The sequence below is a fragment of the Lysinibacillus sp. FW301-JW8 genome, from assembly GCF_058788755.1.
In genome coordinates this window covers 1-84468 of the sequence record NZ_JBYTBB010000015.1, presented here as the reverse complement: position 1 = coordinate 84468, position 84468 = coordinate 1, and the positions used below count along the sequence as shown (strand labels likewise).

The following is an 84468-nucleotide window of genomic DNA, read 5'->3' as shown; positions in this document are numbered from 1 at the left end:
TCGTTTTGAAAAAGGGCTATACTTTTTAATTTGTCACCTTGATGTCATTGACATAATAGTATTTCAACAACATGCAAAGACTGAATCCAATATTGGATTCAGTCTTTATTTTTCTTAATTAAAATGTGCAACCTATTATAAAGGTATTGTTACATTAATAATCATAAATAAAATATTGACTAATAAATTATAACCTCATCGCTTATTTCATTAATAGCCCATATGACCATGATGATACGGCATATGACCGTGGTGATGTGACATATGGGAGTGATGATGCGGCATGTGACAAGGATTAGGTGGCATACCGCAAAGTGTATGGTTTTCGCAACATTCATTCACGACAGATTCAGTACATGGGAAATAGTATTGATGATCGATCATATGTTTATTTACATTTGTAATATGTGTTGGTTGTACATGTGGTACGACAGTATGGATATAATTTGTACGAACATATTGCTCTGCTGGCATAAATTGTGGTGGATCAAATTGTGTTGGCATTGCATGTGGTGGACAGCAATGTGGACCTTTCCCATGGTGACGCATACGATTAAACATGTTTATTACCTCCTGTTTTAATAAGTTGTGGTTCATAATTAAGATATGAGGGAGATGTCGATATGGTCTATTTATTTGCCTACTAAATATTAGATAAATCTCACATATCACTGAAAATCGAAACTTATGTAACATATGCCTAATATATACGTATAGCTTATTTAGATGAGTATATATACCTTTGTTTCAAGTGAATTTCTTTATCAAAGAAGATTAATTTGTATATTTGTATAATAAGCTGCCAATTAAAAATAAAATATTATTAAAATTATTAAAAAGGTACGTTTTTTATAAAAAAAGATATTGTAAATACATTTTTTGTACAGTATACTCTTTTAGTGATAATGATTATCATTATTGATTATTATTTGGGAGGACGTACATGTCGAAACTTACATTTAACAAAAGAAACTTTTATTTGCTTTTCACACTATTACTATCATTCGCATTTTTACTAGCTGCTTGCGGGGATAAAACATCAAAAAGTAGTGAACAGGAAAATAAAGCATCAGAAGAAGGAAAAACAGAGGAAGCAAGTCGTGAAATTACACATGCGATGGGTACAACAACAGTAAAAGGGACGCCTACAAAAATAGTAACGCTTTATCAAGGTGCTACCGATGTGGCAGTTGCAATGGGTATTAAGCCAGTAGGTGCAGTAGAGTCGTGGGCAGAAGCGCCTATCTATAACTATCTTAAAAATGATTTAGATGGTGTAACAATCGTTGGGCAGGAAACACAGCCAAATTTAGAAGAAATTGCGAAGCTTAAGCCTGATTTAATTATTGCTTCGAAAGTGCGTCATGAGGAAATTTATGATCAGTTATCTCAAATTGCACCAACAGTTGCCCATGAAACTGTTTTTGATTTCAAAGGAACAGCAGAAATGATGGGTCAAGCAATGAATCAAGAAGATAAGGTCAAAGAGCTATTAGGAAATTGGGATAACCGAGTGGCAGATTTCCAAACAAAAATTAAAGAAGAGCTTGGCAATCAATGGCCACTACATGTTTCAGTTGTTAATTTTAGAGCAGATCATGCACGAATTTATGTTACAGGCTTTGCAGGATCGATCTTATCAGAACTTGGCTTCAAGGGTCCTAAAAATCTAACAGATGATTCATTAGAGATTGTAAAACTAACTGACAAAGAAAGTATTACACAGATGAATGCAGATGTAATTTATATGTTTATGGAAAATGATGAGGCTGTTAAAAAAGTTTATGAAGAATGGACAAATCATCCATTATGGAAAGAGCTTGATGCAGTCAAAGCAAATCAAGTATATCAGGTTGATGAAATTAATTGGAATCTAGCTGGTGGTATTCTAAGTGCTAATTTAATGCTTGATGATATTTATGACAAATTTGAATTAGAAAAATAATGGCAAGTAAGGGCTGTATCTTTAGCGACAGCCCTCTTTTTGTAGATAGAAAGCTTTATATTTAAACTGCAGGCTAGTTTTCGAGATAAATTGTGGATGAAGAAAGTTGGCATAAAATGAGAATTATTCTTTCCAGTACCTCAATGAAAAAAATTTGCTTACTAATAAGCTGTGTATTGCTTTTTTGCACATTTATATTAAGTATTGCACTTGGTCAAACCTCAATATCATTAGAGTCTATCTATCAGGCATTTTTTCATTTTAATGATGCAAATACAGAGCATGTCATTATAAGAACTTCTCGTTTGACACGTGCTATTATCGCTTCGGTAGTTGGTGCCAGCCTTGCCATTGCTGGGGCTTTAATGCGTGCATTAACAAGAAATCCATTAGCGGCACCTGATATTTTAGGTATTAATGCAGGAGCTATATTTTTTATTGTCAGCGCGATTACTTTGTTTTCAATAGATTCCTTAATGAGTTATATGTGGATTGCCTTTTTAGGGGCAGGTATTGCAGGAGCAATGGTTTTTTTCTTAGGATCATTAGGAAGAGATGGTTTAACATCCATCAAAATAGTATTAGCAGGTGCAGCGATTACAGCCTTATTCGTATCGTTTACACAGGGATTACTTGTGATTGATGAACAGGGCCTACAAAGCGTTCTTTTTTGGTTAGCAGGGTCAGTGTCAGGACGTAGCATTGATATGCTCTTACCTGTTCTTCCATTTATTTTAGTCGCAACCATTGTTTCAATAGTTATGGGAAGATCCATTAATGTCTTGCAATCTGGTGATGATATTGCAAAAGGGTTAGGGCAGCGAACAATTATCACTAAAATTATGCTAGGTATAATTATTATTGTGCTTGCAGGTAGCTCTGTAGCAGTAGCGGGCTCAATCGGCTTTATTGGACTGATTGTACCGCATATAGCAATAGGGCTTGTAGGTTCAGATTTTCGCTGGATTATTCCTTATAGTGCAGTGATTGGGGCTACGTTACTGTTGTTGGCTGACATAGCAGCTAGATTTATAATCATGCCATTGGAAATGCCAATTGGTGTTATGACTGCTTTAATTGGTGCTCCTTTCTTCATTTATATTGCACGAAAGGGGTTAGCGAAAAATGCCTAAGTACATGACAATACGCTCAAAATCTGATCGTATTTCGTTTCAAATTGCTATAAAAACATGCTTGATCACTCTATTTCTGAGTCTTTTATTAGTCCTATTAACGATTCTTGGCTTATCAGCTGGCAGTGACTTTATTCATCCATGGATTGTTATTCAGGAATTGTTTGGCTACGGAAGTGGGGACTATAATTTTGTTTTACATACATTAAGACTACCTAGAGTATTGATGGCTTTATTAGTCGGTGCAGCACTGGGTGTTGCGGGCTTAATCTTACAAGGAATTATTCGTAATCCACTTGCAGCTCCAGATATTATTGGAGTAACTAGTGGAGCATCAGTTGGGGCGATTGTTTTTATCGTGTATTTTATGGGAACAGTCAGTATTCAATTTTTACCCTTAGCAGCAATAATAGGTGCTTCGATCGTGTCGTTTATCATCTATCTTCTTTCCTGGAAAAAGGGTGTAACTCCTATACGTATGGTGTTGATTGGTATTGGGATTTCGGCACTAGCAAAAGCGATGGTTACCATGCTGCTCGTTATTAGCAATGTGGCAGCTACCACGAAAGCATATTTATGGTTAACAGGAAGTTTATATGGGGCTAATATGCAAGATGTTTTTCTATTGCTACCATGGGTTTTAGTATTATTACCATTGACATTCATAATGGCTAGAATTGTAAATGTTAAGGAATTGGGAGATGATATTGCTATTGGACTAGGCGTAAAAGTTCAAGTCTATCGTTTATTCTTTTTACTAATCAGTGTCATGCTTGCAGGTTCTGCTGTAGCCTTTGCTGGTGGAATTGCTTTTGTCGGATTAGTGGCACCACATATGAGTAGAATGCTTGTTGGACGCTCCTTTGCTGCTTTAATTCCAGTAACGGCTATTATCGGTGGCATTATTGTTATAGCAGCCGATATTGTGGCTCGAACAGCCTTCTTACCTAAAGATCTACCAACAGGTGTATTTACGGCAGCTATTGGTGCTCCATTTTTTATATATTTATTGTTTAAAACACGCAATCAATAAATGCTTTTTAACAACGGCTACAATAGCTAAAGAGTATAAAAGAGGGTGACAGGATTTTGAAAAATGTTTTAAAGGCTCATGATTTAAGCGTATATTATGGGGAAAATAAAATTTTAGAGAATTTAAATTTGCAAATACCTAAAGGAAAAATTACCGTATTGGTAGGTGCCAATGGTTGTGGAAAATCCACACTTTTACGAACCTTTGCACGCTTAATAAAACCGAAAGCTGGTCAAATATTCTTAGAGGATGACGAAATCCAAAAAATCCCCACAAAGGTTGTTGCAAAGCGTTTAGCGATTCTACCACAGGGACCTGTTGCACCTGAAGGATTAACAGTCTTACAATTAATTAAACAGGGGCGCTATCCTCATCAAAGCTGGTTAAAACAGTGGTCTAATGAGGATGAAAAAATTGTAAATAAAGCGTTAGAAGTAACACAGATGACTGATTTTGTAGATCGATCAGTAGACGCTTTGTCTGGTGGTCAGAGACAGCGTGCTTGGATTGCGATGACCTTAGCACAAAAAACTGATTTAATTTTATTAGATGAACCAACTACCTATTTAGATATGGCTCACCAAATAGAAATATTAGACTTACTATTTGATTTGAATGTCGAAGAAAATCGTACAGTTGTTATGGTACTACATGATTTAAATTTAGCATGTCGTTATGCCCATCATATTGTTGCAGTACGAGATAAGCAAATATACGCTCAAGGTAAACCTGAGGAAGTTGTGACAATGGAGATGGTGCAAAATGTATTTCGAATGAACTGTACGATCATTAAAGATCCAATTTTCGGGACGCCATTATGTGTTCCTCATGGTAAGGGACGCACAGTAGTAGAAGAGGAAAGTGGGGAGGAAGCATCGGGTGAGTTTAGATCTTACAGCTGATGAAATAGCAGTATTAACTCAAGGGTATAGACTTACAACCGAACAAAATTCAGATTTGATTTATTCAATTCCTGCCAAGAATTTACTAGACACAGATTTTTGCCTATCTTATTTACAAAAAATTGCTTCCTTTTTTAATTCTTCTTCTATACTTGTTACGGCATCGTTATTTGCTAAGCGCTATAGTGTATTGACAATGGCCTCTGCACTTTATGCAATGTCAAGGTTTGAAAAGGGGCTGAATGTTGACATTGAAAATGCTTGGATCGAATCGAATTATAAAGACAAGCCGTGGCTTCCCAGCATAAGATTAATAGATTGGTCAATTTCACTCCCCGAACAAAATCGGCTAGCCTGGCGTGATCAAATTATGCAACATATATTTGCCAATAATCTTGAGAGAGTTTGGCGGATATTAGCGACAACCGCTAAAATTCCTAAAGCGACTCTATGGGAAAACACAGCCATCTATGTGAATTGGCTCTATGAAACAAAAATAAGAGAAGAAGCCAATCCACTAGAAATAGCTCGTTTAGAGGATGATTATTATTATATAGCGTTTCAGGCATCAGGCGATCTATTTGGTGAGAGAAAAAATCCATTAACAAAATATTGTGATCCTAAGGTATTTGTTAAAGATACTGATATGCCTATACGATTAAGAAAAACCTGTTGCTTTTATTATTTAAGCTCCAACGAAGCGAATGATTACTGTATAACCTGCCCAAAAATAAAACGAATATAATTGCCTCTTTACTCAAAGTGAATAAGCACCTGAATTTTAACTGTGTGTTTATTCACTTATTTTTTTATCCCACTTACTGTATTAAGTATAAATGTTATGAACGAAAAAGGACTAAACTTGCATCTTAATATATTTTTCGTTATGGTAAATATTGTATTGAAATGAGTGGTCATAGAAAGGGGGTTAAGCCTTGCTTAAAAAAATATTATTCTTGTTAATGGTTTTAATCATTTTAACTGGATGTTCCTTAACAGGTGGATACGACTCATCTAAAGCGATTAAAAGAGGGGACATTACATTATCACTAAACGGAGTACATAATTTTGAACGATTTGAACAATTTCTTGAGCATCTAGCAAATAATCAAGAGGATACTGTTCGAGTGACTTCATATACAATAGAGGGTGATCCCATCTTCGAAGATTTACATTTTGATGGGAGTAACATTCAATATACACATGATAATTCACATGATGCATTTGGAGGACAGGACAAAGGGCAAGAAACAGATGTTTGTAAAAATATAATGTCTGGCATTAATGATCAAAATGAAGTGGAGTATGTTTTAGTTGACTGCGAAAACAATGGGGAAATTTCTCTTTTTCAAGTAAATGAAAAAGAGGCTAAAAAATAATATCAAATCTCAAAAAAGATGCCAAGTCTTATCGTCAAATGACCTGGCATCAGAAGAATATGCTAATGGATGACTATTTTTTTCTTTACACGCTTCCATAATAGTAGCATATAGACAAAAAGTACAAGTATAATCAGGTATGCAGTCAACAAAGAGCTTTCTTCGTTGCCCATAAAGTTAAAGGAATTATTCAAGCCGTGGAATAATATGGTTATAATGATGGATTGACCATCTAAAATTAGTAAAGTAAGTACAAGGCCAACAAGTAGTGCATAGATTATTTGGATAACTGTATCTTCAAGAGATTGATCACCAAGTAACTGTAGGGCATGTGTGACACTAAATAGGAAACTAGATACCCAAATTGCTGTAAAGGGCCCTTTTGCTAATAGCATTCGGAGCATGATGCCTCTAAAAACCGTTTCTTCGATAAAAGCGACGACGAACAATTGCATGATCAACATCACAATTAAATTACTAAAGGATTCTGTATTCAAGCCTTTTGTACCGATAAGAATGATACATAAAACGAAAATTAATGGGCTAACGAATTTATTTTTATTACTAGTTAAAAAGAAGTACTGGTCCCATTTCCTTTTCACTGCAATGTACACAAAGAGCCCAAATGCTAAAGGTACTAGCAAAGCAAATTGGAGAAAGGGGCTTGAAGGTTGTTGAATGGAAACGTAGGCACCATTCAAAACATAGAAAAATATAAGAAGAAGTTCTAAACCAATTATTTTAATTAACATTTTTTTTGCCATCTAGCCGATCCCTTCTCTTTGAATTAAGCAGGATGCACTGAAGCTCTCCGTAAAGCCAGTGTGATGATAAAGTACAGGAGAACACTAAATACTAATAGACTACTTACTATTGTAATAGCTGATAGTTTTGAAAATAGCTCAAACAATGTAGTGTACCACTCGAAAATGATCATAGTAATCGGAATTAAACAAAGTAGCCCGATAAAGCTATAACCACCAATCGTTCCTAAACGATAAAAGACAATGTTTAACAATAGGCCGGAAGTTAAAGAGAATAGTAGCAATACCGTGTCCAGTGCAACTGTATCTATAAATGCAGTGGAGTTTCCGAAAAAGTATATTGGATGTATAATAAGTATTTCTTTGATTTTTAGTAATGCTGAAAAATAGGTAATGACTTTATGAGCACAAGTAATAATTACAGCGCCAGCTAGGCTCCAGCAGATAAAAAAGAGACCAACATTGACCATATACTGCGTACGACTTATTCCGAGCTTTAAAAAATAAGGCAAGGTTTTATTTAACATCTTTGATGCCGTTGTACTGTAAAAGATATAGACTGGAATAGAAATCGTAATGGCGAAAGAAAACAAGTATTGCCCAAAAAAAGTATCTATGAAAAAGGTTAATAGAACGATAGAAAATAAAATGCACCAAAAAATAATGTTTTGCTTTTTATAGCTTTGAAATAGAATATAAAAACTACCCTTCACTGTATTCATTTACTAGCCCTCGCTTTCTGCTGCTTACTTAAATACACCAACATATCCTGTAATGAAACACGCTCAAGTTTAATATTCTGTCCTTCGATATGGCGGCCATTGCTATAGATTACAGCTGTTAATTCCCGCATAAACATATGCTGATAGATAACCTCTAGCCCATGTATTGCCTGCTCAACATCAGGAGTATTCCCTTTTACTGCAACAATATGCTGATGCCATTCCTCTGCTGCTTTTTGAAGTAACAACTGCCCTTCATTTAAAATTAGAATCTCCTCGAACAGCTCACTTGCCTCATCAATTAAATGCGTGGATAAGATAAAAAGTCTTGGGTTATCGGTTTGTTGCTCAATCAATAAATCATAGAACGTATTTCGAGCAGCCACATCAAGTCCTATATAAGGCTCATCAAAGATTGTTATTCCCGCATTGCTTGCAAATCCTGTAATAATGCCTAAAGCCGAAACCATTCCTTTTGATAAGCTACGAACCTTATCCTTGGGGTTTAACGCAAATACCTCTAGTAGCTCCTGCGCAAGCGTTTCATCCCATTGCGGATAAAAGAAACTATTGGCTTTTAATGTTTGCGCAATGGTCATTTCCTCCTGAAAATTACCACTTTCTGCGATAAAGCAAATATCGCGTAAAGTTGCGGGGGAATTAAAAACATTTTCTCCGTTAACAGAGATGCTTCCACTAGTTGGGGCAATAAGTCCAGCTAATAAATTTAAAAAAGTCGTTTTACCAGCACCGTTATGACCTAAAAAACCAATAATTTTAGGTCCCTCTATCGTAAATGTGACATTTTTTAAAGCCTTTTTATGTTTAAATGTTTTGACAACATTTTTTATTTCGATTTTCATACACTAACTCCTTTGTAACATATTTTGTAATTCTTCATTGGAAATACCGAGTCTTGTTGCTTCCTTCTTTAATGGCTCTATATGCTGCTGAAAGAAGCTTTCCTTACGCTCCACCAGTAAAATTTCACGCGCATCTGTACTAACAAACATACCAACACCTCGTTTTTTATAAATAACACCTTTATCCACTAATTCGTTCACGCCTTTCCCAGCTGTTGCAGGATTAATTTGATATTCCTTCGCAAATTCATTGGTGGAGGGAATGCGATCTTCGGGCTGTAGCTGTCCATCTAGAATGGCATCCTCTATTCGTTCACGAATTTGCTGGAAGATAGGCTTTTCATTGTTTAAAGAATGAATCACAATCCACCTCCTTTGTTAATCGGTTGATTACTCTTGTAACTAACCATATAACGTGAGGTTTTTTTTGTCAATGCTTTTGATGGAAAAATTTTAATGTTACAGAAGTTCAGATGAAAGTTTACTAAGCATTATTTAGGAGATTTAAGTAATTGCAGACTATTTGAAAAGCTAAGAGGATTTTCTACTAAGTAAAACCAGAGCTCATTGTAATAGACATGATTTTTTATCCACATTGTTTTTTATGGTGATTATTGCCCTATAAAATAGTATTTATAGAGTAGAATTGTTTTTTCGTTAAAGTAAATTATTTTTTTAAATCCCTTATTTCTATAGCTCGAGTTCCATTTTTGCATATGTGTCAAGTTTTCACTGTGCATATATTGTAGAGAGAAGGGGGGAGGTGAGCTTCTATGAAAATTAATTGGAGGATTCGTCTTCAGCATAAGCCATTTTTATTGGCACTATTTTCATTGATTTTATTACTCGCACAGCAAGTTGCAGCTATTTTTGGCTATGATTTAACGGGTGCAATGAGTGAGCAACTAACATCCATCTTAAATATTGTCTTATCAATTCTCGTATTAATGGGGGTTGTTGTAGATCCAACTACAAGGGGTACGAAGGATAGTGAGCGTGCTTTAATGTATCGTAGGCCTAGATAGTGATAGTATAAATACGATCTAAAAGTATAATTTTACACTTTTGAGAAAAGTGTTATAATGTAAAAAAATGATAAAGTAGGGAGGATGATGGGATGTCACTTGAAATGGAGCAAAGGATTGCCAAGCTTGAGAAGGAAATGATGGATTTGAGGCAGGAGCTGGATATCTTAAAACAGCAACATTCTGTTGGTCAATCAACGACAATAAATGCTAGAAAAACAATGATTGAACAATCTTCACCATTGACACAACAAAAACCAACTATTACTTCCAAGCCAAAAGCAAAGCCATTACCTGATAAAAAGAAGCAACCACAGCAATCGCTGGAGGAACGTATCATGTGGGCTTTACCAAAAATATTTATGGTAATTTTAGTGATGGGGGTGCTTTGGGGTCTTAAGCTCGTCAGTGATTATGGTTATTTATCGAATGAGGTTAAAATCATCCTCGCCTATGCATTATCGATTTTCTTAGCAGTACTAGCATATGTGCTGGAGCATAGAAAAAAGGGATCTCCAGCTATCACCATTTCCTTATATGGTGGGGCATTTATCGTAGGAATTCTAACAACAGCGGCCAGCGCAATATTGTATGAAATCATTGGCTTATCGCTGGCACTCGTCATTGCCATCATCTATATCGGCTATGGGATTGCCATTAGTTACTTGAAGAAAAATGAGATATTAACAGTGTTTGTAGCCTTCACTTCACTCTTATTACCATATTTACTTGAATATATGGACTTTAATGCTGTTATTATCTTAATTTATGTTATTGCGTTATTTGCAATGCTACAATTTGTCATTTATCAGCATAAGCAAAAACTAGCTCTCTATATAGCAACCTTTTTTTCTATGCTAGCTGTTAGCATTATCGCGTTTATGAACATCGATAATCGAGCTATAATGGCATTTGGCTTGGTTGCTATATTAGTTATTTACTATACGAGTTGGTGCCGTTTATTTAATATTGAATCTAAATGGAAGCATATTCATGTTGGTCTTCAATTTAGTCTAGGTGTTTTTGGCTTATTGCTTATGAACCTGATGATTAGACCAATCGAATATAGCGAAGCGCTTTTACTCGTATTGGTCATCTTGTTTGCGACTTTAGCGGGTTATGGCTATAGGCAAAAATGGCAGGAGGCATTTGATAGTGCCATCACACTCGCATTTATCGCCCTATGTAATATGCTACTTATTATGAATGTTCCAGAGAAAGTAGAAAATTTGCTATTACCGTTTATCGCATTTACAGGTGTTATGATGAGCTTACGTTTACGAGCGAGCCTGATGAAGGTCGTCAGCTCCATGATATTTGCGATTACCATTATCATAAGCTTTATCATTCATGAGCCGACACCATTTTTCAGCATTTCCCATGCTAGCTTACTAATGCCAGTCATCTATTTGTTGCTTATTTATCTATATGCAATGCGACCAAAGGAGTCACTTACTGTATTTGAAAAACTGATGAAGGATTTATATATAGTAGACTTTTTAGCGGTCATAACGACAGGTTACTTCTTAGCCTATATTAGTAAGCTTGATGCAACTTATTTTGTGGGTGTTAGCAACGCCCCACATATGATGAGTATCATGCTGGCTGTCTTATTTGCGGCATCCCTTCTAGTGCCAGCAAAATATAAAGGACGCGCATTAACACCAGTAATCGGAACATTTTTCCTGTTTTTCACGCTGTCAATTGGTATACTTCCAGTCGAAATGCAGGGAATTGTATGGCTTCATATACTAACAAGAATCATTTATATTGTTGTGCTTGTGGCAATTTTACTAGATGTGCTGATGAAAGGTCGTATTTATCAAATTTATCAACAACAGATGGAGAAATACGTAGATCCAACAGTGAGTGCCGGCATTGTGTTGATAATGCTATCCATTTGGGGATTCGTGCATCAGCTAGCCTACAACTATCTACTGGACTGGAAGCTCAGCATCGCACTTTCTACCATTACACTTTTTGTGACAGCCAGTATCGCCCTATGGCTTAGCACGGTGCGCAACTTCCGTACATTACGCTTAACGGGCTTTACAATCTTAGTTATTGCGTTTATTAAGCTTATCTTCTTCGATTTATCTGCACTAGATTTATTAATACGAGCTGTTTTGTTTATTGTGATTGGAGGGGTAGGATTGTTGTTGTCGGGTAGGTTGTTGAGGAATGATAATTAGGGGAATTTGATAGGTTTAGAAAAACACATGGACAATTAAAATATAATTTATTGTCCATGTGTTAATTTTTTACTTTTCTAGTATGATTTCTTCGATAATATTTTTTTTAGGTGGAGAAGGAGGTACGTTTGGATTATTACTGCCTCCTGGATTATTTGAACCGCCGTTATTTCCTGGTGAAACAATGCTTTCACCAAAAGTTACTGAGGCACCTCCATCAACAATAATAGTATCGGCTACAATGGCACCTTTAATATGAGCTCCAGCCTCCACTTTAACGTTAGCATTAGGAGCTATTATATGTTGACCCGTTGAAGTAAATCCTCCATTAAATGTGACATTATCCCCGCCTGTATAAATATTTCCTTTTACGCTAGCCCCAGCAGCGAATGTTAAATCAGCCTCTTGAGCATAAAAGGAGCCTGAAATTTTAGTATCAGCAGAAAAATTAACTGGAGCTGTGCCACTATACGAAAAATTCACCTGATTTACATCGCCATTTTGGTTAAATGAACCAGTAATATTTACAGAATTTTGAACATAAATATTTAATTTCCCTGTTCCTACTATTTCAATATGTCCTCTTAAAATATCAAGGTTTTCAATATACAGGTCCTTATCTGTATCTCCAACATTAATAATTATTTTATTGTTTTGATCGACTTTAAATTGTTTAAAATGTGTATCCCCTGTTAAATTAAGTGTGTAATTATTTGTCATCCAGTTATCTGCTTGGAAATTGCCATTATTAATAATATTAGTTTTATTCCACTGACTAGCTGCGACTTCTTCATTTGGTGGATAATTTAACTGAGATAGATCATTCATTTTATCGCTAGGAAATGGTGCAAGTACATTGCCCGCAGGAAAATCCTTTGCTGCGGTTACTTGATTTTTTAAGTATTCTAAGCCTGGATTATCAACATTAAAATTTTCAGAAGAAGTGCCTATACTCCCGGTGATAGATGATCCACCGGTTAATGAAATGTTACCTCCAGCACTTGCCACATTCCCATCAATTTTTCCTCCAGCATTTACAATTATATTGCCTTTTGTTTGCACAGTAAAATCACTTGGAACATAATGATTTTCATTTGAATTACCATTTGAGCCCCCATTATTAGAACCCCCGTTGTTAGTTTCTTCGTTATCATTTGAATTTGTATATTCTAATGCGATTTTTATGCTTTGTTGCAAGGTTCTTTCTATGGATGTTCCTTCAAATTGCCCTGTTGATTCAATCACATATTGAAGTTCATTTTGGTTTATTTTCTCTAATGTAAGATTAACTATTGCTTTAGGTGTTTTTCCAAATTGATTTTCGAAATCAAGATTATTAATTATATCTTTTTTATCGTTCTCGGTTGTAGGATAGCCCAGTGAATTTAATTCAACGATTAAAAAGTTACTGAATTCTGGTTTAGGTTTATTTGGGTCTTTTTCAAAAGCGAGTTTTGCCTCATCGTATTTTTCAACTGCCGCATTATAGGCAGTTTCTATATTTTGATTAAAATTTTCACGTCCATAATTCAATCCAGCTTCCGCAATATAGTAGATAGATTGGTCATCTCTTTCATGAGCAGAAGTAGTTAATGTATTGTTAGAGAATCTTAAAATACTTAATCCGAGCACAGTTACTAAAATAATAGTTAAAAAGACGAGTAGAAAAGCATAGCCTTTCTCGTTTCTCAATAAAGATGTATGTCTTTTCATAAAACTCCCCCTATTTTCTAATTTTTTGCGATTATGGTTTTTTTCTTGATGTTAATTCTGTTCGTATTTCTTGATCGTGTTTGCTTTTTAAACGTATAGTAAGGGTAGAGCTACTCTCTTGGTTACTAAGTTCGAATACTTCTATATCAGTGGCGATAGTTTCACCATTACGTGTAATTTCATTGTCAGAAAGTACGTATGTTTGCTCAATCTTTACCCCATCGACTATAGTTGTAAAAGTGTAGGTAGCTTCGTCAAATTTTACTGATTTCCGAAAATCCTTCGTAATCAACTTAAGAACAATAGATGTATTCTGTAACTCTTTATTTTTAGTTAGTTGTTTTTGATAAGTAGATGTGCTAAATCCTAATATATTCATTAAAAGAACGGAAATGATACTAAATATGACTAATACTGCTAGCACTTCAACTAGGGTTAAACCCTGTTGCTGTTTAATTCGCATATGTTTATCAGCCTCCTAACTTGTATCTGTTTTCTATCTTGCTTTTTAACGTTTCAGTCCCATTAACTTCCTCATAGACTTCTACAACAATCGTTGTTAACTGTAATTCTGGATGAACATTGTCCTTCTCCATTTTTAATTTTATTCTTATATTATCTTTTTGCTTTTCCCAAGAGTTTAGATTTCCCACATATTCAGGTTCTGATGGGGTAGAGGATCGACTTTGCTCATTTAACTTACTTACAATTTCTTCAGGTGTGTTATAAATTCTATGTTTATAGATGTTTTCCATTTCCTTTTGCGCAATATAGGTAGCATTTACAATATCTCCAGAGGTTGCTGTTGTTTTATTAGATTGCATAAATAACCCCATGAAACTCAAAAGTATGATAGAGATTAAAACAATTGAAGCGATAACTTCTACTAAAGTAAGACCTTGTTCTTGATTAACATAACTAGTCTTTCTCATTTTTCTCCTCCCAAAATAAATAATTTTTTCTATAGATGATTCTTTTCAATTGAAATATCAAATTACATTAAATGTTAAATCTAAAAAGTGATTTAATTTAATAATTCTATTCATATATTTTTAATTACTTCTTCCTACTTCATTTGGAACCATTAAAGCTCCTTTGATTGAAACTAGATAAAAATGACTATTAAGGATATTATAACGAAATTCTAGAACTATATCTAATGGAATTTATCTTAATTTATAATTCAATAGAACTACTTTTTGAATATTTTTTGAATGATTACAGAAGTTTTAAAAAAAAATCGGAAAAAAGTTGTATTTTTATTAGTGTCAAAATACTATAGATGTAGTATCATTTTGTATATAAATAGAAATTCCATTAGTGAATGGAAGGGTGAGATGGATGAAAACATACATAAAAATAATTAGTATCATATTGGCAATGGTTCTAATTGTAGGAATTTTTGTTCCATCACTTGTGCTAAATGGCACAGTCTTTGCGAAAGAAAGTCCTGAAGATTCAACAATTGGTGGTATTTCGGTTGAAGGGCTAAATAAAGAAGAGATCCTCCAGACTATTCGTGATGCTGTGGAGAAATGGCAGGAAACGCCCCTTATTATTAGTGGTGGTGGTACTGAGCAGGAACTGGATGCACATGATTTACAGTTTGATATAGAGCAGGTGGTTACTCAATATGAGGAGCTGTCAAAAAAGCCATGGTTTGCCTTTTGGGAAAGTAAAAGAACCGTTCAGCTTCCAATCCCAGTAATAGCTGGTGTCAATACAAAGAAAGCTGTGAAAAGTAAATCGCAATGGAAAACAGAGGAAACAATTGCGATGGTTCTTAATCAGGCTGGAAATTTAGGCAGCCATCAGATTAATACGGAATTAGTAGATATAAGTTCATTAGAGAATGAACGAATTGCGTTTCAAATAAGTGATATTCCGAAGAATGTTGACAATTTAGAGGGATTGCTTGATACGCTTAATAATCAGTTAATTGCTCCGAATCAAAAAATGTCTCTGCTTCAGTTGCTTGGAGAGCAGGCGAATTCGGTTCATATAGAAACCCTTAATTTTATTGCTTCAATGGTCTATAGCACGATCCTACAAACAGATTATGCGATTGTAGAACGTCATGCTCAAGCCGTTCCACCCTCTTACCTACAGCAAGGGTTGGAGGCAGAGCTGAATGTTGTACTTGCCAAGGATTTGCAATTTTTAAATACCTCAGCTCAGCTTAGTAAATTAAAAGCTACGATGGAAGGAAATCAGCTGAAAATTGAAATATGGTCTGCGGAAAAAGACAAGGAAGTGACCGTTCGTGTGACCAAGGATAAGATCGTCAGACCGAGAATTATAGCTCGCTATTCAGATGAGCTAGCTGCTGGTCAGGAAAAGATTGAGCAGGAGGGGCAGGAGGGCGTTCGTATTGAGATTTATCGCTCTATCCGTGTCAATGGCGGCTCTTCGGAGGAACAGCTTGTTAGTCGAGACTATTATTCTCCTGTCAACCGTATTGTTGTACGATCATCTCGTAAGCTTGAAGCCTCTGAAAGTGTCGTGACAGATCAGCAAAAGACAGCAACAGATTCTGATTTACAGATGGATTTAGATGGTAATGGCTTACCTGATGCAAATACATCTACAACAGAACAGAAGCAAGATGGACCAGAAATTGTCTATGGCTACTATGATAAGGGCGGAAATTTTGTACAAACAAGCCCTTAAAAGAGAGGAGTACTTTTCATGTCAGCAAAAGCTGGAAGGAAACGACTAGGTGATTTACTCGTAGAATCAGGTGTAATTACACCACAGCAATTAGAGTACGCGCTAACTGAAAAGTCAAAAGAAGAAAAGCTTGGTGACTTTTTAATTAAAAAGAATTACTTAACAGAGCAGCAGCTTATTGAAGTACTTGAGTTTCAGCTTGGGATACCTCATATTAATTTAAATCAATATACGATTAGCCCTGATTTACTGCAGTTGATACCTGCTGAGTTAGCAAAACGCGCGAACATTATGCCAGTGCGCAAGGAAAGAAATAAGCTCTTTATTGCCATGGCAGACCCGATGGATTACTTTGCTATCGAGGAAGTGCGTATGGCTACAGGCTGTCAAATTGAAACAAGTATTGCGGCGAAGGACGATTTGTATCGAACAATTACCAAATACTATGACCTACAGGAATCAATGGATGCAGCTCTGTCCGATATGGCAACATCCAGCATTGATATGCAAACGGATATCGAACGTGAGGATTCACCAATTGTTCGCCTTGTTAATCAAATTATTGCAAATGGTGTGGCACAACGAGCTAGTGATATTCACTTTGACCCTCAAGAAACTGAGCTACGTGTACGTTATCGAGTTGATGGTGTTCTCAGAACAGAGCGTTCCTTACCAAGAAATATGCAAAGTGTTGTATTAGCCCGAATAAAAATTATGGGGAATCTCAATATTACAGAAAATCGAATTCCACAGGATGGGCGTATTAAATCAACCATTAATTTCCGACCGATTGATATTCGACTTTCCACTCTACCAACCGTTTATGGAGAAAAGGTCGTAATGCGTATTTTAGATTTAGCAAACGCTGTAAATGGTATTGAGCAGCTTGATTTTTCTGATCAAAATGAAGCATTATTTCGCTCCATGATTGAGCATCCCAATGGTATTGTCCTGATAACAGGTCCAACTGGATCAGGGAAATCCTCCACACTTTATGCGGCTTTAAATGAATTAAACGACGATGGTGTCAATATTATTACCGTCGAAGATCCTGTTGAGTATCAATTATCTGGTGTGAATCAGATTCAGGTAAAGGAAGAGGTTGGGCTCACATTCGCAACAGGACTACGTTCTATCCTGCGTCAAGACCCAGATATTGTAATGATTGGGGAAATTAGAGATTTAGAAACAGCGCAAATTGCTACACGTGCATCGTTAACAGGGCATTTAGTGTTAAGTACCCTACATACAAATAGTGCCATCGATTCTATATCACGATTGCAGGATATGGGTATTGAATCATTTTTATTATCGTCTTCATTAGTCGGAATTATGGCACAGCGGCTTGTTAGACGAAATTGTAGGGATTGCTCTGAAATCTATACATTTACTGAATATGAGTTAGCTATTTTAAAAGATAACGGTATACAAGATATAACACATGGACGTAAGGGACGTGGCTGTGCGGCATGTAATTTTACTGGTTATCGCGGTAGGATGGCTATTCATGAAATCCTACCAGTTGATCGTCATGTGAAGGAATTAATTATCCATGAGGTTGGCGATCAGAAAATCAGAGAATATATGAAGCAGCAACACTTTAAAACATTGCTAATGGATGGTTTACAAAAGGTTGCGGTAGGACAGACAACAATATCTGAAATCTTACGTGTTGCAAGTAAAGAGTAGGAGGTGAGTGAAATGACAGCATATTCAATTATTGAGTTATTACATCGTTCCTTTGAAGTGAAGGCATCTGATTTACATTTAACAAAAGGGGTGCCACCTGTTTATCGAATTCATGGACAGCTTGAGCACTATGGCACTGAGCCATTAGATAGTGCCGATTTATTAGAAATGGTGAAAACGATTTTACCTGTTCATAAGCAGCAGGAATTCGAGGAGAAGGGGGAGACGGATTTTAACTATTCTCTACCTGGAAAATGTCGTTTTCGTGTTAATGCTTATCATCAGCGCAATGAGGTATCGGTAGCGGCTCGTTTAATTGAAGCAAAAATACCTTCCATTGAAACGTTAAATATGCCGCAGGTGCTGTATCAGCTTGCGGAAAAGCCACAGGGATTAATTTTAGTAACAGGTCCAACTGGCTCTGGTAAATCCACGACGCTGGCTGCCATGATTGACTACATTAATGAAACGAGAGCAAAGCATATTATTACACTTGAGGACCCGATCGAATACTTACACTCACATAAAAAATCCATTATCAATCAGCGTGAGGTTGGTGTCGATACGAAAAGCTTTGCTAATGGCTTAAGAGCTTCATTACGTCAGGACCCTGACATTATTTTAGTAGGGGAAATGCGTGACTATGAAACAATCTCTACAGCAATAACTGCCGCAGAGACAGGTCACTTAGTGATGGCGACACTACATACTAGTAGTGCACCAACGACAATTGACCGTATTATCGATGTTTTTCCGCCCCATCAGCAGGCACAAATTCGCGTTCAGCTAGCCAATGTCTTGCAGGGCATTATTTCGCAAAGATTATTTGTTCGCAAGGACGTAAAGGGACGTATAGCAGCAACAGAAATTCTCGTGCAGGCACCGTCCATTTCGAATTTAATTCGCAATGAAAAGGTACACCAAATTCCAAGTGTGATGCAAACAAGTAAGGCACTAGGCATGCATACGCTTCAATCGTCAATCCAGCAATTAATTACAACAGGGAAAATCTCACTTGAGGATGCGAGACCGTATATGAATGCGGGGGAATATAGTTGACCGTATTTCGCTATAATGGGCGCACAAAAGCAGGCGTACAGAAAAAGGGTGTTATTGAAGCATCAAATAAACAGGCTGCGATTGAAAAGCTACGCAAGCAAGGAATTAATGCGCGTGAGGTACAGGAATCCACGAGTATTTTACATAAGGAGCTTGCGATTGCTCGAAAGGTAAAGCATCAGGACTTTGTTGTCTATTGCCGTCAGTATGCCACATTAATCCGTGCTGGTATTTCTGTTGTAGAGGCTACCCAAATTTTAGCCGCACAAACTAAAAATAAAACGTTAAAAAAGGCACTGCTTGAGGTGGAAGAGGATATACGGAGCGGTACAGCCTTTTCAGATGCTGCAGCCAAGCATCCAAAGGTATTTCCAATTCTATTTGTTAATATGATGCGGGCTGGAGAGGCTACAGGAAGTATTGATGATACATTAGACCGACTAGCCAATACTTTAGAGAAGCAGTATAGCATCAAGAAAAAAATAACATCGGCACTTACCTACCCTGCGGTTTTATCCATTTTAACCATTGCCGTTGGTTTGTTTTTAATGGTCTTTATTGTACCAACCTTTATGGCTACCTTTAAGGATATGGATATGGAAATGCCACTACTAACAGTAATTGTCGTTGGAATAAGTGATTGGCTTATTGCTAACTGGTATTTTGTGATTCTAGCCCTGGTGATCATCGTTGTGGGCTTTAATCTTTTATATAAAAAGAATAAAGAATTTCATTATTCAATCAATATTATGATTTTGCGTATGCCTATTTTTGGTTCATTAATGCAAAAAAGCGTTATTGCTCGAATGACACGAACATTAGCTACGCTATTTAGTAGCTCTGTGCCAATCTTAAACGCTTTAACCATCGTTGAAAAGGTAGCAGGCAATCCTGTTATAGCCAAGGTGGTTTTAGAGGCTCGGGATAATTTAGAAAAGGGTGGCACCTTATCCGAGCCCCTCGAAAAAAGCTGGCTCTTCCCACCACTTGTCTCACAAATGGCTGCTATCGGTGAACGAACAGGCTCACTCGATTATATGCTAGAAAAGGTAGCGGACTTTTATGAGGAGGAAGTAGATCGTGCAGTCGATACCCTAAAATCACTTGTTGAGCCATTAATGATTTTAGTGCTGGCAATGGTAGTGGGTATTATTGTTGCTGCGATTTTCTTACCGATGTTCCAGCTATATGAAAATATGTAATAGTAGAATTTTTGGTTATTTTTCTAGAATGATATGCTCTCACTATTATAATTTAGTGCAGTATTGAATTGTCTACCTTTAAAAAGGAAGTACGTGTCGACACACTTCATATAGAAAAAATAGTTTAAGGAGGAATTGAGTATGTTCAAAAAATTATTGAACAAAAAGCTTTTGAAAAATCAGAAAGGTTTAACGTTAATTGAGTTATTAGCAGTTATCGTAATTTTAGCGATTGTTGCTGCGATTGCTGTTCCTGCGATCGGTAATATTATACAAAATTCTAAATACAATGCAATTAAAGCAGATGCAATCAATGTCTTAAATTCAGCGAATCTGTATTATACAGATACTACTTCTAGCAGCGCTAAGGATCCTGTAACTACTCAAGATTTGATAAATGAAGGCTTTTTAAAGTCTGTTGGTAAATTACCACTTGACGCAAAAGTTTCAAAGACTAAACTTGAATTAAATACTACAGTTACAGGAGTTTTGAATTATACTATTAATTTTGAGAATGCAACACTTGAAACAATTAATAAAGATACTAAAAAAGGTAGCGAGATCACAACTTCTTATGTAGTAGGATCTAATAAATAATGTAACGATAGTCCTCCCAACTTCCCCAGAGATGCCTATGTATTTCTGGGTGGGAAATGGATGACTAATAAATTCACCTATGAAGTAGCTTAAAAAAGGGGGTCTTTTCACATGTTGAAGAGAAAGAAAAAATCGTATGTGTCCCTCGAATTGAAGGATTATGTTCTTCGTGCCATTGTGGCGGAAGGACCTGATCCTTCACGTTGGCGGCATTATGAGCTGCCATTAGCACATGGCATTCTTGAAAATGGCATTATCCATGATGAGGTCGCTTTATTTGAAGCAATGAATCAAGAAGTGGTGAAATGGGTTGGCAAAAAACAATTGGCTCGAATGTTTGTGCCAGATATGTCTGTTCTTTTGAAAAGCTTTGATATGCCCCATGACTTAAAACAGGAGGAGCTTCGAGGCTATGCCGAAATGGAGATTGGGCACTCAATTCATCTACCATTTCAGGAACCACTTATTGATGTTTATGATGCTGATCCGCTTGATGGTAGGGCACAATTATATGCTGCGCCCTCCGAGGAAGTGAATAAAATTGTGGCGATGCTCCTTGATATTGCGCTGGAGCCAGAGGCAGCGGATATCCGGGCTCTTTGTAATATCCGTTTATTGCATTATTTACAGCTACTGGAGATGGATAAAACCTATTTAATTGCAGAATGGTCTATTAATGAGCTATCTATTAGCATATTTTCACAGGGCAATGTGGAATTTTTACGCTATCAATCAATTGATACAAATATGGAGCAATGGGAAAGCAAGGCACAGGGCGAATATAGCTATGACTTTCAATATAATGGCGAGCTAGAGGATTATCGGATGATTGTTATGGATCAGGTGCTGGAAATTGATCGTATGATGAACTTCTTCCGTTTTTCTTTACATAAGGGTGAAAAAACGGTTGATGAAATCATTATTTTAGGGGACAATCCTTTATTACCTACCATTAGTGAGTTTTTACGTGCCAATTTAGGTGTGCCATTAACGGAGTTAAATGATCAGATGCTTCAAAAGAAATTTCCGCAGTTTACAAGAGCTTTTTCCTCCTTGCTTGGACTAGCATTGAAGGAGGTTAACGGATGATTCCAGAAATTAACCTCTTACCGAAATTAGAGAAGCGGAAAACCTCGCCATTGTTGATTTATATGATTCTAGCTATAATCCTTATTATTTTAGCGTTTATGACCTATCTATTTTTTGATGCTAGGGCAGCGTTAAAGGATTTATCAGTAGAAGAGCGACGCTTAGTGGAAAGGCAGGAGCAGCTACAAAATGATATCGCGACAAAGCAAAGTCAAAATACTGGCTCATTAAAGCAATCTGTTCACTATGTACAAAGTGTTGCTTATCCCGTAACGCCATTAATTGATGAAACAAATGCACTGTTACCAAGCCCAAGTTATTTACGTAGCTATTCATTTGGTACGAACCAAGTAACAATTGAGGCGGATTTTGAAACTATGACAGCTATTTCAAAATACGTTGAGCGTTTATTAGCAAGCCCTTATTTTACAGATACACAAATCGGCTCCATTACTAATTTTGACATTGAGCTAGGGGAGCAGGACAAGGACTTACCTGCAGAGGAAAAGTTTAAGCAGATGCCACGTTACTCAGTTTCCATTACAGCTACTATTGACTTTATGTATCTGGTAGGGGGACGAAGCTAATGACGAAATACCTAAATAGTAAAAAATCAGGCATACTATTGCTTGTCCTGTTGATAGCCTCCTTATTGTTTGCTCTCTATTATTATGTTATTTTGCCAAAAAAGGATGATGTACGAGCGAAGGAAGCTAGTATTCAAAGTCTGCAAACGGAGATTAAAAGCTTAGAGCAATCCCTTACCTCCTTTGATGAGCAGCTAGAGGTTCCTATGCAGGATACTTTAGAGATGCAAAAAAAGGTGCCTAGTGCAAGAGCGGTCGAGCAGGTATTAAGAGATATGGTGGAAATTGAAGAGGTGACAGGTACGCGCATGGAGTCACTAACCTTTAATAATTATGATGAGCCTGTAGCGAATGCCAATGTGGATCAATCGAATACAGTTGCTGAGGCGGAGGCAAAGGTCAATGAGGAAAATCAAGAGAATACGGAAACTCCACCTGTTTCTACGATTGCCCAAGAAAATATTCCACCAGAGCTGAAGCTAGTAACCTTTACCTTTGATATTGGTGCCTTAACATTTGACTCAATGGTTACCTTTTTAAAGGAAGTGGAAAAGCTTGAACGTGTTATGAAAATTGATACGATTAATATGACCATCCCTGGTGAGCAAGAAAAGCTAGATAAAGAGGCGGATAATACTATTAAGGCTACTGTACAGATTACGACGTTCTATTACGAGGGACAAGAATAAAGCTAGGCGCGCATACTTTATATGTATGGGCGCCTCTTAGTTTAGGAGGACATAAAAATGGAAATGGCTTATACCGTGACAGTATTTATTTTTGGGCTTGTTTTTGGCTCTTTTTTTAATGTGGTCGGCTTACGTGTACCAGTAAAGGAGTCCATTGTGCGACCACCATCACATTGCACAAATTGTCAGAGACAGTTAACAGCCCTTGATTTAGTACCTGTGTTGTCCTATGTATGGCTAGGAGGCAAATGCCGTAGCTGCGGACAAAAAATTTCTTGGATTTATCCTTTCATGGAGCTTATGACTGGGGTTTTATTTGCATTTGCCTATTGGAAGCTAGGCTTTACTGTAGAATTTTTTGTAGCCATTTTATTAATTTCATTACTTGTTATTATTGTTGTCTCGGATTTTGCCTATATGCTTATTCCTGATAAAGTACTACTCGTTTTTCTACCGCTGCTCTTTTTAGGACGTGTACTTTCACCGTTATCACCTTGGTGGGATAGTGCACTGGGTGCAGTCGTTGGCTTTGGCATATTATATAGTATTGCTGTGCTGTCAAAGGGAGGTATGGGTGGAGGAGATATTAAATTATTCTTTTTACTTGGGCTTGTATTGGGCACACTACATGCACTCTTAACATTATTTATAGCCGCTGTAATCGGGATGATTGTAGGCATTATAGTGCTAAGGATACGGCAGCAGGGCAGAAAGACGCCGATACCATTTGGTCCATCCATTGCAGCTGCGGCTATAGTTGTCTATTTTTATGGAGATGCCTTAATGAATTGGTATCTTGGGTTGTGGTAAGGAATAACTTACAATCTTGGAGGGGATAAAGTGAAGCCAGTAATTGGCATAACGGTCTTTGTGGAGGATGATTTGTCAGCAAGATTAAATGCTGCCTATAGCAATAGTATTATCGAAGCTGGGGGCATTCCGCTAATTATTCCTCTTGGCATAGAGGAGGATGTTGCACAAATTTTGTCGTTGACAGATGGATTATTGCTATCAGGAGGCTGTGATGTCCATCCATTTCTCTTTGATGCAGAGCCAGCACCTAAATTAGGGAAGGTACACCCTGAAAGAGATTCTGTAGAGCTTGCTTTAATCGAGGCAGCTTTTATTCGAAAGATGCCGATTTTTGGTATTTGTCGTGGTATTCAAATATTAAATGTTGCTCTTGGAGGCAATGTCTATCAGGATATGGAGAGCGAATATCATAGTAAAAAATTATTGAAGCATATGCAGCAGGCGGCTCGGGGCGTTGCTACTCACTATGTTACAGTTACACCTGATACATTATTAAACAGAATCACCAAAAAAGAGAAAATAGCGGTAAATTCCTTTCATCATCAAGCAGTTAATGTATTAGCTGAGAAATTAAAGGTTGCTGCCAAATCCAGTGATGGAATTGTAGAAGCAATTGTACACGAGGACCACCCATTTTGTTTAGCGGTACAGTGGCATCCAGAGGAGCAGGCGATGGCAGGAGATGAAGCATCAAAAAAAATATTTACTGCTTTTATAAAGGCAAGCCTGAAATTCAAAGTAGAGGCATAGTGCTTACAAGGAATCCATATTAAAGTGGATTCTTTTTTTTGTAAACCTCCTAAACAAAAGGAAGATGGCGAAAAATCTCCTTCGACATCTTCTTGCTTTAAAACAATGGGGGTATTTAATGTCCCCAATTACGCACAAACGCAGGAAGTAGGGGATGAGTAGGATTACAACGCTTTGCTGACGATAGCTCCAGCATTTCCTCTTCATTATCATCAGTCACCGAAATAAAAACAAAGATGCTTTCGTCAATAATGCCCTCCTGCTTCAATTCATACATCGTATCACTCATTGCTTGATGAAGCATTTCTTTATGTTCAACAAATTTTTCGTCTTTGATATGCAATATAATATCTAATAATTCACGACTTACCTTTTCGAGCATATTCGTTTCATCGTAATGTAAATATTCATCCTTTAAAAAGCGATAATCTTCGGGATCGTCCTCATAGTTCTGACCAATTTCAATAAGTGATTTTTCAGTTCCCATTGTTAAATAAAGGCTGCCGCAATCACCACCTGTCACTAGAACAGCCGCATAAATTTGTTCATCGTTTAAGGAGCTATACATTGTCGTATAAGCCTCTTGCACAGCCTGCTTGATTTTTTGTTTCAAATAGACGCACTCCCTATGTAAATTGTATTTTGTTCTATGTCTAAAATTAAGAAAAAGAGGTATATGCTCATCGGGGAACATATCATCCTCTTAAAATCATCCATTAATTTTATATTTTTTATTGTACACGACGATAAAGGCCTACAACTTGCCCTAAAATAGAAACTTGATCGACAATAATTGGCTCCATTGTGGAGTTTTCAGGCTGTAAACGGAAATGATTTTTTTCCTTAAAGAAACGCTTAACCGTTGCTTCATCCTCTTCTGTCATAGCCACGACAATATCCCCGTTATCTGCTGTTGATTTTTGCTTTACAATAACTAAATCCCCATCTAAAATACCAGCTTCAATCATGGATTCACCCATAATTTCTAGCATAAATAATTGATCCTCGCTTGTCCCATATGTATCTGGCAGCGGGAAATACTCTTCGATATTTTCAATAGCTGTAATTGGAGAACCTGCTGTAACCTTCCCTACAAGTGGAACGTGAATAACATTTTGCTTTTGGATAGAGTCTTCTGGCTCTAAAATTTCAATCGCACGTGGCTTCGTTGGGTCACGGCGGATAAAGCCCTTTTGCTCTAAACGAGCTAAATGTCCATGAACCGTTGAGCTTGAAGCAAGTCCAACTGCTTCACCAATTTCACGTACTGATGGCGGATACCCCTTTGCGCGTACTTCTTCTTTGATAAAGGCTAAAATGTCTTCTTGTCTTTTCGAAACTTTTTTCATGATTGCTCACCTCTTTTTTCTTTTATTTCTACTTATTAGATAGTATATCAGAATGCGAACACTTATGCAAACATAGGTTCGAAAAGTGTTTGACAAAAACATTCGTTCGCACTATTATAAGAACATACATTCCGAACAAACATTCTTGAAATGAGGTCATAACGATGAATTGGTTAAAGAAAAATCCGCATATCTCCATTTTATTAGGGGCTTGCCTACTATTTGCAGGATACCTTTACATAACAGATCCTGGTGAGGTGACTTACAAGGAAATACAAGTGGAACATGGTGATAACCTATGGTCGTTAGCAGAGCAATACCGTGGTAAAATGAGTAAGGAAGACTGGATTAACCTTGTAAAGGCAGAAAATGAATTACCAAATGTTCAAATTGTTGCTGGTAAATCATTAGTCATTCCAGTGGTGGGAAACCAAGCCAATCCCATAAACTCTATTGAAATAGCGAGAAATGAACCATGATAAATAAACAACAATCAGCCGTCATCTATTGCCGCGTGAGTACAGAAAAAGAGACACAAAGTTCCTCGCTGGAGCGCCAGCAGGAAGAATTAACGCATTATGCCAAGGTGCAGGGCTACAATATAAAGGGCATTTATTTAGATCAGCATAGTGGTTATGATGTGGAGCGAGATGGCTTACTTGAAATGCTTGATTTTATTAAAGAAGAGGAAATTAATGCGCTATTTGTCCAGGATGAAACACGCTTAGGACGTGGTAATGCCAGAATGGCGGTGCTGCATTTATTACAAAAAACAGAAACAGATGTTTTCTCCATGCGAGATGCAGGACCTGTACAATTAAATGAAATGGATACGATGCTGCTAGAAATATTAGCGATAGTAGAGGAATACCAGCGTAGAATCCATAATGCTAAAATACGGCGTGGTATGCGTCGAGCTGTTGAAAAGGGCTATAGACCTGAAAATAATCTATCGAATCGTGGAAATCCAAATGGACAGGAGCGTAAGGAAGTGCCGATTGAGGAAATCATTAAGCTTCGAAACAAGGGTTTTACGTTTGAGGAGATTGCCATGACACTTCGAGGCTTAGGCTTTGATGTTAGTAAGGCAACAGTACATCGAAGATATCGGGAGCATCAGAAGAAGTTGATAGGTGAATAAAGTAAGATCAGTGGGATTTTTGTCATCCCACTGATGAAATAGGAGAGTAAGATTAATACAAGCTTTCAATCACTATATTTTCGAGCAGTTTAAATTGATGTTATTGACTTATTCTGTCGTAAAACATAATGGGTTAAAATGTCTCTAACTCTACTATATTTATTTGCAAATTGTTAGAAGTGTACTTTCCCTTTGCTTGATTGAAACCAGCATATTGCTATACCCACTCCTCACCTAAAACAGCATAATAGTATTCATCCCACCATTCCTCACCATTTGGGATACATTTTTTAAAATATCCTTCACGTCTCATGCCGATTTTCTCCATAACCCGATAGGAGGCAATATTTTCTGGCTGACACGTTGCAATGATCCGATGCAGGTTCATTTCCTTGAATCCATAGTGCAGTACAGCTTTTGCTGCCTCAGAAGCATAGCCTTTGTTGTAGTAATTCGGATGAAAAACCCAACCAATTTCAAATGTATGGTCGCCAAAATATTGATGAAAAGCAATATGACCAATTATCAAATTTCCTTCTATTAAAACAACTGGAAAGTATTTTGCCTGTTCGCAACTATTGTCTGATACAAAATTCTTAGCCATATCCTCGTTAAAAACACCCTCTGGTATATACTTCATGACCTGACTATTTGACGTATATTCATAGACTGCCTGCCAATCGTCCTCCTTAAATTTTCGTATGCATAATCTATTTGTTTCTATCTTCAACGTCTTTTCCTCCATGTATGTAATTTTAAAGGCTCTACTATAGTTATACACATCTAACTCCTGAAAGTCATGTTATTAGTGGTATTTTTTACTAAAGTAAAAGGGTTGGTATAACTGCATTTTAAGGGAATACATGCTATACTTTGCATACCAAATACATTAAGATATGTACTGGAAAGGTGTGTAATTATGTTATCAAAGGAAAAAATTAAGCGAATCAATGAACTTTCTGCCAAAGCAAAGAATGGGACATTAACGGAGGCGGAAGCGAAGGAGCAGACAGCACTTCGTAAAGAGTATTTAGATACATTTAGAGCAACTATGCGAGATACCATTGAACATGTAAAAGTGGTAGATGTTGAAGGCAATGATGTAACACCAGAGAAGGTTAAACAAGCGAAAAAAAATAAATTTCTAAATTAATGTGACACATTTAGAATAATTACGCCTCAGTGTAATTTCGTCCAGATTTTGAATTGTGTTAGCACAATTCACTCCTTTCAAAATTCGTGACATTCGCTAGAGGCATTATCTTTATTCAGTTGACCTTATATGGTTTATGGCTGTGAAAATATTATAGTTTTTACTTTATAATGAGGCGGAATTTCTACTGAATAATGATAAAGTATGTTACAAAAGGTAAATAGTATAACAAAAGCATTGTTTTCTGTGACAATGTTGACTAAACTGTAAAAGAACAATATATAGGACGAGAAAGGATGTCACAACAAAATGACTCAACATGCGGATCAACTAGCGATTAATGCTATCCGAACATTGTCAATCGATGCAATTGAAAAAGCAAATTCAGGTCACCCAGGTTTACCGATGGGGGCAGCGCCAATGGCTTATACGCTTTGGACAAAACAACTTCACCATAATCCAGCTAATCCAAAATGGTTTAACCGTGATCGTTTTGTACTTTCTGCGGGTCATGGCTCGATGCTTCTGTACAGTCTACTTCATCTAGGTGGCTACGGCTTACCAATGGAGGAAATTCAAAACTTCCGTCAATGGGATTCATTAACTCCAGGACATCCTGAATATGGTCATACAGTTGGAGTAGAGGCAACAACAGGTCCTCTAGGTCAAGGTATTGCTATGACAGTAGGTATGGCAATGGCTGAGCGCCATTTAGCAGCTACTTACAATAAATCAGGTCATGACATTGTTGATCACTATACATTTGCACTTTGTGGCGATGGTGACTTAATGGAAGGTGTAGCGGCAGAAGCTATTTCTTTAGCGGGTCACTTAAAACTTGAAAAATTAATCGTACTTTACGATTCAAATGATATTTCTCTTGATGGTGATTTGGAAAAATCATTCTCAGAAAATGTTCAAAAGCGTTTCGAATCATATGGCTGGAACTATTTAAAAGTAGCAGATGGCACAGATGTTGAAGCCATTAACACAGCTATCGAGGAAGCTAAAAAATCAACTGGCAAACCAACATTGATTGAAGTAAAAACGGTGATTGGTTTCGGTTCCCCAAATAAATCTGGTAAAGCAGATTCACACGGTGCACCACTTGGTACAGATGAAGTCGTATTAACGAAAGCAGCCTATGAATGGGCACATGAGCAATTCCAAATCCCTGCTGAAGTATACGATACATTTAATGCTGCTGCTGAAGTTCAAGGAGCACAGTCTGAAGAAGCTTGGAATGCTAAATTTGCAGCCTATAAACAAGAATTCCCAGAGCTAGCTGCTCAATTTGAAAAAGCTATGAATGGGGAGTTACCGGAGGACTTTGCTTCTGAATTGCCAGTATATGAAGCAGGTAAATCTGTTGCAACACGCTCTTCTTCGGGTGATGCGATTAATGCCATTGCGAAGAAAACACCTTCATTCTTTGGTGGTTCTGCTGACCTTGCAGGCTCTAATAAAACAACGATGAAGGGTGCAGGCGATTTCTCTGCAGAAAATTATGCTGGTCGTAACATCTGGTTTGGTGTTCGTGAATTTGCAATGGGTGCTGCTATGAACGGTATGGCTCTTCATGGTGGATTAAATGTATTTGGTGGTACGTTCTTCGTATTCTCTGATTATGTTCGTCCAGCCGTTCGTCTTTCTGCATTAATGGGTCTACCTGTAACGTATGTATTTACTCATGACTCTATTGCAGTAGGGGAAGATGGTCCAACACATGAGCCAATCGAACATCTTGCATCATTACGTGCAATGCCAAACCTATCTGTTATTCGTCCAGCAGATGCAAATGAATCAGCAGTTGCTTGGGAGCTTGCGGTAGCATCAGAAAAAACACCAACTGTTTTAGTACTATCTCGTCAAAACTTGCCTGTACTTAATGCATCTATTGATACGGTACGTGAAGGTGTTGCGAAGGGTGCTTATACAGTATCGCCAGCTTCAAAAGAAGTGGCAGATGCGATTTTAATTGCAACTGGCTCTGAGGTTTCACTTGCTGTGGAGGCACAAAAAGCATTAAAAGCAGAAGGTATAGATGCAGCAGTTGTATCAATGCCATCTATGGATCGCTTTGAAAAACAAGACGCAGCTTACAAAGAATCGGTTCTTCCAAAAGCTGTGACAAAACGTCTTGCAATTGAAATGGGTGCGTCATTCGGCTGGCATAAATATACTGGCTTTGAAGGTGACGTTCTTGCTATCGACAAGTTCGGCGCATCAGCACCAGGTGAATTAGTAATGGAGAAATATGGATTTACAGTAGAAAATGTTGTTGAGAAGGTAAAAGCTCTCTAATATATTGAGGTACCGCAATACTCAGAAGGTTAAAAGACCTCTGAGTGTTGTGGTATTTTTTCATGTTTGGAAGATTTTATGAGGGAAATCCAAATAGCTGCGCCATGAATACATAGAGTTGCAATAAATATGAAGAAGCTCTTTGCACTTCCTCCAATATTGAGCTCATCGGCTATAATACCACTAAACCAAAGCAGTTGACCTGAAATAAGGATGGAGAGTCCTGCAAACAGTAGACAAAACCAAGTAGGTACATTTTTAAAAAAGACAATCATCAACAATATCGCAGCGAAAAGCAATATGACCTCAAAAATAGGATCGAGTAAAGAAAACGAATGATTCGTAACAAATTGTTTATAAGTAAAATGTGTTTCCATAGAATTCCTCCTTATACTAAATAGTAACGATAATAGAAATAGAAGGTTCAATTTTTCTTAAAATATATACTGCTGTTTTCTTATTTATGTATAATTAGAGAAGATTTTGAAGAAGTGGGGTAGAGAAATGAGAGACTATAGTGTAGTATTATTTGATTTAGACGGTACCTTGTCTGATCCTAAAATCGGTATTACGAAATCTGTCCAATATTCCTTAGAAAAGATGGAGATTATTGAGGAGGATTTGGATAAGCTAGAGATATTTATTGGTCCACCATTGCAAGTATCTCTTGCTGAACAATATGGTATGGATGAGGCACAAATCCAACAAGCGATTGCTTATTATCGGGAGCGATTTTCGAAAAAGGGCATGTACGAAAATAAGCTCTATCCAGATGTTGTGTCCTTATTAGCAAATTTGAAGGAGCAAGGCTATCAATTAGCAGTGGCTACATCTAAGCCAACCATTTTTGCGGAACAAATTTTAAGCTATTTTAACATTGAGCTTTTCTTTGACCTTGTGGTCGGAAGTCATTTAGATGGCACACGATCCGCAAAAGGTGAAATTATCGAGTTTGTTCTAGAGAATTTTAATGAGGTTCCTCGTCATCAATTTATTATGATCGGGGATCGAAAATATGATATTGTTGGCGCACAAGAAAATCAAATTGATTCTATCGGTGTAACATACGGCTTCGGGTCATTGAAAGAACTACAGGATGCACAGGCAACGTATATAGTAAGCAGTGTCCCTGAGTTACAGGGATTTTTTGGTAAATAAAAAAACTGCATTGCTAAAAATGCAGTTTCGTGTTGTTAAAATACTATTATGTCAATGAAGTCAAAGTGACAATTAAAAAGTACAGTCCTTTTTCAAAACGAGAGGTTGATATCCACTACTTTCATGGCTGTATCCATCGTTTTTCTGGTTCTATCCACCACTTTTATAATTCTATCCACCATTCCAGCTCTGTTATCCATCAACTTGCTTTTTAAGAACTTTAAACGATATTTTGCTGCATCGTTACAGATAATTGCGTCTCTCGATTAATTACTTCTTCTTTGCCCAATTTAATGGAGCGAACAATTCCTCCGTTACGAGAGTCCTTATAATTAGCAACTTGCACAATAATTTCAATTTCACTAAGACCATTTACTTCAAAAGAAGTGGAATAAGGTATGTTTTTGGCAATGGTTGTATCCGCATTTTCTCCAATTTTGCCCGATTTCGATAGTTGTCTACCATTCACATATAATTCAGAAGAGCTCCGAACACTTGGTACTCTAATACTGTAGGTACTATTATCAGATGGATTAACAAGAATTTTTAAGCGATAAGAACCGTAACCATATGGTGTTACTTTCCCCTCCTGTAAAGAAGAATCCCACCCCTTTGGAACATGTATGTATGATAAATTATTTCGTGCCGCATCAATTGGCTGTTTTTCGTTAATTAACCACGTATAGGGAAAGAACTCCCATTCCCCATCTAATGTAATGGAATGATTATCGTTAAAATTCCATTCTCGCAAGTCGATTTGTCCTTTTACTGCATAGGGTTGGTTTGTGTTATTTAATAAATCCAACCATAAAATACGTGAGCCTGTTAAAAATAGTACAAATAAACTAACAATAAGAATAATTTTCTTTTTATTCATTTACATAAATGTCAAAAAGTCCTTGCACTTTCTATTTATAGCACAATTTCCTTAGGCCAATTGCACCTCCTTTGCACTATTATCCTATCATGCTCAGAGATACTTTTAAATCGAAATAGTTATAGCTATATAAAAAAGGATTTTCTTGACCATTTTGATTCTCAACACTATGAAACTGCATTGCTAAAAATGCAGTTTCATTTCTTTGAAGTTGAAATAGTGGAATGAACAATATTATTTTGCCAGCCCATTTTGGAAGGCGTAGACAACTGCCTGTGTGCGATCTTGGACATCAAGCTTTGCTAAAATATTGCTGACATGTGTTTTCACGGTTTTTAAGGCAATGTATAAGTCATCCGCAATTTCCTGATTGGCCTTACCTTTAGCCATTAACAGCAGCACTTCCATCTCACGGTCTGTTAATTGCTCATAGAGTGGGGTGTTATTGCCATGGCGCATACGATGCATCATTTTTGATGTCACCTCTGGCTCTAACACCGTTTCGCCACCCATTGTTTTGCGAATAGCATCTGCAATCTGCTTAGCATTTGATGTTTTTAAAATATAGCTGACTGCGCCTGCCTCTAGTGCAGGATAGACTTTGTCGTCATCTAAAAAGCTTGTGACCATCATTATTTTTGCCTCTGGCCATGCGGTTAAAATTTCAGCTGTTGCTTCAGCCCCTGTCATAATTGGCATAACATTGTCCATTAAAATAATATCGGGACGAAGGGCAAGGGCACGTTCGATCGCCACTTTGCCATTTTCAGCTTCACCTACAACCGTAATATCTGGCTGTGCTGACAAGTAGGCAGAAACACCGATGCGTACCATTTCGTGGTCATCCACTATTAACACTTGAATCATTTACTTCGACCTCCTTTTGCAGTGGAATTTTTACCTCTACAATTGTACCTTCTCCAGGCACTGACACAATTTTGTACGTACAGCCAATCTCAACTGCTCGTTCGGCAATATTTTGCAAGCCATAGGAAGTAGATTTATCCACTTCAACATCAAAGCCAAGACCATTATCCTGTATGCGTAAGATGGCTAAACCATCTCGGGCGACAAGCAGTAATTCGACCTCGCTGGCCTTTGCATGGCGTAACGTATTGGATAGTGCCTCCTGAGCAATACGGAATAAATGATCCTCCTCTGCTTTAGATAAAGACATTTCCTCCAGCTCATATTCAATATGAAAAAATACTTTTTGCTGAAGCTCGATAATGAGCTCCTCTAGACCTTGTGCAAGTGTTTTATTATGCAATGCAACAGGGCGTAGATGCAGTAATAATGCTCGCATTTCTAGCTGTGCCTGCTGAACAATTTTTTCGACCTGCTTTAAACTTGTGGCATTTTCATCGTTCTCCGTTAAAGCGGACAATAGCATAGAGGCTGCAAATAATTGCTGTGAAACAGAATCGTGTAGTTCTCTGGCAAGGCGTTGACGTTCAGCAATAATGCGTTCCTGTATAATTTTATCATGTGCTTCTGCACGTTCATTCGATAATCGCTGCAAACTTTTTCGTTGGGTATCGATTAATTCGCTCGTTTGCACGATTGCTTTTTTCAGTGGTTTCGGCAAAGGCTGCTTTTTGGGTAAGATAAAATCTGGTTCAATTAATTGTTTGACGATGTGTGTTGCCTGAGCCTCTCTAGCGCGAGCTGTCATACTAATCCAGCTTGCTATTAGTAGACTAATACCAAAAATGCTGAGGATAATTATTCCGCCTAATGGCATATTGCCATATTGTTGCTGCCAAAGAGGTTCCCAGGTCTTTTCCTTTGGTTCACCCCAAACAGCTACGAGGAGACCGAAAGCAGCACTTGTTAAAATGAAAAATAGCGTAAAGATTCTTGAGATAAAGGCAATCATTTACGTAGCACCTCCAAGTCTCCAAGCCATGTTGCAACATGTATGATAAGCGTACGCTTTGCATCTTCAGGGTTGCCATCTGAAAAGCTTACACTTTCGTTCAGTAAGCGTTGTGGCCCAATATTTAAGCAAGTTATATCGCCAAATAGGGTTGTATAATGTAAACGGAATGGAATTTCATAAGGTATATAAATTTGCACCTTACCAATGCCTTGACGAATCGTAATTAGACTTGTGCCAGCAGGTAAAATGGTTTGTGTTGTATCTATCGTAATATCACCAGCGAGCCTTTGAATTTGTACATCTTGCCATTTATAGGCATCTATAGGTGCAGGCAGCGTACCGAATATTTCATTTTTCGTAGCAGGAATCTTTTCAAATAGCTCAGAGCCGACCACCTTTGCTTCATTTTCTCTTTGTAAATATTGATAAAGCATATAGAGCAGAATAATAACTATAAACAGGCGCAGGCTCCACATCGTAAAGAGGGCTATGGCAATAAGGAAAATTCCTGTCCATTTAAAGAAACGAATTTTTTTCGAGAAACTCAAATAAAGAAGTCCTGCTCCAATCAATAGACTAAAGGCGCCGCCATTATTAAAAATTGTCAGCTCTACAAAGACGAGTAAAAAGAAGCTTAGTACCCAAAATGTAAGCTTGTTTGTTGTGAAATTTTGCAAGAGGGTCACCCTTCTTTCTAGATATTGATGAGAGAAGCCGAACTTCTCTAAAAGATCAAAGTTTTATTTTTCAAGCATGTTTTTTATTGTGTCATTTATGATTGGTGAATCGAGTTGATTTGGGTAATGGGCAGAGTGCTCCAATGTGATAAATTCCTTACCATTTGGTGCATCTAAAAGCTCGTAGTATTGTTTCGCCAATTCATAATTTGCCTGTTTATCATATTTTCCATGAATAATGTAAACTGGAACATCTATACTTTTTACAGTATCAAAAAAATTCGTAAGGATAATTTCTTTTTTTAATTCTTGGCTTTTTATAAGACTAAATTGTGGTCCAGAAATAAAAGCTGTATATAAATCCCGTAAAGAGTAATCTGGTGAAGTAAAAGCGCCTTTTATTAAATCAAAAAGATTAACCTTTTCTATCGTTTCATCAAAATAATTCATCCCTTTATATTGATTAATCAGGTCACTAAATCGATCCTCGTCCTCCTCTAGATAAGGTCCCTTTCCTAAATCCTCCAAAATGCTCAGTGTTTTCTCATCATCATTATCTTGCGCCTTATTTTTTAACCAGCTATAACCGAGTTCCTGCCCTTTAATAATATCAGTTATTTGAGCAATACCTAAATAGGCGTGGAATTTCTCAGGATATTTAGACACTAATTGAGTACCAATAATCGTACCAAAGGATTGACCAATGACAAAGACTTTTTCCTGCTGATAATGCTCTCGAATATAATCCACTATTATAGTAGCATCTTCAATAAATTGAGAAAGGTTCATAGTATCAATCGATAGTTCCTTGTTAAAGCTTTTACCTGAACCTCTTTGGTCATAATAGACTGCTACGCAATTCTCGGTAATTTCAGGATATAATGTTCGAGCACTTACACCATAAGGGAATGGAGAACCCGGCCCTCCATGAAGGAATAAACAAAAGGGCTTCTCCTTATCTTGCCCTTCCACTAAGATAAACTGTTTATCTCCATTGACTGCTATTTCTTTTAGCTCACTTATACCGCCATTTTCAATAATTTCAGCACTTTTTTGAATAATGTGCTGTTGGACCACCAAACGATAACCGAATAATATAAGTGCAAATAATAGAAGTATAATAAAAGTAAAAAGACATATTTTAATCATATGACTAAACCACTTTCTGTTTTTCATCTTGAAAATTCCTTTATTCCGTTTCAGAGGTAACGATGCTGAGATTTTTCTATGAATCCAACACCTCTGACTTCAGTATTTTTGGTTTTCCTTCATAGTTTTTTCTTCAAAGAAATGGGATGCTTCCTAATAGAGGCATCCCTTATATCTTTATATTATAACATGTTATTTATTTTCAATTAGCAGTGTTGTGTTTTCTTGAGCCGCATTTTTTTCTAGCTGTGCAAGACGAGCCTCAAAAGTAGTTACTTCATGGTCTTTGTCGATTTGGTAAGCAAGCTTATCGATATAGGCTTCTAAATCCTCAAAGTTCGCTTTATTGTTTTTTGCAAGCATACCATCCATTTGATGGTGTGCACGTGTTACGTTTTCTTTGCCCATCAGCTGTAATTGACGCACTTTCATATCTTTAATTTTGTGCTTCATCGTTTCAAATTTACGCTCAAGCTCGAAGTATTCACGTGTGCTTGCTTCAATACTAGCTTGTAATGTGTTGTTTCGTGCTGTGTATGCAGCAACCTCATCAGTAGCAAAATCGATTAAATCCTGCTCACCGCTAGTACTAGCCAATTTTAGTTGAGCTTCACGTTTAGCGAGTAGCTCAGTGTTTTGTTTCAGCTCCTGCTCCAGTTTTTCTTTTAACTGACCTTGACGCTCTAATAATGTTCCTGTTTGCTCAGTTTGCTTTTCTGCCTCGCGAATATATTGATTTAGCATGGCAATTGGGTTTTTTTGTTCCTTTTTATCAAATACCTGATGTAAGTCAGCCTCTATTGTGTATTTAAAGCGTTGAAATAAGTTCATATAATTTCTCTCCTTTTATTTTGTTAAGTTTGACCATTCTTTTTCAAAGTTTGTAAACGGATCTTCTTCTTTTGCTTCAATTGTTGGAATTTTAACATCTTCGTTATTCCACTTTTTATAGATCACGTAGATGATAGCGATTGCCGCTAATCCAATCATTGCTGGGATATTAGATACGGCTGAAAGAACACCGATTAGACCCACTGTGAACCAAATGATTTTGCCGAATGTTGATTTACTTGCAATGTAGAAGTGCATGCCAAGTGCTACAAATAACCCCGAAAATAGTAACCCTGCTAGTGGTCCGATTAAGGCTAGTGCTACACATGCTGCAATGATGCCTCCTGTTAATAAAAGAAATTTTTTCATATGTTTTAGCTCCTTTCGTTTGTACCTTTATAGTACCTTTCGTAAAGCTCTTCTAAAACGGACTGGAAATTGATTTTACTCTAGGTCTTGAGGCTGAGAACAATCTAAGCTATTGCTATAAAGGCTTTTATAATCAATGATTGCGGAACAAATAAGCTGATTTTACAAGCACATAGCCACATATTCATGCTTAAAATTGCTTCACTCTTTGTTCTGTCATAATGTCATTGATAGGTCCGAAACTAGAAGGTTTTCGACAAAAATAGAAGATGAATACCTCCTTCGTTTGACAAATTAAGGAGGTAGCTTGAGCTATACTTATGAAAAAAGAAACTGAACGAAGGAGGATTTCTGGTGAGAACCTATTCCATATATAAAATAAAAGAAGAGCATTTAACGTTTATTTTCGGTAGAGAGCGAAAGTTATTAGAGATGATGCAGGGCTGTGAAGATGCTAACGAGAAATCCTTAAAAGAGCTTGCCTATATATGTGAATCTGTTCGATTCGATGAGATTGCTGCCATGCTTGAGGCGCAGCTAGATTCCAAATATGCACATTTAGAAAGAGCTCGTAATGCCTTATTTTTAGAACATCCAATTAAGGGGAAAATGGCAATCTATTTGGTGGAACGTAAAATTTGTGTCTATTGTGAAGGATCCAGAATGCTTGATTTAGATCTATTCCAGATGCTTGCGAAGATGAGTGAGCGCTTTATTGCCTTCAATAAACAAGATAATGAGTGTGGATGGCTAAAACCCATGAAGTATACGATGCACTAGCAAAATTCGCTACAATATATAGTAACGCGCTACTATTTGTTGTATAATGGTGCGTGGAGAGTTTTTTCTCGGTATATTGTAGTGGAGGAGGTTGGTTATGTTGCCTACATGGGGCTGGATTATTATCGTAATTATTGCGTTAGCAGCGGGCGCGGCACTTGGTTTCTATTTCGCTCGTCAAGCTATGATGAAATATTTAAAAGAAAACCCACCAATTAATGAACAAATGATTCGTATGATGATGGCACAAATGGGTCGTACGCCGTCTGAAAAGCAAGTACGTCAAATGATGGCACAAATGAATAAGTTCCAAAAATAATTGGAATTTTTTAAGAGCAACTAGTCCAAGCCTGGCTAGTTGTTTTTTCATTATAGTGCCTTTTTTCTAAAGTGAGTGAGGCTCTTATTGCTTTATATTTTATATAATTCTTAAAAATCATACAATTCTATCGGAAAACTCGTTATAATGGATTTAATCTATATTAAAGGAGTTGTGTGTATTGCAGAAAGAAAAAACAAATGTTGAGAGCTTTGATTTAGATCATACGAAGGTGAAAGCACCGTATGTTCGTTTAGCTGGTGTAAAATCAGGAAAAAATGGCGACGAAGTATATAAATACGATATTCGCTTTAAGCAGCCTAATAAAGAGCATATGGAAATGCCTGCATTACATTCCTTAGAGCATTTATCGGCTGACATTATCCGCAATTATTCAGATCAAATTGTTGATTTTAGTCCAATGGGCTGTCAAACGGGCTTCTATGTATCATTGATTAATCATAATGATTACGAGGATTTATTAGATATTTTAGAAAAGACATTTACGGATGTAACAAAGGCAACAGCCGTTCCTGCATGTAATGAGGTGCAATGTGGCTGGGCAGCGAGCCATAGCTTAGAAGGAGCACAAGCATTAGCCAAAGAATTTTTAACAAAACGTGATGAATGGCATATCATTTTTGCTGAATAAAAAATAAACCTTGCGTGAAATTTATGCGCAAGGTTTTCATGTTTTAGAAATGAAATGGGATAACATTTGAGGAGGAGGATTCACGATTCATTTTTTGATAGATGAAATTTTCTAAAAAGTCATGAATTAAATCTTCATATTCAGCCATATTTTCATTAAAGGATTGAGCATGTGCTCCTGTATCAAATAACTTTAATTTCCTAGGACCGGTCTTTTTATTGTATAAGTCCAGTGACATAGATGCAGGAATAAATGTATCAGGAATACTATGGATAAAAAGTATTGGCTTTTCAATATTTGTGACTGCTTCAGCTGGTGTCACACTTTTAAAGGAATAGCCGTCACGCAATCGAATAAAAAAATCTGCAAAACGAATGGGAATAATAGAGCCGTATTTAAATTCTGTTTTGGCAATTTGTCGAAGAAGCATGGAAAAATCAGAAAAAGCACAATCCGAAATATAGAAATCGGCACCATCCTCAACTGTTCCTGCATAAAGGAGCATTGTTGCAGCACCCATTGATTCACCATGAATACCAAGGAGTGCATTTTCTCCAATCATCGCCTTAACCGTTTTCACTACGGCATCCAAATCGTTTTTCTCATAATAGCCGTAGCTAGTCGTTTTGCCACCAGATTCCCCATGGCGACGATGATCAAAAATGACAGAATTGTATCCTAATCGTTCAAAAAGTCGAGCATATTTGACAGAGTTGATTTTGTTTTCTGTTACGCCATGGCAAATAATGATAGTATTATTGGTTTCTAATGGCTGAAACATAATACCCCGAATTGTATAGCCATTAGGAGAATCAATATTTAATTCACATTTTAGATTTTTATTGTACCAAGCCTCGTCAAAGCGTTTAGCTGTAGTTTCCCGTTCACGAACAAACTCTGGGTCCTTTTGTTGAATGTACATCAATTTATTTGAAAGCGCAAAGCCGAACAGTCCTGTTGCAGCAGCGGCAAGCGTTGTTGTAATACCTGACAATAAAAGCATTTTCTTCTTCATGATTAGCACCCCCACGTCCTGTTTACTTGTAATGTTCCCAACTAAGATTGTTTAAAACACGTCAACATTTTACAATAACTTCGGCAAAACTGCGATTATTTCTATTATCGAAAATCCTCAAAACATTTGTTAAAATATACATATCTGCTAGTAGCATATGCATGCAGTGTTGATTTTTGAACGGGGAAAAGGGGAGAATGGATATGACAAACGAGGTAGTGATCGTAAGTGCTGTACGTACAGCGATTGGTTCTTTTCAAGGAGCATTAAAGGATGTACCAGCGACAACTTTAGGCAGTATTGTCATTAAAGAAGCATTGGCACGTGCTGGCGTAGCAGGCGAACAAGTTGACGAGGTCATAATGGGGAATGTTTTATCAGCAGGACTTGGGCAAAATCCAGCCCGTCAAGCAGCCATTGCAGCAGGCTTACCACATGAAGTATCAGCCTTAACGATTAATAAGGTTTGTGGCTCAGGCTTAAAAGCAGTGCATTTAGCAACACAGGCTATTTTAGCAGGGGATGCTGATATTATCGTGGCAGGTGGCTTTGAAAATATGAGCCAAGCACCATATGTCTTAAAAAATGCACGCGAAGGCTTCCGTATGGGGGATCAGAAGGTTGTGGATACAATGATTCATGATGGTCTATGGTGTGCATTTAATGATTACCATATGGGCATTACCGCAGAAAATTTATGTGATGCCTATGAGATTTCTCGAGAAGAACAAGATGCTTTTGCAGCACGCTCACAACAGCGTACAGAAGCGGCTATTAAGGCAGGGAAGTTTAACGATGAAATTGTCGCTGTGGAAATACCTCAGCGTAAGGGAGAATCAATTGTTTTCAATAAAGATGAATTCCCTCGTCAGGATGTGACAGCTGAGTCTCTATCCAAATTACGTCCTGCCTTTAAAAAGGACGGCTCGGTGACAGCAGCAAACGCATCTGGCATTAATGATGGCGCAGCAGCAGTTGTTGTTATGTCAAAAGAAAAAGCAGAAGCGTTAGGCATTCAACCACTGGCATTAATTGCTGCAAATGCGAGTGCAGGTGTTGACCCAGCCATTATGGGAACTGGACCTGTCACAGCAGTAAAGAAAGCATTAGCTAAGGCTGATGTCACATTAGAAACGATTGATTTAATTGAAGCCAATGAAGCATTTGCAGCGCAATCCATAGCTGTCGATCGCGAACTAGGCTTTAATCATGATAAACTAAATGTCAATGGGGGAGCAATTGCTCTTGGTCACCCAATTGGTGCAAGTGGTGCACGTATTTTAGTAACACTTTTACATGAAATGGAGAAGACTAATGCTAAAACAGGTCTTGCTACACTCTGTATCGGTGGGGGTCAAGGTGTAGCAACAATTGTTAAATGCCCTTGATGATGTGGGAACAGTCTAAATACCAAAAAATTGTAAATATATTAGGGGGACACACAACAATGGGGACAAACAAAAAGAACAAGAAATTAATCAAAATGATAACGAGCGCTGCTGTGCCAGCATTGGTCGTAACAGCTTTAGCACCTGTCGTGCCAGCCGTTGCTCACGCAGAAGAAAATACGGATGCTCCGCAATTAGATGCTAGTGAAAATTTAGAATTGGGTAATGAGGTGACAGAAAGTCCCAATGGAGGTACACCTGAACTTGAAAGTCACGAAGATGCCGAGGTGAACGCACTGATTGAACAACAAGCACCGCCTGTAATGCCGTTGGCATCGGATGTCACACCGGTTGAAGAGTTTACGTATACAAAAACGAGTATTGCTGTAACCATAACAAAATACACGGGGACTTCGGACACACTGGTTATACCTTCTGAAATTGAAGGGTTACCCGTAACTACGATAGGGGATAACTTTGCGAAGGATAACAAGACGTTAAAGAGTGTACACATCCCTAGTAGTATAAATAAAATAGGGAATCAAGCTTTTATGAATACATCTGCATTACAGGTTTTTGATGGTGAGGTGGGAGTAAAGTCAGTAGGTGCGAATGCTTTTTCAGGTAGTGGTATATCCGAGTTTGACTTTTCCAGTGTGACAGAGGTGAAATTTAATGCATTTAAGGATTCAGGTTTAACGGAAGTAGTTATAACTAACCCTAACATAGCATTTGGTATAGGCGTTTTCTCGGGATTAAATCTAGATGCATTAGAATTGCCCAATGGTATGACTCAAATACCTTCGTCTTTCTTTGAAGATTCAACGATACCGAGTATCGTTATTCCAGATACCGTTACATCTGTTGAAGGTTATGCATTTAGAAACGTAAAGAATAAATCAGGTAGCGCTTTTGATTTATTGTTCGATGATAAACCCAGATTGACACTGGGTTATAGTGCGTTTGAAGGTGTAGAATTTACGTCTTTAGTTCTGGATAAAATCACATTGTCTTCGAGTACATTTAAGGGTAGTAAAATAGGTAGTTTGAAAATTAATGGCGATATGACGAGCGAATCAGCTTTTCCAAGTGCTGTTATTGGTACGTTAGATTTCACTGAGGGTGTAACAATTAAAGGTTCTCCGTTCGGTAGTGCAAAAATAGGCAAAGTGACTTTACCTGAGAGTATAACAATAACGGATAGTTTATTTCTTAGTACTACGATTGATGAATTAATTCTCAATACGAAAAAGGGCGTTAGTACATACCCAAAATATGGTGGTGCGTTTACGAGGTCAGTAATTAAAAGTATTGATTTTAAAGGTGCAGAGTATATTCCCAATATGATGTTTTCCGGATTAAAAGAAAAGATTGCCGCAAAAAATACGGATGGAATAATTGATATAGATAATTTTGGTTTTCAAAATGTTCAATTTGAAAACCCGTATTTAGAGTTACCGAATGTTCGAAATATCGGAATTTTGGGGTTTAGGTCCACAAACTTAAAACATGTGTCTTTTGATAAAGTAGAGTATATTGGCTCTCAGGCTTTCATGGATGTAGATATGGCTAATGCTATTATTATTTTACCAAAAACATTGAATGTAATTGGTAATGATGCATTTATGGGTAAGAGTTTTTCAGACATGGCTATATCGATTGAGAAAATTATCGTTTTAAATAAATATTTAACGTATGAAAGCCCTACTGGTAAAATAGCTAACTTTGGTACGACTGGTGGTATTTACGGTTATGTGGGAAGTACAACGCAGCAAAACTTCATGGGTAGAGGTTTCAGACCATTAGACGATTCTATGGTTATGCCAACAATTGAGTCTAGTTTAATTAATGGTCATACGTATGTGAGTGGTGTATCTCCAACATTCACTGTTAAAAATGCTGAGTCAGTCACGTATACATTGAATGGTCAACCGTATGACGGTACGAGTAAAATTACGAACAGTGGTGACAACATGTTAGTCGTAAAAGCTGTAAACGGGATATTTGAACAAACAAAGACGTATACATTTAAAATTAATTCGAACAACCTACCGACGGTTTTAATACACCAGACCGTAACGAAGGATGATATTCTAAAAATCAACCTGAATGAGTATTTCACGGATGCCGATGGTGATGCATTAACGTTTAGTGCCAAAACGTCTGATGATGTCGCATCTAAAGCGTGGGTCACAACAGATGGTGAGTTAAAATTCACGTCAACATATGCGGATAAGTATACCGTTAAGGTGAAAGCATCCGATGGCAATGGTGAAAGCGAAGAATTATCATTTATTGTTGATGTAACAGCCGGAACCGTAATACCTCCTGTAGTTGAAGATAACGGTCAGGTAGGCGTAGGGGACCTTGAAAAATCATTTAGTAAAGTTATCAATGTTTCGATGGTTGGTTTAAACAAAGAGAAAGTTATTAATTTAAGTGGTTTGATTGACATTTTAAATTTGGATGACCCAACGGTTACGTTAAGTATTACGAACAGTGATGTCGTTGATTATGAGTTTGATGCAGAAAACAAAACGATTAAGTTAACAAATCCAAAAGAAGGTTTCAGCATAAGAAGGTGAAAGTAATGGGTAAAAAACGAAAACAACAACAACGTATGGATGGTAGTTTGACAGCTACTTTACCAAAGCAGGAGGCCATGACCTTAGCGGATCAGCTCGGTGGAGATGTGCTTGCTAAGTTAAAGGCAGCTAAACAGGATTTAACAGCGAAGGAGCAGGCGGCTGAAGAAGAACGCCAAGCCAAACTAGCCTTTGAGCGTAAGCAACGTGAAAAGAACAAATCGTTTGAGGAATTACTAAACGAATATGGCGATAAAGGTTCAAAATTTTAGAAGAAAACAGTGAATCCACATGCGGGTTCACTGTTTTTATATTTATAGAAAGCTATTTTATAGCAAAATTTGTCTCAATTGTTTTAATAAATTCGATAGTATTTAAAAATAGGATTTCTAGTAGTTCTAATGTACTCTCCCATTTTTTAAAGCTTCCTTTATAATAGTTGGTGAAATTTGCACACCAGAATTAACGATTTCAAGCACTTTTTTTGAAGTGTGGGAGTTAGTGATAAATTTTTCAATACACGATCAAATTCAGGAGAGTTTAATTGAATTTTTTTATTCAAATTGCTCCCTTCTGTTAATTATTTTTAACTGATCTAACGTTTTACAAACAATTATCTTTGCGGTTGAAAAAGTAGGATTACTTTAAATAAAATGCTCTACTTTCTTAAATTCTTAACAAATATAACAATCCCCACAAAAACAATGGCTCCAGCCGTATCGACAAGAACATCCTGCCCGCTCATCATACGTCCCGGTGTAAAGCTTTGACGAAACTCATCAAGCATAGCAATTATAGCTGTTCCTACAATTGCCACTGATGCCGGAAATCGGCGTTTGCCCCATACAAAGTAAATACCAAGTGCAATACAACCGAAACCTACAAAATGTGTTAATTTTCGAATTAAAAATTCAACAAATTTAAAATAACCACGCTCTTCAACAGAAACGACTGTGTCCCAATATGGTATTTGTAATAAAGATAATTGTCTCTCAAAAGGTTTATTTGCTAAGATATCCTCTAATTCTGGCAATATACTTTGTTGCTCATAGGTCATGCTGGATGAAATAATTAACACCAACAAAAATACTACCAAGACAAGCCATTTCTTCATCGGTGTTCTAAATAGAGTTCCGCTTTTGTTAACTTATTGGCTGCTGTAAAGTTGGATATGGAATCTATTTTTTCATAGGCTGCGAGAGTTTGCGCTAGCTGTTCCTGGGAGCTTGCACCTATCACTGTTGAGGCAATAGCAGATTCCTTTAGATTAAAGGCAATGGCTAGTGCATGTAAATCATTATATTGTAAGGCTAAGTTTTGTAATGCTGCTGTTAATTCCTCGGCTGTATATGTGTTATAGCTGCTACCATGCTGCAAACGCTCTTGCCAACTATTCGTTAGTAAACCCTTGGCAACAGTACCGCGTGTTACAACAGAGGCACCTTCTTTGGCGATAAAATCAAGCCATTCCTCTGGACGACGATCCAAGGCACTATATTGCATCATCACACTTTTCGCAGAGCTAGCTGGTAAAAAACGTTTAAGCACATTTGGTCGAATAGATGAAATACCATATTCTCTGATTAGACCATCCTTTTTTAAATCTTCAAAAGTCTCTATAATTCCATCCCAATCATCCTCTAAGGTACCGCCATGTAGCTGATAAACATCAATATAATCAGTACCAAGTCGTTTCAAGCTAGCGCGTACGGCTTCATTTATATAGGAAGGCGATGCATCCCAATACCAACCTTCTTTATTCTCATTCCAACGATTTCCTACTTTTGTTGCTAGTTTTACATGTTGACGACGCTTTCCTAAAATTGAGCCAATCATTTCTTCGTTTGCCCCAAAATCATATAAATCGGCTGTATCGAAATAATTAATGCCAGCATCCAGTGCCATATCGACAATACCAGCAGCCTTACTTTTATCTGTCGAAAGAGACATACCTCCTAAACTGATTTCAGAAATAAACAATTCACTAGAACCAAGCTGTCTTTTTTTCATGCAAATGACCTCCTTCGATTTCTCTATCTGTAATGGTACAATGAACATATCTGAAGAACAAGCGAGGTTATCGTCAATGAAAAAGTTTGAGGAAAAAACGATAAAGACTACAGCTATTTATGATGGGAAAATTGTAAAATTACAAATTGATGATGTCACATTACCGAATGGTCAGGTGGCGAAACGTGAAATTATTAAGCATCCAGGCGCCGTAGCGGTGATTGCTGTTACTGCAGAAGGTAAGTTAGTGTTAGTGGAGCAGTATCGTAAAGCTCTTGAACGATCAATTATTGAAATTCCAGCTGGCAAGCTTGAACCTGGTGAGGAGCCAATGATGACAGCACGTCGCGAGTTAGAGGAGGAAACAGGATACGGTGCACAATGCTTTACCTTTTTACAAGCATTTGCAACTTCTCCTGGCTTTGCAGATGAGGTGATTCATCTTTTTATCGCAAAAGATTTATATAAAATTGACAACAAAGCAGATTTAGATGAAGATGAGTTTGTCGAATTATTAGAAGTTTCGTTGGAAGAAGCCCAACAAATGATTGTAGATGAGCGTATTTATGATGCTAAAACAGCGTTTGCAGTACTTTGGCTTGCGACACAATAAGAAAATAATCTTTAGCATAATAGAGACGGACGAGCATAAGCTGTACAAACCTTGATAGAAAAGGAGCATGTTTATGTCTCGTACGGTGTCTACATTTTATCACGCTTCCATTATAGCTGTGAGTTTTGTTTGTGGCGTTATCTTCTTTCACATTATCGGTGGGCCGAATGCGGAGCCTTTTATATTATTTATAGAGCCTCGTTTAGCAGATGGGGACAGGCATTCTATATTTCGATTAGTACTACCAGTTGCCGTTTCAGTAGCTCTTGTATTATTGCTGGCAACTCATAGTGTCCTAAAGGTTTTAGTACGAGTAACAGTGGCAATGCGTGCAACCTTTTTTGGCTTTAGTTCAGTTTTTTTATTACAAAAACTTGAAGCTTTTTGGGTTTATACGATTTGGTGGTTTCCATTTCAGCTCATCTATTGTATATTGTTGCTAATCCTATGCAATTTACTTGTACCTGCTTGGTCAAAGAGAAAAATCGGGAAAATGGTACCTGGTCGAACAATTTTGTTGAATTTTGTTGCGTTTTTCATCATAATAGTGGCTGAGTTTATTGTTATTTCATATGTATTAAAATAATAGGTTCACATTCACAAAGTTAGCATGATGTAAAAACTTGCAAAAGCATATTTGAAATCTATTCACTATCTTGTAATAGGATTTACTCCTTTGGTATAATGGAAAGAGTTTAGGGGGGCGTCACATGGAGAGCCGAATTGATCGAATAAAAAAACAGTTGCATAGTGCAAGTTATAAGCTGACGCCGCAGCGAGAAGCAACAGTTGCTGTACTGCTTGAGCATGAAGAAGACCACTTAAGTGCAGAAGATGTGTATCTTTTAGTAAAAGAAAAGGCACCTGAGATTGGTCTAGCCACTGTCTATAGAACGTTAGAGTTACTAACTGAGCTCAAAGTTGTCGACAAAATCAACTTTGGCGATGGCGTATCACGCTATGATTTACGCCAAGAGGGTGCTGCGCATTTCCACCATCATCTAGTTTGTATCGAATGTGGTGCGGTAGATGAAATTCAGGAAGATTTACTTGAAGATGTGGAAGCCGTTGTTGAAAAGCGTTGGAACTTTATCATAAAGGATCACCGACTAACTTTCCACGGCATTTGCTGGCGCTGTCATGATAAAAACGACGAATCGAATGAAGAAAAATAACGAGAAACTGTCTGTTTTAATCTTAAGTTATAGATTGAATCGGGCAGTTTTTTGTTTTCTGCATACATAGCCACTGATCATACCATAATGGATTAAACTATTAATCTAATGAATAGTTCAGGTGGGCATTTAAGCACAATTTTAGGAGGCGTGCTAAAATAGAGAATAATTGACAGTTATTGAGGGGGCGTTATGATGAATGAATTTCAATATGCTATAGAGGATTACATCCATTTTATCCAAGTTGAACGGCAGTTATCTGACAATACTTTAGCATCCTATCGCCGAGATTTAGAAAATTATGTGGTTTTTTTGCAGGAAGTAGAGGCAATGTCAGATTTTCGCAAGGTGGAGAGAACGACCATATTACGTCATTTGGAGCAATTACGGATGCAAGGGAAGACAAGCCGTACAGTTGCCCGCCATATCTCATCTATTCGTAGCTTACATCAATTTTTACTGCGAGAAAAGCGTGCTGAAACAGACCCAACAGTGCATTTAGAGATGCCAACAATTGAGCAAAAGCTGCCAAATATCCTTTCTATTGAAGAAATTGAAGCGTTATTAATGGCACCAAATCGTAGCAAGCCCCAAGGTGTGCGTGATGTGGCAATGCTGGAATTGTTATATGGCTCAGGAATGAGGATTAGTGAGTTGATCGCATTGGATTTATCAGATATTCATCTAACAATGGGCTTTGTCCGTGTTTTTGGTAAGGGAGGAAAGGAGCGTATCATCCCCCTTGGAAAAAGCGCTCTTTCTGCATTAAATAACTATTTAAATAGTGCTCGAGGTCAATTACAAGGTAAATATCCAAAGACAGATGCTTTTTTTATCAATCAACGAGGGAAACGTTTAACAAGACAGGGTTGTTGGAAATTAATGAAGGAGCATGCTTTAAAGGCAGGTATCCAACACGAGTTAACACCACATACATTACGTCATTCATTTGCAACGCATTTAGTAGAAAACGGTGCGGATTTAAGAGCCGTGCAGGAGATGCTTGGTCATGCGGATATTTCTACAACACAAATCTATACACATATTAGTAAAACAAGACTATCAGAGGTTTATAAGCAGTTTCATCCACGAGCTTAAGAATGTAAATTGTATGTTAGTCGGATGTCTGACCTTTATTTTTCGCTTTTTTTTGGTAAAATAGAGTCATGAGATTAGGAGGCAACAATTATGAATAAACTATTTAATAAAATTCATGTAGTAGTTTTGGACTCAGTGGGAATTGGTGAAGCCCCAGACGCAGCGAACTTTGGCGATGTTGGTTCACATACACTTGGTCATATCGCTGAAAAAATGAATGGGCTTACAATGCCTCATATGGAAGCTTTGGGCTTAGCGAATATTGAACCACTACAAGGTATGCAGGCAGCAGAAGAACCAAAGGCATACTATGGAAAAATGCAGGAAGCATCTGTTGGTAAAGATACAATGACAGGTCATTGGGAAATCATGGGGCTAAATATTGATAAACCCTTTAAAGTATATCCAGAAGGGTTCCCTGCAGAGTTGATTGTGGAGCTCGAAAAACGAACAGGCCGAAAAGTACTGTGCAACAAACCTGCGAGTGGTACACAAGTCATCGAGGACTTTGGGAAGGAACATATGGATACAGGTGCAATTATTGTTTACACCTCAGCTGACCCAGTTCTGCAAATTGCTGCACATGAAGAAATTATTCCAGTGGAGGAGCTCTATAAAATTTGTGAAATAGCACGTGAGCTAACGCTACAACCAAAATATTTAGTGGGCCGTGTTATTGCTCGTCCATTTATAGGTACCCCTGGGAGCTTTACACGTACATCTAATCGTCATGACTATGCGTTAAAGCCTTTTGGTCGTACAACGATGAATGTATTAAAGGATGCAGGCTTAGATGTAATCGCTATCGGAAAAATCTCTGATATTTTCAACGGTGAAGGTGTTACAGATGCAGTTCGTACGAAAAATAATATGGATGGTATGGACAAATTTGCGGAGGTTGTGCGCCGTGATTTCCACGGAATCAGCTTTTTAAACTTAGTAGACTTTGATGCCAATTTCGGACATCGACGTGATCCATTAGGCTATGGACATGCATTACAGGAATTCGATGCTCGATTACCAGAAATTACTGAGGCTATGACAGAGGATGATTTGCTTATTATTACAGCCGACCACGGCAATGATCCAACATTCCATGGCACAGATCATACGCGTGAATTTGTACCATTAATTATCTATTCACCACGTTTTAACGGTGGACATGAGCTTGCTCTACGTGAAACTTTTGCAGATATTGCAGCAACAATTGCTGAAAACTTCAATGTCGAAGCACCAGCATTCGGTAAAAGTTTCTTAAATGAACTGAAATAGGGGGATTTTCGTATGAATATGGCGCAGCTATTTGAAAAGAAAAAGCATGGCAAGGAGCTATCACAGGCTGAAATTCAATATTTCGTAGAAGGCTATACGACAGGTTCAATCCCTGACTATCAAGCAAGCTCTTTACTAATGGCGATACGTTTATTGGGCATGACAGATGATGAAACATTTTATTTAACAAAGGCAATGATAGAATCCGGAGATGTTATTGATTTAACATCTATTGAGGGCTTTAAAATAGATAAACACTCGACTGGTGGGGTAGGTGATAAAGTCACACTTATTGTCACGCCAATAATTGCTGCATTAGACATTCCAGTGGCAAAATTTAGTGGTAAGGGTCTAGGTATTACTGGAGGGACAATCGATAAATTAGAGTCTGTTCGAGGGTTTAAGACAGAGCTTTCCTCACAGGAATTTATCGACAATGTCAATAAACATAAAATTGCGGTGGCTGGTCAAACGGGTAATCTCGTACCAGCTGACAAAAAGTTGTATGCACTGCGGGATGTGACAGGTACTGTCGATTCCATTCCGCTTATTGCGGCATCAATTATGAGTAAGAAAATTGCAAGTGGTGCGGATGGCATTGTATTAGATGTAAAATGTGGCTCTGGTGCATTTATGAAGACGGAACAGGAAGCTCAGATTTTAGCTGACACGATGACTGCAATTGGTGAAAAGCTAGGGCGAAAAGTCGTTGCTCATATAAGTGATATGGATAATCCGTTAGGGAAAATGATTGGAAATAAGCTAGAGGTAGTGGAGGCTTATGCGTTACTTAAAGGCCATATGGATGAAACACATGAGGATCTACTTGAGGAATGTATTATTATCTCATCATTAATGTATCAGGTTGCAGCCGGTGTAAATGAGCCAGAGGCAACAGTAGCTGTAAAGCGTGTAATAGAGGACGGTTCAGCAGCGGTAAAATTTGAAGAATTTATTGTGGCACAGAGTGGCGATTTAGACGATATTGTGCAGAAAGATACAGTAAATAAAGTAGCTGTCAAGGCGCCTGCTGAGGGCACTGTAGCAACAATTAATGCCCTGTTAATCGGAGAAGCCAGTGTTTCTCTTGGTGCAGGTCGATTAACGAAGGAATCAGAGCTTGATTACGATGCTGGTATCCAATTGCTTGCCAAAAAAGGTGATCAGGTAAGTGCAGACGAGGCGATTGCTTATTTATATTCAAATCGCGAAATTGATGAGGAAACAGTAGATAAAGTACAAAAAGCCTATACAATTGCATAAATATTTTGGAGCGAGAACTCTCTTTTTAGGAAAAGAGGGTTCTCGCTTTTTGTTATGTTACAAATAGAAGAGCTAAAGTGACGGATAGACTCAATGGTTAGATGGATAGCAGAGCTAAAGTGGTGTATAGACTCAATGAACTGATGGATAAAAGAGTCAATGTGGCGGATAGATACTCAAAATATTGCTAGTACTTAATAAAGTATATAGGGTTTAAAAAATGTTGATTTATCCCATACTGCACTTAACCTAAAAAGCTATCAGTATGTCGATTTGACACTATTTCGGAAGACTTTGCACTAGTTCTGTCAGCCGCAAGGAATCACCGCATCAAATGTGGAATTGCACGAGGAGGAGGCGATGTTCATGCATTTTCAATTAGAAATGGTAACAAGAGAGACTGTGGTAATACGGTTATTTGGGGAGCTCGATCATCATGCGGTAGAGCAAATTCGAGCAAAAATTTCTACAGCCATTTTTCAAGGTACTGTATCAACGATTATTTGGAACCTAGAGGGACTTTCCTTTATGGATAGCTCAGGTGTAGGTTTAGTACTTGGCCGGATGCGTGAGTTAGAGGCAGTGGCTGGTCGAACAATTTTATTAAATCCATCGCCGACAATGCGAAAAGTATTTCAATTTTCAGGTTTAGGGCCATGGATGATGGATGCAACAGAAGAAGAAGCGATTGAACGAGTTAGGGGGATTGTAAATGGATAATGAAATGACATTAACTTTTTTAGCAATTAGTGAAAATGAGGCTTTGGCACGTGTAGCTGTGACGGGCTTTATCGCGCAATTAGATCCAACAATTGATGAGCTATCTGAATTTAAAACCGTTGTTTCAGAGGCTGTTTCCAATGCTATTATTCACGGCTATGAAGAGAATGGCAAAGGCGTTGTTACAGTTCATGCAAAACGTGAGGATGATATTGTAACGGTGTCTGTTATGGATAAAGGTACTGGTATTGAGGATGTAAGCCAAGCAATGGAGCCGTTATTTACAACGAAAAGTACATTAGAGCGTTCAGGCATGGGCTTCACAATCATGGATAGCTTTTCTGATCAATTAACAGTAATTTCTAAATGGCAAGAGGGCACTACGGTTACATTTACCAAAAAATTTTACTCGGTTCGCACACCGGTAATGTGAGGTAAAGATTGTGAAGCCGTTAGAACAGTCGTCCGATAAGCTATTGTCACAGGAAGAAATGCGTGATTTAATTGCGCGTGCACAGCAGGGCGATCATGAGGCTCGTAAACGTATGATTGAAGGAAATACGAGACTTGTGTGGTCCATCGTACAACGCTTTACAACTAGAGGTGTGGAGCTTGAGGATTTATTCCAAATAGGCTGTATAGGTCTTATGAAATCCGTGGATAAATTCGATTTAACGTATGATGTAAAATTTTCGACATATGCGGTACCGATGATTATTGGAGAAATTCAGCGCTTTCTTAGGGATGATGGGATGGTGAAGGTGAGCCGCTCTATTCGAGAGTTAAATTTTAAAATTCGTCACGCAACGGATGAGTTCATTAAAAATAATGAGCACCCACCTACCATTCAGGAATTAGCACAGGTACTTGGTGTCACGGCTGAGGAAATTGTGACAGCTTCAGATGCTCTGAGAGATCCAGCTTCCTTACATGAACAATTGTATGAAAGTGAAGGAGATTCCATTACATTAATGGATCAAATGAAGGATGAAAAATCTGAACAGCCTTTTGACTATATTCCGCTTAAAGAGGTATTAACTAGACTTGATCCACGAGAGCAATCGATAATCTATTTGCGCTATTTCTCAGATTGTACCCAAACAGAAATTGCCACTAGATTGGGTATTTCACAAGTGCAGGTATCACGGTTAGAGAAAAAGATTCTTGCTCAATTAAAAACCTGGATGGCCACAAGTGCCACTTTAGAAGAGGAAGAAATAAAAAAAGACAACTAAGAAAATGGTGACAGCATGACAAATAAATTATTTAACAGCTTAGAAGAAGCCGAAAATTTTCTTATAGAGCAATTTGGTGACGGCGAATCATTTGACGTTACAATCAAGCGTGTATTTGTCAAAGATTTGCCGGTTCTTTGTGTATATATAAGCGGACTTGTGGATGGGATAGTGTTAACGCAATTACTATCTAATATGTTGCCAGAAGAGGATATTGGTATTGAGGATGAAAAGGAGTATTTTGAAGCATATTTCAATTACCAAGGTCGTTCAGAGGAAACAAAACGCGAAGCCATTTTATTAGCCATATTAAGTGGACAGGTAGCCTTTGTAACTAAAAGTGGTTACGGCTATGTTGCAGAGATTCGTAGCTATCCTGGACGTACACCTGAGGAACCTGATAATGAAAAAGTTATTCGGGGATCTAGGGATGGTTTTATTGAAGGAATTTCACAAAATGCTGCTTTGGTTCGTCGGCGAATTCGCAATAGTAATTTACGTTTCGAGCTACATAAAATATCCGAAATCGGTCAAACCGATGTCGCGTTAGCGTTTATAAAGGGTATTGCAAATGATGAAACGCTCGATAAATTGCGACAGCGCATTAGACAAATTCATCATGATGGCTTGACTATGACTGATAAATCACTAGAAGAATGGTTGTTTAAACAGAAGTTTCATCCAGTTCCTTTTGTACGTTACTCAGAACGACCAGATATTGTTGCAGCGCATTTACTAGAAGGACATATTGCACTCATTGTGGATACATCCCCTTCAGTCATTATTGTTCCTGCAACTGTGTTTCATTTACTGCAGCATGCTGAGGAGTATAGACAGGCACCAATAGTTGGCACCTTTGTTCGATTTATGCGTTATTTTGGAGCCATTATGGGTTTACTTTTATTACCTCTATGGTATGTATTTGCAACAAATCCATCCATCTTGCCTGATGCAATTTCCTTTTTAGGTGAAGAGAAAAAATCACATATTCCATTATTGCTGCAAATTCTAATTGGTGATATAGGGATTGAGTTTTTGAGGATGGCCGCCATTCATACCCCGTCCCCATTGTCTACTGCGATGGGCTTAGTTGCAGGGGTAATTATTGGCCAAATTGCCATTGATGTAGGATTGTTCTCGTCAGAGGTTGTGTTATATACCGCTGTTGCTGCTATTCTAACATTTATTATTCCGACCTATGAGCTAAGTATCTCTGTGAAGCTCTTTAGATTAGTGTTGTTAATTATGACAGGTCTTTGGGGTGTGAACGGATTATTTATAGGTATTTTTCTATTATTTACGTATTTATGTTCATTACGTCCGATGCAGGCGCCTTATCTTTGGCCGTTAATTCCATTCTTTCCAGTGGCGATGCTTCGTGTGCTGATCCGTTTCCCGATGACAGCAGATGCACTAAGACCTTATGTAGTCGCTTCCAAACAGCGAAAAAGATCATAGGAGCCGTTGCACTCGTTTTTTTCATGTGATAAAGTTCACATATAGTATTTTGTGATTTTTGCAAAAATTATCTTCATACAGCAAATGGATTATCTTCATTCAGTAGAAGACTCCCATCTCTACAGGTGGTGAGATGAATGCAGTTTTGCTTTCTTTTCTGTGGGTGTCCAAAAACCTACTGAATGAAGATAAAGCCTCCGGCGGATGTCACGAATTTTCAAAGGAATGAATTGTGCAGGCACAATTCAAAATCCGGACGCAATTACGCCAAGGCGAAATTGATTCATACAGATACGAATTTGTGAACGGAAGATAAGCATGAAGGATTGTTTGAGTGCTATAAAATATTGTAGTATTCAAACAAGCGCAATAAAATTTTCATGTGATGAATCACAGAATGGAACGATGTGAAAAGGGAGAGATGCACATGCATTTATATGGGACACAAGCAATTTCTGAAAAAGGTCATTTAACAATAGGACAGGTAGATACACTAGAGCTTGCCAAAGAATACGGTACACCTTTATTTGTGTACGATACAGCGCTTATTCGTAAGCGTGCACGCGGCTTTATTGATACGTTTAAAAAACTAGGCGTTAAAGCAGAAGTAGCTTATGCTTCAAAGGCCTTTGCATGTGTAGCTGTGTACCAATTAGCGGCCGAGGAAAATTTATCATTAGATGTAGTCTCAGGAGGAGAATTATTTACAGCATTAAAAGCTGGATTCCCTGTTGAGCGTATTCATTTCCATGGTAACAATAAAAGCATAGCTGAATTAGAGTTAGCCTTCGATGCCAAAATAGGTTGTATTGTCGTAGATAATTTCTATGAAATTCAATTATTAAAAGAAATTTCAGAGCGCCTACAACAAAAAATGCGTATTTTACTACGTGTTACTCCAGGTGTCGAAGCACATACGCATGATTTTATTACGACAGGTCAAGCGGATTCTAAATTTGGCTTCGATTTAAATAATGGTCAAGCAGATGAAGCATTCCAACAAACATTTAACCATCAATATTTAGAACTTCTAGGTTTACACTGCCATATTGGCTCACAAATTTTTGACACAGCTGGCTTTGGCTTAGCGGGTGAAAAATTAATCGATAAAATTTCGGATTGGAACAAGGTTCACGATTTTACATGTACTGTGTTAAACTTAGGAGGAGGCTTCGGAATTCGTTATACAGAAGAAGACGCACCTCTTGAGCCACAAGTATATGTAGAAGATATGATTACAGTTGTCAAAAATAAAGCGACTGTGCTTGGACTTAAAATGCCGGAAATTTGGATTGAACCAGGTCGTTCACTTGTAGGCGATGCAGGTACATCTCTTTATACGATTGGTTCACAAAAAACAGTGCCAGATGTACGTAAATATATTGCTATAGATGGAGGCATGAGTGATAATATCCGTCCAGCACTATATGATGCGAAATATGAGGCTGTTATTGCAAATAAAGCAAGTGAACCAAAAAGTGAAACATATACGGTGGCTGGGAAGCTTTGCGAATCTGGTGATAAATTAATTATCGATGCAAAACTTCAGGAAGCAGCTTCTGAAGATGTATTAGCAATCTTCTGTACTGGCGCGTACGGATATTCTATGGCAAGTAACTACAATCGTGTTCCACGCCCAGCTGTAGTGTTCGTAGAAGATGGTAAGCATCAGTTAGCAATTCGACGCGAAAGTTTTGAAGATATTGTACAAAACGATCTCCCGCTTACGTTAAAAAAGGGTGAGTAAATTTGAGGAAAAATAAATGGGTTTTACTAGCGTCCATTTCAGTTTTTATCTTATTGTGGGGCGTACTTTATTGGGTGTTGGCGTCTAAAGGAATACTTGGACCTGGTTCGTAAGACAGAAATTGGCTTGCGGTAAAAGTACAAATCGTGTAGGATAGTCAAAGATTATGTACAGCTAGAAAAAGAGGGAATAGACAAATATGTTAATTCGATATAAAAAAGCTTTCGAGAAAATAGCAATGGGGCTACTCTCGTTTATGCCTAACGAAAAAGACATAAAAAAGCTCAAAGAGACAATCCACTCCTATGAAAATAATGATAACTGGGTATTATATTTATGGAAAAAAAACGATGAGTATGTTGGCATTGTCGGACTTGTAACTGACGATAATAATATTGCTACGATTCAGCATGTATCCGTTGTCCCTTCTTACAGAGGAGAGGGCGTTGCGAAGGAAATGCTGCAGGAAGTGGCTGAACTTGGTCAGTTCGAAAGTGTGCGCGCAACGGATGAAACACGAAAATTTGTTCGAAAATGTATAAATTGTATGGATGAAGAAGCAGACGAGCATTAACGTCTGCTTTTTCTATGTTTGCTTTCTTGTCTCTCTGCAAGAATATGTGAGCGATCTCGAAGCATATGTTTATGAAGAAGATAGTTAGCGTTACTTGTTGGTAAAAGTTGTATGCGAGCGATTGTCAAATCTTCCAATGCAGGAGAAAGGGGTAACAGAAAGGCTTTGAAGGATCTACCTGTGTGGATAGCAGAAAGCATCTCGGCAAGTTGTAACATTAGTTTATCGTAGTTAATTTCTGTAAAAAAGATATCATTACTATTAGATCGAAAATTATTGAATGCTTTCTCGAGGATTCGTGCCGCGCCAGTATAATTGTGACGCCGCCAATGATATAGGCCTGTTGCAAGCTGTACATATCCTACGAGAGGATGTTTTTTATCACCTGGAGCAATATCCTTCCAGTATTCCTCAAGAACTTCATGACATTCAAAAAAATCTTGATTGCCATTGAAATATGCACAGTAGTCGATAAATAAAGTATGATGCTGTGGATGCATTTTGGACTCCTTTCCACTATACTAAAAGAACATTAGAAACACAGGGTGGTAAAACAATGTCTTATGAAGTAAAATTAGATGCCTTTTCAGGGCCTCTTGATTTATTATTGCATTTAATTCATAGGTTGGAAATTGATATCTATGATATCCCAATGGCTGAAATTACTCAACAATATATTGACCATATACATGCTATGCAAGTACTGGAGTTAAATGAAGCTAGTGAATATTTAGTGATGGCTGCAACGTTATTGGCAATTAAAAGCCGTATGCTCTTGCCGATTCATGAAGGTGAGCTGGAGGATGCCGAATTAGAAGTGGATGGTCCAGACCCTCGTGAAGAACTTGTACTACGTTTAATTGAGTATAAGAAATATAAGGAAGCGGCTAGTAATCTACAAGAGCTCGAAACGGACCGAGCACAAGTATTTACACGACCGCCAGCAGATTTATCAGGATTAGCCTCAGATGAGCAAATGGCGTTATTTGATATGAATGTCAACATCTTTGATATGCTAGGTGCCTTTCAAAAGCTGATGCGTCGAAAGAAATTAAAAAAACCATTAAAGACAACTGTTGCAAGACAGGAGCGTTCAGTGCGTGACCAAATGCGCTCAGTTGTTGATTCATTACGTTCCACAGGTGGACGTGCATCATTTTTCGCGCTTTTTCCCTATGAAGATAAGCCAACGCTTATTCTGACGTTTTTATCACTACTTGAGCTGATGAAACGTCAGGTCGTCATCGTAGAGCAAGACGGTAACTTTGAAGAATTAACGGTTACCTTACAGAAGGAGGATTGGGATGATGACGAAAACAATGATGCTGCAGAGTAAAATTGAAGCTTTATTATTTGTTGTCGGAGATGATGGTTTAACCATCAAACAATTATCACAGCTATTAGGCGAGGCCGAAGAACCTGTTGTACAGGCTATGCAGGCATTACGTGTAAGCTATGAGGAGGATTTAGCGAGGGGCATAACCGTCAAAGAGATGGCAGGTGTTTATCAGCTAATAACAAAGTCTGAGCTTGCAGATGCTATTCAAAGATTAGTAGAAAATCCTACTGTCCAATCATTATCTCAAGCGTCACTTGAGGTACTTGCGATAGTGGCCTATAAGCAGCCAATTACACGTGTAGCCATAGAAGATTTGCGCGGTGTGAAGTGTGAAAGGCCTATACAAACGCTTGTTTCTAGAGCGTTAATTAAAGAGGTTGGCCGTTCAGAAGGGACAGGTCGTGCAATTCTATATGGGACCACTAAAGAGTTTTTAAACTACTTTGGATTAAATAGTATTGAAGAAATGCCGCCTCTGCCTGAAGATGATAATGCTGAAACAGAGCAGGAAACAGATTTATTTATGACGAAATTCCAAGAAACTTTTAGTGGGATAAAGTAACATATAAAAGGTATATCATACATTGCTTTCAACATAAATATGTATCTAACATAAACATATTGTGAGATTTCCTTTCAAATAGAAGTTGAAATAGAAGTGCAAGAATCCCTATAGTAGCTCAATTAGTTGAGCTAACGAATAGATGGAAGAGAAACCTATCATTAAATTAGGTTTTATGTTATCTATATTTTCCTATTACTTTTAATAAGGAGTGGCTAGTTGCTTCGGTTAGTACGTGTACTATTGTTCATATCTGTCGTGTTAATACTTATGCTTCCGCAAACCAGCCTAGCAAGAGGAGGCAGCGGATATGCTGTCCTTGATGGGGATACAGGCCGTGTTTTATTAGAATCAAATAGTGATGCACGGCTACCCATTGCCAGCTTAACAAAAATTTGGACAGCGCTTGTTGCTATTGAAAATAGTGATCTTCAGGAAGAAGTGGTTATTTCACCAAGGGCTGCGATGGCTGAAGGCTCATCAATTTACTTGCAAGCAGGTGAAAAGGTGACGGTTGAAACGCTATTATATGGTTTAATGCTACGCTCAGGAAATGATGCAGCAACAGCTTTAGCAGAGCATGCTGGAGGGTCAGTAGAAGGGTTTGTCAAATTAATGAATGAGCGAGCTGTTGTAGCTGGTCTCACAAATACCGTTTTTATGAATCCTTCTGGCTTACATCATGATGAGCATCTATCATCAGCTAGGGATACTGCAGAGATGCTGAGGATTGCCCTTCAAAATAATACCTTCAAGTCAATTGCATCAACTGTTTTATATCGGGCTGATACAGAAAATGGAATGCTTTGGGAAAATAAGCATCGTTTATTACGAGAGGGCGCAGGGACTGCTACTAACTTAGATGACGAAATGAAACAGCCAGTGAGTTCCTTAAAAACGGCAACGGGTACAGCCTTTGCTGGAAAAACAGGTTTTACGAAGGTTGCTGGTCGCACACTTGCTACTGCCTTTCAAAATGACGGGCAAACTTGTATTGTTGTCACACTGAATGAATCCGATGATTGGAATGTACATCGAGGGCTAGCTAATAAAGTGTGGGAAGAATACAATCTTGAGACAGTGGTGAAAAAAGGGAAATATAATGTAAACAAAAAGGTAGCTATTCGATTAGAGCAACCAATTCGATTACAGCTAACTAAAGAGGAAAAAGATAGTGTAAGGCAAGTGTTACATGTTTCAAGGAAACGACAAGAGGCTGTCCTATCGATTTTTATCGGTGAGGAACGAATATATGCAAAGGCAGTAACTGTTGAATCAGCGGATCGTTAAAAGCGAGACGCTGATTTTTTTTATGACATTTGAATGTCCATTAATATGATGTGAATTATGAAAGGAAAATTTTAGAGTCACTGTCGCTTTATCATTAACAGAAACGAGCATACTAAATCTGAATAAAAAGGATCTAAAGTAAATATAAGTGCTAAAAATTAAAGAAACTAGCTAATAAAAAATTATTTCAAATACTCTAATTACTTATTCATAATTAGTTTTTCTTTAATAATACACAAAAGTATGACATAATTTTCACAGATTAGCGGGAAAAATAACCTGATTGAAGATTGTATGAGGTTTATAAATTGGCATGTATGCCATTGCGAATGAAAACTAGAGGTGAAAGTATGGAAAGATTACAAAAGGTCATTGCATATGCAGGTGTTGCATCAAGGCGTAAGGCGGAGCAATTGATTTTAGAAGGTAAAGTAAAAGTGAACGGCGTTGTAGTACGTGAGCTAGGTACAAAGGTGTCCAACTCAGATACGATTGAAGTTGAGGGCGTAAAACTTGAAAAAGAGGATAAGGTTTATTACTTATTATATAAACCTCGTGGAACCATTTCAGCTGTAACAGATGATAAAGGACGCAAAACTGTCACAGATTTATTTAAGCATATTCCGCAACGTATTTTCCCAGTAGGACGTCTTGATTATGATACATCTGGCTTATTATTGCTGACAAATGATGGGGAATTTTCCTATATGTTGACGCACCCGAAATTTAAAATCGACAAAACTTATATTGCACGTGTCAAAGGTGTTCCAACGATTGAAGGTTTAAAAAAGCTGCAACGAGGAATTAAGCTAGAGGATGGTAAAACGGCACCAGCGATGGCGAGTATGACCTCCTTTGACGAGAAAGCTGGTAAAGCGATTTGTGAAATTACTATTCACGAAGGGCGAAACCGTCAAGTGCGCCGCATGTTTGAGGCAATTGGTACACCTGTTGTCAAATTAAAACGTGAGCGCTTTGCTTTTTTAGATTTATATGGTCTGGCACCTGGAGAGTATCGTGAATTGACAAAGCATGAAGTGAAGCAATTAAGAGTGTTAGCAGAGACAGGGAAAATCGGTTAATTGAACATATACCTGTAGAAAGTGAGTATACCACTATCCGTATGGTGATGTTTTCACTTTCTTAGTGGTGTAATCGTTCATAAATCATTCATAATTATTAGCTAAGCGTTTTTGTATCATTTTGCTATAATAGGTGAGAACAGTACACCTACATTAGTTTCATCTAGTCGAAGTAGTATTCACTTCTGACTGGTAGCTTTTTGGGCGCACAAGCAATTGCATTGTATAGAATTCGACAAACATAATAGCTATACAAAAAATAAGGAATCTATACATAAAAGCTTAGCGTCAATAAATGTTACTCTAAGCCGTAATTGATAGGGGGTTTATTAACTTGGAGAAAAAGAAAAAACGTCTCGTCATCCGTACCATTATTTTAGCAGTTTTGGTCTGTGCAATTGGGTACACTGTATATGGAACAGCGACAAAGGAGAAGGTAGAGTTAGTAGCAGTAGGCTCTAAAGCACCGGACTTCACGTTAGTAGATTTAAACGGTGAGAAACATAAACTGTCTGATTATAAAGGGCAGGGGGTATTTTTGAACTTCTGGGGAACTTGGTGTAAGCCATGTGAAAAGGAAATGCCTGCAATGGACCGTCAGTATAAATCGTTTAAAAACCAAGGTGTACAAACATTGGCTGTCAATATTGCACAAACAGATTTTGAAGTACAGAATTTTGTCGATAGATACGACTTAACATTCCCAGTAGTTATTGACAAAACGAAAAGTGTTATGACTGCCTACAATGTTGGACAATTACCAGCAACGGTCCTTATTGATCCAGAGGGTAAGGTAGCGAAAATTATTACGGGTGAAATGACGGAGGCAAATATCGCTTCGTACATGGAATTAGTGAAGCCGAATGAGGAGTAAATGACTATGGAAAATATCATTTGTGCTTGTGGGCATAGTAACCCATATGGCACGAAGCTCTGTGAAAAATGTGGTCGCCCTTTAACTGAGGAAGGTAAACAAACAAAAGTTGTTGATATGCGCTATGATGGTTCAGCTATTCGATCAAAAACATACAACAAAACATTTATTGATAAAATTTGGAATTTCTTCTCAAGTGTAAAAGTGGGAATTGCCCTTATTATTATCACATTGGTCTCTGCGTCAATTGGAACAATTTTACCTCAAGAGATATATGTAAATGCTCCTGATGCAGGTAAGGCCGAGTATTATGAGAAAGTCTACGGCTGGTTTGGAAAACTTTATAATTATTTAGGGTTATCTGATTTATATAGCACTTGGTGGTTCCAAATTTTAGTTGGAATGTTAGCTATATCAATCATTGTTGCAAGCTTAGACCGTGGGATACCATTGCATAAGTCTCTGAAAAACCAACGCGTTAAACGCCATGAAAGTTTCTTGAAACGTCAACGCATTATAGCAGAGGGACAAGTTTCAAATCCTGAGGATACACTCGAAAAAGTTCAGCAAAAAATGACTGAATTAAAATATAATGTTCGACGTGATGGAAGCGCACTTCTAGCAGAACGCGGCCGTTTTTCTCGATATGGCCCATACATAAACCATGTCGGCCTTATTATTTTTTTAGCAGGTGTTATGATACGTTTAGTACCTGGCTTTTACGTAGACGAGTCAATTTGGATTCGTGAAGGTGAGACGAGAGCAATACCAGGGATGGAAGGCTATTTTATTAAAAATAATAAATTTATTTTAGAAACTCATGACAATAAACCACAGGGTGAGCAGGTGGCACAAGGTGTCAATGTAGTAGCGAAAAACTTCCAAACGGATGTCACTTTATACAAACAACCTGAAGGCTCACTTCCTGGGGACTTGGATAATCTTGAGAAGGTGAGAGATTACTCGATTCGTGTGAACCATCCTTTAAAAGAAGATGGTTTTGCTTTATATCAAATGAATTACCGAATGAATGAATTGAAGCAGATGAATTTTGATTTGGTGAATAAAGAAACTGGTGAATCACTTGGTAAAGCTGAAATTGATCTAACGAATCCTAAAAAGGAATATGACTTAGGAAATGGTTCTTCCGTACAGATTCTAGTGTATACACCGGATTTTTCTGGTTTTGAGAATGGTGAACCACAAACAAAAACTTCTATCCCTAATAATCCAGCATTTTTATTTAAAATGAAAACACCTCAAACACCAGATGGAGAGGTAAGTTTTGTTGAAATTATGAAGCCACCTCTTGAACCGCTTGGAGAAAATAAATATCGAATGAAATTTGCTAGTGCTGACACGCGAAATACAGCAAACTTTACGATACGTAAAGATAGCACAATACCTATACTATTTGTTGGCGGTATTATTTTCATGATTGGTGTAGCAATCGGTTCGTATTGGAATCATAGACGTTTATGGTTACAGGTAGAGCCAGATGGAAAAGTGATAATGGCTGCCCATGTTAATAAAAATATGTTCAGCATGAAAAAAGATTTAGATGCTGTTTCATCCTTTGCTGATTTACCACCATATATAGATCAGCTAGAGAAGTCAGAAGATGTCGAGAAGTCGACTGAACCAGCCATTACTAAAAAGGAAGGTGACAACACCTTATGAGTTTGATTGACATAAGCGGAAACCTATTGTTTATAGCATTTATAGCTTATCTTGTAGCAACATTATTCTTTGGTGGCTCGATTAAGCAATCGAATGCTACAGGCAAAAATACAGATAAATGGGGCAAGCTTGCTATTGCTATAACTATAATTGGTTTCCTTTCGCAGCTTGGGTATTTTATTACTCGTTGGATTCATACAGGGCATGCACCTGTTAGTAATATGTTTGAATTTACGACAGCCTTTGGTATGTTCATTGTTGCTGCATTTATTTTAATTTACTTTATTTATCGCATGACGGCTTTAGGTTTAGTGGCACTACCTGTGGCACTTTTAATAATTGCCTATGCAGCGATGTTCCCGAACGAAGTAAGTCCATTAGTACCATCTTTACAAAGTTATTGGCTAACAATTCATGTTATTACAGCGGCTTTGGGTCAATCGATTTTGGCAATAAGTGCGGTAGCTGGACTGATTTATTTATTAAAAGTAGTAGATGTTACAAAGCCTACTAAAGAGCGCTTTTGGTTAGAAACAGTGATGTTCTGCTTAGTATTAGTAGTTGGCTTTGTCATTGCTTCCTCTACATTTAAGGCAATGGATTACGAATCTAAATATTCTTATGTTGATAAAGAAGGTACAGAGCGTCAAATTACTTATAATATGCCACCGATATTTGGAATGAATGAATTTAAAGCAATTGAAGAACATGGTATGTCGCCAATTGTAGAAATGCCTTCACTTATTAATGCGAAGAAATTAACAACGGTTGTTTGGTCATTATTAGTAGGATCGATTTTATACTTATTAATTCGTTTAATTGCTCGACGACGTATTAGCGCAATATTCCAACCATTTGTTAAGCGTGTCAATTTACAATTACTAGATGAAATCGGCTACCGTTCCGTATTAATTGGTTTCCCAGTATTTACATTAGGTGCTTTAATCTTTGCGATGATTTGGGCACAAATCGCCTGGAGTCGTTTCTGGGGATGGGATCCAAAAGAGGTATGGGCACTTATCACATGGTTATTTTATGCAGCATTTTTACATTTACGCCTTTCAAAAGGTTGGGAAGGTAGAAAGTCTGCTTGGTTAGCATTAATTGGCTTCGCCATTATCTTATTCAACTTAGTTGCTGTTAACTTAATTCTTGCAGGCTTACACTCATACGCTTCAAATTAATATGAGACCAGATTACGTATAGAGGTACTTAAGGTAGAGGAATATAAGCATATACCTATATCTACTATGAAAACGGTTGTAAAATAACGTTCTGTCTGCTTGAAAAAGCTGTGAACGTTCACTTCCTTTGCCTTGTAGCACAAGTTTTGCAGGATGAACTATTATGGAAGCATATATGAGATTTGCAACGTCGCTAGTATTAGAAAGATAAGCCTTCTTGCTTGTGGCAAGAGGGCTTTCTTTTCTTTTCAATATGTGTCGAACCATGTACAATAGAATGTAGAGAAAGATTGGAAGAGAGGGATCGTGAAAGTGTCAGAAAATATTTCAGTGTTAGTAGTAGATGACGAGGATCGTATTCGACGCTTATTAAAAATGTATTTGGAGCGTGAAGGGTATCTTGTTGACGAAGCAGAAAATGGTGAACAAGCGATCGAAAAATCTTTAGAAAAAGAGTATCACTGTATTTTATTAGATATCATGATGCCTGAAAAAGACGGACTTGAAGTATGTGCAGAAATCCGTGAACGTGCAGCAACACCAATTATTTTATTAACTGCCAAGGGCGAAGAAGCAAACCGTGTACAGGGCTTTGAGCTTGGAGCAGATGATTATATTGTAAAACCATTTAGTCCTCGTGAGGTAGTGTTACGTGTGAAGGCTATTTTACGTCGTTCCCAGGCATTCTCACCTTCGACAAATGCATCCTCTTCTAAAGATTTGGTTGTATTCCAGCATTTAATGATCGACCATGATGCCCATCGTGTAACAGCAGAGGGGATTGAGGTGAATTTAACACCGAAAGAATATGAATTGCTTTATTTCCTAGCGAAATCGCCAGACAAAGTATTTGACCGTGAACAATTACTAAAAGAAGTTTGGCATTATGATTTCTTTGGAGATTTACGTACTGTGGATACACATGTAAAGCGCTTACGTGAAAAACTCAATCGTGTATCTGAAAACGCTGCAAAGATGATTGTTACTGTTTGGGGCGTTGGCTACAAATTTGAGGTTGTCAATGAATAGAATATGGAATAGTGTTGTCGGGAAGCTATGGGTAACCATATTGCTTCTCGTTTCATTTGTATTATTTGTTTTCACGGTATTGATGCTCGAATTTCTACAAAATTACCATATGCAGCAAGCAGAAATTTCGTTGCGCCAAACTGCTGCAACGGTGGCAAGTATAGTAGATGATAATGAAACAGCAGAGTCAACGTCGGAATTATTAAAGGATATTTTACCCGAAAGCACAAATGCACTTATTGCTACAGGTGATAACGAGGTATCATTTGCTTTGCAGGAGGGTGTTAATAAAAAAGAAATACAGGATGCTATATTAGCCAATAAATCTTTCCATAAAATCTTTCAATCGGATGAACCAATTACAAATGAAATGATGATGCCATCATCTACGGATAAAGAAAAAATAGAATCGTATGTGGTGCTCGGCTTCCCATTAAATGTAGAGAATGCCGTGCATGGTGCTGTCTTTATTTATCAAAGTCCAGATGCACTTCATAAAACATCAAAAGAAACGACTAAAATTGTCTTTTTATCTGCCTTTATAGCCTTTGTGCTGACGACATTCTTTGCCTTTTTCCTATCCTCACGTATTACCTCGCCTTTGCGTAAAATGCGAGAATTGGCTTTTGAAATTTCAAAGGGGAATTTTGAAGCGAAAATGCCAACAACACAAAATGATGAAATCGGTCAGCTTGCTGTTGCCTTTAATCAAATGGGGCGACAATTAAAGCATAATCTAGAAGTAATCAATCAGGAAAATGAACAGCTTTCTAATATTTTGACATCGATGACAGATGCAGTCATTACGTTTAATCGAGATCGTACAATATTATTAAGTAACCCACCAGCAGAGCGTTTAATGCAAAAATGGTTTGTTAATAAAGGCTCTCAAAGTGCGAAGCCAATTCCACCAGAGTTATATCATATGCTGGACCATGTACTAATGTTTGAGGATAAACTGGAAGAAGAAATTGAGATGGATGGAAATTATTATACCTTTACAATTAGCCCCCTATACAGTGGGGAATTAATACGTGGAGCAGTTGCTGTTATTCGTGATATGACAGAGCAGCATCGCTTAGAAAAGCTGCGTTCAGATTTCATAGCCAATGTATCCCATGAGCTTAGAACGCCAATTTCAATGCTTCAGGGCTATTCAGAGGCCTTAATGGATGATGATTTTATTCAGGATCAGGAAGAACGTAACGAAATAACAAAAATTATCTATGATGAATCGAAGCGAATGGGACGTCTAGTAACAGATTTATTAGATTTAGCTCGTATGGAATCGGGGCATATGACGCTTTATAAGGATGCCCTCCCAATTAATTCTACATTCGAACGGATAACACAAAAATTTGCTCAGGTTGCTAAAGAGAAACATGTTCGTCTAGTATTTGATAGTGAATTCAATGAGGAAGCTAGGATAAGTATTGACGAGGATCGGATTGAACAAGTGTTAACAAATTTAGTTGACAATGCACTCCGTCATACGGATGAAGGGTCAGTTACTGTCAAAATTGAGCAGGAGCCGACCTTCGCAAAAATATCTGTTCAGGATACAGGACATGGCATTCCAAATGAGGACTTACCTTATGTTTTTGAACGTTTTTATAAAGCTGACAAAGCCCGGACGCGTTCTAAAGGCGGAACTGGCCTAGGTTTAGCTATTGCTAGAAATATTGTAAAGGCACATTCAGGGACTATTATGGTTGACAGTGTGCTGAAAGAAGGTACTACCTTTACGTTTTATTTACCTTTCGAATAATTAATATCATTGCTACTTTAGTGGTATTAATTGGCTGTAACTTCTATAAACATGAAGACGACAAATATTATAGAACGGGGGTGGAGTGCATTGAATGACTCCGTGTTCCATCGACTATACGATGCATACCATCAAGACGTGTTCCAGTTTCTTATTTATTTAGTAAAAAACCGTATACTTGCTGAAGATTTAGCGCACGAGGTTTATGTACGAGTATTGCGCTCATACGATCAATTTGCAGGAAATAGCAGTGAAAAGACATGGCTATTTGCCATTGCTAAAAATGTCGCAATCGATCACTTTCGGAAGCAGGCAGTACGCCAAAAGCATTCACTTGACTTTTTTGACTGGGAAACGGAACAACTCCATTCAAACACACCATCACCGGAAGATATGCTGGAGGCAAGTGATGAATTTATGCAGGTAGAGTCAGCACTTGAAAACTGTACAGGAGACCAAAAGATGGTCATTATTATGCGCTACTTTCAAGATTTATCGATTGCAGAAACAGCACAAATACTAGATTGGACAGAAGCAAAGGTAAAAACAACACAGCATCGTGCCATCAAATTTTTAAGGCAACAGCTACAACAGGTTAGAGAACAGGAGGCGAAACGGCAATGACACATAACCAGTTTGATGATGACCAGCTAGAACATGTATTGAACAATGCCCCTAAGCTTTCTGACCGCCGTTCTAAAGATGAAATATTAAATCGATTATTGGCAGATGCTCGCTTGCAGGATAATGTTCATTTGCAAGAAGCCATCCAGCAGCCATTAGACGAAGAAGTGTCAGCGCAAGAACAACAGCAAAGTATAGAGACAGAAACAACAAAGCGCAAAATCCGTAAATGGCCCATTCTTATGAGTGTTGCTGCTGTTTTCGCATTAACAATAGGTGTAGGCTCTAAGTTTATGAATAATAATGATTCCAAGATAGATCAGGCGACTGCCCCTGACATTGCTCCGTATTCTACTATGCAAGACGGGCCAGCTGCAAAAACTGCTGAAAATTTTGATAATTATCTGGATTCGAGCATTGTTGCAGAACATGCTAAATTTATGTCTCTACGTACCTCTGTGTACGAGGAAGACTTAACGGATGCCGTTGTCTTTCGTATTGGTTTGGCAAGTCGTGATGTAGAAAGCGTACCAATGACGTATATTATTCCCAATGAGCGGGTTGAAGCGGATTTTGGGAAAGAAAAACCTTCTACATTACAAATGTATAAAAAGTATGCACCACAAATTGAAGAGAAAGCAAAAGGCTTTACTAACTACCATCCATATCAAGGTGAATTGAAGGAAAAAGATGATAAGCTGATTCATGTATTACCCGAGAAAAATGATTATGATGTAGCCTCTGCACCCGTAAATGAATATAAGGGAACCTTGCAGGATACATTTTCAGACTCAGAGTATACAGAGGTCGAGTTTGAAAATGCAGATGGCACACCATACGAGTTTTCTCAAGAGGGAGAGCCGAGTAAGGCTATGTCATTAACAGGTCCAAGTCATTTTAATTATTATTTATATAAAGACCAGGATAATGGGGCGGAGTATTTATCTCCCGATTTTCGTCAAACTTTTCCCTCGGTAACAGAAGCGATTACGGTTATGCGCAATAAAAATGATGATGTTTATGTTCCTGTCGTTCCAGAAAATGTGACTTATACTGTACAGGAGGTTGCAGAGGGTGTTGTTGTTACCTTTAATGCTCCTCTTGATTTAACGACAATGGAGCCAGCTCGAGCAACACAATTAATCGAAGCAATGATGCTAACGGCTGCAAGCTTTGATAAACAATTACGCTTAGATAATGTAGTTCAGGAAAGCTGGGAAGGCTTTGATTTAAAAAATTTCTTGCCCAAGCCTGTAGGCGCAAATAAGCAGTATATGGATACGCCATAGCAACTTTACGGCGATAGTTTAAGGAGTATTCTCGTACATCAACTGTGGCGAGAATACTCCTTCTTGTTTCTATGGCGATAAACCAACTAACTGTCCATAAAACATACAAATCTAATAGGATTTTTTAAGCAGAACTATTTACTTTTTCTAAATAATTCATTATAGTAAAGCTGTAGAACAAAAATAAAATATTGATTCATCTTCGGGGCAGGGTGAAAATCCCGACCGGCGGTAATAGAGCTGTAAATCGCTAATGTGAAAGACATTAGCTCGAATGATTTACTAAAGACTCTTCAGCCCGCGACCTGTGCAAAATTTTTTGCATGGCTGACTTGGTGCGATTCCAAGGCCGACAGTTAGAGTCTGGATGGGAGAAGATGGAGGTACGATCGTCATTCGTTATTTTAAATTAGCTTTGAACGAGCGTTTTTTCAACATGGCTTTAAAGCCCGCTCGAAAATTGCTGTTTAATGGCGTTTATTAATCATGCCTATTCTCCCTTATGCCAACAATGCATAAGGGTTTTTTCATGAATAACATTTGATTAGATCGTAACCTTTCTTCTTGCGAGATTGAATCAGCAAAGAGGAGAGAATTTTCAATGAAGAAAAATGTTAAACTTCAATCGTTTATTACGATTGGCATGCTGAGCAGTATTTCGTTTTTATTAATGCTATTTAATTTCCCAATTCCACCATTCCCAGCGTTTTTGGAAGTGGATTTCAGTGATATGCCTGCATTACTAGCAGCCATAACAATGGGACCTGTAGCGGGGATTCTAGTAGAGTTATTTAAAAATGTATTGGATTGGATTTTCTCAGGCACGCCAACAGGAGTACCAGTAGGACATATCGCTAACTTCACGACAGGTATTTTATTTATTTTACCAGTATCCTTTATTTTTAAGCGTTTTAAAAACATTGGTGGTCTTATTGGAGGCTTAGCAGCAGGAACAATCGTTATGGCGGTTGGTATGAGTGTTCTTAACTATGCTGTATTTTTACCAATGTACACGTACTTTTTAGGGATGGAGCCTGTTGTAGGAGATTCATTATATAAAATGATTGTGGCTGGAATCTTGCCATTTAATATTGTTAAAGGTATTTTATTAACTGTTATCATGGCCTTATTATTTACAACTATGCGCAAATGGATAGATCGTCAGCGTAATATGTATTTAACGAAATAAGATTATATGAAACCTCGAGTGTGATTTGATATGCTCGAGGTTTTTTTATGGATTGAACGCTTGAATCAATAGATAGATTTGTCAACGGAACTTAATCTAGTCGAGCCTAGTGTTTTCATGTAGAATAAGAAAGAGTTTAGAAATGCTAGAGGAGTTTGAAGAGATGAGTGAAAAAAAGGCACAATGGTCTAGTAAACTAGGCTTTATTTTAGCATCAGCAGGAGCGGCAATCGGATTAGGGGCGATTTGGAAGCTTCCATATGTTACTGGTCAAAGTGGCGGTGGAGCATTTTTCCTAATCTTTGTTCTATTTACATTGTTAATTGGTTTACCAATGCTATTATCAGAATATATTTTAGGACGTGGCACCCAATCTGAGGCGGTCACTGCATATAAAAAAATTGCACCGACGAAAAGGGGCTGGGCATGGATTGGCCGCATGGGTGTACTGGGTTGTTTTTTATTATTAACTTTTTATAGTGTTGTGGGCGGTTGGATTTTTATTTATAGCGGTCTTGGTGTGGCTGGTACTGTTATTGATCCTGCTAATGATCCTAGTGAGCTATTTGAAAAGATTATTGGTACGCCTTGGATTACATTGCTAGGTTTAGGGTTATTTACGCTAGCGAATGTACTAGTGATATCTCTTGGAGTGCAAAATGGTATAGAAAAGGCTAATAAGTTTATGATGCCATTATTATTTATGATGTTTATAGTACTTGTTGTCCGAGCAGTAACATTAGACGGAGCGATGGAGGGTGTGAAATTTTTCTTATGGCCAGACTTCTCTAATATTACTGGAAGGGCTTTATTAGAAGCTTTAGGCCAATCCTTCTTTGGCTTAGCAGTAGGGTTTTCTTGTCTAGTGACCTACAGCTCTTATTTAAAAAAGGATGTGAGCTTACCTAACTCGGCGGGCTCGGTTGTACTTTTAACTGTACTTGTATCGTTTTTAGCAGGATTAGCGATTTTTCCTGTTGTATTTGCCTTTGATTTAGAGCCTGCATCTGGACCAGGCTTACTATTTATGGTGCTGCCTACAGCATTTAGCCAAATGCCATTGGGTGAAGTGTTCTTAGCGATGTTTTTATTACTATTTTTATTCGCAACATTAACATCTTCCTTCAGTTTATACGAAATTATTGTAGCGGCATTTATAGAAAAGGGGCGAGTGTCTCGCTCAGCATTGACACTGTTATTAGGTGTAATAGTCTTTATTGCTGCAATTCCAGCAGCATTGTCTTCTAGTACCTTAGCAGATGTATCATTCTTTGGGAAAACAATTTTTGATACGACAGATTTTTTAGTATCGAATTTAATGCTTCCGTTAGGAAATTTATTGATAGCTTTCTTTATTGCGCATGTAGCTGATAAAGAATTTGTGAGGAAGGAATTACTGATGGGAAGCCAAATGGGACAGGGGTATTATTCTACATATCGACTATTAATGTTAATTGTAGTACCTATAGTCATTCTTGTTGTTTTATTAAATATGCTTTTACAATATTAAAAAGCAGGGTGTATTCTATTTTACAGGAATACACCCTATTTTTTTATGAATAAAAGAACGTTAGCCTAAAACCTTCGCATTCTACGAAAACGGCTAACTGACCTGCCTCGTGCCGCTGCCGCTTTGCTTTCACGAAAAAAACATTTGCAGGTCTGGGCACAATTCAGAATCCGGACGCAATTACGCCAAGGCGAAATTGATAATGGGGGCAACGATAGGGTTAATATTCGTTAAGTGATAATTCTCCTAGCCAATCTTCTTTGATAATCTTTTTTGCTTGCTCTTCGCTGTTTGTAATAGGAAAAACTTTATCTACCTGCGAAATAGCGAATAAGTTGCGGATGAAATCATCGACGACAATAATGGCGATTTTCTTTTCTTTTATTGATATTTTTTTGGCAAAGTTAACGATCATACCAAAGCCGGTACTATCGATATTTGTTACCTTTTGCATATCGATAATATATCCATGCTTTGTTTCTAAATTTAGTGATTGAAGATCTTTTTTTATATCCTCAATCAGACCGTATTCTAAATCGCCAGTAAACGCAATTAAGATATAATCAGCCTTTGTGCCAATATCCATCGCAATTTTCTTCTGATTCATACTATAGCGCCTCCATTTTCCTTTTCATGTTTATGGATTAATTTATACTTGGCATTTCCATGATATGTGCCTGATAAGAGTGAAAGCTTTCCAAAGACTTTTTGAGCCTCCTCATCCGCTTTTTTCATTGTGGGAGTCGCCGTGTATTCATAATTGTTTTAATAAACTCCCATTGTATCTATAACACATCGTATCATGTTTATCCTTAATTAAAACTTAAATTTATTGACTTCGTTTTGTAATTTATCTGAAATTGTTGCTAATTCATCTGAGTTTTGTGTTATCTCTGCCACGGTAGCATATTGTTCCTCAGATGTAGCGGCGATTTCCTCTGTTGCAGCTGCAGAGTCTTCGATGATACGAGAAATGTCTTGAATAGCTTGTTGAACACCTAAGGAGTTGTCATTGACATGGGTAAATGCCATCTTCATTTGTTCAACACCTTTTTCTGTTTCCACAACTTTCTCCACGATCTCTTTTAAAGCGGTTCCTCCTTTGTTGATAATTGTTACTTGCTCCTCTACCGCAAGCAGATTACTTTCCATTGTGCGAACTGTTACTGACGTTTCAGCCTGAATATCATTAATGAGATTTGTAATTTGTCCAGATGCCATGCTTGATTGCTCAGCAAGCTGACGTACCTCTGAGGCAACAACCGCAAAGCCTTTTCCTTGATCACCTGCGCGTGCGGCTTCAATAGCTGCATTAAGGGCAAGTAAATTTGTTTGCTCTGCAATACCTGTAATCACCGTGATAATACCACCAATTTCTTCAGAGCGTTTGCCTAGTTTTTGAATAGAGTCCGTTGCATAAGACACTGTTTGCGTTACAGCACTTAAATGCTTGATGGCTTCATTAATCGCTTCTTCTCCTTTACGTGCAATATTCGATGATTCTATGGCACTAGTCAAAGTCATTTCCGCCTTTTTCAAACTACTCGATACTTCTTCAATTGTTTTTTGCATCATCGATACAATTTGCTCAGCTTGATCGGATTGTGTTGTTGTTCCAACTGCGATTTCATTCATCGTTAATGCAATTTGGTTAGAAGCCTCGCTAGTCTGGTGTGATGATTCTGCTAATGAGTGGGAGGAGTTAGCCACCTGGTTAGCGCTGCCAGCCACAATTGTTATTGTTTCAGTTAAGCGATCTTTCATATTACTAAATGCTTGTGCTAAATCCGTAATCTCATCTTTGCCTTTAGGATTTAATAATTTTACATTCAAATTTAAATCTGCAAGCTCTTGGGCATTTGAGCTTAGGATATTGATTGGATTAATGATTTGTCGTTGTAAAAACCAACTAATACCGACAATCAATAGAATAGCAATCCCTAAAGAAACTGCTACATTTTCAAGGGCTGATTTTGTTGCAATGCTTATATAAGGAGCTGTTGGAACGGCTGTTGCCCATACACCTATTACATCTCCTTTGCTATCTAAAATAGGGTCATAGGCTGCCTGATGCATGTTTCCTAAAACACTTGCCGAACCAATAAAGCGCTTTTTTTCTCCTAATACAACAGTGGCGACTTCGTCAGATACTTTAGTATTTAAGGCACGCTGTCCGTTTTCGACAATATTGGTACTAATTCGTGAATCATTTTGGAAAATTGATACGGCATTACCGTTTGTTAGCTCTCCAACTTTATCAGCAATGTCAAAATTCTCAACCATGTTGACATCGCCTTTATATAATTGATTATTTTTGATGGACCAATCTCCAGGGAATTTTGCGTTTAAATATTCATAGCTTACTTGAATATCTGATAGAAGCTTAGTATTTGCACTTTCTAAAAGATTCTTTTTCGCAACATAATAATTAATTCCTGCTAAAAGTGAAGTAAGAAGTAAAATACAACTAAAGATTAGCAGGCTTATTTTTTTTCGGATTGTCAGTTTCATTAAAACTCCTCCAATTATACTTTATAGGTGTGTTGTTGAACCTTATTTCACGTTATGATTTAAGTTGCTCGTTTTCATGAGCTAAGTAGAGTTGATATATATTTAAAGATTCATCAAAACCCTCTATTTTCATTTATATATATTCTTTTTGAGATACCAACTAAAAATTTTGTTTCAGAAATATGTTCAAACCAAATATCGTCAACCATATTTTTAACAAAAAATAAACCACGCCCACGATCTGAAAAATCAAGTTCATTTAAATCGTATTGAAGAACTTTACTCCAATCATTCTCAGCAATCCCTTTTGCTTCATCTGTAACGGTTACTTTTATTTCTTCATCGGATTGGCATACATGTATTTGAATTTCCTTTTCTGAGCATGCATCGATTTTTCCCATTGCTTCAACAGCATTTATAACTAATTCATGTACAACAAAGCGTAATTCTTTTTTATAAGGTAGATTATACACGTTTGCATAATTTTCCATAACTTGATCTACGAATGCTATTGCTTGTGTATCAGGATTTACATTGAGCGTGAATTCCATCACCAATCACCTACCCTGTAATGTAATTGTTATTGAAACTACTGTTATATCATCACTGTGATCATTTTCTAATAAATTGTACTTTTGAGAAAATTTTTGTAAGGCATAGCTATTTTCTTGTGAGGCATAGGAATGGAAAAAATCCATATCAATATTGTGTTGTTTATTTAATGTCAATAATCCATCCGTATAAAGTATAATACGATGCCAGCCGGATAAAGGAATTGTTTTTTTAGTGATTGGAATGGTAGGGAATAGTCCAAGAATAGGTGTGTTTGCTTGAAGAAATACTGTCTCTCCGTACTTTCCAAATAAAAAACCAGCTGGATGGGCTGCATTCACATAGTGTAATGTTCCACTTTTTGTATCAATAAGTATGTAGATAGCCGTCATTAAAAAACGGTCCATATCTTCATCAGAAAAAAGCTCATTAATTTGACGATTTAGCTCCCGAATGACTGTTACAGGATCGATTAATTTTGTAATCATACCTTTTAACAGAGATCGAACGGACATGGTAACAAGTGATGCAGCGATGCCATGCCCCATAGCATCATATAAAAGAATAGCCGTCAAATGTTCATTAATCCTAAACCAACAGTACATGTCACCTCCTAATGTATTGGATGTAACATAAAGTCCATCAATCTGTAGGTTTTCAAGATATAGTGGTGGTGATAAAGCGTTTTTTTGAAACTTTTTTGCCACGATTAGGTCTTTTTGAATCATACTTTCTTGTTGTCTTCGCAGTTTTGCTTCATTCTGATATTTTGTGGCAACTTGAATTCGGGTTTTAAATTGTGTGAAATCAAATGGCTTTAAAATAAAATCAAATATTCCAGCCTCAAAAACTCTATCAATCGTAATTGTTTTTTCATAAGTAGTAGCAAGAAGGATTGGGACATCAATCCAGTTTATTAAACTGTCAATTTGCTGACATATTTCTTCGCAATTTTTAAGTGTCAATTTTGCATCGAGAATAATTAATTCTAGATCTTCTTTCAAAGAATCTAATAAATAATTCATTGCTGCATCAGGGGAGGAAAAGCAATGAATATCTTTGATGTCTATACGATGAAAATATTTTTGCAGACGCAATACATCATTACTTACGCTGCCAATAATTAATACTGACATGCTTCCTACATTCACCGCCTTATGGATCTTTAACAGAAGATTTCTAGGAATTTTAAATATTCATATAACTATATTATATACGCCTTATTTACTTGGCTGATGAACAATATAGAAATTCTAATTTGCTATAAATTTACCAATAAATATGGCATTATACAAGACTATTGTGATATAAAATGCGGAAATATTATTTCTTATTTAAATTCCATAAAACAGACTATGAAAATCGCCGAAAATCTTCATAGTAAAGCCTTAATTCACGTGTAAAGGCAATCATAAATGAGAGCTCTATATATCTAAAAAAAAGATAAATATCTTCGAAAAAAACAATGTAATGAAAGTTGACATATGTATTGCACCTTTTTCATTTTTGATGTAATTTAAAAGCAGTTATTTATTATGGTGTCAACTAAAATTACATTGGAGTGGTGGAGAATGAAACATTATACGAAAGAAGATATTATACGCCGAGTGGAAGAAGAAAATGTGAAATTTATTCGCCTACAATTTACTGATATATTGGGAACAATTAAAAATGTTGAAGTTCCTGTAAGTCAATTAGAAAAAGCATTGGACAATAAAGTGATGTTTGATGGTTCATCCATTGAGGGCTTTGTACGTATTGAGGAATCGGATATGTATTTACGTCCAGATTTTAATACCTTTGTAATTTTCCCTTGGACAGCTGAAAAGGGCAAGGTAGCACGCTTTATTTGTGATATAGCAAGACCTGATGGTACACCGTTTGAAGGTGATCCACGCTCTAATCTAAAAAGGGTATTAAAAGAGATGGAGGAGCTTGGTTTTACTTCATTTAATTTAGGACCAGAGCCAGAGTTTTTCTTATTTAAGCTGGATGAAAAAGGGCACCCAACACTTGAATTAAATGATAGTGGGGGATACTTTGACTTAGCACCGACAGATCTTGGCGAGAATTGTCGCCGTGACATTGTATTAGAGCTAGAAGGGATGGGCTTCGAGATTGAAGCATCTCACCATGAGGTGGCACCTGGTCAGCATGAGATTGATTTTAAGTATGCCAATGCTATTGAAGCATGTGATAATATTCAAACATTTAAACTTGTTGTAAAAACAATTGCAGCGCAGCATGATTTACACGCAACTTTTATGCCAAAGCCATTATATGGCGTTAACGGCTCTGGAATGCACTTTAATTTATCTTTATTTGAGGGAAATAAAAATGCCTTTTATGATGAAAATGCAGAGCTGCAATTAAGCCAAACAGCGCGTAGTTTTATGGCTGGTATTTTTAAACATGTACATGGCTTTACTGCAGTCACGAATCCGCTTGTAAATTCCTACAAACGGTTAGTGCCTGGCTATGAGGCTCCTTGTTATGTAGCATGGTCTGCTCAAAACCGCTCACCACTTATTCGAATTCCGGCTGCAAGAGGGCTTTCCACACGCATTGAGCTTCGTTCTGTTGATCCTGCAGCAAATCCATATTTAGCGATGGCCGTTATTTTAGCATCAGGGCTCGACGGGATTCGCAATGATTTAACACCTCCAGACGCAGTTGATCGAAATATTTATAAAATGTCTCGGAATGAACGTGAATTAAATGGTATTGATAGTTTACCATCATCATTAGAATTTGCACTAATTGAATTAGAAATGGATCATACTGTACGTGAGGCACTTGGGGATCATATTTTTGAAAAATTTTCGACTGCTAAAGAAATAGAATGGAATAAATATCGTACACGCGTTCATAACTGGGAACGTGAAGAATATTTAAGAATGTATTAAAAGGAAGTGTTGGAGCTTTTTCGCTTCAACACTTCTTTTTCACTTGAATAGTTATATTATTTTTGTGACAAATCTTTCCTTTTAATTTAATATAAAAGAGGGGGAGGAGAATAGATGGTGCAAGCGACTCAAGTAGTAACAATCCAAAATAATGATATAGTAAATTTTGAAAATGATATTAATAACGCTCTTTTAGATTTAAGTGAATATTTAATAATCGATATTAAATATAATACTTTATATATTGGAGAACAGACTGTTATACATTCAGCTCTAATTATTTATAAATAAAGAAATTCATGACTGATTGAAAGGAGCATTTTATTTGTCAAAAATTTTTATGCTTTCAATTACTAAAAGAATAGATGATCGTGAAGAAACTCAAAGTGTAATGGAAAAAATATTTCCCAGGAAATCTGTGTTAAAAGAATTTCTAAAAAAAGAAGGTTATTGTAAGGCAGCGAAAAATCAATATATAAAAATTAAGAATGAATTGATATATGAGGCAGCCATAGAAAAAATAAAACTTTAAATAATGATAGTACCACTTAAAAAACAACATTAGAAATAAAATTAAGTCATGTTCATATGAGCATGATTTTTCTATTAGTTAATATAGACTTAAAAATGATTTATAACTTACTTACTGATACATAATTCAATTAGAATTTATTAAGTAAACTTTTCTTTAAAAATTATTAATATAGTAGTATGGATAAATCAGTCCAAAGATAGCATAAAAAAACAGGATTAAATACTGTCATTTCGTTAATCTATATACAAGGAGTGAGAGCAATGAGTTGGATTGAGTCGATTCAAAAGGCAATTAATTATATCGAAGTGCATTTATTAGAGGACATTACTATGGAGCAAATTGCACGAGAGGTTCATTCTTCAGTCTTTCATTTTCAACGGACTTTCTCAATTTTAACGGATATGTCCATTGCGGATTATATAAGACGTAGAAGATTAACATTGGCTGCGCAAGAGTTACTGAATACAGAGGAAAAAATAATCGATCTCGCCTACAAATATGGCTATGACTCTCCTGAAGCTTTCACAAAGGCATTCCGCAAGCAGCACCATATAACGCCAAGTGAAGCAAGAAAAAAGCAAGGCCCATTACAATCATACAATCGCCTGGTCATCCAGGTCAGTCTGAAAGGAGCAGAACCAATGAAGTATAGAATTGAAGAAAAAGAAGCATTTCAAGTAGTTGGGGTAAAAAGAACTTATAATTGTCAAAGTGGTGAAAATACGAGAGGGATTCCTCAATTTTGGAATGAAATGAACAATCAAAATTTTGATAAACAGTTGATTCAATTAAATAATGGAGATATTAAGGGTGTACTTGGAGTTTGTGTTCCTGATCCAAACTATCCACAAAATAGCCTGATTGATTATTGGATTGCTGCTGATTATGCAGGGGATGTACCAGATGATTTACTGGCAATGGACATATCAGCATCTAAATGGGTTGTCTTTGAAGTACATGGTCCTATGCCAGATGCAATGCAGAATACTTGGAAACAAATATATTCTGAATGGTTCCCATCTAATCCCTACGAACCGATAGGATCTGCAGAGCTTGAAGTGTATTCTGATGAGGATCCATTTAGTCCTGATTGTTATTCTGAAATTTGGATACCGATTAAGTAATAAGTAAATTGTAAAGACCAAGAATGTGATTAAATTCTTGGTCTTTACGAATTTATTGTATTAAAGCATAAATACTAATATCATCAGATGTTTCTGTTTCGGGTAATGTTCCTATATAGCTGAATTTCAACTTTTCTAGTACTTTTATGGAGTTTTTATTAGCAGGCTCAACCTTTGCTTCAATTTTTTTAATGTGTAAGGCGGTGAAGGCATAATGAATTAAAGCTGTAATACTTTCCTGCGCAAAACCCTTTCCCCAATAAGCTATCCCAAGCTCATAGCCAATTTCTGCGGTATTGTTCTCTTCATCAAATGAATTAAATCCACATGAGCCAATAATTTCCTGGGATGTTTTCTCAATAATTGAATAACGGATTCCTTTTTGTTCTTTCGCCAATTGATCAAGTATTGTAATCATCTCTTGTGCCTGTTTAACATCCGTTAAATTAATAATATTCATGTATTTCGTTACGTCTGGATCTGACCAAATTTGAAATAAATTATTGGCATCCTCTATTTTCATTTTTCTTAAATACAGTCTTTTTGTGTCAATTTGTTCTATCAATACTTTTACCTCCAAGTTTTTATCTTCATTCAGCAGAAGACTCTCACCTCTACAGGTGGTGAGATGAAAGCGGTGTTGGTTCCTTTTCAGTGGGTGTCGAAACACCTACTGAAATAGCGGAACTCAGTCTAAGAACGCCACGTCCTGTGGCAACGACTGAGTGACCAACCTCATGTCGGCCCAAAGTCTCCGGCGGATGTCACGGATTTTCAATGGAATGAATTGTGTAGGCACAATTCAAAATCCGGACACAATTACGCCAAGGCGAAATTGATTTTATTTGGATGAAAAATATTGCTATCTGCGCATCATTCAGTCCCTTCAAATTTTATACTAGATGTATTTTCAATATTAGACAATAGTTCTACTATTTACAATATACCTTATAATAATAAGGAAATAATAGAATTGGGGAAAAGAAAATGATAAAGGTAAAACCAGAGAATTTTTCGGCGATAAGAGAGACTATTAAAGAGGCACCAACATTTGTCTACAGCATACTGGATCAGATAATAGAAGGTACCATTTATGCAGACGATGCTGGCTATCATTCAATACTAGTACAGACAAAATCAGGAATATATTATGTTTATGGCGATTCGTCTTATGAACCTATGGTAAGTAAAATTGTTACGCTGCTACAAGAATCGCGTGAACACAAAAAACGCTTCACAATATTTACTTATTCAGACGATTGGAGCACAAAAATTAATCAACAATTAAAAGATTATGTTAAGAAAATAGAACGGTACACGTTTAGCTTTGATAGCAATATCTATAACAAGAGAGAAAAACGATATTTAATAGATTTTGAATGCTCTAAAATCACTCAACAACATATTGAACATAGTATAGAATTTACTACTCAATACTACAAAGAATATTGGGATACAACTAGTAATTTTCTTAAAAATGGTTTTGGTTTTTGTCTTCAACATGAAGGCAAAATGATTAGTGAAGCGGTTTCCATTTTTAAATCGATGCAATATGCAGAAGTGGATATAGTAACTGATCCGAGATATAGGGGAAAAGGCTTAGCAAACTTGATGGCAGAGACATTTATAGACTACTGCCTTTTAAACAATATAATACCTTGCTGGGATTGTGATATTGATAACCATGCCTCATATCATTTAGCTTTTAAGCTAGGCTTTACAAATCCAAAAAAATACACAGTTTATACTAAATTATAACTAACGTAAAAAAGCTCACGTACTGTGAGCTTTTTTCATTTTAAAAGAAGCGATTACGTACTTCGAAAATATTATAAAATAATTTAGCATCTCTAGCCATTTTATCATTTGTCTTCATATATGGTCGTAAGCAGTTTTGAAACAATTCATCACAATGTTTTGTACTACCGTAACGAGCATAGCATTCATCATGTAGCTTGCAACATGCATCTACAGCATTCGTTGGTGCACCTGGTCCTGAACAACCGGGTCCACAATATTTATAACCTGGGTAACAAAAACCAAGTTTACGCTGTCTGTTCATCATCTAACCCCTTTCTAAAAGAAATAGTTATTATAAAATATGAAATTTTAGTCTGAGAAAGGGGATTTAAAACTAGTAAAAGCGAAAAAATACAAGAATTATATGAATGCCATTCCGAATAATAATTTGTAAGGTTACTGTAAGCTTTAAAAAAAATACGTGTAAGGATGGAAAGCTATGATAGCAATAGACCAATAAATTAAAGGGCAATAGCACATCCTGCTGTCAATCAAATTCGACTTTTCGAGTAGGCATCACTTGTGCAAAAAAAGTTTGAAAGATAAGGAGTATTACTGTATGAACTCATCCGTTACACAAAAAGAAAGAATTATTTCCTTAGATATTATTCGAGGATTAGCACTGTTTGGCATTTTATTTATTAATGTGGCTGCCTATCAGGTAATCATAGAGGGGGGACCGATGCCTGACTATAGTGGAATAAATGGTCTAATCGATAGACTCATCGATATGTTTATTGAGAAGAAATTCTTTTCAATTTTTTCCTTCCTGTTTGGTGTAGGCTTTTATATTTTTACTTCCCGTGCAGAAGCTCGAGGTGATAAACCAAAATGGCGTTTCGCAAGACGTTTATTAGCCTTGCTTCTAATAGGCATTATTCATATTTTTATTTTCTGGGGTTCGATTCTTGCCATTTATGCCATAATAGGTTTCTTCTTACTACCTTTTTATAATGCAAAGGTTGCAACAATTAGTAAATGGCTCTTCACTATTATAACTATTCATGTGCTTGGTATTCTGGGACAAATATTTATGCCGAATAACGAGGCTCTATCAACTGCATTTAGTGTAGTTGGAAATGATGCAATGACTATTTTTATTATGTTTTTAACTGGCTTTTTAGTAGCAAAAGCAGGGTGGATTAGTCATGTAAGTGACTATTTCAAACATATAAAATGGATTCAATTTATAACGTTACCATTCTTTATAGGTATCTCCATATGTATTTGGTTTGCATCTCAAGGGGATAATGAAAATCTGCAGTTACTGATTGGCTTAGGCGTCATTCCAACCACTTATTTTTATTTGGCTTGTCTATTTACTATTTTGGAGAATGAAAAAATCGCCAAATTCCTTCAACCCATTGGCAGAGTTGGTCAAATGGCGTTTACCAATTATTTAGCTCAAAGCTTTATTGCACTAGGGATTATATCTTTAATGGGGCTCGAGGTTGTTTCGCCCTCAGATATCGTGTTAATAGCAAGCCTAGTTTTTGTGATTCAAATAATCTTTAGCGTTATTTGGTTTAAATTCTTTAAAATTGGTCCGTTTGAAAAGGTATGGCGCTTTATGACATATGGAAGAAAGGGCAATGAGAATAAAAAATAAGGCATATGATAAATCCCTAACAGCTAGTATTTAAGGCTGTTAGGGATTTTTATAATGATTAAAATGTTATGAGTTTCTTCTATTATATATGTGTGTTACTTTAATCTACTTTACCCTTTGGTTAATTAGAGCATTTCTGAAGTTGTTTTTGCTTGCATATGAAGCTGTAGGTAGTCTGGACCGCCAGCTTTTGAGTCTGTACCTGACATGTTGAAGCCGCCGAATGGTTGGTAGCCAACAATTGCACCTGTACAGCCACGGTTGAAGTAAAGGTTACCAACATGGAATTCTTCACGAGCTTTTTCTAAGTTCATACGGTTCTTTGTAATGACTGCACCTGTTAATCCATATTCTGTATCGTTCGCAATTTCAATTGCTTGATCGAAATCTTTCGCTTTTGC

The 84468-nt window shown here is 37.2% G+C and carries 90 protein-coding genes and 1 riboswitch; of the genes, 60 read left to right on the top strand and 30 right to left on the bottom strand.

Features of this window, described 5'->3' with window-relative positions; translation table 11 throughout:
* Nucleotides 1-210: 210 nt before the first annotated feature.
* A complete protein-coding gene (locus AC3WOM_RS08725; RefSeq protein ID WP_492446237.1) occupies nucleotides 211-561 on the bottom strand; it encodes a CotD family spore coat protein in 351 nt (116 codons plus the stop codon).
* A gap of 382 nt (nucleotides 562-943) precedes the next feature.
* Here AC3WOM_RS08725 and AC3WOM_RS08720 point away from each other — a divergent pair, with 382 nt between their 5' ends.
* The 6 genes from AC3WOM_RS08720 to AC3WOM_RS08695 all read left to right on the top strand — a co-directional run bounded on the left by AC3WOM_RS08720 (nucleotide 944) and on the right by AC3WOM_RS08695 (nucleotide 6392).
* On the top strand, nucleotides 944-1945 hold the full coding sequence (locus AC3WOM_RS08720; RefSeq protein WP_492446235.1) for an ABC transporter substrate-binding protein: 1002 nt from the start codon (nucleotides 944-946) through the stop codon (nucleotides 1943-1945).
* 116 nt (nucleotides 1946-2061) lie between these two features.
* Nucleotides 2062-3078: a FecCD family ABC transporter permease gene (locus AC3WOM_RS08715; protein WP_492446233.1), complete on the top strand. Its 1017-nt coding sequence runs from the start codon at nucleotides 2062-2064 to the stop codon at nucleotides 3076-3078.
* Entirely contained in the window at nucleotides 3071-4111 is a 1041-nt protein-coding gene (locus AC3WOM_RS08710) for a FecCD family ABC transporter permease (protein WP_492446231.1), read from the top strand. The genes AC3WOM_RS08715 and AC3WOM_RS08710 overlap by 8 nt, the downstream gene beginning before the upstream one ends.
* A 56-nt stretch (nucleotides 4112-4167) precedes the next feature.
* Complete coding sequence (locus AC3WOM_RS08705; RefSeq protein WP_492446229.1) at nucleotides 4168-5013, top strand: ABC transporter ATP-binding protein; 846 nt, start codon at nucleotides 4168-4170, stop codon at nucleotides 5011-5013.
* Entirely contained in the window at nucleotides 4991-5758 is a 768-nt protein-coding gene (locus AC3WOM_RS08700) for an IucA/IucC family C-terminal-domain containing protein (protein WP_492446228.1), read from the top strand. The genes AC3WOM_RS08705 and AC3WOM_RS08700 overlap by 23 nt, the downstream gene beginning before the upstream one ends.
* Nucleotides 5759-5948: 190 nt before the next feature.
* Nucleotides 5949-6392 (top strand): DUF4362 domain-containing protein, encoded by a 444-nt coding sequence (locus AC3WOM_RS08695; protein WP_492446226.1) that lies wholly within the window; start codon nucleotides 5949-5951, stop codon nucleotides 6390-6392.
* A gap of 62 nt (nucleotides 6393-6454) precedes the next feature.
* Here the strand turns inward: AC3WOM_RS08695 and AC3WOM_RS08690 are convergent, their stop codons facing one another.
* The 4 genes from AC3WOM_RS08690 to AC3WOM_RS08675 are packed head-to-tail and all read right to left on the bottom strand — an operon-like array spanning nucleotide 6455 to nucleotide 9104.
* Nucleotides 6455-7156: a CPBP family intramembrane glutamic endopeptidase gene (locus AC3WOM_RS08690; RefSeq protein WP_492446224.1), complete on the bottom strand. Its 702-nt coding sequence runs from the start codon at nucleotides 7154-7156 to the stop codon at nucleotides 6455-6457.
* Between the two features lie 23 nt (nucleotides 7157-7179).
* Entirely contained in the window at nucleotides 7180-7878 is a 699-nt protein-coding gene (locus AC3WOM_RS08685) for a hypothetical protein (RefSeq protein WP_492446223.1), read from the bottom strand.
* On the bottom strand, nucleotides 7875-8741 hold the full coding sequence (locus AC3WOM_RS08680; RefSeq protein WP_492446221.1) for an ABC transporter ATP-binding protein: 867 nt from the start codon (nucleotides 8739-8741) through the stop codon (nucleotides 7875-7877). The genes AC3WOM_RS08685 and AC3WOM_RS08680 overlap by 4 nt, the downstream gene beginning before the upstream one ends.
* A 3-nt stretch (nucleotides 8742-8744) precedes the next feature.
* Nucleotides 8745-9104 carry a GntR family transcriptional regulator gene (locus tag AC3WOM_RS08675; RefSeq protein ID WP_427547830.1) on the bottom strand — a complete coding sequence of 120 codons (360 nt, stop codon included), beginning with the start codon at nucleotides 9102-9104 and terminating at the stop codon, nucleotides 8745-8747.
* Nucleotides 9105-9514: 410 nt separating this feature from the next.
* On the opposite strand from AC3WOM_RS08675, the gene AC3WOM_RS08670 reads away from it, so the two are divergent.
* Together AC3WOM_RS08670 and AC3WOM_RS08665 are read left to right on the top strand one after the other, a co-directional pair.
* On the top strand, nucleotides 9515-9766 hold the full coding sequence (locus AC3WOM_RS08670) for a phage holin (RefSeq protein ID WP_492446219.1): 252 nt from the start codon (nucleotides 9515-9517) through the stop codon (nucleotides 9764-9766).
* A 92-nt stretch (nucleotides 9767-9858) separates the two neighbouring features.
* The gene (locus tag AC3WOM_RS08665; RefSeq protein ID WP_492446217.1) at nucleotides 9859-11958 is read left to right on the top strand and encodes a DUF2339 domain-containing protein; all 2100 of its coding nucleotides are present in this window, start codon (nucleotides 9859-9861) and stop codon (nucleotides 11956-11958) included.
* 69 nt (nucleotides 11959-12027) lie between these two features.
* Here AC3WOM_RS08665 and AC3WOM_RS08660 read toward each other — a convergent pair whose 3' ends face one another.
* The 3 genes from AC3WOM_RS08660 to AC3WOM_RS08650 are packed head-to-tail and all read right to left on the bottom strand — an operon-like array spanning nucleotide 12028 to nucleotide 14603.
* A complete protein-coding gene (locus tag AC3WOM_RS08660; RefSeq protein ID WP_492446215.1) occupies nucleotides 12028-13671 on the bottom strand; it encodes a bactofilin family protein in 1644 nt (547 codons plus the stop codon).
* A gap of 31 nt (nucleotides 13672-13702) precedes the next feature.
* Nucleotides 13703-14134, bottom strand: a complete 432-nt coding sequence (locus tag AC3WOM_RS08655; RefSeq protein ID WP_492446213.1) for a PulJ/GspJ family protein — start codon at nucleotides 14132-14134, stop codon at nucleotides 13703-13705.
* A 7-nt stretch (nucleotides 14135-14141) separates the two neighbouring features.
* Nucleotides 14142-14603, bottom strand: a complete 462-nt coding sequence (locus tag AC3WOM_RS08650) for a type IV pilus modification PilV family protein (RefSeq protein ID WP_492446211.1) — start codon at nucleotides 14601-14603, stop codon at nucleotides 14142-14144.
* 409 nt (nucleotides 14604-15012) lie between these two features.
* Between AC3WOM_RS08650 and AC3WOM_RS08645 the strand changes: the two genes are divergently transcribed.
* The 10 genes from AC3WOM_RS08645 (at nucleotide 15013) to AC3WOM_RS08600 (ending at nucleotide 24816) form a co-directional block, all read left to right on the top strand.
* The gene (locus AC3WOM_RS08645) at nucleotides 15013-16341 is read left to right on the top strand and encodes a VanW family protein (protein ID WP_492446209.1); all 1329 of its coding nucleotides are present in this window, start codon (nucleotides 15013-15015) and stop codon (nucleotides 16339-16341) included.
* Nucleotides 16342-16359: 18 nt separating this feature from the next.
* Entirely contained in the window at nucleotides 16360-18030 is a 1671-nt protein-coding gene (locus tag AC3WOM_RS08640; RefSeq protein ID WP_492446208.1) for a GspE/PulE family protein, read from the top strand.
* Nucleotides 18031-18042: 12 nt separating this feature from the next.
* Nucleotides 18043-19089: a type IV pilus twitching motility protein PilT gene (locus AC3WOM_RS08635; protein ID WP_427547845.1), complete on the top strand. Its 1047-nt coding sequence runs from the start codon at nucleotides 18043-18045 to the stop codon at nucleotides 19087-19089.
* Nucleotides 19086-20291 (top strand): type II secretion system F family protein, encoded by a 1206-nt coding sequence (locus AC3WOM_RS08630; protein ID WP_492446207.1) that lies wholly within the window; start codon nucleotides 19086-19088, stop codon nucleotides 20289-20291. Before AC3WOM_RS08635 ends, AC3WOM_RS08630 begins: the two co-directional genes overlap by 4 nt.
* 141 nt (nucleotides 20292-20432) lie before the next feature.
* Nucleotides 20433-20888: a type II secretion system protein gene (locus AC3WOM_RS08625; RefSeq protein WP_492446205.1), complete on the top strand. Its 456-nt coding sequence runs from the start codon at nucleotides 20433-20435 to the stop codon at nucleotides 20886-20888.
* 111 nt (nucleotides 20889-20999) lie between these two features.
* Nucleotides 21000-21977, top strand: coding sequence for a type IV pilus biogenesis protein PilM (pilM, locus tag AC3WOM_RS08620; RefSeq protein WP_492446203.1), 978 nt, complete (start codon nucleotides 21000-21002; stop codon nucleotides 21975-21977).
* Nucleotides 21974-22564, top strand: a complete 591-nt coding sequence (locus tag AC3WOM_RS08615; protein ID WP_492446201.1) for a PilN domain-containing protein — start codon at nucleotides 21974-21976, stop codon at nucleotides 22562-22564. Before pilM ends, AC3WOM_RS08615 begins: the two co-directional genes overlap by 4 nt.
* On the top strand, nucleotides 22564-23253 hold the full coding sequence (locus AC3WOM_RS08610; protein WP_492446199.1) for a hypothetical protein: 690 nt from the start codon (nucleotides 22564-22566) through the stop codon (nucleotides 23251-23253). Before AC3WOM_RS08615 ends, AC3WOM_RS08610 begins: the two co-directional genes overlap by 1 nt.
* 57 nt (nucleotides 23254-23310) lie before the next feature.
* Nucleotides 23311-24063 (top strand): prepilin peptidase, encoded by a 753-nt coding sequence (locus tag AC3WOM_RS08605; RefSeq protein ID WP_492446197.1) that lies wholly within the window; start codon nucleotides 23311-23313, stop codon nucleotides 24061-24063.
* 30 nt (nucleotides 24064-24093) lie between these two features.
* On the top strand, nucleotides 24094-24816 hold the full coding sequence (locus tag AC3WOM_RS08600; RefSeq protein WP_492446196.1) for a gamma-glutamyl-gamma-aminobutyrate hydrolase family protein: 723 nt from the start codon (nucleotides 24094-24096) through the stop codon (nucleotides 24814-24816).
* Between the two features lie 115 nt (nucleotides 24817-24931).
* Here AC3WOM_RS08600 and AC3WOM_RS08595 read toward each other — a convergent pair whose 3' ends face one another.
* Both AC3WOM_RS08595 and lexA read right to left on the bottom strand, forming a co-directional pair.
* The gene (locus AC3WOM_RS08595) at nucleotides 24932-25429 is read right to left on the bottom strand and encodes a DUF4303 domain-containing protein (protein WP_492446195.1); all 498 of its coding nucleotides are present in this window, start codon (nucleotides 25427-25429) and stop codon (nucleotides 24932-24934) included.
* 118 nt (nucleotides 25430-25547) lie between these two features.
* Entirely contained in the window at nucleotides 25548-26165 is a 618-nt protein-coding gene (lexA, locus tag AC3WOM_RS08590; RefSeq protein ID WP_427547859.1) for a transcriptional repressor LexA, read from the bottom strand.
* A 164-nt stretch (nucleotides 26166-26329) separates the two neighbouring features.
* Between lexA and yneA the strand changes: the two genes are divergently transcribed.
* Together yneA and AC3WOM_RS08580 are read left to right on the top strand one after the other, a co-directional pair.
* The gene (gene yneA, locus AC3WOM_RS08585) at nucleotides 26330-26644 is read left to right on the top strand and encodes a cell division suppressor protein YneA (protein ID WP_427547860.1); all 315 of its coding nucleotides are present in this window, start codon (nucleotides 26330-26332) and stop codon (nucleotides 26642-26644) included.
* On the top strand, nucleotides 26641-27306 hold the full coding sequence (locus tag AC3WOM_RS08580; protein WP_492446192.1) for a YneB family resolvase-like protein: 666 nt from the start codon (nucleotides 26641-26643) through the stop codon (nucleotides 27304-27306). The genes yneA and AC3WOM_RS08580 overlap by 4 nt, the downstream gene beginning before the upstream one ends.
* Before the next feature lie 217 nt (nucleotides 27307-27523).
* On the opposite strand, the gene AC3WOM_RS08575 is transcribed toward AC3WOM_RS08580, so the two are convergent.
* Nucleotides 27524-28036 carry a GNAT family N-acetyltransferase gene (locus AC3WOM_RS08575; protein WP_492446190.1) on the bottom strand — a complete coding sequence of 171 codons (513 nt, stop codon included), beginning with the start codon at nucleotides 28034-28036 and terminating at the stop codon, nucleotides 27524-27526.
* Between the two features lie 189 nt (nucleotides 28037-28225).
* On the opposite strand from AC3WOM_RS08575, the gene AC3WOM_RS08570 reads away from it, so the two are divergent.
* Nucleotides 28226-28459: a DUF896 domain-containing protein gene (locus tag AC3WOM_RS08570; RefSeq protein WP_492446188.1), complete on the top strand. Its 234-nt coding sequence runs from the start codon at nucleotides 28226-28228 to the stop codon at nucleotides 28457-28459.
* 309 nt (nucleotides 28460-28768) lie between these two features.
* Nucleotides 28769-30763 (top strand): transketolase, encoded by a 1995-nt coding sequence (gene tkt / locus AC3WOM_RS08565; protein WP_492446186.1) that lies wholly within the window; start codon nucleotides 28769-28771, stop codon nucleotides 30761-30763.
* A gap of 29 nt (nucleotides 30764-30792) precedes the next feature.
* Here tkt and AC3WOM_RS08560 read toward each other — a convergent pair whose 3' ends face one another.
* On the bottom strand, nucleotides 30793-31140 hold the full coding sequence (locus AC3WOM_RS08560; RefSeq protein ID WP_492446184.1) for a hypothetical protein: 348 nt from the start codon (nucleotides 31138-31140) through the stop codon (nucleotides 30793-30795).
* A 127-nt stretch (nucleotides 31141-31267) separates the two neighbouring features.
* Between AC3WOM_RS08560 and AC3WOM_RS08555 the strand changes: the two genes are divergently transcribed.
* Nucleotides 31268-31921, top strand: a complete 654-nt coding sequence (locus AC3WOM_RS08555; RefSeq protein WP_492446182.1) for an HAD family hydrolase — start codon at nucleotides 31268-31270, stop codon at nucleotides 31919-31921.
* Between the two features lie 220 nt (nucleotides 31922-32141).
* Here the strand turns inward: AC3WOM_RS08555 and AC3WOM_RS08550 are convergent, their stop codons facing one another.
* From AC3WOM_RS08550 to AC3WOM_RS08520, 7 genes are all read right to left on the bottom strand, one after another.
* Nucleotides 32142-32798 carry a hypothetical protein gene (locus tag AC3WOM_RS08550; protein WP_492446181.1) on the bottom strand — a complete coding sequence of 219 codons (657 nt, stop codon included), beginning with the start codon at nucleotides 32796-32798 and terminating at the stop codon, nucleotides 32142-32144.
* 234 nt (nucleotides 32799-33032) lie between these two features.
* The gene (locus tag AC3WOM_RS08545) at nucleotides 33033-33665 is read right to left on the bottom strand and encodes a response regulator transcription factor (RefSeq protein WP_492446180.1); all 633 of its coding nucleotides are present in this window, start codon (nucleotides 33663-33665) and stop codon (nucleotides 33033-33035) included.
* The gene (locus tag AC3WOM_RS08540) at nucleotides 33640-34677 is read right to left on the bottom strand and encodes a sensor histidine kinase (RefSeq protein ID WP_492446178.1); all 1038 of its coding nucleotides are present in this window, start codon (nucleotides 34675-34677) and stop codon (nucleotides 33640-33642) included. The genes AC3WOM_RS08545 and AC3WOM_RS08540 overlap by 26 nt, the downstream gene beginning before the upstream one ends.
* On the bottom strand, nucleotides 34674-35366 hold the full coding sequence (gene liaF / locus AC3WOM_RS08535; RefSeq protein ID WP_427552080.1) for a cell wall-active antibiotics response protein LiaF: 693 nt from the start codon (nucleotides 35364-35366) through the stop codon (nucleotides 34674-34676). Before liaF ends, AC3WOM_RS08540 begins: the two co-directional genes overlap by 4 nt.
* Nucleotides 35367-35420: 54 nt before the next feature.
* Nucleotides 35421-36533 carry an alpha/beta fold hydrolase gene (locus tag AC3WOM_RS08530; RefSeq protein WP_492446175.1) on the bottom strand — a complete coding sequence of 371 codons (1113 nt, stop codon included), beginning with the start codon at nucleotides 36531-36533 and terminating at the stop codon, nucleotides 35421-35423.
* A gap of 165 nt (nucleotides 36534-36698) precedes the next feature.
* Complete coding sequence (locus AC3WOM_RS08525) at nucleotides 36699-37337, bottom strand: PspA/IM30 family protein (protein ID WP_427547882.1); 639 nt, start codon at nucleotides 37335-37337, stop codon at nucleotides 36699-36701.
* Between the two features lie 15 nt (nucleotides 37338-37352).
* Complete coding sequence (locus tag AC3WOM_RS08520) at nucleotides 37353-37706, bottom strand: lmo0954 family membrane protein (protein ID WP_427547884.1); 354 nt, start codon at nucleotides 37704-37706, stop codon at nucleotides 37353-37355.
* 354 nt (nucleotides 37707-38060) lie between these two features.
* Between AC3WOM_RS08520 and sirA the strand changes: the two genes are divergently transcribed.
* The 3 genes from sirA to AC3WOM_RS08505 all read left to right on the top strand — a co-directional run bounded on the left by sirA (nucleotide 38061) and on the right by AC3WOM_RS08505 (nucleotide 39457).
* Complete coding sequence (sirA, locus tag AC3WOM_RS08515; protein ID WP_427547886.1) at nucleotides 38061-38486, top strand: sporulation inhibitor of replication protein SirA; 426 nt, start codon at nucleotides 38061-38063, stop codon at nucleotides 38484-38486.
* A 100-nt stretch (nucleotides 38487-38586) separates the two neighbouring features.
* Complete coding sequence (locus AC3WOM_RS08510; protein WP_004232154.1) at nucleotides 38587-38805, top strand: YneF family protein; 219 nt, start codon at nucleotides 38587-38589, stop codon at nucleotides 38803-38805.
* Between the two features lie 181 nt (nucleotides 38806-38986).
* Nucleotides 38987-39457: an S-ribosylhomocysteine lyase gene (locus AC3WOM_RS08505; RefSeq protein ID WP_492446172.1), complete on the top strand. Its 471-nt coding sequence runs from the start codon at nucleotides 38987-38989 to the stop codon at nucleotides 39455-39457.
* A gap of 43 nt (nucleotides 39458-39500) precedes the next feature.
* Here AC3WOM_RS08505 and AC3WOM_RS08500 read toward each other — a convergent pair whose 3' ends face one another.
* Entirely contained in the window at nucleotides 39501-40472 is a 972-nt protein-coding gene (locus AC3WOM_RS08500; protein ID WP_427546659.1) for an alpha/beta hydrolase, read from the bottom strand.
* Between the two features lie 203 nt (nucleotides 40473-40675).
* Here AC3WOM_RS08500 and AC3WOM_RS08495 point away from each other — a divergent pair, with 203 nt between their 5' ends.
* From AC3WOM_RS08495 to AC3WOM_RS08485, 3 genes are read left to right on the top strand one after another with little or no spacing between them, the layout of a single operon-like run.
* The gene (locus AC3WOM_RS08495) at nucleotides 40676-41860 is read left to right on the top strand and encodes an acetyl-CoA C-acetyltransferase (protein WP_492446169.1); all 1185 of its coding nucleotides are present in this window, start codon (nucleotides 40676-40678) and stop codon (nucleotides 41858-41860) included.
* A 59-nt stretch (nucleotides 41861-41919) separates the two neighbouring features.
* Nucleotides 41920-44445, top strand: a complete 2526-nt coding sequence (locus AC3WOM_RS08490) for a leucine-rich repeat protein (protein WP_492446168.1) — start codon at nucleotides 41920-41922, stop codon at nucleotides 44443-44445.
* Nucleotides 44446-44450: 5 nt separating this feature from the next.
* The gene (locus AC3WOM_RS08485; RefSeq protein ID WP_492446167.1) at nucleotides 44451-44717 is read left to right on the top strand and encodes a YqkE family protein; all 267 of its coding nucleotides are present in this window, start codon (nucleotides 44451-44453) and stop codon (nucleotides 44715-44717) included.
* A gap of 386 nt (nucleotides 44718-45103) precedes the next feature.
* On the opposite strand, the gene AC3WOM_RS08480 is transcribed toward AC3WOM_RS08485, so the two are convergent.
* Nucleotides 45104-45559, bottom strand: coding sequence for a VanZ family protein (locus tag AC3WOM_RS08480; protein ID WP_492446165.1), 456 nt, complete (start codon nucleotides 45557-45559; stop codon nucleotides 45104-45106).
* Nucleotides 45556-46455: an aldo/keto reductase gene (locus AC3WOM_RS08475; protein ID WP_492446164.1), complete on the bottom strand. Its 900-nt coding sequence runs from the start codon at nucleotides 46453-46455 to the stop codon at nucleotides 45556-45558. Before AC3WOM_RS08475 ends, AC3WOM_RS08480 begins: the two co-directional genes overlap by 4 nt.
* Nucleotides 46456-46531: 76 nt before the next feature.
* On the opposite strand from AC3WOM_RS08475, the gene AC3WOM_RS08470 reads away from it, so the two are divergent.
* The 12 genes from AC3WOM_RS08470 to AC3WOM_RS08415 all read left to right on the top strand — a co-directional run bounded on the left by AC3WOM_RS08470 (nucleotide 46532) and on the right by AC3WOM_RS08415 (nucleotide 57610).
* Nucleotides 46532-47068 (top strand): NUDIX domain-containing protein, encoded by a 537-nt coding sequence (locus AC3WOM_RS08470; RefSeq protein ID WP_492446162.1) that lies wholly within the window; start codon nucleotides 46532-46534, stop codon nucleotides 47066-47068.
* Nucleotides 47069-47141: 73 nt separating this feature from the next.
* Nucleotides 47142-47654, top strand: coding sequence for a hypothetical protein (locus AC3WOM_RS08465; RefSeq protein ID WP_427546675.1), 513 nt, complete (start codon nucleotides 47142-47144; stop codon nucleotides 47652-47654).
* A gap of 124 nt (nucleotides 47655-47778) precedes the next feature.
* Complete coding sequence (fur, locus tag AC3WOM_RS08460; RefSeq protein WP_049668617.1) at nucleotides 47779-48243, top strand: ferric iron uptake transcriptional regulator; 465 nt, start codon at nucleotides 47779-47781, stop codon at nucleotides 48241-48243.
* A 195-nt stretch (nucleotides 48244-48438) separates the two neighbouring features.
* Nucleotides 48439-49341, top strand: a complete 903-nt coding sequence (gene xerD, locus AC3WOM_RS08455; RefSeq protein ID WP_427546678.1) for a site-specific tyrosine recombinase XerD — start codon at nucleotides 48439-48441, stop codon at nucleotides 49339-49341.
* A 90-nt stretch (nucleotides 49342-49431) separates the two neighbouring features.
* Entirely contained in the window at nucleotides 49432-50613 is a 1182-nt protein-coding gene (gene deoB / locus AC3WOM_RS08450; RefSeq protein WP_492446161.1) for a phosphopentomutase, read from the top strand.
* 12 nt (nucleotides 50614-50625) lie between these two features.
* Complete coding sequence (locus AC3WOM_RS08445; protein WP_492446159.1) at nucleotides 50626-51876, top strand: thymidine phosphorylase; 1251 nt, start codon at nucleotides 50626-50628, stop codon at nucleotides 51874-51876.
* A 366-nt stretch (nucleotides 51877-52242) separates the two neighbouring features.
* Nucleotides 52243-52596, top strand: coding sequence for an anti-sigma F factor antagonist (gene spoIIAA / locus AC3WOM_RS08440; protein ID WP_427546686.1), 354 nt, complete (start codon nucleotides 52243-52245; stop codon nucleotides 52594-52596).
* Complete coding sequence (gene spoIIAB, locus AC3WOM_RS08435) at nucleotides 52589-53029, top strand: anti-sigma F factor (protein WP_427546689.1); 441 nt, start codon at nucleotides 52589-52591, stop codon at nucleotides 53027-53029. Before spoIIAA ends, spoIIAB begins: the two co-directional genes overlap by 8 nt.
* 58 nt (nucleotides 53030-53087) lie before the next feature.
* Nucleotides 53088-53831 carry an RNA polymerase sporulation sigma factor SigF gene (gene sigF, locus AC3WOM_RS08430; protein WP_492446241.1) on the top strand — a complete coding sequence of 248 codons (744 nt, stop codon included), beginning with the start codon at nucleotides 53088-53090 and terminating at the stop codon, nucleotides 53829-53831.
* A gap of 15 nt (nucleotides 53832-53846) precedes the next feature.
* The gene (locus tag AC3WOM_RS08425) at nucleotides 53847-55289 is read left to right on the top strand and encodes a spore germination protein (RefSeq protein ID WP_492446157.1); all 1443 of its coding nucleotides are present in this window, start codon (nucleotides 53847-53849) and stop codon (nucleotides 55287-55289) included.
* 427 nt (nucleotides 55290-55716) lie between these two features.
* The gene (lysA, locus tag AC3WOM_RS08420) at nucleotides 55717-57036 is read left to right on the top strand and encodes a diaminopimelate decarboxylase (protein ID WP_427546695.1); all 1320 of its coding nucleotides are present in this window, start codon (nucleotides 55717-55719) and stop codon (nucleotides 57034-57036) included.
* Nucleotides 57037-57235: 199 nt separating this feature from the next.
* Nucleotides 57236-57610 (top strand): GNAT family N-acetyltransferase, encoded by a 375-nt coding sequence (locus AC3WOM_RS08415; protein WP_427546697.1) that lies wholly within the window; start codon nucleotides 57236-57238, stop codon nucleotides 57608-57610.
* Here AC3WOM_RS08415 and AC3WOM_RS08410 read toward each other — a convergent pair.
* Nucleotides 57607-58110 carry a DUF309 domain-containing protein gene (locus AC3WOM_RS08410; protein ID WP_492446154.1) on the bottom strand — a complete coding sequence of 168 codons (504 nt, stop codon included), beginning with the start codon at nucleotides 58108-58110 and terminating at the stop codon, nucleotides 57607-57609. The two genes, AC3WOM_RS08415 and AC3WOM_RS08410, sit on opposite strands and share 4 nt — an antisense overlap.
* A 56-nt stretch (nucleotides 58111-58166) precedes the next feature.
* Between AC3WOM_RS08410 and AC3WOM_RS08405 the strand changes: the two genes are divergently transcribed.
* From AC3WOM_RS08405 to AC3WOM_RS08345, 13 genes are all read left to right on the top strand, one after another.
* Entirely contained in the window at nucleotides 58167-58946 is a 780-nt protein-coding gene (locus AC3WOM_RS08405; RefSeq protein ID WP_492446152.1) for a segregation/condensation protein A, read from the top strand.
* Entirely contained in the window at nucleotides 58918-59511 is a 594-nt protein-coding gene (scpB, locus tag AC3WOM_RS08400) for an SMC-Scp complex subunit ScpB (protein WP_492446239.1), read from the top strand. The genes AC3WOM_RS08405 and scpB overlap by 29 nt, the downstream gene beginning before the upstream one ends.
* 219 nt (nucleotides 59512-59730) lie before the next feature.
* Entirely contained in the window at nucleotides 59731-60801 is a 1071-nt protein-coding gene (locus tag AC3WOM_RS08395) for a D-alanyl-D-alanine carboxypeptidase family protein (protein WP_427546708.1), read from the top strand.
* A gap of 350 nt (nucleotides 60802-61151) precedes the next feature.
* The gene (locus AC3WOM_RS08390) at nucleotides 61152-61883 is read left to right on the top strand and encodes a pseudouridine synthase (protein ID WP_492446149.1); all 732 of its coding nucleotides are present in this window, start codon (nucleotides 61152-61154) and stop codon (nucleotides 61881-61883) included.
* A 334-nt stretch (nucleotides 61884-62217) separates the two neighbouring features.
* Complete coding sequence (gene resA, locus AC3WOM_RS08385) at nucleotides 62218-62757, top strand: thiol-disulfide oxidoreductase ResA (RefSeq protein ID WP_427546714.1); 540 nt, start codon at nucleotides 62218-62220, stop codon at nucleotides 62755-62757.
* Nucleotides 62758-62763: 6 nt separating this feature from the next.
* Nucleotides 62764-64437, top strand: a complete 1674-nt coding sequence (gene resB / locus AC3WOM_RS08380; protein ID WP_427546717.1) for a cytochrome c biogenesis protein ResB — start codon at nucleotides 62764-62766, stop codon at nucleotides 64435-64437.
* The gene (gene ccsB / locus AC3WOM_RS08375; protein WP_492446147.1) at nucleotides 64434-65621 is read left to right on the top strand and encodes a c-type cytochrome biogenesis protein CcsB; all 1188 of its coding nucleotides are present in this window, start codon (nucleotides 64434-64436) and stop codon (nucleotides 65619-65621) included. Before resB ends, ccsB begins: the two co-directional genes overlap by 4 nt.
* Before the next feature lie 312 nt (nucleotides 65622-65933).
* On the top strand, nucleotides 65934-66650 hold the full coding sequence (locus tag AC3WOM_RS08370; RefSeq protein WP_049668637.1) for a response regulator transcription factor: 717 nt from the start codon (nucleotides 65934-65936) through the stop codon (nucleotides 66648-66650).
* The gene (locus tag AC3WOM_RS08365; protein WP_427546722.1) at nucleotides 66643-68418 is read left to right on the top strand and encodes an ATP-binding protein; all 1776 of its coding nucleotides are present in this window, start codon (nucleotides 66643-66645) and stop codon (nucleotides 68416-68418) included. Before AC3WOM_RS08370 ends, AC3WOM_RS08365 begins: the two co-directional genes overlap by 8 nt.
* Nucleotides 68419-68508: 90 nt before the next feature.
* Entirely contained in the window at nucleotides 68509-69042 is a 534-nt protein-coding gene (gene sigX, locus AC3WOM_RS08360) for an RNA polymerase sigma factor SigX (protein ID WP_427546725.1), read from the top strand.
* Nucleotides 69039-70331 (top strand): RNA polymerase subunit sigma, encoded by a 1293-nt coding sequence (locus tag AC3WOM_RS08355; RefSeq protein ID WP_427546727.1) that lies wholly within the window; start codon nucleotides 69039-69041, stop codon nucleotides 70329-70331. The genes sigX and AC3WOM_RS08355 overlap by 4 nt, the downstream gene beginning before the upstream one ends.
* A gap of 194 nt (nucleotides 70332-70525) precedes the next feature.
* Nucleotides 70526-70714: riboswitch (FMN riboswitch) on the top strand.
* A gap of 218 nt (nucleotides 70715-70932) precedes the next feature.
* On the top strand, nucleotides 70933-71520 hold the full coding sequence (locus AC3WOM_RS08350) for an ECF transporter S component (protein WP_427546730.1): 588 nt from the start codon (nucleotides 70933-70935) through the stop codon (nucleotides 71518-71520).
* A 163-nt stretch (nucleotides 71521-71683) separates the two neighbouring features.
* Entirely contained in the window at nucleotides 71684-73030 is a 1347-nt protein-coding gene (locus tag AC3WOM_RS08345; protein ID WP_492446144.1) for a sodium-dependent transporter, read from the top strand.
* Between the two features lie 220 nt (nucleotides 73031-73250).
* On the opposite strand, the gene AC3WOM_RS08340 is transcribed toward AC3WOM_RS08345, so the two are convergent.
* The 4 genes from AC3WOM_RS08340 to AC3WOM_RS08325 all read right to left on the bottom strand — a co-directional run bounded on the left by AC3WOM_RS08340 (nucleotide 73251) and on the right by AC3WOM_RS08325 (nucleotide 77229).
* On the bottom strand, nucleotides 73251-73637 hold the full coding sequence (locus AC3WOM_RS08340; protein WP_427546735.1) for an STAS domain-containing protein: 387 nt from the start codon (nucleotides 73635-73637) through the stop codon (nucleotides 73251-73253).
* Between the two features lie 209 nt (nucleotides 73638-73846).
* A complete protein-coding gene (locus AC3WOM_RS08335) occupies nucleotides 73847-75541 on the bottom strand; it encodes a methyl-accepting chemotaxis protein (protein ID WP_427546737.1) in 1695 nt (564 codons plus the stop codon).
* A 113-nt stretch (nucleotides 75542-75654) separates the two neighbouring features.
* Nucleotides 75655-76092, bottom strand: coding sequence for an ATP-binding protein (locus tag AC3WOM_RS08330; protein WP_492446142.1), 438 nt, complete (start codon nucleotides 76090-76092; stop codon nucleotides 75655-75657).
* A 6-nt stretch (nucleotides 76093-76098) separates the two neighbouring features.
* Entirely contained in the window at nucleotides 76099-77229 is a 1131-nt protein-coding gene (locus AC3WOM_RS08325) for a SpoIIE family protein phosphatase (protein WP_427546743.1), read from the bottom strand.
* Between the two features lie 435 nt (nucleotides 77230-77664).
* Here AC3WOM_RS08325 and glnA point away from each other — a divergent pair, with 435 nt between their 5' ends.
* From glnA to AC3WOM_RS08305, 4 genes are all read left to right on the top strand, one after another.
* Nucleotides 77665-78999, top strand: coding sequence for a type I glutamate--ammonia ligase (gene glnA / locus AC3WOM_RS08320; RefSeq protein ID WP_492446139.1), 1335 nt, complete (start codon nucleotides 77665-77667; stop codon nucleotides 78997-78999).
* Nucleotides 79000-79113: 114 nt separating this feature from the next.
* Nucleotides 79114-79290: a sporulation protein Cse60 gene (locus AC3WOM_RS08315; protein ID WP_427546748.1), complete on the top strand. Its 177-nt coding sequence runs from the start codon at nucleotides 79114-79116 to the stop codon at nucleotides 79288-79290.
* A gap of 34 nt (nucleotides 79291-79324) precedes the next feature.
* Nucleotides 79325-79531 carry a hypothetical protein gene (locus tag AC3WOM_RS08310; protein ID WP_427546751.1) on the top strand — a complete coding sequence of 69 codons (207 nt, stop codon included), beginning with the start codon at nucleotides 79325-79327 and terminating at the stop codon, nucleotides 79529-79531.
* Nucleotides 79532-79794: 263 nt separating this feature from the next.
* Nucleotides 79795-80658: an AraC family transcriptional regulator gene (locus AC3WOM_RS08305; protein WP_492446137.1), complete on the top strand. Its 864-nt coding sequence runs from the start codon at nucleotides 79795-79797 to the stop codon at nucleotides 80656-80658.
* A 52-nt stretch (nucleotides 80659-80710) separates the two neighbouring features.
* On the opposite strand, the gene AC3WOM_RS08300 is transcribed toward AC3WOM_RS08305, so the two are convergent.
* A complete protein-coding gene (locus tag AC3WOM_RS08300; protein WP_492446135.1) occupies nucleotides 80711-81223 on the bottom strand; it encodes a GNAT family N-acetyltransferase in 513 nt (170 codons plus the stop codon).
* 422 nt (nucleotides 81224-81645) lie between these two features.
* Here AC3WOM_RS08300 and AC3WOM_RS08295 point away from each other — a divergent pair, with 422 nt between their 5' ends.
* Nucleotides 81646-82416 carry a GNAT family N-acetyltransferase gene (locus AC3WOM_RS08295; protein WP_492446134.1) on the top strand — a complete coding sequence of 257 codons (771 nt, stop codon included), beginning with the start codon at nucleotides 81646-81648 and terminating at the stop codon, nucleotides 82414-82416.
* A gap of 40 nt (nucleotides 82417-82456) precedes the next feature.
* Here AC3WOM_RS08295 and AC3WOM_RS08290 read toward each other — a convergent pair whose 3' ends face one another.
* On the bottom strand, nucleotides 82457-82720 hold the full coding sequence (locus AC3WOM_RS08290) for a Parvovirus coat protein VP1-like protein (protein ID WP_427546760.1): 264 nt from the start codon (nucleotides 82718-82720) through the stop codon (nucleotides 82457-82459).
* Nucleotides 82721-83017: 297 nt separating this feature from the next.
* Here AC3WOM_RS08290 and AC3WOM_RS08285 point away from each other — a divergent pair, with 297 nt between their 5' ends.
* The gene (locus tag AC3WOM_RS08285; protein ID WP_492446131.1) at nucleotides 83018-84067 is read left to right on the top strand and encodes a DUF418 domain-containing protein; all 1050 of its coding nucleotides are present in this window, start codon (nucleotides 83018-83020) and stop codon (nucleotides 84065-84067) included.
* A gap of 125 nt (nucleotides 84068-84192) precedes the next feature.
* On the opposite strand, the gene AC3WOM_RS08280 is transcribed toward AC3WOM_RS08285, so the two are convergent.
* On the bottom strand, nucleotides 84193-84468 hold a 276-nt coding region (locus tag AC3WOM_RS08280; protein ID WP_492446129.1), incomplete at its 5' end, for an aldehyde dehydrogenase family protein.

What these genes read in the sequence shown, in the direction of transcription:
- AC3WOM_RS08710 (WP_492446231.1), top strand. Translation starts at nt 3,071, where the DNA reads ATGCCTAAGTACATGACAATACGCTCAAAATCTGATCGTATTTCGTTT.
- AC3WOM_RS08570 (WP_492446188.1), top strand. Translation starts at nt 28,226, where the DNA reads ATGTTATCAAAGGAAAAAATTAAGCGAATCAATGAACTTTCTGCCAAA.
- AC3WOM_RS08690 (WP_492446224.1), bottom strand. Translation starts at nt 7,156, where the DNA reads ATGGCAAAAAAAATGTTAATTAAAATAATTGGTTTAGAACTTCTTCTT.
- AC3WOM_RS08640 (WP_492446208.1), top strand. Translation starts at nt 16,360, where the DNA reads ATGTCAGCAAAAGCTGGAAGGAAACGACTAGGTGATTTACTCGTAGAA.
- AC3WOM_RS08465 (WP_427546675.1), top strand. Translation starts at nt 47,142, where the DNA reads ATGTCTCGTACGGTGTCTACATTTTATCACGCTTCCATTATAGCTGTG.
- AC3WOM_RS08415 (WP_427546697.1), top strand. Translation starts at nt 57,236, where the DNA reads ATGTTAATTCGATATAAAAAAGCTTTCGAGAAAATAGCAATGGGGCTA.
- AC3WOM_RS08670 (WP_492446219.1), top strand. Translation starts at nt 9,515, where the DNA reads ATGAAAATTAATTGGAGGATTCGTCTTCAGCATAAGCCATTTTTATTG.
- AC3WOM_RS08540 (WP_492446178.1), bottom strand. Translation starts at nt 34,677, where the DNA reads ATGATTGCCTTTATCTCAAGAATCTTTACGCTATTTTTCATTTTAACA.
- yneA (WP_427547860.1), top strand. Translation starts at nt 26,330, where the DNA reads ATGAATTGGTTAAAGAAAAATCCGCATATCTCCATTTTATTAGGGGCT.
- tkt (WP_492446186.1), top strand. Translation starts at nt 28,769, where the DNA reads ATGACTCAACATGCGGATCAACTAGCGATTAATGCTATCCGAACATTG.
- AC3WOM_RS08355 (WP_427546727.1), top strand. Translation starts at nt 69,039, where the DNA reads ATGACACATAACCAGTTTGATGATGACCAGCTAGAACATGTATTGAAC.
- pilM (WP_492446203.1), top strand. Translation starts at nt 21,000, where the DNA reads ATGTTGAAGAGAAAGAAAAAATCGTATGTGTCCCTCGAATTGAAGGAT.
- AC3WOM_RS08580 (WP_492446192.1), top strand. Translation starts at nt 26,641, where the DNA reads ATGATAAATAAACAACAATCAGCCGTCATCTATTGCCGCGTGAGTACA.
- AC3WOM_RS08650 (WP_492446211.1), bottom strand. Translation starts at nt 14,603, where the DNA reads ATGAGAAAGACTAGTTATGTTAATCAAGAACAAGGTCTTACTTTAGTA.
- AC3WOM_RS08285 (WP_492446131.1), top strand. Translation starts at nt 83,018, where the DNA reads ATGAACTCATCCGTTACACAAAAAGAAAGAATTATTTCCTTAGATATT.
- lexA (WP_427547859.1), bottom strand. Translation starts at nt 26,165, where the DNA reads ATGAAAAAAGTTTCGAAAAGACAAGAAGACATTTTAGCCTTTATCAAA.
- AC3WOM_RS08615 (WP_492446201.1), top strand. Translation starts at nt 21,974, where the DNA reads ATGATTCCAGAAATTAACCTCTTACCGAAATTAGAGAAGCGGAAAACC.
- AC3WOM_RS08470 (WP_492446162.1), top strand. Translation starts at nt 46,532, where the DNA reads ATGAAAAAGTTTGAGGAAAAAACGATAAAGACTACAGCTATTTATGAT.
- AC3WOM_RS08330 (WP_492446142.1), bottom strand. Translation starts at nt 76,092, where the DNA reads ATGGAATTCACGCTCAATGTAAATCCTGATACACAAGCAATAGCATTC.
- AC3WOM_RS08635 (WP_427547845.1), top strand. Translation starts at nt 18,043, where the DNA reads ATGACAGCATATTCAATTATTGAGTTATTACATCGTTCCTTTGAAGTG.
- AC3WOM_RS08560 (WP_492446184.1), bottom strand. Translation starts at nt 31,140, where the DNA reads ATGGAAACACATTTTACTTATAAACAATTTGTTACGAATCATTCGTTT.
- AC3WOM_RS08425 (WP_492446157.1), top strand. Translation starts at nt 53,847, where the DNA reads ATGACAAATAAATTATTTAACAGCTTAGAAGAAGCCGAAAATTTTCTT.
- AC3WOM_RS08530 (WP_492446175.1), bottom strand. Translation starts at nt 36,533, where the DNA reads ATGAAAAACAGAAAGTGGTTTAGTCATATGATTAAAATATGTCTTTTT.
- resB (WP_427546717.1), top strand. Translation starts at nt 62,764, where the DNA reads ATGGAAAATATCATTTGTGCTTGTGGGCATAGTAACCCATATGGCACG.
- AC3WOM_RS08340 (WP_427546735.1), bottom strand. Translation starts at nt 73,637, where the DNA reads ATGAATCAGAAGAAAATTGCGATGGATATTGGCACAAAGGCTGATTAT.
- AC3WOM_RS08490 (WP_492446168.1), top strand. Translation starts at nt 41,920, where the DNA reads ATGGGGACAAACAAAAAGAACAAGAAATTAATCAAAATGATAACGAGC.
- AC3WOM_RS08350 (WP_427546730.1), top strand. Translation starts at nt 70,933, where the DNA reads ATGAAGAAAAATGTTAAACTTCAATCGTTTATTACGATTGGCATGCTG.
- AC3WOM_RS08610 (WP_492446199.1), top strand. Translation starts at nt 22,564, where the DNA reads ATGACGAAATACCTAAATAGTAAAAAATCAGGCATACTATTGCTTGTC.
- AC3WOM_RS08475 (WP_492446164.1), bottom strand. Translation starts at nt 46,455, where the DNA reads ATGAAAAAAAGACAGCTTGGTTCTAGTGAATTGTTTATTTCTGAAATC.
- AC3WOM_RS08345 (WP_492446144.1), top strand. Translation starts at nt 71,684, where the DNA reads ATGAGTGAAAAAAAGGCACAATGGTCTAGTAAACTAGGCTTTATTTTA.
- AC3WOM_RS08725 (WP_492446237.1), bottom strand. Translation starts at nt 561, where the DNA reads ATGTTTAATCGTATGCGTCACCATGGGAAAGGTCCACATTGCTGTCCA.
- AC3WOM_RS08545 (WP_492446180.1), bottom strand. Translation starts at nt 33,665, where the DNA reads ATGATTCAAGTGTTAATAGTGGATGACCACGAAATGGTACGCATCGGT.
- AC3WOM_RS08335 (WP_427546737.1), bottom strand. Translation starts at nt 75,541, where the DNA reads ATGAAACTGACAATCCGAAAAAAAATAAGCCTGCTAATCTTTAGTTGT.
- AC3WOM_RS08660 (WP_492446215.1), bottom strand. Translation starts at nt 13,671, where the DNA reads ATGAAAAGACATACATCTTTATTGAGAAACGAGAAAGGCTATGCTTTT.
- AC3WOM_RS08405 (WP_492446152.1), top strand. Translation starts at nt 58,167, where the DNA reads ATGTCTTATGAAGTAAAATTAGATGCCTTTTCAGGGCCTCTTGATTTA.
- AC3WOM_RS08500 (WP_427546659.1), bottom strand. Translation starts at nt 40,472, where the DNA reads ATGAAGAAGAAAATGCTTTTATTGTCAGGTATTACAACAACGCTTGCC.
- AC3WOM_RS08325 (WP_427546743.1), bottom strand. Translation starts at nt 77,229, where the DNA reads ATGTCAGTATTAATTATTGGCAGCGTAAGTAATGATGTATTGCGTCTG.
- deoB (WP_492446161.1), top strand. Translation starts at nt 49,432, where the DNA reads ATGAATAAACTATTTAATAAAATTCATGTAGTAGTTTTGGACTCAGTG.
- AC3WOM_RS08445 (WP_492446159.1), top strand. Translation starts at nt 50,626, where the DNA reads ATGAATATGGCGCAGCTATTTGAAAAGAAAAAGCATGGCAAGGAGCTA.
- AC3WOM_RS08720 (WP_492446235.1), top strand. Translation starts at nt 944, where the DNA reads ATGTCGAAACTTACATTTAACAAAAGAAACTTTTATTTGCTTTTCACA.
- AC3WOM_RS08605 (WP_492446197.1), top strand. Translation starts at nt 23,311, where the DNA reads ATGGAAATGGCTTATACCGTGACAGTATTTATTTTTGGGCTTGTTTTT.
- sigF (WP_492446241.1), top strand. Translation starts at nt 53,088, where the DNA reads ATGCGTGATTTAATTGCGCGTGCACAGCAGGGCGATCATGAGGCTCGT.
- AC3WOM_RS08495 (WP_492446169.1), top strand. Translation starts at nt 40,676, where the DNA reads ATGACAAACGAGGTAGTGATCGTAAGTGCTGTACGTACAGCGATTGGT.
- scpB (WP_492446239.1), top strand. Translation starts at nt 58,918, where the DNA reads ATGACGAAAACAATGATGCTGCAGAGTAAAATTGAAGCTTTATTATTT.
- AC3WOM_RS08645 (WP_492446209.1), top strand. Translation starts at nt 15,013, where the DNA reads ATGAAAACATACATAAAAATAATTAGTATCATATTGGCAATGGTTCTA.
- lysA (WP_427546695.1), top strand. Translation starts at nt 55,717, where the DNA reads ATGCATTTATATGGGACACAAGCAATTTCTGAAAAAGGTCATTTAACA.
- AC3WOM_RS08410 (WP_492446154.1), bottom strand. Translation starts at nt 58,110, where the DNA reads ATGCATCCACAGCATCATACTTTATTTATCGACTACTGTGCATATTTC.
- AC3WOM_RS08715 (WP_492446233.1), top strand. Translation starts at nt 2,062, where the DNA reads ATGAGAATTATTCTTTCCAGTACCTCAATGAAAAAAATTTGCTTACTA.
- AC3WOM_RS08315 (WP_427546748.1), top strand. Translation starts at nt 79,114, where the DNA reads ATGGTGCAAGCGACTCAAGTAGTAACAATCCAAAATAATGATATAGTA.
- AC3WOM_RS08655 (WP_492446213.1), bottom strand. Translation starts at nt 14,134, where the DNA reads ATGCGAATTAAACAGCAACAGGGTTTAACCCTAGTTGAAGTGCTAGCA.
- fur (WP_049668617.1), top strand. Translation starts at nt 47,779, where the DNA reads ATGGAGAGCCGAATTGATCGAATAAAAAAACAGTTGCATAGTGCAAGT.
- AC3WOM_RS08555 (WP_492446182.1), top strand. Translation starts at nt 31,268, where the DNA reads ATGAGAGACTATAGTGTAGTATTATTTGATTTAGACGGTACCTTGTCT.
- AC3WOM_RS08390 (WP_492446149.1), top strand. Translation starts at nt 61,152, where the DNA reads ATGGAAAGATTACAAAAGGTCATTGCATATGCAGGTGTTGCATCAAGG.
- AC3WOM_RS08365 (WP_427546722.1), top strand. Translation starts at nt 66,643, where the DNA reads ATGAATAGAATATGGAATAGTGTTGTCGGGAAGCTATGGGTAACCATA.
- AC3WOM_RS08625 (WP_492446205.1), top strand. Translation starts at nt 20,433, where the DNA reads ATGTTCAAAAAATTATTGAACAAAAAGCTTTTGAAAAATCAGAAAGGT.
- AC3WOM_RS08685 (WP_492446223.1), bottom strand. Translation starts at nt 7,878, where the DNA reads ATGAATACAGTGAAGGGTAGTTTTTATATTCTATTTCAAAGCTATAAA.
- AC3WOM_RS08295 (WP_492446134.1), top strand. Translation starts at nt 81,646, where the DNA reads ATGATAAAGGTAAAACCAGAGAATTTTTCGGCGATAAGAGAGACTATT.
- AC3WOM_RS08480 (WP_492446165.1), bottom strand. Translation starts at nt 45,559, where the DNA reads ATGAAGAAATGGCTTGTCTTGGTAGTATTTTTGTTGGTGTTAATTATT.
- AC3WOM_RS08550 (WP_492446181.1), bottom strand. Translation starts at nt 32,798, where the DNA reads ATGAATAAAAAGAAAATTATTCTTATTGTTAGTTTATTTGTACTATTT.
- AC3WOM_RS08520 (WP_427547884.1), bottom strand. Translation starts at nt 37,706, where the DNA reads ATGAAAAAATTTCTTTTATTAACAGGAGGCATCATTGCAGCATGTGTA.
- AC3WOM_RS08680 (WP_492446221.1), bottom strand. Translation starts at nt 8,741, where the DNA reads ATGAAAATCGAAATAAAAAATGTTGTCAAAACATTTAAACATAAAAAG.
- AC3WOM_RS08665 (WP_492446217.1), top strand. Translation starts at nt 9,859, where the DNA reads ATGTCACTTGAAATGGAGCAAAGGATTGCCAAGCTTGAGAAGGAAATG.
- spoIIAA (WP_427546686.1), top strand. Translation starts at nt 52,243, where the DNA reads ATGCATTTTCAATTAGAAATGGTAACAAGAGAGACTGTGGTAATACGG.
- xerD (WP_427546678.1), top strand. Translation starts at nt 48,439, where the DNA reads ATGAATGAATTTCAATATGCTATAGAGGATTACATCCATTTTATCCAA.
- AC3WOM_RS08305 (WP_492446137.1), top strand. Translation starts at nt 79,795, where the DNA reads ATGAGTTGGATTGAGTCGATTCAAAAGGCAATTAATTATATCGAAGTG.
- AC3WOM_RS08290 (WP_427546760.1), bottom strand. Translation starts at nt 82,720, where the DNA reads ATGAACAGACAGCGTAAACTTGGTTTTTGTTACCCAGGTTATAAATAT.
- glnA (WP_492446139.1), top strand. Translation starts at nt 77,665, where the DNA reads ATGAAACATTATACGAAAGAAGATATTATACGCCGAGTGGAAGAAGAA.
- ccsB (WP_492446147.1), top strand. Translation starts at nt 64,434, where the DNA reads ATGAGTTTGATTGACATAAGCGGAAACCTATTGTTTATAGCATTTATA.
- spoIIAB (WP_427546689.1), top strand. Translation starts at nt 52,589, where the DNA reads ATGGATAATGAAATGACATTAACTTTTTTAGCAATTAGTGAAAATGAG.
- AC3WOM_RS08485 (WP_492446167.1), top strand. Translation starts at nt 44,451, where the DNA reads ATGGGTAAAAAACGAAAACAACAACAACGTATGGATGGTAGTTTGACA.
- AC3WOM_RS08525 (WP_427547882.1), bottom strand. Translation starts at nt 37,337, where the DNA reads ATGAACTTATTTCAACGCTTTAAATACACAATAGAGGCTGACTTACAT.